The following is a 114,590-nucleotide window of genomic DNA, read 5'->3' on the forward strand; positions in this document are numbered from 1 at the left end:
CACGCGAAGGGATTTTGCTTTCGAAGTAGCGGAAGGCCACCACCAGGATGGCGGTGAGGCAGAGATAGATGAGCGCCAACAGCAAGAGCGGCTCATAGGTGAGATAGGTTGCCTGCCGCACCTTGGAGATGACGGCATAGGCGTCGATCACGGTGATCGTCGCGACGAGCGGCGTCGATTTCAGCTGCAAAACCGTTTCACCGTTCAGCGTCGGCAGCGCCCGGTAGACGGCGCGGGGCAGCCAGATGCGGCGGAACAGGGTGAAGCGGCTCATGCCAAAGGCGCGCGCAGCCTCGAGTTCGCCCGGCGGTACGCCAGCGAAGGCGCCGCGCATCACCTCGCCCTCATAGGCAGCGAAGGAGAGGGTCAGCGCAGCGACGCCATAGGGCCAGGACTCGCGCAGATAGGGCCAGAGGAAGGAGTTGCGGATTTCCGGAAACTGCGGAAACAACGAGCCGAGGCCGTAATAGAGCAGCCAGAGCTGCAGCAGCAGCGGCGTGCCGCGGATGATGGTGCAAAAGCCCTTTGCCAGCATTTTCAGCGGCCATGGTCCCGTCACCTGCACAAGGCCGATCGGCACGGCGAGGAGGAAGCCGAGGATCGAGGTCGAGAACAGCATCAGCAACGTGACGCCGACGCCATAGGCGAGCGCCCTGGAATAGTTCGGCACCCATTCCCAGCGCATGAACCAGACGATGCAGAAAACGAAGATTGCGGCGATCGCCATCAACACGATGCGATGGGGCTTGAAGAAGCTCTGCTTGCTCGGCAGCGCAGTGAGCGCCATGGCGGAGACGGTCTCGTCGGCCATCACGCAGCCCTCACCATGCCGCGCCGATAGTGGCGCTCGATAAGGCCGATCAGCACGTTCGAGACCAGCGTGATGATGAGGTACAGCACACCGGCAGCGCAGAAGAAAAGCAGGTAGGACTTGGTGCTTCCCGCCGCCTGGCGCGTCACCAGCGTCAGCTCGGAGAAGCCGACGACGGCGAGCAAGGCGGTGTCCTTGGTGGCGATGAGCCAGAGGTTGGAGAGACCCGGAATGGCATGCGGCAGCATCGCCGGCAGCGTGATGCGGCGCATGATCTGCACCGGCGGCATGCCATAGGCACGCGCCGCCTCGATCTGTCCTGCCGGCACCGCCTTGATCGCGCCGCGGATGACCTCGGTGGAATAGGCACCCTGCACGACACCAATGACGAAAATGCCCGCCGCAAGGCCGCTGATATCCACCTGCCCCCAACCCAGAGCGGCGGAGATCTGGCTCAGCACGTCCGTACCGGCATAATAGAGGATAAGGATCAGCACGAGCTCGGGCACGGCGCGCACGAGCGTCGTGTAGACCTCGAGCAGATCCTTGGTAACCGGCCCGCCATAGAGTTTACCCATGGCGCCGCCCGTGCCGAGGACGAGGCCGAGCCCGTAGCCGCCGATAGCGATCTGGATGGAGTTCCAGAGCCCTGCCAACATCACGCCGCCCCAACCGGGCGGTTCGAGAGCGAGCAGGCTCCAGTTGATCAGCGATCCGGCATCGGCCATGAGACTACGTCCCTTCGAGAAAAACGCCGGCGGCTCGCGCCGCCGGCTCAGCAAGAGGACGATCAGCCGCCGTAGATGTCGAAGTCGAAATACTTCTTGGAGAAGGTGTCGTAGGTGCCGTTCTCGCGGATCGCCTTGATGGCGGCGTTGATCTTGTCCTTCAGCTCCGTCTCGCCCTTGCGCAGGCCGACGCCGACGCCGAGACCGAGAACTTCGGGATCATCCTTGACCATGCCCTTCATATCGCAGCAGGCAGCACCCTGCTCGGACTTGAGGAATTCCAGCATCGCGACGGAATCGGCCTGCACCGCATCGATACGGCCGGCGGCGAGGTCGTTGTTGGCCTCATCCTGCGTCTGGTACTCCTTGATTGTCGCGCCGGCGGGCGCGAAATACTTGTTGGCATAGACCTGGTGGATGGTTGCCACCTGCACGCCGAGCGTCTTGCCGGCAAGGCCCTCCGGCGTCGGCTCGAACTTGGCATCCTTCGGGCCGATGACGCCCGGCAACGAGTTGTAGTACTTGTCGGAGAAGTCGATGGTCTGCTGGCGCTCCGCGGTGACCGACATCGAGCCGATGATCATGTCGATCTTGTTGGTGGTCAGCGCCGGGATGATGCCGTCCCAGGCGACCGGCGTGACGACGCAGTCGAGCTTGGCCTCGGCGCAGATCGCCTTCATGAAGTCCACTTCCCAGCCTTCCCAGTTGCCCGAGGCGTCGGGCGAGGTGAAGGGCGGATAAGGCTCGGCGGCAAAACCGACGCGGACCTGCTGGGCTGCAGCGCCCGAGATGGCGGCAAGCCCGATCGCGGCGGCAAGGGCGATTGTCTTTACGGCACTCTTCATGATCTTCCCTCTGTTGGTTTTTTGCTTCTCAGTGGATGGAGCTGATGAACTTCTTCAGCCGCTCCGATTTCGGCGATCCGAACAACTCGTCCGGCGGGCCCTGTTCCTCTATGACCCCGTTCGCCAGGAAGACGACGTGGCTCGCCACGTTCCGGGCGAACTTCATCTCGTGCGTGACGAGGATCATCGTACGCTTTTCCTTGGCGAGGTCGCCGATGACGGACAGCACCTCACCGACGAGTTCGGGATCGAGCGCGGAGGTGGGCTCGTCGAAGAGCATGACATGGGGCTGGATGGCGAGAGCGCGGGCGATGGCCGCACGCTGCTGCTGGCCGCCGGAAAGGAAGGCGGGATAGGCATCGCGCTTCTCATACAGCCCGACGCGGCGCAGCAGCGTCTCGGCGCGGTCGATCGCCTCGTCCTTCCTCACGCCCAGCACATGGACCGGCGCCTCGATGACGTTTTCCAGGATGGTCATGTGCTGCCAGAGATTGAAGCTCTGGAACACCATGCCGAGACGCGAGCGCAGGCGCTGTACCTGCTTGCGATCAGCCGGCATCATGCCGCCGTGGCCGTCGTTCTTCATCGCGATCGTCTCGCCATGGATGGTGACCGAACCGGCGCTCGGCAGCTCCAGCATGTTGATGCAGCGAAGGAAGGTGGACTTGCCCGAACCCGAGCCGCCGATGATGGCGATGACGTCGCCCTCATGCGCGGTCAGTGAAACACCCTTGAGAACTTCAAGCGGCCCGAAGCGCTTGTGCAGGTCCCTGACCGCGATTGCCTCGGCGCGTTCCGTCATCGCGGAGCGGTCTCCGGCGCACGGAAAATCGATGCATGACCCATGCCAAATTCCCCTGTTTTTCAGCGTTCCCGCGGGCATCTTCGGCCCGTCGTGTCCTCTTGTGGAAAGCATCGTGGCACTTGTTAAGAAATTATTCAAGCGTATAATAGGCTGATCGCTGACTTTTCTGGCAGCGCCTGTCCACGATGATTTTCTCCCGGGAGTATTGAATGACCGCCTACGGTTCGCAGGAAATGTCGGCCCCCCTGATGCGTGTTCTGATGCGCCGCCCCGGCGCCAGCCTGAAGGGCGCCGATGCCGCCAAGTGGCATTACGGCCCGACCTTCGACGGCGCCCGCGCGGTCCACCAGTACAAGGCCTTCGCAGCACTTGTGGAGAAATCCGGCACCGAGATCATCTGGCTGGAGGATGAAGGCGACGGGCTCGCCGACGCCATGTTCACCCATGATCCCTCGCTGATGTCGGACCACGGCGCGATCCTCCTGCGTATGGGCAAGCCGCTGCGCGTCGCCGAAACCGCACTGCACGAAAAGGCCTATGCCGAGCGCCAGATCCCGATCCTCGGCCGTATCGAAGGCGAAGGCACCGTGGAAGGCGGCGACTGCATCTGGCTCGATGCGAAGACCCTCGTCATCGGCCGCGGCGTGCGCACCAATCAGGAAGGCATCGACCAGATCACGGGGATTCTCGCCCCCCACGGCGTCACGGTTCTCGCCTACGACCTGCCGCTCTGGCAGGGCGAGGAAGCCTGCCTCCACCTGATGAGCGTGATGAGCCCGCTGGCGGACGACCTTGCCCTCGTCTTCGCCCCGCTGCTACCGGCCGCCTTCTACCAGCTCCTCAAGAAGCGCGGCATCCGCCTCATCGAGGCACCGGCCGACGAATTCCATGCCAGCAACGGCCTGTCGCTCAACGTGCTGCCGACCCGGCCCTACGAGGTCATCATGGTCGAAGGCTTTCCGGCCACCAAGGCGGCGATGGAAGCGGCAGGCTGCACGGTGGAGACCTTCGAGGCCGACGCGCTTTGCATTGCCTGCGAGGGCGGCCCAACCTGCCTGACGCGGCCGGTGCTGCGCCGCGCCGCATAACGAGGAAACCATGGCCCGCCGGACCTTCCATCGCGCCCCCGAGGCCGAACGCCGCCACGACCTGATCGAGGCGACGCTCGACTGCATCGCGGAGTATGGACTTGAAGGCGCGACGGTCCGGCAGATCGCCATCAAGGCGGGCGTGACGGCGGGCCTCATCCGGCATTATTTCCAGTCGAAGGAGCATATCCTTCAGGAGGCCTACCGGATCGTCATCGGCCGGCTCACCGAAAAGGCCGAGCGGGTGACGGGCGATCCGGAAACGCGGCTGCGCGACTTCATCGTCATCAACCTGACAGAGCCGGTCGCCAACAGCCGTAGCCTCTCGCTCTGGGCTTCCTTCATCAGCCGCGTCAGCGTTGATCCGGAACTCGCCGCCATCCACCGCGAGGGCTACCTGAGTTTCCGCAACGCGCTGGAGGGCCTGCTCGGCGATTTCCTTGCAGCGCGCGGCGAGGATGCCTCGCCGGAGCGTTGCCGCAGGCTCGCCATCGCGATCAACGGCCTGCTCGACGGCCTGTGGCTTGAAGGCTGCCTGGCCGGCGAACTCTTCGGGGAAAGCGAACTCGTCGAGATCGCGCTGACCTCGATCGAAACCCTGCTCGGGCTGCGCCTGAGACCGGTCGACGCCAACCGCGCCGATCGATAAACGACACTCAATGGAAATGCGGAGGACGGCCATGCGCTATGCATCCATCACAGATCGGCTTGCCAATCTCGGTTCTGAAAAATGGGCCATCCATGCCGAAGCGCGGCGCATGAAGGCCGAAGGCCAGACGATCATCGAACTGACCATCGGCGAGCCGGACGTGCCGCCGGACCCGACGCTGCTGGCCGAAGCCGTGCGCACCATGCATGCGGGTCGCTACCGCTACTCCAACGGCCGCGGCGAGCCCTCCGTGGTCGACGCGCTGGTGCGCAAGTACCAGAAGCGCCGCAACGACGTGACCGCCGCCAACGTGCTCTGCTTCCCCGGCACGCAGACCGCCCTCTTCGCCGTCATGCTCGGCCTCGTGGAGACCGGCGATGCGGTGCTCGTCGGCGACCCGCTCTATGCGACCTACGAGGGCGTCATCCGCTCGACCGGTGCCGAGCGCATCGCCGTTCCGCTGCGCCCGGAAAACGGCTTCCACATGAAGGCGGCCGACCTCGAGGCCGCCATCACGCCAGCCTGCCGGGTGCTGCTGCTCAACACGCCGCACAACCCGACCGGCGCGGTGCTGAGCGCCGCGGAGATTGCCGAGATCGGCGCCGTCTGCCGCAAGCACGATCTCTGGATCGTCTGCGACGAGGTCTATGAACAGCTCGTCTTCGGCGCGACCTTCGCCTCGCCCTTCGACAATCCGGACCTTGCCGAGCGTACCATCGTCGTCTCCTCCATTTCGAAATCCCATGCCGCGCCAGGCTTCCGCAGCGGCTGGGCGATCGGTCCGGCGGACTTCTGCACCCGGCTGCTCTCGGTCTCCGAAACGATGCTGTTCGGCGGCCAGCCCTTCATCGCCGACATGACGGCCTATGCGCTCGACAACCCGATCGCGACCGCCGCGACGATGCGCCAGAGCTACAAGGCACGTGCCGCCCGCTTCGCCGAAGCCCTGTCTCTGGCGCCCGGCCTCGTGCCGCTGCCGCCGGAAGCCGGCATGTTCATCGTCGTCGATGTCTCCGAAACCGGCATGAGCGGCGAGGATTTTGCCTGGGCGCTCCTGCGCGAGGAACTGGTCGCGGTCATGCCGGGCTCCTCCTTCGGCGACGAGGCGGAAGGCTTCATCCGCCTCAGTCTCACCGTGCCCGATGCCCATATCGACGAGGCCTGCCGGCGCATCACCGCACTCGCCACCCGTTCCACCATGCCGAAGGAGCGCCGCGCATGAGCACGAAAACCGTTGGGGAAGTTCTCGTCGACCTTCTGGAGGCAAACGGCGTCGAGGTCGTATTCGGCATTCCGGGCGTGCACACGGTCGAGCTCTACCGGGGCCTTGCCGTCTCGAAGATTCGCCACATCACACCGCGCCACGAGCAGGGCGCCGGCTTCATGGCGGATGGGTATGCGCGCGTTTCCGGCAAGCCGGGCGTCGCGCTGGTCATCACCGGTCCGGGCCTCACCAACACCATCACGGCGATGGCGCAGGCGCGGCAGGATTCCGTACCCATGCTGGTCATCTCGGGGGTCAACCGGCGCGATTCGCTCGGCCACGGCCGCGGCCTGCTGCACGAGCTGCCGGATCAACAGGGCATGATGAAAACGCTCGCCCTCTATTCTCACACGCTGCTCAATCCCGCCGACCTGCCGCTCGTCATGGAGCGCGCCTTTGCCGTCTTGCTTTCCGGCCGCCCCGGCCCGGTGCATATCGAAATTCCGACCGACGTGATGGCAAAACCCATCGAAACCGGCCGTTTTCCCGCCGCCGCTGCCACGCGTCCGCGCGCCGATGCGGAAACCCTGCAGCGCGCCGCCATCCTGTGCACCAATGCCTCCCGTCCCGTCATCCTCGCGGGCGGCGGTGCGATAACGGCGGAAGAGGAAATCCGTTCGCTCGCCGAGCGGATCGGCGCACCCGTCGTCACCACCGTCAATGCCCGCGGCATGCTTGCCGGCCATCCCTTGCGCGTGCCGGCAAGCCCCAGCCTCAAGGCCGTGCGGCGTCTGCTTTCCGACGCCGACCTCGTCGTCGCCTTCGGTACCGAATTCGGCCCGACGGACTATGACATCAATGTCGACAACGGCTTCCCACGGCTGAAATCGCTGATCCGCATCGATATCGATGCCGCCCAGCTTGCCCGCACGCCGCAATCGGGGCTGTCGATCTTCTCCAGCGCCAAGACGGCGGCAGCCGGCATGCTCGGTTTCCTCGAAGGCCATAAGGCAATCGGCAACGGTGCGGCACGCGCCGAAACCGCCCGCAAGGGCGCGTGGAACGAGCTGACGGCGAAGATGCAGGCGGAAATCGGCGTCATCGACACCATCTGGCGGACGCTGCCGAAAGCCATCGTCGTCGGGGATTCCACCCAGGCCGTCTATGCCGGCAACTACTATTGCGACGCACCGCGCCCGCGCAGCTGGTTCAACGCCGCAACCGGTTACGGCGCGCTCGGCTTCGCCCCGCCCGCCGCCATCGGTGCGGCCCTTGCCGAGCCGGATGCGCCGATCATCTGCCTTGTCGGTGATGGCGGGCTGCAATTCTCGCTCTCGGAGATCGGCTCGGCGGCGGATGCCGGCGCCCACGTCGTCTTCCTCGTCTGGAACAATGACGGCTATCAGGAGATCGAGAACTACATGGTCGATGCCGGAATCACACCGGAAGGCGTGAAGCCGTCCGCACCCGACTTCGTCGCCATCGGCACCGCCTATGGCGTGCCCTCCGAGCGCCTCGCCGATGTGCGCGATCTGCCGGCCGCGCTGGAAAAGGCCGGCGGGCGCAAGGGCCCGAGCCTCATCGAAATCCACCAGACGAAGACGGCCGGCGCCACGGCCTGATTCGCAGCGACACAAGAGCAGCACCGCCGCTGCGCGGACGCCTGCAACGGTTCGGCGGCATGAAAACCCGGAAATATCCGGGTTTTCATGCCGGTGGTGGCGCTTCCGGTTCTCCCGGCTTTGCAAACCGTCGTTTATTTGTCATGGATGACGCCGCCGCCGGTCCCCTTTGTGCCGACGGTCATCGGGAACGGACTCGAGTACAGGTTGGCGGACCAGCAGACATTTCCACGACCGGTCTATGAACGGGGCCCACCCCGCGCGCGACCCCCAGCACCCTCGCTCCTCCAGAGGGCGCTCGACCTGGTGCCGATGCGCGACTTCGCGGCTGCGCATATCGGCTTCACCGGCCGGTTCAACCGCGCCGTCAAGCGTCTCGATCGCGAAGGAGGCCCCGCCATCCTCGCCGCCCAGGGGCACTTTCATTTCGGCGAACGGCTGGTCATCCCCATTGCGACCAGCCACCTGACCACGCGGCTGCGCGACAACATTTCCGATCGCGGGCGGCTACGCTGGATCGGCACGCACTTCCTCGACGGCAGCGACTGGAGCCGCATCGTCGAGCCGCTCGAAAAGTCCTCCTCCCATGTCGAGATCACCGAACTCTTCGAGACGCGGCAGGATTTTCGCGCAGGCGCGCGCTATCAGGCCTATGCCAAGCGCATCAAGGATGGCGCAACGGTCAAACGCAACCGCATTGCCATCGACACGATCGAAAAGCTCGACAATTTCTTCGAATATTACCTGGCGCTCATCGCAGACATCGAGAAGAACGGCATCGTGCCGCATTCCGATCTCGGCCTGCTCGGCCAGACCGGCCGGCGCCATCGCTGGACACGCACGCTCTGGCAGGATCTCGCCGAGCGCGATATCGGCGTGGCGATCGACGCCGAGGGCCGCCTTGTCCGCCACACCAACGGCAAGCACCGCACGGCAGCAGCCGTTGCGCTCGGCATCGAGCGCATTCCCGTCGAAATCCGGCTGGTGCATGCCGGCTGGCTTTTGCGCCAGGGCAAACGGCTCGGCCTTTCACCGGCCGATGCGCTCCTCGCCACGCTCGAACAGGCCCGCGCTACGGGCTGGCCTCCAACGTAAAAGGCCCGGCGAACCGGGCCCTTCGTATCAATCGGCTCAGGATGCTTCAGGCGACCGGACGGCTCTTCAGGAGATCGCGGATCTCGGTGAGAAGCAGCACGTCTTCCGGCGGCGGTGCGGGCTCGGCGGCACCGGCGGCCTTTTCCTTCTCCAGCGACTCGCGCATGCGGTTCACGCCCTTGATCATCAGGAAGATGATCCAGGCGAGGATGAGGAAGTTGATGAGCACGGTGATGAAATTGCCATAGGCAAAGACCGCGCCCTGCTCGCGGGCGGCGGCAAGCGACGTTGCCGTCACGTTGCTGGACAACGCGATGAAGTAGTTGGAAAAATCGAAACCACCCCCGGTCAATGCACCGACGATCGGCATGACCAGGTCGTTGACGACGGATTCGACGATCTTGTTGAAGGCCGCACCGATGATGACACCCACGGCGAGGTCCATGACATTGCCGCGGGCGATAAACGCCTTGAACTCATTGAGCATGAGGGTCTCCTGTTGCTGCGAAGCAAAGGCAACCTAGTTTAGTTTTTGCTGAGATGGAACTGCGTTCCATCAATATCTAGGGGTTTACACACCGGTCCTTTCCACACTCGACCTTCGACGCAATTTCCTTCCTCTCCGCTTTGGCCTATTCTCGCGTGAAAGGCCGAAGGACTGCGGGAGGAAGCATGCCGGGCTCGCTGATATTCGCCTTGGCGCTCGCCTATCTGCTGCTGCTCTTTGCGGTTGCAAGTTACGGCGACCGGAAGGCAAAGCGCACCGGCCGCACATCGAAGGGCCGGCCGCTGGTCTATGCGCTGAGCCTTGCGATCTACTGCACCTCCTGGACCTATTTCGGCGGCGTGGGCCTTGCCACGACCCATGGCCTCGAATTTGCGGGCATCTATATCGGCCCGATCCTGATGTTCACGCTCGGCATGCCGCTCATCCGCCGCATCGTGACGCTGGCCAAATCCGAACGCCTCACCTCGATCGCCGATTTCGTCGCCGCGCGCTACGGCAAGAATCCGGGCGTCGCCGCCGTCGTCGCCCTCATTTCGCTGATCGGCTACATCCCCTACATCGCGCTGCAATTGAAAGCCGTGTCCAGCTCGGTCTCGGCCATGGTCGATACGACCGGCTTCGGCATCGCCGCCTCTGGCGGCCTCATCGACCTGCCGCTGGTCGTCACGCTCTTTCTCGCGTGTTTTGCCATCGTCTTCGGCACGCGCCACACGGACGCAACCGAGCACCAGGACGGCCTCATCCTCGCCATCTCGATGGAATCGCTGGTCAAGCTCGTCGCCATCGCCTCGGTCGGCATCTACGTCATCTTCTTCATGTTCGACGGGCTCGGCGATCTCTGGCAGCGCGCGGCGGAGAACGAGCGCGTCATGCAGGCGCTGACCTACGAGACGCCGGTGGCACGGTGGATCCTGCTCATCGTGCTGTCCGCCTTCGCCATCGTGATGCTGCCACGCCAGTTCCATGTCACCGTGGTGGAGAACCGCACGGCAGGCGAGCTGCGCATGGCGGGCATCCTCTTCCCGCTCTATCTCGTCGCCATCAACCTCTTCGTGCTGCCGGTCGCCATCGGCGGCGTGCTCACCTTCAACGGCCAGGGCGATGCCGACCTCTATGTGCTGACCCTGCCCTTCGCACTCGACCAGCCGCTCCTGACGCTGGTTGCCTTCATCGGCGGCTTCTCCGCCGCCACCGCCATGGTCATCGTCGCCTCGGTGGCGCTCTCCATCATGGTGTCGAACGACATCGTCATCCCGGTCGTGCTCAGGCGCAGCCTCATCGGCGGTGTCGAGCAGCAGGACGACCTCTCGCGCATGCTGCTGCGCATCCGGCGCCTCGCGATCTTCTTCGTCTTGCTGCTGGGTTATGCCTATTACCGCGCCGCGACCGCCAATGCGGGCCTTGCCTCGATGGGCCTGCTCGCCTTCGCCGCAGCGGCGCAGGTCGCCCCGACGATGCTCGGCGGCCTCTTCTGGCGCAATGCCAATGCACGCGGTGCCATGGCCGGCATGATCTCCGGCCTCGTCGTCTGGGCCTACCTGCTGTTCCTGCCGAGTATCGGCGTCGCCGACAATGCCTATATCGCCGAAACGGTGCTCGGCTTCCTGTTTCCCGGCGCGACCATCTTCACCGGCGAGAACGCGGACCCGCTGGTCAACGCCACGCTGCTGGCCATGATGGTGAATATAGGCGCCTATGTCGTCGGCTCCCTCACCCGCAATCCGACCTCGCTTGAACGGCTGCAGGCCGGCACCTTCATCCGCTCCAAGCCGCGCCTCGAGCGGGCCTTCCGCGGCCGACGCACCAAGGTGACGGTCAAGGACCTCAAGACGACCATCGCCAAGTATCTCGGCGAGGAGCGCATGCAGCGCTCCTTCCATACCTATGAGCGGCAGGTCGGCCGCTGGCTGGAAGACAACTCCCCCGCCGACGCCGCCATCGTGCATTTTTCCGAGCAGCTGCTCGGCAGCGCCATCGGCTCCTCCTCGGCCCGCCTCGTGCTGTCGCTCGTGCTCCAGCGCATCGACGATACGCCGACGGATACGGACTGGCTGCTCGACCAGGCCAGCGAGGCCCTGCAATACAACCAGGACATGCTGCAGACCGCACTCGGCCAGATGGACCAGGGCATCGCCGTCTTCGACAGCGCCGGGAACCTCACCGTCTGGAACCGTCGTTTCCGCCAGCTGCTCGACCTGCCGGAATATGTCGGCCAGGTCGGCTTCCCGCTTTCCGATATCGTGGAAATCCTCGTCGAGCGCGGCGACATCGCAGCGGAGGAGCAGGAGGCCGTGGTGACGCGCACCATGACCTTCGACGAACCCTTCGCGCTGGTGCTGTCCGGCGGCGAGCGCATCATCGAAGTGCGCACCAACGCCATGCCGGAAAAAGGCTTCGTTTCCACCTATACGGACATCACCGACCGGGTGGCGGCCGACCGGGCGCTGAAGCAGGTCAACGAGACGCTGGAACAGCGCGTCGCCCAGCGCACCATCGAGCTCACCCGCGTCAACACGGAACTCGCCGAAGCGCGCGCTGCCGCCGAGGAGGCGAACATCAGCAAGACGCGTTTCTTCGCCGCCGCCGGCCACGATATCCTGCAGCCGCTGAACGCCGCCCGGCTCTATTCGTCGTCCCTCGTCGAACGGCTCGGCGAGACGGAGAACCGCGAGATGATCCACAACATCGATTCCTCGCTGGAATCGGTGGAAGCGATCCTCGGCGCCGTGCTCGACATTTCCCGGCTCGACACCGGTGCGATGAAGGCGCGCGTGCAGACGGTACCGCTGAAGGACCTGCTGAAACGCATCGAGACCGATTTTGCACCGATGGCGCGGGCGAAGAACCTGAAATTCACCGTGCTCCCCTCCTCGCTCGCCATCCGCACCGACCCGAACCTCCTGCGCCGCGTCGTGCAGAACCTCGTCTCGAACGCCATCAAGTACACCAATTCGGGCAAGGTCCTCGTCGGCGTCCGGCGCAAGGGTGGGCACGCCTATATCCAGGTGCTCGATTCCGGCATCGGGATTCCCGCCTCGAAATTCCGAACGGTCTTCAAGGAATTCGCCCGTCTCGACGAGGGTGCGCGTACGGCACCGGGCCTCGGGCTCGGCCTTTCCATCGTCGACCGCATCTCGCGCGTGCTATCGCATCCGGTCGAGCTGCAATCGACGCAGGGGCGCGGCACCAGCTTCAAGGTGCGCGTTCCGATCGATGCCGCAGCAAGCCGCCACGTCGCCGATAAACCCGCCGCTGTGCCCGTCAGTGACGAGCCGCTCAAGGGCCTTCGTGTCCTCTGCGTCGACAACGAGCCGAAGATCCTCGACGGCATGCGGCTGCTTCTCTCGGGCTGGGGCTGTAACGTCACGCTTGCCGAATCGGTGGCCGCGGTTGAAGCCTTGGCCGCAACCACCGTCGATGCCGTCATCGCCGACTACCACCTCGACGACGGCACAGGCATCGCCGCGATCGGAAAGCTTCGGGCAGCGCTTGGCCGCGAGGTTCCGGCCCTTCTCGTCACGGCCGACCGCACGCCGGACGTGCGCGCGGAAGCCGAACGCGACAATATCCTTTTGCAGAACAAGCCCGTGCGTCCCGCCTCCATGCGGGCCTGGCTGACGCAGCTTTCGACGACGCAGCGGGAGGCGGCGGAATAGGCCTCAGGCGGCGGCCTGGGCACTGCCGATCTTGCCGAGCTGGATGACCGCCTGGGTGCGGCTGTCGACATTCAACTTCAGGAGGATCGCCGAGACATGCGCCTTGATGGTCGCCTCGGAGACACTCAATTCATAGGCGATCTGCTTGTTGAGCAGGCCTTCGGCGAGCATGGCGAGCACGCGTGACTGCTGTGGCGTCAGCGTACGCAGCCGCGCGATGAGATCAGCAACCTCGCTGTCCTGCTCCGGCCCGCGCACATAGCCGCCGGGCGTATAGATGTTGCCTTCCAGCACCGAGCCAATGCCCTCGCGGATATCCTCGATGGAGGCGGATTTGGAGATGAAGCCGGAGGCGCCGAGATCGAGCGCTCGGCGGATGGTGGCCGGGTCGTCGCTCGCCGAGACGATGACGACCGGAAGGCTCTGGAATTCGGCCCGCAGCGAGATCAGGCCGGAAAGGCCGCTGACGCCGGGCATGGCAAGGTCGAGCAGCATGAGGTCGGCGTTCGGATTGCCGGCGGCGGCCTTGCGCGCCGCCTCGAAATCGCCGGCCTCGACGATGTCGGGATTGCCCGCCATTCCGGTCAGCGCCTGTTTCAGCGCACCGCGGAACAGCGGATGGTCGTCCGCGATGATGATCGTGAGTGCCGATGCCATGCGCTCCCTCCCAAGAGTAGACGGACCCGCGACGGACGCAACACGACCTCGGCCGGCGAAGGATGTCCGTTAGGTCTTTTGCGGGACCGCGTCTTTCCCGGGGGTGGTTTCCTCCTCACCCTCCTCCAGGTTTTTCACGATGCCCATGAACCTTTGCATCATCTTTTCCATGATGGTCATGGTCCGGTCAATCTCTTCATCCGTGGGTAGAGACGGTTTTGCGGTCGTCTCGCCCGTCACACCACCTTTTTCCAGCGCTTCGACACGCTTGGTGAGCAGGTCGAGCTCCTTTTCGAAGGCGGCGCGCTCATCTGCCGCCATGCGGCAGACGATCTGGCCCTCCTGCTCCCGGCACAGCGAAACCTCGCCCGTCGCCGTGTCGAGGCGGACAAAACCGCCGTCCGTCTTCTCCATGCGATAACGTCCCTCGCCCTCGGCCTGGGCCGAGCCCGCCACGAGGGCGACAACGAAGATGAAAGGCAGAGCGTGAATTCGCATGCAAAATCCTCCAAGAGCCGGTTTGCGGACCTGTCGCCGGTAGACATTCGCCGTTCTTTGCGGCAAGCGCTACCGTTGAAAAACAGCAGCCAGTGGAGGAACGGACGAGATGGCCAAAACAATCTACAAGATCGTTCCGGCAAGTCTGTGGCAGAAGGCGAAGGCGAACGGGATTTTCGAGGGCGCCGCCATCGACCTGTCCGACGGCTTCATCCACTTCTCCACCGCCACACAGGCAAAGGAGACGGCCGCCCGCCATTTCGCCGGCCAGGATGATCTCATTCTTGTCGCCGTCGATGGTGATACGCTCGGCGACACGCTCGTCTACGAACCCTCGCGTGGCGGCGATCTCTTCCCCCATCTTTATGCCGTCCTTCCGCTATCCGCCGTGCTCTGGGAAAAGCCCCTGCCGCTCGGTTCGGACGGCGCCCACCAGTTTCCGGAGATGCCGCTCTGATGTCGCTCCTGTCCACGCTCGGCCGCAAGGGCCTCTTCCTCTTTGATCCGGAAACCGCCCATGGCGTCTCGATCGCCGCGCTGAAGGCCGGCGTCGTGCCAGCCTGCCCGGCCAAGGCCGATCCCCGCCTCGCGCAAACCGTCGCCGGCCTTGCCTTCCCCAATCCCGTCGGCATGGCCGCAGGTTATGACAAGAACGCCGAGGTGCCCGAAGCCCTCCTGCGCCTCGGCTTCGGTTTCACCGAGATCGGCACCGTGACCCCACGCGCCCAGGAGGGCAATCCGAAGCCCCGCATCTTCCGCCTGGTGCAGGACGATGCCGTGATCAACCGTCTCGGCTTCAACAATGCCGGCCATGCAGCGGCGCTCGAGCGCCTGAAGGCCTGCCGGCGCGATGCGATGATCGGCGTCAATATCGGCGCGAACAAGGACAGCGCCGACCGCATCGCCGACTATGTCGCCGGCATCCGCACCTTTTACGACGTGGCGCGCTATTTCACCGCCAACATCTCCTCGCCCAACACGCCCGGCCTGCGCGACCTGCAGGCCAAGGAAAGCCTGCATGCCCTGCTGTCGGCCGTGCTCGCCGCACGCGCCGAGGAAGCGACGAGAAGTGGCCGCCAGGTGCCGGTCTTCCTGAAGATTGCGCCCGACCTTACCGAGGAGGGTCTCGACGACATCGCCGAGGTCGCCCTCGCCCATCCGCTCGATGGCCTCATCGTCTCCAACACGACGCTGTCGCGAGTTGGCCTCAGCGACACGCGCCAGGCCGGTGAAGCAGGCGGCCTTTCCGGCAAGCCGCTCTTCGAGAAATCGACCGTGGTGCTCGCCAAGATGCGTCGGCGCGTCGGCGAAAACCTGCCGATCATCGGCGTCGGCGGCGTCTCCAGCGCCGAGACGGCGGCGGAGAAGATCCGCGCCGGCGCGGACCTCGTGCAGCTCTACTCCTGCATGGTTTACGCCGGTCCGACCCTGCCTGGCGAAATCGTGAACGGCCTCTCGCGCATTTGTGATCGCGAGCAGATCGCCTCGATTTCCGCGCTTCGTGGCACGCGCACCGCCCACTGGGCCGAGCGCGCCCTCTGAGCGCCACACGGGAACCATAGTCGTCCTGGAGGGTTTCGTTCCTGCGGGTGGAGTGTTCGGCAAAAGCTGATTCGCATCGACGGTAGCCTGCACCGATCCCGCCTATAACGGCCAAAAAGGCCAGGAAGGGACGATACCATGGACGACCACGACGAACGGATCCGGCAAAGGGCTCACGAAATCTGGAAAGAAGAAGGCCGCCCGGAAGGCCGTGAATATTCCCACTGGCTGCGCGCCAGGGCCGAAATCCACGAAGAGGATGGCGGCGGCCCGGCCCGGCCCGAAAGGCCCTGGACGATAGCAGGTCTCGGCATCGGCCTCATACAGCCGGTCTGACGATCAACATCCGGGTCGGGGATCAGCTCCGGCCCGGCCTGGAAAACTGCCGTTCTGCAAGCCCCGGCAGGCGCAGAGCCAGGAAAATGCCCCGAAAGGCAAGAAACAGGTTGAGCGACAGCCAGAGCCCGTGATTGCCTAAAAGCGGCACGAAGACGGCAAGCGACAGCAGATACCCGACAAAGGCCAGCAGCATCATGTTGCGCATGGCCGTCGACCAGGTCGCACCGATATAGACCCCGTCCATCTGGAAGGCGAGAGCACCGACAACCGCCGTCAATGCGGCCCAGGGCAAATACTTCGCCGCCTCCACCTGCACGCTTTCTGTGGTCGTCAGCAGACCGATCACATCCGTTCCAAAGGCGAGGAAGAGCAGCGTGGTGACGAAGCCGAGGCCGAAGGACCAGAACACGGTGAGCTTGACGGCCCGGTCGAAGGCCGGACGGAAATTCGCACCGAAGGCCCGGCCGACGAGCTGTTCGGCGGCGTTGGATAGACCGTCGAGATAATAGCCGGCGACGAGGAAGATGTTCATCAGCACCGCATTGGCCGCCAGCATCAGCGGACCGAACGAGGAACCGATGCGCGTCATGATGGCGAAGGAACCGATCAGCACGAAGGTCCGGATCATGATGTCGCGGTTGAGCGAGAACAGGGCCCGAAGCCTATCCCGGGCAAGAACCTCCGCACGGGAAGGCCGGTGCGCCCGGTTGAAACGGGAGACGACGATGGAGAAGCCGGCAAGCGCACCGATCGTCTCGCCGGCAAAGGTACCCCAGGCGATGCCGGCAATGCCCCAGCCGAACCAGAGGCCAAGCACGATCGACAACACGATATTGGTGCCGTTGATGATGGCCTGCAGCATCAGCCCCATCAGGCTCTGCCCGCGGCCAAGCACGAAGCCGAGCAGGGCATAGTTGGCGAGCGCCATGGGCGCGGCAAGCACGCGGATCATGAAATAGGTCGACGTCACCTCCGCGACGCCGGGCGACGGCGCCATCAGGAAGAGGCCGGCGGACAACAGAAGGGGCGACAGCAAGGCTATGGCAAGCCCGCAACAGAGCGCGATGACGAGTGCGCGCCAATAGACCGCCTGCTCTTCCCTTGGATCGCCGCGGCCGAAGGCCTGGGCGACGAGGCCGGTGGTGGAAGCGCGCAGGAAGTTGAAACTGCCGAGCAGAAGGTCGAAGAGCACGGCGCCGATGGCAAGGCCTGCCAGCGCATCCGCAGAACCGAGCCGTCCGGCGACAGCCGTATCGGTCAGCCCCATCAGCGGCGTCGTCAGGAAGCCGAGCGTCATCGGGATAGCGATCGACAGCACGAGCCGGTGCGTCACCTCGAAGGGGCCAGCTCCCTCGTTGCCGTTTGCGGTCGCTGCACTCACGATCCTTCCCCCCTACGCCACCCCAACCTGCCACTCCCCCGAGCGACCGGCCGGCTCTTTCAGCTTGACAACACCATCGCCCAGTAGGGCCGGTTGCCGGATGCCGGATTGGAGACGACCGCGACGCCCAGCCCGCGGTAGTTCGCCCCCAGCATGTTCTCCAGATGTTTCGGCGAACGATACCAGGCCTCGAAGGCTTCGGCCGCGTTGTCCTGGCCGACGGCGATATTCTCCGCTGCCGGCAGCGGCACCTCCATACCCTTCATGCGCTTCAGGAAATTCGCGCCGAAGCCGATATTGTGTTCCATCTTGCCCGCACTCGCCATGCGGCTTGCCTGGTCCATGGCCGCACGCTGCGCCGCCGTGTCGAGCGATAGCGGCGCAAGGCTGCGCTCGGCCCGGATCTTGTTGACGAAGGAGAGCGAAGCCGGCGTCTGGTCGCTGCCGGTGCCGGCCGAAGGGCTCAGCACGCTGGTGGTGGAACAGCCCGCAGCCAACATGGCGACGGAGGCCGCGGAGGCGGCAAGAAAGGCGCGACGGGAGATCATGATCAGCGACGATAGCTCAGAACACGGATGAGGATGAAGACGGGCACCACGATGACGGCGCCGAGCAACAGGTAGTCGCCCAGCCGGCCGAGCGTCTTGAAGCCGGTATTCCAGAGGTCGACGATGAAGTCGCGGACGGCAAAGAGGATATCGTCCGGATAGAGCCCGAAGATCGACATCAGGAAGCCCACGGCCACCGACAGGATCAAGAGCTTGATGATCACGCGGATCGGTGTATCGCCGAGGAACCCGTTCACGCCATTCGACATCAGTTGATTCTCCAAAAACTCGTGTCCACTCCAGATAAGCCGTCACCGGTTCCGCGGCAAGCAAGGCGTCCCCGCGAGAATTCGCTTGCCTTTTGCCGCGGCCCTGCCATGTAGCGCCGTCTGTTTTCCCGTTTCCGAGCCCCCATGACGAGCCCGCACTTCTCCTCCGGCGATCTCATCGCCGACCGCCGCGCCGATTATGCCCGCATGTTCGCGGAATCGGGTGAGTTCGCGGAGGCTGCGGAACTCATGGAACAGGCGCTCGAACAGGTGCCCGCCTGGGCTGCCGGCTGGTTCCGTCTCGCCGAATATGCGGAGAAATCGGGCCGGAAGGAGGCGGCGGCGGCCGCCCTCGCGAAGGTCGTCGCCCTCGACCCGGCCGACATCTTCGGCGCCGGCCTGAAACTTGCCGTGCTGGGCGTTGCCGAAACGCCCGCCGCGCCGTCCACCGCCTATGTCGAGCGGCTCTTCGACGACTATGCCGACCGCTTCGACACCGCTCTCGTGCAGCGGCTCGACTATACGGTGCCGCAGACACTCGCCCGGTTGGTGCGCCGGCATGCGGGCGAGGATGCGCATTTCGGCCTCGTCTCGGATATTGGCTGCGGCACCGGCCTCTTCGGCGTGGAACTGCGCGCCAGCGCCGGGCGGCTCGAAGGTTTCGACCTGTCCGCCGGGATGCTGGCCAAGGCGGCGGAGAAGGCGGTCTACGACCATCTCGCGCAGGCGGACCTGTCTTTGCCCGCCGAAAAGAGCGGGCTTTTCGCCAATGCGCCGGAGGAGCGGGCCGACCTCGTCAGCGCGGCCGACGTGCTGATGTATCTCGGCGACCTCGCCGAGGTCTTCCCGAGCGCCGCACGCCTCTTGAAGGCCGACGGCCTCTTCGCCTTTTCCGTCGAGGATGGCGGGATGGACGACACGCCGCTGCTGCGCCCGTCGCTGCGCTATGCCCATCCGGAACGCTTCATCCGCAAAAGGGCCGAGGAGAACGGCCTTGCCATCCTCGCCATGGAGAAGAGCGTGATCCGGCAGGATGCCGGCCAGCCGGTGCATGGGTTGCTCTTCCTTGCGAAGCGCGAGGCTTAGCCGAAGGCAGCGCTTGCGCCGGACATGGCGCCCTATACAACAGAAGAAACCCTCGGAGATCTGGCATGGACGGCGACAAACGGCGTTTCGGCTTCTGGAACCCCACCCCCACCCGCCATACGCCGCTGGAAGACGCACAGGGCCTGTTCGCCAGCAGCATGATTGCCGCGCTCGGCCTTGCCCTGATGGGCAGCGCCGGGCTGGTGGCGAGCGGCACCGCCGGCGTCGCCTTCGTGCTGCATTACCTGACGGGCGTGAGCTTCGGCCTCTATTACACCGTCGTGAACATCCCCTTCTACGTCCTCGCGCTGAAGCGCCTCGGCTGGGCCTTCACGATCAAGACGGTGCTGGCGGTGACGATGACCTCGCTGATCACCGAGCTGCAACCGCATTTCGTGACCATCGAGAGCATCGACCCGATGTGGACGGCGGTGCTGGCGGGCATCCTGCTCGGCTTCGGCCTGCTCGGCCTCTATCGCCACCGCGCCAGCCTCGGCGGCATCGGCGTTCTCGCCGTCTACATGCAGGAGCGTTTCGGTATCCGTGCCGGTCTCGTGCAGCTCGCCTTCGACGTCGTCGTGCTCATCGCGGCCTTCTCGGTGGCCGCGCCCTTCATCGTGCTCTGCTCGGTGGTCGGCGCGCTGGTGCTCAACCTCTTCCTGACGGTCAATCACCGCGCCGACCGCTACATCGCCATGTGAGGCTATTTTTCCAGGGACCGCTTCACATTCGACCAGCGGTCACTAGCTTAGGCCGGTGAGCATCATCGATTCTGCCGCCGGCCCCAGCCTCCTGCCCTCCACCTTCGCCGCCTGGTTCTCGGCCAAGGGATGGCAGCCGCGTGCGCATCAGATGGAGCTGCTCACACGGGCGACGGCGGGCGAAAGCCTGCTGCTCATCGCCCCGACCGGCGCCGGCAAGACGCTCGCCGGCTTCCTGCCGGCCCTTACCGACCTCACGCGCCGCGGCAGGATTCCGCCCGGCAGCGCCTTCACCGGCATCCACACGCTCTACATCTCGCCGCTGAAGGCGCTCGCGGTCGATATCGAGCGCAACCTGATGAAACCCGTCGAGGAGATGGGCCTGCCTATCACCATCGAGACGCGCACCGGCGACACACCGCAGGCCAAGCGCCAGCGCCAGCGCCTCAATCCGCCCGACATCCTGCTGACGACGCCCGAGCAGGTCGCCCTGCTCATCGCCAACGGCGAAGCGCCGCGCTTCTTCAAGGACCTGAAATACGTGATCTTCGACGAGCTGCATTCGCTCGTCACCTCCAAGCGCGGCCATCTCCTGTCACTGGGGCTCGCGCGGCTGCAGCAGCTTGCACCTGGCCTTCGCACCATCGGCCTGTCGGCCACCGTCGCCGAACCCATGGATCTCCGCCGCTGGCTGGTCGAGCAGCGGCCGGGCGAGGCGCGGCATGCCGGCCTCGTCACGGCGCCGGGCGGGGCGCGGCCGATCATCACCATCCTCAAGAGCAAGGAGCGCGTGCCGTGGTCCGGGCACTCCGCAAAATATGCGATGCCCGAGGTCTACGAGGCGATCCGCGACCACAAGACCTCGCTGCTCTTCGTCAACACGCGCAGCCAGGCGGAAATCCTCTTCCAGGAGCTCTGGAACATCAACGAGGACACACTGCCGATCGCTCTGCACCACGGCTCGCTCGATGTCGGTCAGCGCCGCAAGGTTGAAGCCGCCATGGCGGAAAACCGCCTGCGCGCCGTTGTCGCCACATCGACGCTCGACCTCGGCATCGACTGGGGCGACGTCGATCTCGTCATCCATGTCGGCGCGCCGAAGGGCGCCTCGCGGCTTGCCCAGCGCATCGGCCGCGCCAACCACCGCATGGACGAACCGAGCCGGGCGATCCTCGTACCCGCCAACCGCTTCGAGGTGATGGAGTGCCAGGCGGCGCTCGACGCCAACTATCTCGGCGCGCAGGATACGCCGCCGGTGGGCGAAGGCGCACTCGACGTTCTCGCCCAGCACGTCCTCGGCATGGCCTGCGCCGCGCCCTTCGACGAGGATGTGCTTTTTGCCGAGATCACCGCCGCCGCACCCTATACCGATCTGCCCCGGGAAAAATTCAGCCGCATCGTCGCCTTCGTCGCCACCGGCGGCTATGCGCTGAAGACCTATGAGCGCTATGCCCGCATCCGCAAGACGCAGGACGGGCTGTGGCGCGTCTCCAATCCACAGGTCGCCCAGCAATACAGGCTCAATCTCGGCACGATCGTTGAAATGCCGATGCTGAACGTGCGCATGGTCAAGCGCGGCGCCAAGGGCGCGATCGGCCGTGGTGGCGCCTCTCTCGGCAAGGTGGAGGAATACTTCCTCGAAATGCTGGCGCCCGGCGATACGTTCCTCTTGTCCGGCAAGGTGCTGCGCTTCGAGGGCATCCGGGAGAACGAGTGTCTCGTTTCCCAGGCGTTTTCGCTCGACCCGAAAGTGCCGGCCTATGCCGGCGGCAAGTTCCCGCTCTCCACCTATCTCGCCGACCAGGTGCGCGGCATGCTGGACGATCCCGACCGCTGGGGCGGCCTGCCCGAGCAGGTGCGCGACTGGCTGGCCTTGCAGCGGGACGTCTCCGCCCTGCCGAAACGCGACGAGCTGCTCATCGAGACCTTTCCACGCGGCAGCCGGCACTACATGGTCGCCTATCCGTTCGAAGGGCGGCTGGCGCACCAGACACTCGGCATGCTGCTGACGCGCCGGCTGGAGCGGACCGGCCGCCGGCCGCTCGGCTTCGTCGCCACGGACTATTCGCTTGCCGTCTGGGCGCTCGACGACCTCGGCTACAGCTTTGCCGTGGAACGCCCATCGCTGGCAGAGCTCTTCGACGAGGACATGCTGGGCGACGACCTCGAAGCCTGGCTCGACGAAAGCTTCATGCTGAAGCGCACCTTCCGCAATTGCGCCGTGATCGCCGGACTTATCGAGCAGCGCCACCCGGGCAAGGAAAAGACCGGACGGCAGGTCACCGTTTCCGCCGACCTGATCTACGACGTGCTGAGAAGCCACGAGCCAGACCACATCCTGCTCGAAGCCACGCGCAACGATGCGGCGGCAGGGCTTTTGGATATTCAGCGATTGGGCGATATGCTGGCACGAATCAAGGGTCACATCACCCATCGTCGGCTCGACCGCATCTCACCGCTCGCCGTGCCGATCATGCTGGAAATCGGCAAGGAACCGGTGGTGGGCGAGGCACAGGATTCCCTGCTGGCGGAAGCGGCGGAGGACCTGATCGCCGAGGCGATGGGCGAGGCCGTTATCTGAAGGTCCATCTAGAGGGATTGAACAACAGGCATGCAGAGGCTCGCGCTGGCATCGGCGAAGATCGAGGATTTCGGCGCCGTTTCGGCCCGCACCGTTGTGGCGGGCGTCGAAGCGGTGTGTGATCCGCTGGGCGCGCTCTACCTGCCGGAAACCCGCCTTCTCGTCGTCTCGGACCTGCATCTGGAAAAGGGTGCCGCCTTCGCACGGCGCGGCATGATGCTGCCGCCCTACGACACGCTCGCCACGCTCAAGGTACTCGAAGCCGTCATCCTCAGACACGATCCGGCGATCGTCGTCAGCCTCGGCGACAATTTCCACGACCGCGTCGGTTCGGCCCACCTGCCGGACATGTTCCGCACGAAGATCGCCGATCTGGCACGCGGGCGTGACTGGATCTGGATCAACGGCAACCACGATCCCGACGGGACGGTGGACCTGCCCGGCCAGTCGGCCGACGAGCTGCACTATGCGGGTCTTGCCTTCCGGCACGAGCCATCACTGATTTCACCTGCCGGCGAGATTGCAGGGCACCTCCATCCGGCCGCCACCGTCATCCGCCGGGAGAAGGCCGTGCGCCGACCCTGTTTTGCGACGGACGGGCGGCGCCTGCTGATGCCCGCCTTCGGCCTGATGACGGGCGGGCTGGACCTGCGCCACAAGGCGATGACCGGCCTTTTCGAGCGGCCAAACCTCGTCGCCCACATGCTCGGTCGCGATCGCATCTATTCCGTACGCTTCGCCAACCTTGTCGGCTGAGCGCCCCGGCGTGCCAACACCGCGCGCGTTTCGCACTGCGGCTTCACACCGGACATGATCTCAGCGGCTTGATGGGCGCCCGGACCGCTTGTAACATGCAAGCAGTTCCTGGAGAGCCCGATGAAAGACACCTACCGCTCCGGCTGCCCGATCAACCTGACGCTTGAAATCCTCGGCGACCGCTGGAGCCTGATCGTGCTGCGCGACATGATGTTCGGCAACCGTCGCCACTTCCGCGAGCTCCTGACGAAATCGGAGGAAGGCATCGCCTCCAACATCCTGGCGGACCGGCTGCGCCGCCTCGTCGAGGAAGGCATCGTCAGCAAGGCGGACGATCCGAGCCACAAGCAGAAGGCGCTCTACAGCCTCACCGAGATGGGCATCGCTCTTGTGCCGGTCTTCGCCATGATGGGTGCCTGGGGCCGGCGCTTCCTGCCGGTGACGGAGGACCTGTCGATCCGTGCGGAACTGCTGGAAGAGGGAGGCCCGCCTCTGTGGGAGGCCTTCATGGAGGAGCTGCGCGCGATCCACCTCGGCGCGCCGCGCCCTGCCCGCTCGGTCTTCAACGAGCTGCAGACCGCCTATGCGGCGACAGTTGCCCGCAACATGGCTGCAACCAGCGCTTGACGAAAGCGTTGCGGTTGATTTCCATCAAGGCAGCGCCGGACGCCGGTTCTAGTCTGGGCAAAAAAGGAGGCTGCACCATGTACAAGCATATCCTCGTTCCCACGGATGGGTCCGACATGTCTTCCGCCGCCATCGACCAGGCGCTCCAGCTCGCCAAGACGCTCGGCGCCAGGGTGACGGTTTTGACGGTGGCCGAACCGCTGCACTTCCTTCCCGTGACGCCCGGCGCGACCGTCAATCTCAGGACAGATTACGAAGCGCATGTGAGGGAGGATGGCATCCGCATCCTCGGTGCAGTCGAGGCAAAGGCGAACACCGCCTGCGTGGCGGTGGAGACACTGCAGGTGACGGCGGGCGATGCCTGGCAGGCGATCGTCGACACCGCCAAGGCAAAGGGCTGCGACCTCATCGCCATGGCCTCGCACGGCCGGCGCGGCGTCAGCGCCTTCCTGATGGGCAGCGTCACGACGAAGGTGCTCAGCCACGCCAAGGTGCCTGTCCTCGTCTACCGCTCCTGACGCTCAGTCCTTGCGGAAGACGACGCTGGCGAGCCAGCCGGTCAGCAGCGCAAGGATGACGGAGAAGGCACCATAGGCCAGCGAGTTGTTGTAGGCGGCATTGGAGATCATCTGCTCGATGCCCGTCTTCATTACACGCAGCGGCAGCGCCTTCTCGGCGATGAAGACGCCGTCACGGAAGAGGTGCGCCCGCACGACATGGGTGCCGTTCGGCACGCTGGCCGGCAGCTTGACCGTTGCCTTGAACAGGCTCGCGCTGATGAACTGTACGCCGCCCGGGTCGCGCTGGTAGAAGCCGCCGCTTTCCTTGAGGCGCCGGAAGGCCTCGCGGAATTCCGTGATTTTGCTGCCGTCGCCGACATAGCCGATCGGCGACAGGCGGATATGCTGGATGCCGACGCCGACGCCGTTGAGCATGGCCGGTTCGGCAATCGTCTCCACGTCCCGGGTACTCGACAGCGAATAGGATTCCGGCACAAGCTCGAAGGTCATCGAGCGGCGGTTGACCCAGATGCCGAAGACCCGCTCCTTGACGCGCACCGTATTGTTGTCCTTCGGCCCTTCCAGCGCCACGACGATATCATATTTGCGCTGGGCGAGCAGAGACGGATCATAGCCTTCGATGGCGCCGAAGATCGTCAGATCCGCGCCGCGGAAATCCGAGGAGATCGCAATCTCGTCCGTGGAGATGCCGATCTCAAGCTTTTCCGGGAAATCGACCGGCTTGTCTTCCAGCACCTGGGCGGCGGCGGGAAGGACGAGGAACAGGCCGAGGAGCAGGGCAGCGACGGCTCTCATCGATAGACCCCCTCGCTCACCACGGAATAGATATCGGCCGGCGCGACGACGAGATCGACGGCAAGGCGGGCCCCGACGGCGAGGACGAGCAGCGCCAGCAGGGCGCGCAGCTGTTCGCCGCGCAGCTTCTGGCCGACGCGCACGCCGTACTGCGCGCCGATCACGCCTGCCACCATCAGGATGAAGGCGAGCACGATATCGACCGAGTAGTTCGTGGTCGCCTGCACGATCGTCGTATAGGCCGTGACGAAGATGATCTGGAACAGCGAGGTGCCGACGACGACATTGGTCGGGATGCGCAGGAGATAGATCATGGCCGGCACCATGATGAAGCCGCCGCCGACACCCATGATGGACGTGAGGATGCCGATGCCGAAGCCGAGGCCGACGACCGGGATGATGGACAGGTAGATCTTCGACTTCTTGAAGCGCATCTTCAAAGGCAGGCGATGCACCCAGCTGTGCTGGCCGGGCCGGCGCAGCGAGACCGGCTGGTTTTTCGCCGCGCGGCGCAGCGCCCGGATGCTTTCAAGCAGCATCAGGGTGCCGACGGTGCCGAGCAGCACGACATAGAGCAGCGAGATGACGAGATCGAGCTGGCCGATACTGCGCAAGAGCGAGAAGATCCAGATACCGACTGTGGCGCCTGCCAGGCCGCCGAAGAGCAGCACCGTGCCGAGCTTCACATCCAGCGTGCCGCGCCGGAAATGCGAGAGCGCGCCCGATATCGAGGAGGCGACGACCTGGTTGGCGCCCGTCGCAACGGCGACAATCGGCGGGATGTTGTAGAAGATGAGGAGTGGTGTGATGAGGAAGCCGCCGCCGACCCCGAACATGCCGGAGAGGAAGCCGACGGCCGCGCCCATGCCCAGAATGATGAAAATGTTCACCGAGAGCTCTGCAATGGGCAGATAGACAGTCACAACAATACCCCGATCGGCAAATTTCCGCTTGCGCGGGCTCATAACATCCGGCGGCCGCTGTCCGTTTCGCCTGCCGTCGCGGCTCCCCTCCGGCAGGCTGCGCATATACGGAAGCGCCCCGCCGCATGAAGGAGAGCCCCTCCGGCGGCCGGTTGCGCCTTGCATCACGCAAGGATCGGTCACGGGGCGCTGCCTTCCGGCGCACCCTGTTCATTTATACAGTTCCGGACGCAAAACCGCGTTTTGCATGCCAGCTGGAACTGCGCTTGCCACCTTCTTCAATGATAACGTTTCTCGAGCGCGTATCATCTTGGGGCGGCATGAAAATTTCTACCGCATCATTCCTGAAATCGGGGCCGATTTAAGGATGAAATCCTGCGGCAAATACAAAATGCCACAGCGTCCGTAGCACATCGTGAACGGTGTGCCGCGCTGTGGTGAGCGTCATGCCCGCAGGGTAGGGACAAGTCAACCGGAGAAGCCGTTTTCGAGGCCCCTCCGGCAATCCGCCGATCAGCTCGGCTGCTTGTTGCGCTTCAGGAGTTCCGTCACCAGCGCATCGTCGATCTCGCCGGTTTCCTTCTGGCCGACGGACTTCTGGAAGGCCTTGATGGCGGCGACCGTCTTCTTGCCCATCGCGCCATCAGGCGTACCGGCGTTGAAGCCGTTGTTGTTGAGGATCGCCTGGATGTTGCGGATCGCCTTCTTCATGTCGACGCTGGCGGTCTTGGTCGGCTTGCCGACCCATTCGTCGGGCAGGTCCGCCGAGTTGGTCTTCTCGTCGAGAGGCTGCGCCTTCCACAGCTCCACCTTGGCCTTGGCGCTGGAAAGCTGCTCGGGAGCCATGGCATTGGCCACCTCGTCGCGCTTCAACCCCGCATCGCTGTCGCCGTCGCGGGCAGCGATGGCAAACCACTTGTAGGATTCTTCCAGGTCCTGCTTCACGCCGTTGCCGCGCGCATAGAGAATGGCGAGGTTGAACTGGCTGTCGCGCACACCAAACTCGGAGGCTTTCTGGAACCACTTGGCGGCAGCGTCAAAGTCCGGCTGCTGGGTGCCGACACCCGTCGCCAGCAAGACGGCGAGATTGTGCATGGCGCTCGCATTGCCCTTGTTCGCCGCGATCTCATAGAGTTCCCGGGCACGCGGCAGGTCACGCTCGACACCCTGGCCCTTCTCGTAGAGGTTGGCAAGGCGGTACTCGGCGGGCGCAAAGCCGCGGGCAGCGGAGAGCTCGTACCAGCGGGCGGCTTCCGCAAGATCCGTCGCAACGCCACGGCCTTCCGTGTAACGCGCGCCAATCTCGAACAGCGCCAGCGCATCGCCCTCCGTTGCCGCCTTGGAGAGCGAGGCCGGGGTGATTGCTTCCGGAACCACGATTGCGGCTGTCTGCGTCTGGTCGACCGGCTGGGTCTCCTCGGCGACGGCGGTTTCCGGCGCCGTCACCGGCTCGAAGCCGGCAGTGGCCGCACCATCGGTCGTTTCAGCCGGAGCCGTCAGAGCTTGGCTGCCGGTGGCGGATGTCTGGGTCGGTGTCGGCTCGGCGCCGGCATTCGTCTGCGTATCGCCAAGATTGCGCGCGTCCCCGCTCTCGACATTGCCGTTTTCGACGGGAGCCGGATCCGTCACGACCTCCTCGCTGACGACGGGCGCTGCAGCGGTATTGGCGGTCACAGCCTCGCCGGTGCCCGTCGTGGTCTCGACCGGGGCCGTCTCGTTCGTGACGTTGGCGGTCTGCTCGACAATGACCGGAGCCTCGTCGCCGGCCACCAGCGTGTTGATCAGCGGATAGGACATGATCGCCAGCAGCACGGCGCCGACGGCGAGCAGGATCGGCCGGCGGTGGCGCGACAGCGCCGAAGCAGGCTTCTCGCCCTTTGCCAGCTTTTCCGTCTTCTTGGCGGGCGCGACGCGGGAGATTGTATCCGTCTCTTCGGCAGCAAGCCGGGCAGCACGGCGGGCAGCGGCGATCTGAATGGCCACACGATCACCTTCGCCACCCGCCGTCGCTTGCGTGGCCGAAGCCTGGCCGGCACGAACGCGTTCAAGGATACGGCGGACGTCAGGCACGCCGGAGCCCGGCTCCAGCAGCTGGTTCGCCTCTTCCGGCGCGAGTTCGTCCGTGGGATCGATCGAGGGTGTCGGATCGATCTGCTGGCGTTCGACCGGCAGAGCGGTTTCCTTGCGGCCGGGTGCAAAGCGGCGCTTCAGGCCGGCGAGCAGGCCGGTCTTGGGCTGAGCTCCAGCCGGCTGGTCGGCGGAGAGAGCAACGGGCTCGTCCGTCAGTGCCTCTTCCGGGGCCGGACGCTCGGGAACGGGAATGTTCTCGACCTCGATCTCGGCGAAGCGGCTTTCCTCCTGCGTCGCCTCGGCTTCGGCCTTGCGGGTCTCGCGGGTGCCGAAGCCGTCGTCGTCAAAAGGGTAATCGTTGCCGTAGATGCTGGAGGCGGGGGCGGCGTGGCGCTCCACATCCATCGCCGGCATTTCGGCGCGCGGCATGGCTGCCTCGCGGCGACCGAAGGTTTCGCGCGGGGCGTCGAGCTGCTCGAGGCGGCCGGCGATCTGCACCAGCGTGTCGTGCAGCGCATCGAAGGTGCGCGCAGTGCGCTCCTCGCTCGAGCGGGTCAGTTCCTCCAGTGCGCGCAGGTCATCGGCAAGGCCGGCGATCGCTTCCATGTCGGTGCTGGCCGCCGCCGTCGGGCCGGCGTGGCGGTAGGCCTCCATCACGGCTTCCGCCGCCTGGCGGGCGGCCTCGACGATATATTCGTCGTTGGTCGCCATGTAGTCCTCGATCGTCGCGAGACGGCCCTCGAATTCGGAGGGGACTTGCGCGACGGCGGCGGACGGCGTGCTGATCAGCGTGGAAAGATGCGCGATCTGCGCCTCCAGGCCACGCAATGCCTCATGATCGCCCACCGGCGCGACGCTGGTCGCATCGAGGCGGTCGGCAATCGCCGAGAGGCGATCCTCGATATGGGCGAACCGGTCTTCCTGGAACGGGCTGCCGGTCGGTGCGTCGAGATTGTCGATGCGCCGGGCAAGCGCGTCCAGCCGCTCGGCGAGCTGGTCGTTGACGCTGCCTTGGTCGAGCGCGTCGATCTTGCGGGAAATGTCGGAAAGGTAATAGGCAAGCTCATCGTTGCCCTGGGCGGGAGCGACCTGCTGGCTTTGCTCCAGCATCTGCGAGAGCTGCTCGATACGCTCTTCGAGACGAAGCGCCGTGCGTTCGTTCGACAGGTCCTCGATGCGGCTCGCGAGTGCTTCGATGCGCAAGGAGAGGCCCTGGTCCGGTGCGGGCGCCGGGCGCTGGGCAATGAAATCGAGCTGGTCGGCGAGATCGGCGATGCGGCCTTCGAGGCGCTGCATCATGCCGTTGTCGGCCATGGCCGACTGCTGCATGCGGCCGGCCGCGGCAATCGCCCGGCTGATCTCGTCGAGGCGGGCGTCCAGCCCTTCGAACTGCGAGGTGACGGCCGAGACGAAGCGGCCGTCATCCGGCTGCGCCTGGCGTGCCAGCATGTCGATGGCGCGGGCGATGGTCTCGATCTTGCCTTCCAGCGCATGGATGGCCGGCGTGGCGCTGACCGCGCCGATCTGGCCCTTCAGCTCGTCCAGCCGATAGGCAAGAGCCACCAGTTCGTCGTCGCGCGTCTGGTCGAAGACGGAGAGCCTCTTCTCGACGCCGTTCCAGCGATCCTCCATGCGCCGTACGGAATCCTCGCGGGCAAGCCCGTCGAGCACGGAGCGCAGTTCGTCGAATTCGACGCGCAGGCCTTCTGCCTGACCGGCCGTCTGGCCGGACTGGTGGCCAAGCTGGTTGATGCCAGTGGAAAGCCGCAGCAGCTCCTCGCGCAGGTCGTCATTGTTGTTGCGGCCCTCGGCCATCTGGCGGATGCCTCGGATTTCTGAGCGCAGCGACTGCATCTCGCGTTCCAGCCCGTCGGCGATATCCTTCTTCAGGTCCTGACGCAGCGAGACGAGTGCCTTGGCGATGTCCTCGACGGAATTGTCCGCGCGGGCGGGTGCGGTCTGCTGATGGCCATAGGCCGGATGCGCCTGCTGGCCGCCATAAGCGGCCGCCGTTTGCTGGCTGCCATAGGCGGCACCAGTCTGCGGGCCGCCATAGGCGGTATGGGCCTGCTGGGCAGCGGCATAGTGGTCGGCCGAGAGCGGGCGGCGCTCTAGGCGATGGGCAACGCGTTCGCGGCCGCCTTCGATGGCACGCTGGCGCTGCACGATTTCGGAAACCGGATCGTCGCGCAGCGGGATCGCGCGCGCCGGCTCCTGGCGGGGTTGCTCACCGCGCGGCGCGAAACGCTCCTCGCCGCGTCCGCGCGCCTCGCGCCCGCCCGCCATCAGGCCTTCGATACGGGCTTCCAGCCCCTCGATGGTGCGATTGAGCGCATCGAGCGAGGATCTTTCGCCGTGACGCTGCGGGTTTCGCGATCCGTTCATCTTCGCCTCGCTTTGGCGGCCGAGCGGCCTGCCGGGAGATACTTCTGAAGGCGCTGCCGCCCGGCTGCGCCCTTTCTTCCACTCCGGCGGATCTCCGCCGTCAAACACTGCATGTGCCATGGGAAACAGTATCGCCCCTGTCTGTACCGGACCGTCCGTCCGGCCGTTACAAAGGGAAGTCCAAATGATTCCCGATCCCACGCCCTCAGGCGTCACAATTCATGAAACATGGTAAACAAGGGGTTAACTGCCCCGGAAAATTTTTAACGATTTGCTCATAGAATGATCTTCGGGAGGAAAGGCGACCGTTTACGGCACAACCACAGGCTCCGAACGAACCGTCCGTCGCCACACCGCCCGCCCGCAGCCCTCCCGACCGACGAAATTTCTTCGCGGCTCTGTTTTGACGTTTACGCAAACGTCAAAGTTTTATAGTATCCGATCTCAAGGAGCGGACTCGCGTCCGCGGGACAGGTGAGGACTTCGAGCATGCCGATCTACAAAGCCCCCGTGAATGACACGCTTTTCATCCTGAACGACGTGCTGGCGCTCGAGCGCTACAACAACCTGCCCGGCTTTGCCGATGCAACGGGGGACATGCTGGAGGCGATCGCCGGCGAAGCGGCGAAGGTGGCTGAAGAGGTGCTCTTTCCGGTCAATCTTTCCGGCGACCAGGAAGGCTGCAAGCGTCGCGACGATGCCACGGTAAAGACCCCGAAGGGCTTCAAGGAAGCCTTCGACCTCTACCGCCAGGGCGGTTGGATCGGCCTTGCGGTTCCCGAGGAATTCGGTGGCCAGGGCCTTCCCTACGTACTGCACACGGCCGTCGGTGAATATATGTCCTCGGCCAACATGGCGCTTACCATGTATCCCGGCCTGACGCAGGGCGCGATCGCCGCGATACTCGTGCACGGCTCCGACGAGCAGAAGGCCGCCTATCTGCCGAAGATGGTGGAGGGCGCCTGGACCGGGACCATGAACCTGACGGAGCCCCATTGCGGCACCGACCTCGGCCTGCTGCGCACCAAGGCCGTGCCGCAGGCTGATGGTTCCTACAAGATTTCCGGCCAGAAGATCTTCATCTCGGCCGGCGAGCACGACATGTCCGACAATATCGTCCACCTCGTCCTCGCCCGCATCGAGGGCGCGCCGGAGGGCACCAAGGGCATCTCGCTTTTCATCGTGCCGAAATACATCCTGAAAGACGACGGCACGCCGGGCGACCGCAACACGGTTTCCTGCGGTGCCATCGAGCACAAGATGGGCATTCACGGTAACGCCACCTGCGTCATGAACTACGACGAGGCGAAGGGTTTCCTCATCGGCGCGGAGAACAAGGGCCTCAACGCCATGTTCGTCATGATGAACGAGGCCCGTCTTGGTGTCGGCCTGCAGGGCCTGTCGATTGCCGAGATCGCCTACCAGAACGCCGCCAACTATGCCCGCGAGCGCCTGCAGGGCCGCTCGCTCTCCGGCGTCAAAAATCCGAATGGCAAGGCTGATCCCCTCATCGTGCACCCCGACATCCGCCGTACGCTGATGACCATCAAGGCCTGGACCGAGGGCGGCCGCGCCTTCACGCTCTGGACAGCGCTGAAATCCGATATCGCCCACCGCTCCGCCGACGAGAAGGAACGCCAGGCTGCCGACGACATCCTCGGACTGATGACCCCGATCCTCAAGGGCGTCCTGACCGACAAGGGTTTCGATCATGCCGTCATGGCCCAGCAGGTTTTCGGCGGCCACGGTTACATCGAAGAGCACGGCATGAGCCAGTATGTGCGCGACGCACGCATCGCCATGATCTACGAGGGGGCCAACGGCATCCAGGCGCTCGACCTCGTCGGCCGCAAGCTCGGCATGAACGGCGGGCGCGCCGTCATGACGCTCTTCAAGGAGATCGGCGATTTCTGCGAGGAGAACCGCAATGACGAGAGGCTTGCCTTCTTCACCAAGCACCTGAAGAAGGGCTTGAACGACCTTCAGGCCGGAACCATGTGGTTCATGCAGAACGCCATGGCCAAGCCCGACAATGCCGGCGCCGGCTCGACCGACTACATGCACCTCTTCGGCCTCGTCACCGTCGGCTACATGTGGGCGAAGATCGCGAAGGCCGCCGAAGAGGGCCTCGCGGCGGGCGCTGGCGAGCGCGAGGACTTTTTGAAGAACAAGCTGGTCACGGCCAAATTCTTCATGGAGCGCCTGATGCCGGAAACTGGCCTGCGCAAGACCCGCATCGAGGCCGGCGCCGACACAACGATGGAACTGGCGGCCGAAGCGTTCTAGCCTCAAGAATCAGACGACCCGTTGCGAGTTTGACGGCGTTTCAGCGCCGCTAGGGAGAAGAGACCAATGACCGACGTCTTCATCTACGATCATGTGCGCACCCCGCGCGGGCGCGGCAAGAAGGACGGCTCGCTGCACGAAGTGCCGTCCGTGCGCCTCGCCGCCAAGGTGCTGGAAGCGGTGCGCGATCGCAACGGGCTCGATACATCAAAGGTCGACGACATCGTCATGGGCTGCGTCGATCCGGTCATGGATGCCGGCTCCGTCATTCCGAAGGCCGCCGCCTTCGAGGCCGGCTACTCGACCCGCGCGCCGGGCATGCAGATCTCCCGCTTCTGCGCCTCCGGCCTCGATGCGGTGAATTTCGGCGCGGCGAAGATCGCGCAAGGCGCCGACGACATCGTCATTGCCGGCGGCGTGGAGTCGATGTCGCGCGTCGGTCTCGGCATGTCCGGCGGCTCCTGGTTCATGGACCCCTCGGTCAACTTCCCGGCCTATTTCATGCCGCAGGGCGTCTCCGCCGACCTCATCGCCACGAAATACGGCTTTTCCCGCGACGACGTCGACGCCTATGCCGTCGAAAGCCAGAAGCGCGCGGCGCACGCCTGGCAGAACGGCTACTTCAAGAACTCCGTCGTGCCGGTGAAGGACATCAACGGCCTCACCATCCTCGCCCATGACGAGCACATGCGCCCCGGCACGGACATGCAGGCGCTCGCCCAGCTCCAGCCGTCCTTCCAGATGCCCGGCGAGATGGGCGGCTTCGAGGCCGTCGCCATCCAGGCCCATCCGGAAATCGAGGGCATCACCTACGTGCACCATGCCGGCAATTCCTCCGGCATCGTCGATGGCGCTGCAGCCGTGCTGCTCGGTTCGAAGGAAGGCGGCAACATTCTCGGGAAGAAGGCGCGCGGCCGCATCAAGGCCTTCGCCAATATCGGCTCCGATCCGGCACTGATGCTGACCGGCCCGGTCGACGTGACGGAAAAGCTGCTCGCCCGCACCGGCATGCAGCTTTCCGACATCGATCTCTTCGAACTCAACGAAGCCTTCGCCGCCGTCGTGCTGCGCTATATGCAGGCCTTCGACATCCCGCACGACAGGATCAACGTCAACGGCGGCGCCATCGCCATGGGCCACCCGCTCGGCGCGACCGGCGCGATGATCCTCGGCACCGTGCTCGACGAACTGGAGCGCCGCGACCTCAACACCGCCCTCGTGACGCTCTGCATCGGCGCGGGCATGGGCACGGCAACGATCATCGAGCGGGCCTGAGGGCGCGCCGATGAAAGCCCCTCACCCCGCCTCCGCTTCGCTCGGCGCGCCCTCTCCCCGCAAGCGGGGCGAGGGGGAACGGCGACGTCGCGGCATGTCCCTTCTCCCCGTTCACGGGGAGAAGGTGCCGGCAGGCGGATGAGGGGCAAACGGCCGCTCCGTACAAGATTTCAGGGAAGAGGAATCCCACCATGAGCTACAAGAACTTCACCATCGAGACCGACGCGGACGGCATTGCGCTCGTCACCTGGGACATGCCGGAAAAGTCGATGAACGTCTTCACCATCGAGGTGATGGACGAGCTAGACAAGATCATCGACCAGATCGTGGCGGATAGCGCGGTCAAGGGCGTCGTCATCACCTCCGGAAAATCCTCCTTCTCCGGCGGCGCCGATCTTTCGATGATCCAGGCGAGCTTCGACCTCCTCAAGGATGCACAGGCGAAGGATCCGGCGAGCGCCGTCGAAAAGCTCTTCGAGGCCACCGGGCGCATGACCTGGCTGTTCCGCAAGCTGGAAACTTGCGGCAAACCCTGGGTCGCCGCCATCAACGGCACCTGCATGGGCGGCGCCTTCGAAATGTCGCTCGCCTGCCACGGCCGTGTCGCCTCGAATGCCAAGTCGGTCAAGATCGCGCTTCCCGAGGTCAAGGTTGGCATCTTCCCGGGCGCCGGCGGCACCCAGCGCGTGCCACGCCTTGCCAATGCGCAGGACGCCCTGCAGATGATGACGACCGGCTCATCGCTGACCGGCGCGCGCGCCAAGGCGATGAATCTCGTGCATCAGGTGGTGGAGCCCGACCAGCTCATCCCCGCCGCCAAGCAGATGATCAAGGACGGCCTGAAGCCCGTCCAGCCCTGGGACGAGAAGGGCTTCAAGGCGCCGGGCGGCGGCATCTGGACACCGGCCGCAGCCCAGCTCTGGCCCGCCGCGCCCGCCATCCTGCGCCGCGAGACGGCCGGCAACTATCCGGGCGCGCTCGCCATCCTCAAATGCGTCTATGAAGGGCTGCAGGTGCCCTTCGATACGGGGCTCAGGATCGAGCAGCGCTACTTCACCCATATCCTCCAGACGACCGAAGCCTTCTCGATGATCCGGTCGCTGTTCGTCTCCATGCAGGAGCTTGGCAAGGGTGCCCGCCGGCCGGCCGGCCAGCCGAAGGCAGAATTCGGGAAGGTCGCCGTCGTCGGCGCCGGCTTCATGGGCGCCTCCATCGCCTATGTGACGGCCGCCGCCGGCATCCCGGTCGTGCTTATCGACCGCGACCAGGAAGCGGCCGACAAGGGCAAGAGCGTTTCGCAGGGGCTCGTCACCGGCGCGATAAGCAAGGGCCGCATGACGAAGGAAGACGGCGAGAAGCTGCTTTCCCTCATCACCCCGACGCCCGACTATGCGAGCCTTGCCGATGCCGATCTCGTCATCGAGGCGGTCTTCGAGGACCGCAACGTCAAGAAGGAGGTCACGGAGAAGATCGAGGCCGTGCTGCGCGAAGACGCCATTTTCGCCTCCAACACCTCGACGCTGCCGATATCAGGGCTTGCTGGGAATTCGAAGCGCCCGGAGCAGTTCATCGGCATCCACTTCTTCTCGCCGGTCGACAAGATGATGCTCGTGGAGGTGATCCTCGGCAAGGAGACGGGCGACCGGGCAATTGCCACCGCACTCGACTATGTCGCCGCCATCAAGAAGACGCCGATCGTCGTCAACGACACACGCGGCTTCTATGTCAACCGCTGCGTCTTCCGCTACATGGCCGAAGCCTATGACATGCTGATCGAAGGCGTGCCGGCGGCGATGATCGAGAATGCCGCCAAGATGGCCGGCATGCCGGTCGGGCCGCTGTCGCTCAACGACGAGGTCGCCGTCGACCTTTCCTACAAGATCTTCAAGGCCTCCATTGCCGACCTTGGCCCGCAATCGGTCGATCCACGCCATATGGAACTCGTCACCAAGCTGGTGGAGGGCGAAGGCCGCCTCGGCCGAAAGGCCGGCAAGGGCTTTTACGACTATCCGCCGAAGCCCGCCAAGAAGAAGCTGTGGCCGGGCCTGAAGGACCTCTACCCGCAGCAGAAGCCCGACGGCGTCGACGTCAAGGTGCTGAAGGAGCGCCTGCTCGTCACCATTGCGCTGGAAGCCGCTCGCACCATGGAAGAGGGCATCGTCACCGATCCGCGCGAGGCCGATGTCGGCTCCATCCTCGGCTTCGGTTTTGCCCCCTATACCGGCGGCACGCTGTCCTACATCGACGGCATGGGTGTGAAGGCTTTCATTGCCCTCTGCGAGACGCTCGCTGCCAACTATGGCAGCCACTTCCAGCCGACACCGCTGCTGAAAGACATGGCTGCCAAGGACGAGACCTTCTACAGCCGCTTTGCGCCGGAGACGAAGAAGGCAGCCTGACGAAGGCTGATCGAAATGAAAAGGATGGCGCACCGCCATCCTTTTTCGTTTCAGCCCCTCGATCACATGCGTAGCGGTGAAAATAAAACAATCGAAACCGTAAATTTAATTCTGAACGGAGTCAGCGATTCTTCTGCTTTTTCGATACTTTCCGGGGTCATTTTTCAAAAAATCCCGCCCAGCCATTGCATATTCGTGAATAGACCTTATATGAGTTCCGTCGAAAACTGCTTGCGACCTTTGTCTTCGAGCTTCCAAGCTCTGTCAGATTTCCTTTCAAGATCGATCAAAGTGGACGAAACATCGTTCAATTACACTAGAGATGGAAAGGTTATCATCATGAATTCGGGCACCGTAAAGTGGTTCAACAGCACCAAGGGTTTCGGCTTCATTCAGCCTGATGACGGCACGACGGATGTGTTCGTTCACATTTCTGCCGTCGAGCGCTCGGGCCTTGGCTCGCTCGCCGAAGGCCAGAAGATCAGCTACGAGATCGTCCGTGACCGCAAGTCCGGCAAGAACTCGGCCGACAACCTTCGCGCCGCATAAGATTGTCATTCCGCCTGCCGACCACGGATGTACTGGCGGCGGAGCGTTGAATGACGGGAAGAGGTCGGGGTAACGCCCGGCCTTTTTGTTTCCATAGCCTCGAAGGAGAGTGCCATGGGTCAGAAAACCTATGCCATTGGCGACCGAGTGGTTCTGAAGGCCAGCCGGTCCCGCTCGGTGACGGGAGAGCAACGATGCCGGACCATCGGCATCCTGCCCGCCGACCATGGAGAAGCCCAGTATCGGGTGCAGATCGACAACGAGAATTTCGAGCGACGCATCGTAAACAGCGATATTGATAGCGATGAAAGTGGTAGCCCCGCGTCAAGCGGAATAACGACAACCGTCGCTGGCAAGAGCGGTCCGTGGCCAAAACCGTCGAGCATGCGCGTCGGTAAGTGACGCTATCGCTTGCGAAGCAAGCGGTGACGGCAGTTGAAGGAGAGTGGCGGTCGCCTAGGTGGCTTGAATCACTCCTTGCAGAGTGATGGTGCCACGGCGGCATATCTACACCCAGTGCGGCGCAAGCCGCGAGAGAAAGGACATATCGTGCAGGTTCTCGTCAGAGACAACAATGTCGACCAAGCGCTTCGTGTGCTGAAGAAGAAGATGCAGCGTGAAGGTCTGTTTCGCGAAATGAAGGCGCGCAGCGCCTTTGAGAAACCATCCGAGAAACGGGCGCGCGAGAAGGCGGAAGCCATTCGCCGCCAACGCAAGCTCGCCCGCAAGAAAATGCAGCGCGAGGGGCTGCTGCCCGCACCCAAGCGTGCGGTGCGCCCTGCCCGCTAACCATTCCCCGTTATAGCGCCGGGTGGCGCATTCCGCCGCCCGGCTCGCCCTGTCGGACATCACTCCAGAAAGGAGAGATCATGACCGCGACCAAGGATAAATTCTTCAATCCCGCCAAGCTTTCCGCCCAGGAGAAGGCAGCCGCGACCGACCATACGGCGCGCACCATCATCGCTGCCGAAGCAACCGAGCGGGAAAAGAAGACCGCCCGGCTACGCGCCCTGCGCATGCAACAGGAACCGGTCGAGGCGCCGCCGAAGCCAACCCGCAAATCCAGCAAGCGCCCAGCCTCACCAACCATCTGAGCCGGCCGTCAACAAGGATGGCCCGTCGCGCAGGCACCGGCCGGGCGGCGCAGCGTTTCTCCTGTTTCCTGCGGAACAGCGGGCGGCCGGGCGATGTGCGACCTTCTGATCACCGGATGAGAGAGGCTCATCCATACCAGAGATCAGGAGAGACCCCATGCGCAAGATCATCGTTTCCGCCACCGTTGCCCTCGTCGCCGCCGTCTCCTTCGCGGCGCCCTCGCAGGCCGGCTACTACAGCTACGGCTACGGCTACGAGCCCTATTGCTTCATCAAGAAGGTGAAGTCCTACGACTACTACGGCAACGTCATCATCAAGAAGATCAAGGTCTGCAAGTAAACATCGCCCAGACTGACCTCCCCAAAGACCCGGATGTCCCCTGCATCCGGGTCTTTTGCCGTCCGGTATCCCGCTCTACGCAGGACGTGCGGCGTCGGCCATGCGCACCAGCAGCTCGGCACGCGTGCCGACAGTGCGGCTGGCATAGGCGAGCTTGGCGCCGAGGCTTGACGCCATGGCACCGATGATCTTGGAACCGAGACCGGTGCCGCGTACCGGCCCCTCCCCGCGCCAGCCGATGCCGTCGTCCTCGACGAAAAGCAACGCGGTTTCCGGGTCGAGGCGGGTGAAGCCGACGCGCACCTCGCCGCCGGTCTCGCCATAGGCATATTTGAAGGCATTCGTGACGAGTTCGGTTACGATGACGCCGAGCGATACGGCGCGGTCGGTCGGCACGTGCAGCGGCTCCAGCATCCGGTTGAGCCGCACGTTGCGGCCATGGCCCTTCATCGACGTGTCGAGCTCGGAGAGCAGCGTCGAGAGATAGGCCCCCATATCGACATGGCGCACGTCTTCCGACGTGTAGAGCCGCCGGTGAATGCCGGCAATCGCGGTGATGCGGGCCTGCGTTTCCGACAGCGCCTCCTTTACCGCCTCGTCGGATGCGCTCGACATCTGGAGGCGGATAAGCGCGGCGGCAAGCGCCAGCGAATTGCCGACGCGGTGGTTCACCTCCGCCAGCAACACCTCGGCCCGCTCCTTGGCAGCGCGGATCTCCTGTTCGGCACGAAGCTTCGCGCGCTTCAACTCGGCATTTTCCAATGCCTGGCCAAGTGCATTGGTCAGCAGCGGCATGAAATCGTCGCCGACCGACTTGATCACATAGTCGGCAGCGCCAGCCTTCAGCGCCTCGATGGCAACCTGGGCATCGTTCGACCCCGTCACATAGACGACAGGCACCGCCCCCGGCGCATCGGAAAGCTCCTTCAGGAAGGAAAGGCCCGTGCCCGATTTCAGGAAGTGGTCGAGCACGACAGCGGCGAAACCGCCGTCAGTGAAAAGCGCGCGGCCATGCTCCACATCCTCGGCATGCAGCACCTCATAACCAAGACGGCCGAGCGCACGCTGGGCGAGCCGCGCGAGGATCGGGTCGTCGTCGATATAGAGGATGCGGACCGAGGCTTCCTTCATTTACTGCGTCTCGGGGATCTGGATCACGGAGAAGAACAGGCCGAGCTGGCGGATCGCATGAGCGAAGCTTTCATATTCCACCGGCTTGGTGATGTAGACGTTCGCGCCGAGATCGTAGCAGCGCTGGATCTCCCGCTCATCGTCCGTCGTCGTCAGGATGACGACCGGCAGGCGTTTCGTGTGGGTATTGGTCTTGATGCGCTGCAGGATATCGATGCCGGACATGTCGGGCAGGTTGAGGTCGAGCAGGATCAACAGGAACCTGCCGGCGCTCGCAAGGCCAGAGCGGTCCTTGCCGAGCACGAAATCGAGCGCTTCCGTGCCGTTGGTGAAGGGCACGACCTCGTTGTGCACGCCGGCGCGGCGGATGTTCTTCTCGATGAGGCGCGCATGGCCCTCATCGTCCTCGATCATGACGATGGTGACTTCCTTGCCCAGTCCGTTCATGCCTGCATACTCCTGACTACTTTGCTGAGGTCGGGCGGAAGACGGAGCACGAAGGTCGTCCCCTGCCCGAGTTCGGATCGGACGATGATATCACCACCAAGATTGCGCATCAGTGAACGCACATGCGCCAGGCCTATGCCTTCGCCGGGCTTGTCCTGGGCGCCCGAGCGGCGGAACAGTTCGAAGACCCGCTCGTGGTCCTCCGGCGAGATGCCACGGCCGTTGTCGGTGAACTCGATGACGGCACCAGCCCGGCCGCCGTTCTTCGCGGTCACGGAGATGCGCAGCGGCCGGCCCGGCGACTGGTACTTGATCGCATTGTCGAACAGATTGCCGAAAACCTGCTCCAGTGACAGCCGATCGGAAATGACGGTCGGCAGCTTTTCGTCGATGGTGACCTTGCCATCGGATTCGCCGACCTGATGGCCCACCGCCGCCGCACCCGTTTCCACAAGCGCCTTGATGTCGACGCGCTCGATGCGCAGCTCCCGCCGCCCGTCGCGCGAAATCTTCAGGATGGCGTTGATGAGACCGTCCATCTTCTTGGTGGAGGAGCGGATGAAGCCGATCGCCTCCGGCAGGTCCTCGGAAGCGGCGCGGCGCGCTTCGAGAATATCCCCTTCGCTCGGCGCCTTGCCGTCGGCCAGCACATAGCTCTGGATGGACGCAAGCGAGGCCTGCAGCTCGCTGGTGAAGCCCATGATGTTGACGAGCGGCGCGCGCAGGTCGTGCGTCACGATATAGGCGAAGCGCTGCACTTCCTGGTTGGCGCGGATCAGCTCCTCCGTGCGCTCGTCGACGCGTTTTTCCAGCGTGGCGTTCAGCGTCTCCACTTCGCGGCGGGCGACGACGAGGTCGCGGGTATATTGCATGACGACGGTGGCGGCGCCGCCCAGTACGCCTATAATCGCGATCGCGCCGATGATCGTCGTCCATTGCAGCGCGCTGGCGGACGAGAGCGTATCGACGACACTCTCCTCCAGATGCCGGTCCGCATCATCAAGGATGAAGCCGACCTCAGTGCGAAGCTCATCCATCAGGACGCGGCCCCGATCGGTCTTAACCTCTTCGACAGCCTCCGCCTGCCGGCCCTGCTCCATGAGGGCGACGGTTCCGGCCAGCTCCGCCAGCTTCTGCTCCACAAGTTTACTGACCCGTGCTGCCCGCTCGACATATTCAGGCAAGCGCTTCGTCTTTTCCAGGAAGACCTTTTCCCGCTCGGCGACGGCGCGCAGAGCGTCATCGTAAGGACCTCGGAAGGCAGTGTCGGCCGTTATGATGAAACCGCGCTGGCCCGTTTCCGCGTCCTTGACGATGGAGAGCAGGTCGGCAGCGGCGCTGCGCGCCTCGCGCACTTCGATAAAATCCGCGAAATAGTCCTGCACCTTGCTGACGAGCCAGAGCGACGTGCCGACAATGCCGAGCAACGCGAACATGCCAGCAATCAACAGAATAACCGTCGAGCGCACGAAGGCGGCGTTCGAAATCGGCATCTAACCCCCCGGTTCAAGCCGTCTACAGGACGGCGACAATATCGTTGTAATGTTCGCTTGCAACCAACCAACGTGACGAAAACGGAATTCTTTTGGTTGTTTCGTCACTTAAGGGGCTAGATCCTGACACGGAAGCGCCCGGCGAACCGTTCGCTGGCAATGATGACCATGCCCGCGGAAAAGATCAGCGTGGCACCGACGAAGACATTCGAGCCCGGCACGTCGCTCCAGATGAGATAACCGAGCGCGAAGGCCCAGACCAGCGAGGAATATTCGAAGGGAGCAAGCACGGAGACCGGCGCTCGGCGCATCCCCTCGAACATCGCGAACTGCCCGATGCCGGCAATGACCCCCGTTCCGGCCATCAGCGCCAGGTCGAGCAGCGCGACCGGCTGCCAGACGAAAGGCAGCGCGAAGGCCGTGAAGAGGAGGAAAAAGAAACTCGATATGGTCACCTGCACTTGCGTTCGTTCATGCAGCGCCGTCTTGCGCAGCAGCACCGTTGCCACCGCCCAGAAGATGGCCGCCTGCAGGGCGAGATAGACGGGCAGCGAAAGCTGCACTCCCTTGGCCGCAACCCCGCAGGCGATGACCACGCCGACGAAGCCGATCACCACCGCGAACCACCGGTATCCCGGCACCTTCTCGCCGAGGATCGGCACCGAGAGGATCGTCATGACGACCGGCGAGGCGTAGTACAGCGTGGTGAGTTCCGCCAGACCGAGATCACGCGCGGCGGTATAGTAGGACAGCCAGGCGGCAAGCAGCAGCAGGTTGCGCAGGAAGAGCGGCTTCAGCACAGGCGAGCGGCGCGCGCTTTGCACGAGCGGGCGCCCGCCGAAGGCAAGACAGAGTGCGAAGATCGTCAGGCTGCGCACGAACAGGATCTGCCAGACCGGCAAGGCCGCGACGAGCCATTTGACCGTCGCATCCTGCAAGGAAAACATGAAATAGGCGAAGGACGTCAGCAGAATGCCGGAAGAGACGGTCTTTTGCACGGAATGGACCTCGAAGGCGCGGAAGCGCCGCGCTGTGCCTTGATAGCGCGGCGCTCGATGCGGCGAAAGAGGCTGAAAATCAGGGGCAAGGAAATTTTTCCCACCACTTTGAATCGCGCCACGAAAAGTCCGTTTTGCCTGCAAGTTTCAACGTGCAAGCGGGGCCACACAGGTATATGCGCGAGCCATGGACTCCAAACGCACCGGCTATCTCTTCACCCTGCTTGCCATCCTGATCTTCAGCCTGCAGGACGCGATCTCGAAACATCTCGGCAGTCTCTACCCGCCGGTCTTCATCGCCATGCTGCGCTTCTGGGCCTTCGGCACCTTCGCGATGGCGCTGGGCGCCCGCAGCCCGGGTGGCCTGAAGGTCGTGGCAGCGACGAAACGGCCGGCCCTGCAAATCCTGCGCGGCGTCCTCCTTGCCTTCCAGATCGTCGTTACCATCACCGCCTTCACCAAGGTCGGCCTAGCCCATTCCCAGGCGATCCTGGCATCGGGACCGATCTTCGTTGCACTCCTGTCGATGCCGCTGCTCGGCGAGCGGGTCGGCTGGCGGCGCTGGACGGCGATCGGTATCGGGCTTTGCGGCGTACTGATCATCCTCAATCCCGCCGGCAGCGCTTTCGACATGGGCGTGCTGCTGCCGCTCATCTCCGCGCTGATGTTCGCGGTCTATGTCATTGCCACCCGCCTCGTCAGCCGCGAGGACACGGCCTCGACGAGCTTCTTCTACACCGGCGTGGTCGGCGCCGTGGCGATCTCGCTTGTCGGTCCCTTCTTCTGGACGAACCTCACACCGGGCGACTGGCTGTGGATGGGCCTGCTCTGCATCACCGGCATGTCGAGCCATTATTTCCTGATCCGCGCCTATGACCTGCTCGATGCCGCCGCCGTGCAGCCGCTCACCTATCTGCAGGTCGTGCTGGCGGCGATCATCGGCGTCAGCGTCTTCGGTGAAACGTTGAACCTCAACATGGTGCTCGGCTCGGCCATCGTCGTCGGCGCCGGCATCTTCACCATCTGGCGCGAGAGCGTCGTGGCCCGGCGCCGGGCGGCCGAAAACCGGATCGGAAAGAACACAGGAAAATAATCCTTTTTCCTTTACTCATTCACCCTCCTTGGATATGCTTCCGATCAGTCGGACCGGCCCTTGCCGGTCCGTTGCCTTGGCAGGGTTTTTCAGCATGTTCTCCCACGACCGGATCTGGGCAGCGATAGACGCCCTTGCCGAGCGCAATCGGCTCTCTCCGTCCGGCCTTGCCCGCCGCGCCGGGCTCGACCCGACATCCTTCAACAAGTCGAAGCGGCAGGGTGCCGACGGCCGCCAGCGCTGGCCATCGACGGAATCGATCGCCAAGGTGCTCGACGCAACCGGCGCCTCGATCGACGAGTTCTTCACGCTGGCCGACCCGGCGCGCGACGCCGCCCTGCCGCATGGCGCCTTTCCGCCGCAAACCGGCACCATTCCCCTGCTCGGCTTCGCCCAGGCCGGCGCGGGCGGCTTCTTCGACGATGGCGGCTTTCCCGCCGGCCAGGGCTGGGACGTGGTGGAGTTTCCGGCTTCGCCAGATCGAAAACCCGGCGTCTACGCGTTGGAGGTGCAGGGCGACAGCATGCTGCCGCTCTACCGCGACGGCGACGTCCTGATCGTCGAACCGGGCGCGCAGGTGCGCCGCGGCGACCGCGTCGTCGTCAAGACGCGCGAGGGTGAGGTCATGGCCAAGGTGCTGCACCGCCAGACGCCACGCACGATCGAGCTCGTCTCGCTCAATCCCGAACACCCGAACCGCAATTTCGACATCGACGACGTGGACTGGATCGCCCGCATCATCTGGGCCAGCCAGTAGGCCGCATCAGCCGCCGTAGAGATTGACCGGGAAGTAGCGCAGATAGATTTCCTGCAGGCGGCCGCTGCGCGAGAGCGCCAGCAGCGCATGGTCGATGGCGCCGGTTATCGTCGCATCCTCCTTGCGGAACATGATGGTCAGCCCTTCGCCGAGGAAACGCTCCGACAGGTAAGGCCCATCGAACAGACGGCAGCAGCCGGCCGATTCCGAGCCGCTCGTCCAGAAGGCGAGCTGCATCCCGTCCCCGAAGACCGCCTCCACCTTGCCGTCCTTGAGACTTGCCAGCAGGGCGGCCCGATCGGCAAAGGCTTCCGCCTGCACGCGCGGGAAAAAGGCCTTCAGCATCGCCTCGTGCGCACTCGCCGCGACGACGCCGACACGCTTGCCATCAAGCGCGGCCGCGGTCGCGCCGGCGGGCGGGGTCTTCTTTGCCACGGCGAAACGGGCCGGCAGGCGCATGAAGGGGCGAGAGAAGACAAAACGCTTGCGCAGCTCCGCGGTGACGGCGACACCCGCGGCCACCGCCTCGCCATTGCCGTCGATGAGCGCTTTTTCCAACTCCGGGAACGTCACAGCCTGGATCTGACATTTTTCGGTGAGCGCCAGCTCCCGGCAGATCTCCCGCACCAGATCGACATGGAAGCCGGCGAGCTTGCCGGTCTGGTCGATGAAGTTGAACGGCGGGAAATCCACGGTTGTCAGGAAGCGCAGCCGCACGATGCCGGACAGGTCCGGCCGCGCGATGCGCTCACGCGTGTCGAACAGGATCGGCAGGTCGACCGAGGCAGGCTCCTGCGCCACGACATCCTGCGGCTGCACCGCCGCCAGCAGCAGGCCGAAGGCAAAGAGCCCGTAGATTTTCAGGGGTGCAATTTTGATATGCCGCATTACAATCAACCTGGGGTTTAAAGGGGGCGTAGCTGCCTGCGCGGCTGCGGGGCTGCATGCGACTGGCAGAATATCCCGACGACATCGGTTTCGCTACCGCAATCGGCATCCGGCCGGCACCGCTGGCGCCACCCCGCGACGATACCGTACCCTCCCGTCTGATGACGGAGGCCCACCTCTTCCGGCGCCTGGGTCTATCGAAGCCCCTCATCTCCACCATGCTGGTGCGTGCCAACCAGCACGGCACATCGCTGGAAACGGAGCTTTTGGCAAGCGGCTCGGTCTCGGAACATGTCTACTATGAGGCACTGGCCGAGATCCTGGACATCCCCTTCCTCGACCGGCTGGATCCGGCAGAGGTCGAGGATCTTCCCGGGGCCGATAGCCAACTCATCGACCCGACCGTAGTACGGTTGCGCCATCCGTCACGTCCGCCGACCACGGCAATCGTGCCGAGTGCCGAGCGGCTCGACTATCTCGGCGAACGGCTGGCACACGCCCCCGCGCTGCGCAGCATGATGGCGGCAACCACACCCTCGGCTCTCCGGGCCGCACTCTGGCAGGCCGGCCAGCAGAGGCGGCTGCGCGACACGGTGGAGGAGCTGCACGCCACCATGCCCGAGGCGAGCGCCCGTATTACGTTGCGCGGCCGGCAAGGTTTCTACACCGGCGCCACCGTCACTCTGCTCCTTACGCTGGCTGCGCTTGCCCCGAGGCTGGCCACGCTGGCGTTGCACATCGTGGTGACCCTGCTCTTTTTCTGCACCTTCCTGATCCGCCTTGTCGCGCTTGTTGCCAAGTGGCGGCAGGAGCGCCGGCCGATGCTGCCGCCTCCATCGGTCCGGCCGCGACCGACCTACTCCATCTTCGTGGCGCTCTATCGGGAAGCGGCCGTGGTGCCGCAGCTCATCGATACCCTGAACCGGATCGAATGGCCGGCTGCGCGTCTCGACATCAAGCTCATCTGCGAGGCGGACGACCAGGAAACGCTCGATGCGCTCGCTCTCACCCGCCTCGGCCGGCAGTACGAAATCGTCGAGGTGCCACCTGGCCGGCCGCGCACCAAGCCGAAGGCGCTCACCTATGCGCTCGGCGCGGCACGCGGCGAATATCTCGTCATCTACGACGCCGAGGACAGGGTCGATCCCCTACAGCTGGAGGAAGCGTGGCGGACCTTCGAGGCGGGTCCGTCGGACATTGCCTGCCTCCAGGCGCCGCTCGTCGTCACCAATGCGCGGGAAAGCTGGCTGAGCGCACTTTTCGCGCTCGAATATGCCGGGCTCTTCCGCGTGCTGCTGCCGCACCTTGCCGCCGCGCGCCTGCCCGTGCCGCTCGGCGGCACGTCCAACCATTTCCGCACGCGCGTTCTCCAGCAGGTCGGCGGATGGGACCCCTACAATGTTACCGAGGATGCCGATCTCGGGCTCCGCCTCTACAGGCTCGGCTACCGCTGCGGCACGCTCACCCGGCCGACCTACGAGGAGGCCCCCATCGGGCGAGACGCCTGGCTCGGCCAGCGCACGCGCTGGTTCAAGGGCTGGTTGCAGACCTGGCTGGTGCTGATGCGCCATCCCTCACGCCTCGTTTCGGAGATGGGCCTCTGGCCCAGCCTCGTCTTCCAGGTGCTGATCGGCGGGCTCATCCTCTCGTCGCTCGCCCATCCGCTGATCATCGCCTATCTCGGCCTCATCACCTGGTCGCTGTTCTTCCAGCCCGCGTTTACGGTCGGGCCGCTCGAGCTCACCCTCTTTACGCTCGATATGATCAACATCTTCGGCAGCTACGCCGTCTTCATCGCGCTCGGACGGGGTGGCATGGCGGAGAGCGAACAGGCCGCCGTGGGCAGGCACTGGATGATGACGCCGGTCTACTGGCTGCTGCTATCGGTCGCCGCCTGGCGCGCCGTCGGGGAGCTGCGCCACAATCCCTTCTTCTGGAACAAGACGGCTCATCGGCCGGTGCGGCCGCAGACAGGAAAGGAAGCCGGATAATCCTCTCGAGTGCGGCCGGCAGCCTGCAAAAGCCCACCCCTCACCCGATCCGTCTGCCCAGGGAGGAACGGAGGGACCGGATGAGGAGCCCCGGCTCGGCGGCCAGGAACGCTTTGGCATTGTTCCGAACGAAAAATCGCTTCACGCGTTTTCTGGACCTGCTTTAGTTGCCGCCTTCCATCCAGATTGCCACATCGACAGGCGCAAGCTGCCGGCCACCAACGAGGAAGGTCGCATCCGCACCAGCCGGCACGGCAGCGGAGCTGCTGCCGTAATTGAAGGCGAAGTGCAGCCGGCCGCGGCGGGCGAGCCTGAGATCACCGAGATCGGGCAGGCTTCCGACGCCGGCCCAGCCGAGTGTGTCGCCCATCAGCTTCGCGAGAAATTCGCCGCGCGGCAGCGTGCCGACATAGCGCGCGCGGTCATTGCCGATGACAGCAGGGGAGCCCGGGCGGTGCTCGCCTTCGAAGGTCGCCAGCACCGTCTCGTTCGTGCGGATGAGTTCCCGCCAGCCGGTCACCGGATGGCTCGCATTGCCGTAGAGCACGGGCTCACTGTGATAGTCCGGCAGGGATTCGACGCGCGTCACCCGAAAATCGAGGAGATCTGCGAGCGGGCCGGGCGGCAGGTCGGCGGGAATGTGCATGTCCCGCGTCTTGCTGCCGCTGCGCGGACCCAACAAAGTCTTGGCCTTTGACGCCTTCAGCCGGGCAAGGAAGGCGGCATCCGGGATGACGAGGTCAGGCGCCAGCAACAGGCTGTAGCCGGAGAGATCGGAATGCTGGCCGATGAAATCGACATCCACACCGAGGCGAGCGACGGCGGAATACCAGTCGAGCGCGATGGCCGAAGCGGCATACCCGCGGCCCTGCGGCAGGGCGCGGGTTGCGAAACGCGATTCGTAGTCGAGCACGATCGCGACAGCGGCCTTTTCCCGAACCTCGCCCCTCGGCAACCGCGCCATCTCCTTGGCCACCTGCGCTACCTCGATATACCCCTGGTCCACCTCGCTGTTCGGCAGCAGCAGGCCGGCATGGAACTGCTCCTGCGCGAACGGCGCCTGGCGCCAGCGGAAATAGGAGACCATGTCGACGCCATGCGCATAGGCGAGCCAGGTCCACAGCCTTACCATGCCGTCGGCCGGCGACTGGTTGTGCGCCGCCCAGTTGACGGGACCCGGCTGCTGCTCCATCACCCACACCCGGCCGCGGCCGACGGCACGGTAGAGGTCGTGGTTGAAGGCCGGCTGGTCCGGATCGCCGACGCGCAGGTAGCGCGCCTTCTCCTCGGCGCTGAGGCGACCGTTAATCAGCCCCCCCATCGGATAGACATCCCAAGAGGCAATATCGATATCCTCGCCCACCTTGTAATGGTCGAAGTCGGTGTTCTGCGACATGAAATTGTGCGTCACCGGGCGGCCCGGCGAATGCTGTCGGATGATATCCGCCTGCGCCTTGTTGAAGGTCTGCACCTGGTCGGAGGAGAAGCGGAAATAGTCGACGAGATGGCTCGGCGTCGGCTCCTCCACGAGGTTGTTCGGCAGATCCACCTCATCGAACGTGTTGTAGTGCATGCTCCAGAAGGTCGTGCCCCACGCCTGGTTCATCGCCTCGGCCGTGCCGTAGCGCGCGGCGAGCCATTGCCGGAAGGCCAGTTTCGCCTCATCGGAATAGCTGTGGATCGTATCGTGGTCACCGTATTCGTTGTCCGTCTGCCAGGCATGCACGAAGGGATTCTCACCGTAACGGCGCACCATGGCCTCGGTGATGCGGGCTGCCTCCAACCGGTAGCGGCGGCTGGAGAAACAATAGTGCCGGCGCGCGCCGAACTTGCGCACCACCCCACGCTCGTCGACGGGCAGAATATCCGGATAACGATCGACCAGCCATTTCGGCGGGGCGGCCGTCGGCGTGCCCAAGATGACCTTGAGGCCGGCGCAGCCGAGCACCTCGATCGCCTCGTCCAGCCACTCCCAATGGAAGACGCCGGCCTGCGGCTCGATGTGCGACCAGGAGAACTCGCCAATGCGCACCCAGGCCAGGCCCAGCGCCACCATGCGGCGGGCGTCCTCGTCCCATTTCTCCCGCGGCCATTGCTCCGGATAGTAGCAGACACCAAGCTCCAGCATGCCGGCCGGGGGACGGGCAGCATCGAAGCGGTTCTGTTGCGTGAGCGGCTTGTGCACCGGTATCGTCCTTCATTCTCCGCGGTGCCGGCTGGGCCGGGCCGCTTTCATCACGATCGCAATATAAACGTTTATATCGCCATTCAAAATCTTGCAGTGGGTGCTACCAGAGTACCGTCCTGCCGTCGTAGGCCCTGAAGCTTCCGGTCTCGGCCATCGTCGCGCCGTCGATCAGACCCTTCAGGCCAAGAGCGCTTTCCGCAACCTCGACCGCCGCTTCCGCGCCCCCCATGTCCGTCTTCACCCAGCCGGGATGCAGCGAAAGGACCGCGATGCCGTCGGACCGGAAATCCTGTGCCAGCTTGACCGTCGCCATGTTCAGCGCCGCCTTGGAGCAGCGATAGGCATAGTCGCCGTCCTCGTCGTCGATCGTGCCTTCCGCAAGCGAACCGGCGCGGCTGCCGATATTGACGAGCACCCGGCGCCGGCCGGCGAGAAGATTGGACCTGAGCGCCCGGGCGACCAGCAGCGGAGCGAGCGCATTGATGCGCACGACCTCCAGAAAGCCGTCCGTCTCCAGCGAGGCAAGGCCGCCCGTGTCACCGCGGATCGCGGCATTGTTGATGACGATATCGATCGGCACGCTTGCCAGATGGTCGCCGAGCGCGGCAATCGAGGTAGCATCCGCCACGTCCAGCGGCGGGGCATCATCAGTTCCCTGTCGCGTGCAGGCGATGACGCGGAAGCCGGTAGCCGTATAGAGGTCGGCCAGCGCGCGGCCGAGCCCCCGCCCGGCACCGGTGATCAGCACCGTTCCGGTGTCAGCGGTGTTTTGTGTCATACTTCTTCTCGATGAGGCTGATGAGGCTGGCGGCGGCCAACGTCAGCAGGATGTAGAGGATCGCCGCCGAGTTGTAGGGCGCAAACGGCAGGAAGCTCGCCGACTGGAACTCCCGCATGCGCTGGGTGATGTCGCGGATCGACAGGATCGAGAGAAGCGAAGTGTCCTTCAGAATGGCGATCAGCTCGTTGCCGAGCGGCGGAATGACGATGCGGAATGCCTGCGGCAGGATGACGAGCCGCGCCGTCTGCCAGCGGTTGAGGCCAAGACTACCTGCCGCCTCGATCTGACCGGCCGGGATGGCGTTGATGCCCGAACGGAAGATTTCCGCAAGATAGGCGGAATAGGCAATCGCCATAGCAACGATACCGCGAACCAGATTCGGCGGATCGAAGACACCGGCCGTCGCATCCTTCAAGGCGCCGGAAAGCGGCAGGCCGACATAGAGCACAATGACGAGCATCGGAATGCCGCGGATCGTATCGACGATGAATTCCGAGCCGATGGACAGCGGATGGCGGCGATGCAGGAAGCCGCCGAAGGTCAAGAGGCCCGCCACGATGGCGATGACGGCAAAGGTGATGCCCGCGGCGCGGTCGCGATCGTTCAGCGCTTCGACCTGCCAGAGGCGCGGCCAATCGGCAGGCGCGGTGGCGGCGGGCAGCAGCGCGCCGCTGACGTCCTCCTTTTTGCCGACGGCCTCGATCGCCTGCTCGGGCGTGACAAAGGTGCGCACCGGCGTCTCGGTAACCGGGCCACCCTCGTACTGCCCGAAGCGCACCGCGCCGATAAGGCCGGACGGAGTGCCGGTGATGATGCCGACCTTGCCCTCCAGCGTGCCGACCAGCACGTAGTTGTCGCGCGGCTGTATCAGGAACCAGGTGGAGAGCACGGCGAAAGCGAGAGTCATCGCCGCGAAGAAATAGAGGCTTTGGCGCGTATAACGCAGCTTCAGAAGCCCCACCCAGACGAGGCCGAGCATGGCCGCGAGGATATAGGCGGCGATAGCCGCGCGGATGGTCGTGGCGAGACCGGAAGCGAAAGCGAGATGCGCGAAGAGGAAGACAAAGACGAGGCCCGCGCCATTGACGAGGCCGAGCAGCCAGGCCCCTGCCCGGCGCAGGCGGCTTTCCGCTGGCACCCGCGCGCGACTGCCGGCAAAGGTAAGGCCGAGACCCGCGACGAGCAGCACGGCATAGGCCGGCCACAGCCAGGCCTCCACACCGCGCACCATCAGGTCGGCCGCCTCTGTCAGCTGGCGGGGCGTCGCGCCCTTGACGACGAGAGTGGACTTGAAGGGATCAACGCCGTTCGCGACGACCGAGGCGATGAAGGGATGGGCGAGATCGCCGGCAAGAATGGCCGCCGTCGCGAGAAGCCCGACAAGGCCGACAACCATCGCGAGACGCGGCCGCGCCATCGCACTGCGGGACAGGACGAGCACCGCAAAGCCGGCGGAAAAGGCAACGGTGAGCAGCAGGAAACCCGGCACGAACACGCCCGAGCCCAGCTCCACGCCCAGGATGGCACGCAGCGAACGCTGGTAGTCCGCGGAAGAGGCGAACAAATAGACGATGAAGGGCAGTGCAGCGAGGATGACCAGATTGCTGGGCCTCACGCTTCTGACGAACGACATTTTGGCCTCCGGCATCATGATCAAGAAGGATTGCCGAAAGCGCCCGCACCGCGCTTCCGGCAAAAGCCTCTTACTTGAGGCCCCAGTACTTGGCGATGAGCTGGTCGAGCGTGCCGTCGTCCTTGATCGCCTTCAAGCCCTCGTTGAAGGCGGCGACATTCTCGTCACCCTTGCGGAAGACCAGGCCGAGCGGGTCGGATTCGAGGTCCTTGATGGAGGCGACAAGGTCACCGGCAAATTCGCGCTCATAGGCGGCGGCATTGGCGCCGTTGATCACCACGCCGTCGACGTCCTTGTTCTTGAGCGCGATAATCGCCGCGCTAAAGCTGTCATAGGCGACGACATTCTCCTTGCCGACCACGCCTTCGGCAACCTGCGCATCCGTCGTGTTGGCCTGGGCGGAAAGCTTCTTGCCGTCAGCCTTGAATTTTTCCAGCGTGATGCCCTGATCCTCGGCCCGCGTCAGCACGGCCTGACTGTTGACGATATAGGGGTCGGAGAAATCCATCGCCTTCTTGCGCTCGTCGGTGATGGAGACACCCGAGGCCACGAGGTCGAAGCTGCCCTGGTCAAGCGCAGCGAAGATACCGTCCCAGCCGGTCGTCACGAATTCGGCCTGGCAGTTGATCTTGGCGCAGATGGCGTTGACCACATCCACATCGAAGCCGACGATCTGGCCGGAGGCCGGATCGACGCTTTCCATCGGCGGCGACGTGGTGTCGGAACCAACCTTCAGAAGCTTGCCGCCAAGATCGGCTGCATGCGCAGCACCCGCCGCGAAGACGGCAAGCGCGAGTGTTGCAACGATTTTTTTCATCTCTTCCTCCTCAACCGTCGGCGCCCGCCATGCGCGGAAGGTGCTCGACAAATCCCCTGAACGGACCACGCGCCCATCCGCAGCACCTCCTGCCACACATGGACCTCATCCTCGCTCCGTAAAATTGGTAACAAGGAATATAAACGTTTTCAAGATAAAATATAAACGTTTTTATTTCCGCCTATGCATCGCGTGCGCCAAGATCAAAACAACGCTGGGCATTGTCGCCATCATGGCTTCCGGCCAAGCGGATCATCCCAAAACCGGCAGGCCGAGACCACAACGGAAGCTGTAAAACCGCACGAAAAAGAATCTGCTTGAATGTCGCGCAATGCCCTGAGAACCCGGGCTGGAGCGGGTAGCGGGAATCGAACCCGCGCGTTCAGCTTGGGAAGCTGACAGGCTACCATTACATCATACCCGCAAGGCAGCGCGACGGCGCAGTCATTCAACAGTTCGCCGGACGTGTCAAGCGAGGGTGCGGAGAAGCGTCGGCCAGCCGGCCGATTTCATGCTGCGCCGCGATGCCGGGCCGCTATCGCTCCAACCAGCCTGTGTTAGGGTGCCGCGGCGACCCGCCCACCGCGACAAGACAGGACACGATGATCAAGTTCAAGACCTCCACCGGAACCGTCTCGGTCGACAACTGGGGCTACGAATTGCAGGGGCTGAACGGCAATGCCCTCGACCCCACCCTGCTCGCTTCGGCAACGCACGACCTCCTGGTAATCGATGCCTCGCGCGACGGAACCGATGCCGGACGGTTTTCCGCCGACGACCTCACCCGGATGAAGGACGGCATGGGCGGGCGCTCCGTCGTCGTCTCCTATACCTCGATCGGCGAAGCCTCCGATTTCCGCGACTACTGGCGTGACGGCTGGACGACCACGGGCATCGCAACGGGCAAACTGACCGACAAGGCACCCGACTGGCTGGGACCGGTCAATCCGGACTGGCCGGAAAGCCGCAAGGTCCGCTACTGGGATAGCGACTGGCAGAAGATCATCTTCAACGACAAGAAGACCGGCGAGGTGGACGCCATCGTCAAGGCCGGCTTCGACGCGGCCTATCTCGATATCGTCGACGGCTATTATTTCTGGGGTGCGGAAGTCTCGGCCAAGGACCGCGAAGCGGGCGATCCGAAGACCGTCAAGCAGGCGGCGCAACGCATGGTGGATTTCATCGTCGCGCTGACAGACCACGCGCGCGAGACGAATCCCGATTTCTTCGTGATCCCGCAGAACGGCGCCTGGATCCTCAACGATCTCGGGTCCGACACTGCGCGCAAAAAAGCCTATCTCGACGCCATCGGCGGCATTGCGGTGGAGGACCTCTACTTTCGCGGCGACAAGGACGAGAACAATACGCTCCGTCCGGACGAGGAGACCATCGCGATCCTCAAACGCGATTTTCTCGACAAGGGCAAGCCGGTCTTCGTCGTCGATTACATCAACGGCGAAAAGCGGGTCGCCGACTTCAACAAACTGGCGCTGGAGGATGGCTTCATTCCCTTCGCCTCGCCCGATCGCGATCTCGACCGGCTGGTCGGCACCCATGACGGCGACCCGGCCTACATCAAACCCTCGGCGAAGGCCGATGTGCTGCGCGGCTCCAAGCTCGCAGACACGATCCATGCGCTGGCGGGCGACGACAGGATCGACGGCCGGACCGGAAACGACTCGCTCTATGGCGGTGCAGGCAGGGACACGCTGACGGGTGGGGCTGGCGCGGACCGGCTCAAGGGTGGTGCCGGGGCCGATATTTTCGTCTTCAAGTCCATCAAGGAGACGACGGTCGCCGCCTCCGGGCGCGATACCGTCCTCGATTTTTCCCGGAAGGACGGCGACAGGATCGACCTGAAGGCTATCGATGCCAACACGAAATCCGGCAGCGACCAGGCGTTTGCCTTCATCGGCGCGCAGGCGTTCCACAAGAAGGCGGGCGAGTTGCGCTATGAGGCGAAGGGCGGCGACACCTTTCTCTCCGGCGATGTTGATGGAGACGGCAAGGCGGACTTTTCCATCCGGTTCAATGCCACCCTCGCCTTCGCGAAGGGCGATTTCATCCTCTAACCCTTTGCCAGCCGGTCGTCCGAACGCTCGATCAGTTTCGGCATGATGAGGGTCTGCAGCGCCTCGGGCGCTTCGCCCTCCATGCGGCGCAGGATGTAGTTGCCGAGCATTTCGCTCGGCTCGTGGATCGGCAGGAAGTAGGTGGTGATCGGCGGCGCGAAATACTGGCTGACATTGAGGTCGTCGGTCGCGTTGATGACGGCATCGCGGCCGTGCACGAGGCCGCGCGCGTGGAAACCGGAAAAGGCGCCGAGGGCGGAGGCTTCGTTGGCGCAGATATAGGCGGTCGGCGGGTCCGCCAGCTCGGACATGTGCAGCACGTTCTCGCGGCCGAAGGCGGGGGTCAGGTGGCCGTGCGCGATGAGCGCGGGATCGAAGGCGAGGCCGGCGGTTTCCAGCGCCTGACGATAGGCTTGCAGGCGCGTCATCGCGTAGCTGAGTTCGGCCATCGGGTTGATCAGCGCAATGCGGCGGTGGCCGCGCTCGGCAAGACGCGCGACGGAGTGGCGGATCATCTGCTCGTTGTCGGCGTCGACATAGGCATGCGGCGCGTTGCGGATCGTCGTGCCGTAGGTGACGAAGGGGAAATCCGCATCCTGCATGATGCGCACGCGCGGGTCGTCGGCGCGAGTACCGGAGACGATGATGCCGTCGGCCTTCTTCAGCGAGACGATCTGCTGGATGGTCGCAAGGCTTTCTTCGAAATTGCGCACGGCATAGAGCGAGACGCGGTAGGGGCTTTCCTCCAGCGCCCAGGAGATACCGCTGAGAAGCTGGGCGTATTCGACGCCTTCCCATTCGTTCTGCTTGGGGCCGGGCGCGGTCATGATGGCGGCGACCTGGTAGGTCTTTCCGGTGCGCAGCTGCACGCCATGCATGTTGAGCTGATAACCGACGCGCTCGGCGGCGGCGACGACGATGGCGCGGGTTTCCGGCCGCACCTGCGGGCTGTCGTTCAGCGCCTTCGATACGGTGGCGATCGAAAGGCCCGTTTCCTGCGCGATGGTCTTGATCGTCGGTCTTTGCATCGCGTCTCGGCTCGCTACGGCTGGTCCTGGCTGAGGGAGGCGGCGAGGAGAATATAGGCGGCGGATGTCCAGGCGAACGCCCGGTCCCGCAAGCCCCTCCCCGACCGGGCATCGAAGTTCTCGGCCATACCGTTTTTGGAGGCAAGAGAACAGAACTTTTCCGCGATCGTCGTCGCAAGTTCCATTTCCCCTTGCCGGCGAAGGCCATCCCAGAGGAGCAGCGTCGTCGGCGCCCAGATGGGGCCGCGCCAATAGCCGTCGTCCTCGTAGAGTGGGCTTTTCGGGCTTTCCGTCGCCGGCCCCCATTCGGTGATGAAACCACCGTCCGTTAGCCGGGCAAGGAGTTTTTGTACGATCGCGCGCGGCAGGCGGTCGCCGAGGAGAAGCGGCATGAACTGGATGAGGTTCTGGTCGGGCAGCACGCGCTGCGGATCGTCGGCGAGCCGGGCGCAAAACGTTTCGCCGGTCCAGAGGGTTTTGATCAGCAGGTTTTTCAAACCTTCCGCCTTCGCCCGCCAGGCGGCGGCGCGGACAGGCTCGTCTTCCAGAAGGGTGGAGAGCGTGTCGCAGGCGAGGATCAGAAAGGTCGGCAGATCGGGAGAGACGACGGGGCCGCCTTCGGCGAAGAAGGTGGCGTTGTCCCAGCCGCTATCGTTGCCGTGGAAATAGCCCGGCAGGTTTCCTTCGCCGGCGCGGGCGTGGGTGAGCCAGTAGTCGACCTGTTTTCCGATTTTGTCCCTGAGATAGGTTTTGCGTTCGGGCGTCAGGAAGCCGGGATGTTCGGCCTCGATCAGCGAGACGGCCCAGCCGTGCACCGGCGGCTTGGTGAAGGCGAAGAGCACGTCGCGGTCGTTGATGTAATCGGGCAGCAAGCCGGAGGCATCCTGATGGTCGAAGATGACGGCGAGCTGGTCAAAGGCGAGGCTTGCATCGGCTCCCGCGACGCCGAGGGCGGAAAAGGCGTTGTCCCAGCTCCAGATGTTGATCATGTGGTTCTTGGACATGTAGATCGCCGGACGCGTCAGCACGCCGCCGGCCGGCACGCCATTCGCCCAGAGCAGGTAACTGGCGAGACGGTGCGCCTCCCCCTGCCCGGCGAGGGCTATTGGCATGCGCGTGCGCCAGCCGGCAAAATCCGCCGATGCGCCCGCCAGCGCATCCCCATAGCGCCCCGGATGCTCCGTGCACGGCACCGTGCGGAAGAAATCGACGCTGGCCTCGAAAGTGGTACCGGAGAAGGCGACGCTCACCTTTTCCGAATGATCCCTCTGCCAGGCGCCTGTGACGTCGAGCGTGCCCGTGACGACGCGCGGGATGAATTTGACGTTTTCGACGGCCGCGACGAGGCACGGTTCGCCCTGCGGCGTGCGGTAGACGTAATCGTAGCGTGAGCCTTCGAGGTGGAAGCGCACACCGGCCGCGACGCCGCTAACGTGTAGCCGCTCGCCCTCGCCGATGACGAAGCCGACTTCGCCTTTGCCGATCCGCGCGACAAGCTTTTCGGGCGCGAGTTCGAAGATCGGCGTCGCCGGGTTGCCGGCCGCATCGAAAAACGCCACCCGGCAGAGGCGGCCGAGCGAGGGACGCTCGTCGCCGCCAGTGACAAAGCGGAGGTAAAGGGCACGTTCACCCTCGCCACCCGGCACCGCCATCATCGACAGGGTGAGGAAACGGCCCTTCCGGCTGAACGGGATATGGTCGATGTCGAAGAGCATCGTCACCCCTTGACCGAGGAGCCGACGGCGCCGTCCATGATGTAGCGCTGCGCCAGGAAGAACAGGGCGAGCGGCGGCAGGCAGAGCACGACGGTGATCGCCGCGATCGATGTCACGTCCACCTCATGCAGGCCCTTGAACATGGAGAGGCCGAGGGTGAGCGTGTACATGGACTGGTCGTTTAGGAAGATCAGCGGGCCGAGATAGTCGTTCCAGGCATTCATGAAGTGGAACGTGCCGACCAACACCAGCGCCGGCATCATCAGCGGCAGGTGAATGCGCCAATAGATATCGAAGGCATTGGCCCCGTCCATGCGCGCGGCCTCGTCGATCTCGACCGGCACCGTCATGATGTACTGGCGCAGCAGGAAGACGAAGAAGGCATCGGCGAAATAGGCGGGCACGATGAGCGGCTTCAACGTGTTGATCCAGCCGAGCAGGTTGAACTCCATGTAGAGCGGGATCATCTTCACATCCCACGGGATCATCATGGTGGCGAGCAGCAGGATGAACAGCGGATCACGGCCGGGGAACCGGAAGCGCGCGAAACCGTAGGCGACGAGCGACGACGAGATGAGCTGGCCGATGGTGGAGAAGGTGACGACGATCAGCGAGTTCGTGAGGTACGTGCCAAAGGGCTGCTTGTTCCAGGCGATGAAGAAGTTTTCAAAGTGCCATTCGGAGGGCCAGAAGACCGGAGGGAACTGGTAAAGGTCCGCCTGACTTTTGACCGCCGTCATGAAGGTCCAGTAGAAGGGCGCGATGAACAGCGCCGACAGCAGGATCAGCGCGGAATAGAGCAGCGTCTTACGCATCGCGGTCGCCTCCCTTCACTTCGCCCTCGTAATAGACCCAGGCCGAGGACCAGCGCATGACGAGCAGGCTCAGCACCAGCACGATGAGGAACATCACCCAGGAGCCGGCGGCGGCATAGCCCATGTCGAAATACTTGAAGGCGTTGTCGTAGATATACATGGCGAAGAAATAGGTGGAGCCGAGCGGGCCGCCCTTGGTCATCAAAAGCGCGATCGTCAGTTGCTGGAAGGCGGCGATGATCGAGGTGATGAAGGTGAAGAGCAGCATGGGACCGAGCATCGGCAAAGTGATGAACAGCATCTGTGCCCAGCCCGGCACGCCGGAGACGGTCGCCGCCTCGTAAAGCTCCTTGGGAATGGCCTTCAGGCCCGTCAGCAGGATCAGCATGGTGCCGCCGAACCCCCAGAGGCTGGCGATGATGATGGCGACGATGGCAAGGCCGGGTTCGCCGAGCCAGTTCGGCCCGTCCACGCCGACGAGCGACAGCATGAAGTTCAGGAGACCATATTCGCGGCTGTAGATCCAGCTCCAAATCGTCACCAGCGCGACGCCGGAAATGACGCTCGGGAGATAAAAGGCCGTGCGGAAGAAGCCGCTGGCAAAATTCGCGTGATGCAGCATCAGCGCGACGAGGAAGGACATGACGATGTTGAAGGGCACGTAGATCGCGGCAAACTTCACCGTGATCCAGAGGCTTTCCCAGAATTGCGGGTCGTCGAACAGCATCGTCCGGTAGTTGTCGAAGCCGATGAAGGTGCGCTCGCCGACGACCGGCCAGTCATGAAAACTCATGGTGAGCGAGAAGAGCAGCGGGCCGAGGGTGAAAAACAGAAAACCCAGGATCCACGGGGAAATGAACAGATAGGCCGTCAGATGGCGCGAGAAGGCGGATCGCCGTTTCTGCACGACCTCGGGTACGGTTGTAGCAATGGTCACGTTTCACTCCCCTGGACTTCGCTTTGGAACGAAAAGGGCGCCTTCTGCCCCTTCTCCCGGTAGAGAGAAGGGGACAGCAAGGAGGCGGGATTACTTCAGGAAACGTTGCGAGCGCTTCACGGCGTCGTCGAGATGCGCCTTGGCGTTGCCCTGGTCGATCATCGTCGCCTCGATGGCGCGGGCGAGGTTGTCCTGCACCTTGCCCCAGTTCCGGTTCTTCAGGAAGGCGTGCGTCTCGGTGCTGGAAGTCGCGAGGATATCGAAGAACGGCTTGTAGACCGGGTCCTTGGTCATGCCCATCCCTTCCGCCACGCTGGTGCGGACCGGAAGGTCATTGGTGCGCATGGCGACCGCCTCCGGCGAGGAGAAGAACTTGACGAACTCCCAGGCAAGATCCGGCTGCTTGGCATCCTTCGCGATCGACATGGCCGAAACACCGAGCGCCGAATGGGCCGGCTTGTCGCCGAATTTTGGCAACGGCGCGACACCGTAGCTGAAGCCGGCGGAATCGATACCCGACTTCGACCACATGGCACTCTGGAACATGGCGATCTTGCCACCCTTGAAGAGCGTATCGCCGGACGTGTCGTCACCCACATGCAGCGTGGCAGCCTCTTCCTTCTTCGCCATGTCGCCGAACATGTCGAGCACCTGAACCGCCGCTTCGCTGTTCATGTTGCCATCGATCGTCTTGCCGTCGTCAGAGATGTACTTCGTGCCGTTCGACCAGAGGAACTGTTCGAAATCATAGGGATCCGGCTTCGCGTCGACCGCAAAGCCGTAGACCTTGTTCTCCTTGTTGCGGAACTTCGCCGCCTTGGCGCGCAGATCGTCCCAGGTCCAGCCGTCCTTCGGCTCTTCGACACCCGCCGCCTTGAACATGTCCTTGTTGTAGAACACGACCTGGGTCGTGAAACCCGCCGGCATGCCATAGGTCTTGCCCTCGACACGGGTCGTGTTCATCAGACCTTGCGGAATGTCGTCCGGCTTGATCTCGGCGGCGTCCCTGGCGATGAGATCGTCGAGCGGCATCAGCGACGTGTAGTATTGCGGGAAGTTCCACATATACATGACGTCGGGCGGGCTGCCCGCGCCAAAGGCGGCGACGAGCTTCTGGTCGTAGCCATCGGCATAGGGCTCAACCTGCACCTTCACGCCCGGATGCTTCTCCTCGAATTTCTTCGCGATGGCCTGCTGGATGGCAAGGCTCTCATCGGAATCCCAGGTCGCGAAGCGCAGCACGTCTTCAGCATGCGCCGACACGCTGCCCGCCAGCAGGAAGGCAGCCAGCGAACCGGCGATGACTATCGTGTTCTTCCTCATTCCATTTCCTCCTTTACCGGGTCAGGCGACCCGCTTCCCCTTTTCGTTGACGATGAGCGCCTCGGTCTCCGCATCGAGGCGGCGGTGCACTGCCCGGCCTTCCGCGTCGAACAGGTAGCAATGCTGCGGCGGCAGGCAGAGATGGACCGTTTCGCCGTTGGCGACCGGATGCGTGCCGCGCACCACCGCCGTCATGTCGCGGCCGTCCTCGAGGCTCAGATGGACGTGGCTTTCCGTACCGAGCCGCTCGACGAGGCGCACAGTGCCGGCAAGCTCCCCTTCACTGGCCGGGACGATCTCGATCCTGTCCGGCCGGATGCCGAGCGTGACCTTGCCGGCAATCGCCGGGGTGGCGTCGGCTTCGAAGACGACCGGCTGCTTCAGGCCGCCGCCCGACAGCGTGATGTGCGTGCCTTCCTGCCCCGCGACCTCCGCCTCCACGAAATTCATGCGCGGCGAGCCGATGAAGCCGGCGACGAAGAGGTTGGCGGGCTGGTAGAACAGCTCCAGAGGCGTGCCGAACTGGCTGACCTTGCCCTTGTCGAGCACGACGACACGATCGGAGAGCGTCATCGCCTCGACCTGGTCATGCGTCACATAGATCATCGTTGCGCCGAGACGGGCATGCAGCGCGGCAAGCTCGACGCGCATGGTGACGCGCAGGCCCGCATCGAGGTTCGACAGCGGCTCGTCGAGCAGGAAGAGTTTCGGCTCGCGCACGATGGCGCGACCGATGGCGACACGCTGGCGCTGACCGCCGGAGAGCTGGCGCGGCTTGCGGGCCAGCAGCTCCTTGATGCGAAGGATATCCGCGGCGCCTTCGACGCGGCGGTCGATCTCGTCACGCTTCATGCCGTTCAGCGCGAGACCGAAGGAGAGGTTTTTCCGCACGTTCATATGCGGGTAGAGCGCATAATTCTGGAAAACCATGGCGATGTCGCGCTTGGCGGAAGGCACATGGGTGATATCGCGCTCGCCGAGGCGGATGGTGCCGCCATCCAGCTCCTCGAGACCGGCAATGGAGCGCAGCAACGTGCTCTTGCCGCAGCCCGAGGGGCCGAGGAAACAGACGAATTCACCATCGGCGATTTCAAGGTCGATACCCTTCAGCACCTCCAGAGCGCCAAAACCTTTTCGGAGATTTTCGATGCGGATCGATGCCAACGGCGTCCTCCCTGTCGGCGAAACGTCCGGGCTCCCCAGCCCTTGTTAAACGTTTATATCATAATAAAAACGTTTAACTTAATTTGTAAAGTAGAAAATGAAATGCGCGAAACACCCTGCCGGACCGATGGTCACGGCAGGGGGCCGGCCACGATACGACCGGCGCAAGCTCTTGTGAAAGCGGCGTTATCCGACGCGGAAATGCTTCGACAGCTTCAGGCCCTGCGCCTGATAGTTGGAGCCGAGGCCGGAACCGTAGAGACCTTCCGGTGCACCGAGCATGTGCTCGTAGACGAGGCGGCCGACGATCTGACCGTGCTCCAGGATGAAGGGCACTTCATGGCTGCGCACTTCCAAGACGGCGCGGCTGCCGGAGCCGCCCGCCGGGGCATGACCGAAGCCGGGATCGAAGAAGCCGGCATAATGGACGCGGAATTCGCCGACGAGCGGATCGAAGGGGGTCATTTCGGCGGCATAGAGCGGCGGGACATGAACGGCCTCGCGGGAGACGAGGATATAGAACTCGTCGGGATCGAGGATCAGTTCGTTGCGGCCGCGGCTGAACAGCGGCTCCCAGAAATCGAAGATGTCATGCTGGTTCTTGCGGTCGACATCGACGACGGACGTGTGGTGCTTGCCGCGATAGCCGATGAGCCCGTCCGGGCCGGTGCCCTTGAGGTCGATGGAAAGCGCGATGCCGCCGCCGGAGACGTTCGGCGTCTCGCTGGCGACAAGCGTGTCCGTGCTGTGGAGGGCGAGCAGCTCGCTTTCACCGAGCAGGGCATTGCCCTTGCGAAAGCGAACCTGCGACAGACGCGAACCGCGACGCACGACGATGGGGAAGGTGCGTGGCGAGATTTCGAGATAGAGCGGGCCGGAATAGCCGGCTGGAATCTTGTCGAATTCCTGCGCGCGATCGGTGATGACGCGGGTGAAGATGTCGAGGCGGCCGGTGGAGCTCTTCGGATTGGCGGAAGCCGCCAGTTCCGCCGGCAGGTCGAGGCTTTCCATCAGCGGCACGATATAGACGCAACCCGTCTCCAGCACCGCGCCGTCGGTGAGGTCGATGACGTGCAGCTTCAGCCGGTCGAGCTTGTCGGCAACGAGGTGGGACGGCCCCGGCAGGAAACTCGCCCGGACGCGAAAAGCCCTTGCGCCGAGCCGCAGGTCGAGACTTGCAGGCTGGATCTGGTCGTCATCCAGCGCAGCCTCGCTCTTCAGCCGGCCACTTTCGAACAAGCCGCGAATGGCGCTGTCCGCCAGAATGCCCGTGCTGCGCGTTGCAGAACCACTCATCGTCATACCGTCCCGTCACAGCAGCGGGCCAGATGCTCCGGCCGCCTGCTTTTCGTATCGTTTCTTCCGAAAGCCGATGCCCACGTTTCGGAACAATACCCGGAAGGCCCGCACAAAACCAAATGCCGCCAATTGACGCAAGCGCGGGGGCGCAGTATTAGCAGATTATCCCGTGGTGATTTGGCCGGCCGGCTTGCAGCCACGTAAAACAAGTAGCTAAAAAGGCCGGGTTCGAAACCGGCCTGCTTTTGCGGCCGGTTTTTTTGTTTGAAGGCGACGATCACATGAGCAAGTCCTGGCGCCCGGCCACCCAACTCGTTCACGGCGGAACCACCCGTTCCCAGCACGGTGAAACCGCAGAAGCAATCTTCCTCACGCAAGGCTTCGTCTACGACACCTCGGCGGCGGCCGAAGCCCGCTTCAAGGGCGAAACCGACGGTTTCATCTACGCCCGCTACGGCAGCCCGACCAACGACATGTTCGAAAAGCGCATGTGCATGCTGGAAGGCGCCGAAGATGCGCGCGCCACCGCGTCAGGCATGGCCGCCGTTACCGCCGCAATCCTCTGCCAGCTCAAGGCCGGTGACCATATCGTGGCCGCCCGTGCGCTCTTCGGTTCCTGCCGCTGGGTGGTCGAGACGCTCGCGCCGAAATACGGCATCGAATGCACGCTGGTCGACGGCCGCGACCTTTCCAACTGGGAAAAGGCCATCCAGAAGAACACCAAGGTGTTCTTCCTCGAAAGCCCGACCAACCCGACGCTCGAAGTGATCGACATTGCGGGCGTCGCCAAACTCGCCAACCAGATCGGCGCCAAGGTCGTGGTCGACAACGTCTTTGCGACACCGCTCTTCCAGAAGCCGCTGGAGCTCGGCGCGCATGTCGTCGTCTATTCGGCCACCAAGCATATCGACGGCCAGGGCCGCTGCCTTGGCGGCGTGGTGCTTTCGGACAAGCAGTGGATCGACGAGAACCTGCACGACTACTTCCGCCACACGGGCCCGGCCATGTCGCCGTTCAATGCCTGGACGCTTCTGAAGGGCATCGAAACGCTGCCGCTTCGCGTCAAGCAGCAAACCGAGAATGCGAGCCGCATCGCGGACTTCCTCGCCGACCAGAGCCAGGTCGCCCGCGTGATCTATCCGGGCCGCAAGGACCATCCGCAGGCCGACATCATTGCCAAGCAGATGGCGGGCGGCTCGACGCTCGTCTGCTTCGAGTTGAAGGGCGGCAAGGACGCGGCCTTCGCACTGCAGGACGCGCTGGAGGTCGTAAAGATCTCCAACAATCTTGGCGACGCCAAGAGCCTCATCACCCATCCGGCGACGACGACGCACAAGAACCTCACCGACGAGGCGCGCGCCGAGCTCGGCATTTCGGCCGGCACGGTGCGCCTTTCGGCGGGTATCGAGGACAGCGAAGACCTGCTCGAGGATTTCGCGCGGGCACTTTCCAGGGTCAAGGCCTGAGCCCTTCGCCAGAGCGATGGACAAATACGGAAGCACCGGCCGAGGAGGCCGGTGCTTTCTCTGCTTATCCTTGACGAAACCACATTCGTGTAGAATAGCAGAAGCTAATCAGTTCAAGGCTTGCCTATGTATCGTGCGCTGACCCGCGACATCGAAGTGACCGTAGAGCCGTATTACCTGGCCGACCAGTCCGACCCCGACGACAGCCGCTATGTGTGGGGATACCGGGTGGTCATCGCAAACCATTCCGACGTCGCCGTCAGGCTGATGACACGCTACTGGCACATTACCGACCAGAACGGCCAGGTCGATGAAGTGAACGGCCCCGGCGTCATCGGCGAGCAGCCGGTGCTGCGCCCCGGCGACACTTACGAGTACTCTTCCGGCTGCCCGCTCGAAACGCCCTCGGGCATCATGTTCGGCCGCTACCGTATGGAGGCGGAGAACGGCGAAGCCTTCGACGTCGCCATTCCCGCCTTTTCACTGGATACGCCAGGGCAGGCGCGTACCCTCAACTGAGGGCGGAGAAAATCCCCCTACTGCGGCAGGACTTCCGCCGCCTCGAAGCGGTAGGTCGTCGAGCAGAACTCACAGGTGACCGCGATCTCGCCCTTGTCGTCGGCGGTATGCGCGATTTCCTCGGCACTGAGACCGGCCAGAACACCCTTCAGCTTCTCGCGCGAGCAAGAGCAGCGATCGAAGACCTGCTGCGGCTGGTAGACGCGCACGCCCCGCTCGTGGAAAAGGCGGAACAGCAGCCGTTCGGTGCCGACATTGGGATCTGTCAGCTCGTCTGCGTCGATCGTTTCGACCATGGCCTTGGCTTCAGCCCAGTTGTCGTCATCGGCGATCTTGTGCCCGGCCTCCTCGCCGTCGCCGCCCGGAAGATCGGCCTGGCGCATGCGCTCCGGCGCCTGAGGCAGGAACTGCGCGACCATGCCGCCCGCTCGCCAGCGATGGCGCGCCTTGCCGGCGGCATCGCGGTCGTAGAGTTCGGCAACGCCGAGGCGCACCTTGGTCGGAATCTGCTCCGACTGGCGGAAGTAGACGCCGGCGATCTCCTCCAGCGTATGTCCGTCGAGCGGCACGATGCCCTGGTAGCGCTGGGTATGCGCGCCCTGGTCGATGGTGAAGGCGAGAATACCCTTGCCGAGAAGCTCGTGCGGCTCCGTTGCACCGGCGGCAATCGCAGCGTCAAGCGCCGCCTGGTCGAAGCGGGCGTAGGCGCGGACATTTTCCGGAGCAGAGAAATCGGCCACCAGCAGATCGACAGGGCCGTCGCCCTTCGTCTGGACGATCAGCTTGCCCTCGAATTTCAGCGAGGTGCCGAGCAGCACGGTGAGCGTGATCGCCTCGGCAAGCAGCCGGGCGACGGGCGCGGGATAGTCGTGCCGACCGAGAATGCCGTCGAGCATCGGGCCAAGCTGCACGGCGCGGCCGCGCACATCAAGGCCATCCACCTGGAACGGCAGGACATGGTCATCGCCGGTAAAACCGGGTTCACCGAGTTTCAGGGCATTTTCAGCCATCATCATCATTCTGCTCCTTGCACGCTTCGGCCCCGCCGAGGCCATGGGCCCGGCCTGCTGCCGACAGGCGTTCTACCGTGATATCGCACTCGCTCTTGCCCGATCATTCCACACCGGGCAGGCATGCGCCAGAGAAAGCGCCTCGCGACGCTCCGTGATGGCCCCTAGATCGTGCCGCTGGCGGCATTTTTCAAGATGAGCGTCAGACGACGCCGAAGCACCAGGCGAGGATCGACTTCTGCGCATGGAGGCGGTTTTCCGCCTCGTCGAAGACCACGGACTGCGGGCCGTCGATCACCTCGTCGGTCACCTCTTCGCCGCGATGGGCGGGCAGGCAGTGCATGAAGAGCGCATCCTTGCCGGCGCGCTCCATCAGCTGCTTGTTGACCTGGTAGGGCTGGAAGATGTTGTGGCCACGGGCGCGATGCTCCTGGTTCATCGACACCCAGCAGTCGGTGACGACGAGATCGACACCGTCGACGATCGCCTCGGGATCATGGCCGAGCAGGATGTCGCCGCCATTGTCGCGCGCCCAGTTCAGGATCTTGTCGTCCGGCTCGGAGCCCATCGGCACGGCCATCTTCATCTTGTAGCCGAAGCGGGCGGAACCCTCGACAAAGGAATGCAGCACATTGTTGCCGTCGCCCGTCCAGGCGAAGGTCTTGCCCTTGGTGGAGCCGCGATGCTCCTCGAAGGTCATGAGGTCGGCCATGATCTGGCAGGGATGCGTCATGTCCGTCAGCGCGTTGATGACGGGTACCGTGGCGTGTTCGGCAAGCTCCAGCATGCGTGCATGGTCCGTCGTGCGGATCATGATGGCATCGACATAGCGCGACAGGACCTTCGCCGTGTCGCCGATCGTCTCGGCGCGGCCAAGCTGCATTTCCGTACCCGACAAGAACAGCGTCTCGCCGCCGAGCTGACGCATGCCGACGTCGAAGGAGACGCGGGTTCGCGTGGAGGGCTTCTCGAAGATCATCGCAAGCATCTTGCCGGCAAGCGGCTTGGCTTCCGTGCCAGCCTTGCTGGCAGCCTTGCGCGTGTGCGCATCGTCCATGATGACGCGAAGATCGCTTTCCGAAACGGCGGAAAGATCGAGAAAATGCTTGGCCATGATATGTCCTGTCTGTCCCGGGATCCTTTTGTGGCTGCAGCGCCCCTGGCGCGCCATCACGACGCACGGCGCTGCAGGCCTATGCGGCCTTGGCAGCCGTGAGTTTTTCCGCAGCGCGCTCGATGCGGGCAAGCCCCTCGCGCGCTTCCTCCGCGGTCACGGTCAACGGCGGCAGCAGCCGCAGCACATTGTCGCCGGCCGGCACGGCAAGCAGGTTTTCCGCCCGCACGCCCTTCAGGAGATCGGCGACCGGGATTTTTGCCTTGATGCCGAGCATCAGTCCCTCGCCGCGGACATCCTCGATGACATCGGGGAAGCGATCCTTCAGCGCGGCCAGCCCCTGGCGGAAGACGAGCGCGACATCACGCACATGCTCGAGGAAGCCGTCTTCCAGCACCACGTCCAACACGGCGTTGCCGACGGCCATGGCAAGCGGGTTGCCGCCATAGGTAGAGCCGTGCGTACCGGCAACCATGCCGGCCGCCGCCTCGTTCGTGGCAAGGCAGGCACCGAGCGGGAAACCGCCGCCGATACCCTTGGCAATCGCCATGATGTCAGGCGCGACCCCTGCCCATTCGTGAGCGAAGAGCCGCCCCGTGCGACCGACGCCGGTCTGCACCTCATCGAGGATGAGCAGCAGGCCGTATTCGTCACAGAGCTGGCGCAGCTCCTGCATGAACTCCTTCGACACCGGGCGCAGCCCGCCCTCGCCCTGCACCGGCTCGATCAGGATACCGGCCGTTTCCTCGGTGATCGCGTCCTTGACGGCCGTGATGTCGCCGAAGGGGACCTTGAGAAAGCCCGGCGCCTTGGGGCCGAAGCCCTCGATGTATTTTTCCTGACCGCCGGCGGCGATCGTCGCGATCGTGCGCCCGTGGAAGGCACCCTCGAAGGTGATGATGTGGTACTTGCCGGGATGGCCCTTGGCAAAATGGTAGCGCCGGGCGGTCTTGATCGCACATTCCAGCGCCTCTGCACCTGAATTGGTGAAGAACACCTTGTCGGCGAACGTGGCCTGCGTCAGCCGGCTGCCGAGGCTTTCCTGGCCCGGAACCTCATAGAGGTTCGACAGGTGCCAGACCTTGTCGGCCTGCTCCTTCAGCGCGGCGACGAGATGAGGATGCGCATGGCCGAGCGAGTTGACGGCAACACCGGCGGCAAAATCGAGATATCGCTCGCCATCTTCGGTGGTCAGCCACACGCCCTCCCCGCGCGTGAACCGGAGCGGCGCACGCATGTAGGTTTCATAGAGCGGCGCGACATCGGCCATGCGTGGATCCTCCGAAAAGAGATGCGGAAAAACAGAAATGCAGCTTGACTTTTCCAAGCCTCAGAAAAACCAAAAGCCGCCTTTCGGCGGCATGCCGCACTATCAGCATTTCATATTGGGATGTCAACAAAATCGCACCCGAAATGGCGCTGAACATCCCGCAAGGTGAGGATTCGCGACGCGCATGGAAGGTGTCTCTATCGAGTCACACCCGACCAGCAAGTTGGGGAAAACTCCGAAATCGATTCGCCCGGATTCCGGCGACTCTTGTCACAGAGTCCACCGGTCTCTAGGTTAAAGACCAATTACTAGACTGCATGCGGCGGAACTAGTCAGCAAGAGAGTTAGGGCGTTCAGGTTCCGGACCCGTCCGGAGCACGACGAGGGATTCCCGCATCCTGAACGCCGAGCGGAGACAAAAACATGAACTGGACAGACGAGCGCGTCGAGAAACTCAAGAAGCTCTGGAGCGAGGGCCTGAGCGCGAGCCAGATCGCGGCGCAGCTCGGCGGCGTCAGCCGCAATGCCGTCATCGGCAAGGTGCACCGGCTGAATCTGCCCGGCCGCGCCAAGGCCGGCGGCACCCAGACCGCGACACGCGCCAAGCGTCCGGCTCCGGCGACGCCGCGTCCGTCGAACTTCGCTGCCCGTCCCGTCGCCGCCCGTCCGGTCGCCCGTCCGGCCGGCAACGCCATTGTCAAGGAAGAGATCGACGCCGATTTCGAAATGCAGGCCGAGACCCTTCCGGTTCCGGCCAACCGCAACAACGTGGTCGTGCCGATGTCGCGTCGTCTCGAGCTGACCCAGCTCACCGAGCGCACCTGCAAGTGGCCGATCGGAGACCCGCTCAACGACGACTTCCACTTCTGCGGCAACGAGTCCCCCGACAATTCGCCCTACTGCACCTACCACCAGCGCCTCGCCTACCAGCCCTCGGCCGAGCGCCGCCGGATGCGATAACATCTACCACGGCAGAAAATGCGATGCGGACCCGAAAGGGTCCGTTTTCGTTTGAGATGGTGGTGCCTCTACTATTCCCCCAAAACGCAAACAGGCCCCTGAGGGCCCATTTCCGTCCTTGGGAGGAATTCCGCTCGCTCAGGTTTCCAGCGAATAGCCGGCGCCGCGGACCGTGCGGATGACGTCCTGCATGTTGGCGAAGTTGAGCGCCTTCCGCAGACGCCCGACATGCACGTCGACGGTGCGCTCGTCGACATAAATGTCATGGCCCCAGACCCCGTCGAGAAGCTGCGAGCGTGAGAAGACGCGGCCGGGCGAGGTCATCAGGAACTCCAGAAGGCGGAACTCCGTCGGGCCAAGGCGGACCTCGCGGGTGCGACGATGGACGCGGTGCGTCTCGCGGTCGAGCTCGATGTCGCCGCAGCGCAGCACCGTCGAGACAACCTCGGGCTTGGCACGGCGCAGCATCGCCCGCACGCGGGCAACCAGTTCCGGCGTCGAGAAGGGCTTGACGACATAGTCGTCCGCACCGGTGGCAAGCCCGCGCACGCGCTCGCTCTCCTCGCCGCGCGCCGTCAGCATGATGATCGGCAGGCGTTCGGTTTCCGGGCGCTGGCGCAGGCGTCGGCACAGCTCGATGCCGGAAACGCCCGGGAGCATCCAGTCGAGGATGAGGAGATCCGGCATGCGCTCCTGCAAGCGCATCTCGGCCTCGTCACCGTTCAGGATCGTATCGACCTCGAAACCTTCCGCTTCCAGATTGTAACGGAGGAGAACACTCAGGGCCTCCTCGTCTTCCACGACGGCAATTCTGGGCACCATGGAGTTGAACCTTGCTCTTTACTCGGACGCGTCGGCGACATCGGCCGCGACGACGGAGGTCGAGGTATCGTCCTTCGGACGCTCACCTTCCGGCTGCGAGCCTGTTGCCATGTAGTAGATGGTTTCGGCGATGTTGGTCGCGTGGTCGCCGATGCGCTCGATGTTCTTGGCGCAGAACAGGAGATGCGTGCAGGGTGTGATGTTGCGCGGGTCTTCCATCATGTAGGTCAGGAGTTCGCGGAACAGCGAGGTATAGATCGCATCGATCTCGTCGTCGCGCTCGCGGATCGCCTTGGCCTTCTCGATCGAGCGGGTGGCATAGACGTCGAGCACTTCCTTGAGCTGCATCAGCGCGAGCTCGGCGAGATGCTCCAGGCCGCGGGCGAGCTTGCGGGGCATGCCCGAGCTCTGGACGGCGATGACGCGCTTGGCGGTGTTCTTTCCGAGATCGCCGACGCGCTCCAGTTCGGCCGCGATACGGATCGCGCCCATGATTTCGCGCAGGTCCGCCGCCATCGGCTGGCGCTTGGCGATGGTGACGATCGCCTTGTCGTTGATCTGGCGCTCTGCCGTATCGAGGATGACGTCCTCGGAGATCACCTTCTGGGCCAGCGCCGCGTCGGTCGTGACGAGGGCGCGGACGGAATCGGCGACCATCTGCTCGGCGGTGCCGCCCATTTCGGAGATGCGGCGGGAGAGGTATTTCAGTTCTTCGTCGTAGATGGAGACGATGTGGCTCGATGACATGGCTCAGTCCTTAATGCGCTCGGGTTCCAGGGATGCTCGGCGACGAAGGCGTCAGCCGAAGCGGCCCATGATGTAGTCCTGCGTGCGCTGGTCATCCGGGTTGGTGAACATCTTGTCGGTGTCGTTCTCCTCGACGAGGTTGCCGAGGTGGAACATGGCGGTGCGCTGCGAGACGCGGGCCGCCTGCTGCATCGAGTGCGTCACGATGACGATGGTGAAGTTCGCGCGCAGTTCATGGATCAGTTCCTCGACCTTGGCGGTCGCGATCGGGTCGAGCGCCGAGCAGGGCTCGTCCATGAGGATGACTTCCGGGCTGACGGCGACGGCGCGGGCGATGCACAGGCGCTGCTGCTGGCCGCCGGAAAGGCCCGTGCCGCCTTCATGCAGACGATCCTTCACCTCGTTCCACAGGCCGGCCTTCTGAAGGCTCTGCTCGACGATGGCGTCCATGTCGGCCTTCCCCTTGGCGAGACCGTGGATACGCGGGCCATAAGCGACATTCTCGTAGATCGACTTCGGGAACGGGTTCGGCTTCTGGAAGACCATGCCGACGCGGGCACGCAGCTCCACGACGTCGATGTTCGGATCGTAGATATCGTCCGTATCGAGCGTGATGCGGCCGGTGACGCGGCAACCGTCGATCGTGTCGTTCATGCGGTTCAGCGTGCGCAGGAAGGTCGACTTGCCGCAGCCCGACGGGCCGATAAGGGCGGTCACCGTGTTTTCGCGAACATTGAGGTTCACATCGTAGAGGGCGCGCTTCTCGCCGTAGTAGACCGAGACGTCCTTGCCGATCATCTTGTAGGAAATGTCGTTCATTTTCTTGTCCAGCGCTTTCTCGACTGCTGCTTCTGACATCATGTTCATATGACCGGTCCTTCTACCAGCGCCGTTCGAAACGGCGGCGCAACAGGATGGCGCCAACATTCATGAGGATGAGGAAGATGAGGAGCACGATGATGGCTCCGGAGGTGCGCTCGACGAAGGCGCGTTCCGCCTCGTTGGCCCACATGTAGATCTGCACCGGAAGCGCCGTCGCAGGGTCCATCGGCGTTGCCGGAACATCGGCGACGAAGGCGACCATGCCGATGAGAAGCAGCGGGGCGGTTTCACCGAGTGCGTGAGCAAGACCGATGATCGTGCCCGTCAGGATGCCGGGCATCGCGAGCGGCAGGACATGGTGGAACACGGTCTGCATCTTCGAGGCACCGAGGCCAAGCGCAGCCGAGCGGATCGATGGCGGCACGGCTTTCAGCGCGGCACGGGTCGCGATGATGATCGTCGGCAGCGTCATGAGGGTCAGCACCAGGCCGCCGACGAGGGCCGCCGAGCGCGGGAAGCCCGCGAAGTTGACGAAGACAGCAAGGCCGAGAAGACCGTAGACGATGGACGGTACGGCGGCGAGGTTGTTGATGTTCACCTCGATAAGGTCCGTGAACCGGTTCTTCGGAGCGAACTCCTCCAGATAGATCGAGGCAGCGACACCGATCGGCAGGGAGAGCACGAGCACGATCAGCATCATGTAGAGCGAGCCGATCGCTGCGACGCCAACGCCGGCAGCCTCCGGACGGCTCGATGCGCCATTGGTGAAGAGGCCGGTGTTGAAGTGCTTGGCGAGCGCGCCGCTTTCGGCGAGCGTGTTCATCCAGCCGACCTGCTTGTCGGAGACCTTGCGGTTCGTTTCCGGCACGGCGAGGTCGATCTGGCCCTTGAAGGCGGAGTCGAGGTCACCATGGGCAAGGAACGTCACGGTCTTCGTCGTGCCGATGATCGCGGGATCGGCGGTGACGAGATCGCGCAACTGCACGCGGACGCTGTCCGAAATCATACCGTTGACCGCCTTCAGGCCGGCCCGGTCCTTTTCGTCGACGCCCAGCACCTTGGCGAGCGCATTGCGGGCAACGATCGGGTAGTTCGCCGTAACCAGCTTCTGCGGGTTGGTGGCACGCTCGTTGTTCTTGTCGATGACCTGTTCGGAGAACTCGACCGGAATGGTGATCATCGTCTGCTGGAACGCGGTGTAGCCCTTGGAGACGACCGAAAACAGCAGGAGGAACAGGAAGAGCAGACCGAAGGCAATCGCAGCCATGCCGTAGAGGCGGAAGCGGCGTTCGGCGGCATAGCGGCGACCAAGGCCGATATCGCGGCGTTCGGGTTTGGCGGCAACGCCGAGGGCGGCCATCGAAGGGCTCGTGGAGACCTGGCTCATTCGTACTGCTCCCGGTATTTGCGCACGATGTAGAGGGCGTAGATGTTAAGGCAGAGCGTGATGACGAAGAGCGTGATGCCGAGCGCGAAGGCCACGAGCGTCTGAGGCGAGGTGAATTCGAGGTCGCCCGTCAGCTGGTTGACGATCTTGACCGTCACCGTCGTCATCGGTTCGAAGGGGTTGAGCTGCATGCGGGCGGCAACACCGGCGGCAAGCACCACGATCATGGTTTCGCCGACGGCACGCGAGGCGGTCATCAGCAGCGCGCCGACGATGCCCGGCAGGGCGGCCGGCAGGATGACGCGCTTGATGGTCTCCGACCACGTCGCGCCGAGGCCGAGCGAACCATCACGCAGGGCGCGCGGAACGGCGGTGATGATATCGTCCGACAGCGAGGAGACATAGGGGATCAGCATGATGCCCATGACGATGCCGGCGGTCAGCACGCTCTGCGCCTGGATGAAGTTGGCATAGTTGCCGGTGACGAGGCCGTTCAGCTGGGCGGAGATGTCGCGCAGGAACGGGCCGACCGTGATGAGGGCAAAGAAGCCGTACACGATGGTCGGGATGCCGGCGAGCACTTCGAGCAGCGGCTTGGCGATCGAACGGACCGTGCGCGAGGCGTATTCCGACATGTAGATGGCGGCGAAGAGACCGACCGGCACAGCGACGAGCATGGCGACGAAGCCGATGTAAAGCGTGCCGGCAAGCAGCGGGATCAGGCCGAACTGACCGGAGGAATCCGTGGCTCCGGCAGCAGCGAAACGCGGATCCCAGGTCGTACCGAAGAAGAATTCCCAGGCCGAAACCATGTTGAAGAAGCTGATCGCCTCCGTCGCCATCGAGGCAACGATGCCGACTGTCGTCAGGATCGCGATCGACGAAGCAACGATGAGGCCGACCAGCATGACGCCTTCGACGCGGTTGCGGGCGCGGAACTTCGGCGCGATCGCGCGGTAGGCGAAAGCGCCGCCGGCAAGTGCGGCAACCACGACCAGGATCGACAGGAAGGTGCTGCTTGCCGTCGTCATGCGGTTGAGATCGTCGGCAGCCGTCAGCATGTAGGGCGCAGGATCCGCGGCGAGCGGCACGCCCTTGCTGCCGAGCACCTGGCGGGCGGCGGCACCGTCCTTGAACAGCGCATCGCGCTCCTCGGCGGAGAGCAGCTTGAAGCCGCGGGCGATGGCACCGATCATGTTGTAGTTGAGGTTCTGCGTCGCCTGCGGCTCGGCCTTCACCTCATCGGGAAAGCCGGCGCGAACCGTCGAGCCGATATAGATCGGGCTCGCGATGATCCAGACCAGCAGGAGGGCGATGGCCGGAAGCATGGACCAGATGGCGACGAAGGAGCCGTAGTAACCCGGCCGGGAATGAAGATTGGAAAGCTTGCCGCCGGCAAGCGCGTTGGCGCGCCAGCTGCCAATAAGATAGCCCACCACGCCAATCACGGCGACGACGAGCAGAAGAAGGGAAATACTCATTGAGGAAATTCTCCCGGCGAGACCACCCGCCCCGACCTTTCGACAGACGCGGGCAAAACCGCCCGAAAGAGAGCGACCGGCGCAATCTCTCCTGAGAGAAACCGCGCCGGCCGAAGCCAATTACATGATCTTGCCGTCGACGAAGGCCTTGCGGATTTCTTCGCGCTCGGCATCCGGAGCGGCGACGAGGCCGTATTCAGCCAGCGGGGAGTCCGGGCCGATCATGTCGTCGCTCGTGAAGAACTCGACATATTCCTTCAGGCCCGGGATGACGCCGAGATGCGCCTTCTTGACGTAGAAGAACAACGGACGGGAAACCGGGTATTCGCCGGAAGCGATCGTCTCGGTCGACGGAACGATGCCGCTGACGGTGGCAACCTTCAGCTTGTCGGCGTTGTTTTCGTAGAAGGACAGGCCGAACACGCCGATACCGGACTTGTTGGCGGCGATACGGGCGAGCGTTTCCGTGTAGTCGCCGTCGATGTCGACAGCCAGACCGTCCTTGCGAACGGCGACGCACTTGGAATGCTGTTCCTTTTCATCGGCAACGGCAGCCTTGATGACGTCCTGGGCGCCCGAGTCCTTGCAGCCCTTGGCGAGGATCTTCTCTTCGAAGACTTCGCGGGTGCCGTGCTTTTCGCCCGGGATGTAGGCGGCGATTTCGGCGTCCGGCAGGTCCTTGTTGACTTCCGACCACTTCTTGTAGGGGTTGGCAACAAGCTTGCCGTCGACGACGACTTCGGCGGCGAGCGCCTGGTAGAGATCCTTCGGCTCGAGCTTCAGGTCGGCATTGCCGCTGTCGGTGGCGAAGACGATGCCGTCATAGCCGATCTTGACTTCCTGGATCTCGGTCACGCCGGCCGCCTTGCAGGCCTCAACTTCGCTGTCCTTGATCGGGCGCGAGGAGTTGGCGATGTCGATGGTGTTCGGGCCGACGCCCTTGCAGAATTCCTTCAGACCGCCCGAGGAGCCGCCGGATTCGACGATCGGGGTCTTGAAGTCGGGGAAGGTCTCGCCGAACGTCTCGGCGACAATCTTGGCATAGGGAAGAACGGTGGAGGAGCCGGCGATCTGGACCTGGTCGCGCGCAACGGCAACGCCTGCGAATGCGGCGGAGGCAACAAGCGCCGCAACAGTGAGCTTAAGAGATTTCATCTGGGTTCTCCCGAAGAGGACATGTGTGGTGCGCTGTTCTGCGCTCTCTGCCGTTGACCGGCGGCTCTTCTCTAGCCCCCGTTCGCCCTCTCTTTTATGTCAGTTTGACGAAACATTTGTGACAAATCAAGCAATTGAAATTGCTTGTCTATTTTTATCGATACGACGAAAGCGTCGCCCTTTGTGTCAGAACTTGACGGTAAAGACCGTGCCCTTGCCCACCTCGGACTTCACCACGAGACGTGCCCGGTGGCGGGTGAGGATGTGCTTGACGATGGCCAGACCGAGGCCTGTGCCCTTCTTGGACCGGCTCGCTTCCACGTTGACCCGGTAGAAACGTTCGGTGATGCGCGGCACGTGTTCCGGGGGGATGCCGGGGCCGAAATCGGTGACAGAGAGCTCGACCGGGACATCGCCGCCACCGGACAGAACCACGTCGACCCGCTTGCCTTCCTGGCCGTACTTGCAGGCATTCTCGATGAGGTTTTCAAAAACCTCGACCAGCTCGTCGCGCTCACCCGGCACGGTGACGGGATGTTTGGGCAGGTCCAGCACGACCTCAACGCCGAGGTCGGAGGCGAGCGGCTGCAGGCTGTCGCGCACATGGCCGAGCAGCGGCACGAGATCGACGGTCTGGTCCGGCGTCAGGTTCGAGCGCAGTTCAAGGCGGGAGAGCGACAGCAGATCGTCGACAAGGCGGCTCATGCGCGTCGCCTGTTCGTGCATGATGCCGAGGAAGCGTTCATGCGCCTTCACGTCGTTCTTGGCCGGCCCCTGCAGGGTCTCGATGAAGCCGCGCAGCGAGGCGAGCGGCGTGCGCAACTCGTGGCTGGCATTGGCGACGAAATCGGAACGCATGCGATCGATGCGACGCGCCTGCGAGACATCCCGAAAGGTCAGCAGCCAGAGGGGTTCGTTCATCCGTTCGGCAAGCGGCGCAATGCGCACGACATAGACAGTCTCCGACGGCAGGCGCTCGGCGTGCTCGGTCTCGCGCGGCTGGCCGCTGGCGATCGCGTCACGCACCATGTCGAGAATACCGGGGGCGCGGATGCGGCCGGCGAGGTCGCTACCCAGCGGAATGGCGCCGAAGATCGCCTCGGCCGCACGGTTCTGCAGCTTGACTGTCTCCCGACCCGAAAGCAGCAGGGCGGGCGCATCGAGCGCGCCAAGGACCGCTGCGATGGCGGAAAGATCGTCCGCGGGCGGTACGACGACCTGAACCTCCGGCACCGGTACCGTGGAGGCCGCCATGGTCCGGCCACCGGTCTCCACCATGCGCCGCTCCGTGCGCAGCAGGCCGGCGATGACGAGCAGGAGGACGGCGAAGGACACCCAGCCGAGATGCAGGCCCGCAAGCCACATCATGAAGCCGACGAAGACGGCCGAGGCGATCAGCACCCGTTCGCCCCACAGTTGCGCCGCCAGCCAGCCGAGACCCGTCCGCTGATCCGTCACCGCCACCCATTCCCTCGCAAGCATCCTATCCTCCGCAGCCTCCATCGATTCTCCATGGATAGCGCGGCTTCATGACATGTTTTTCACGGTGCGCTTGAATTCGCAATCCGGTTGTGACCACCTTCTGCGACGCGGCATGCGCCGCACCTCGATTTGAAGGAGTGGACGATGGCGGAAAATGCCGAAAGCCGGGCCGTGGAACTGGATATCGACGGCAAGAAGCGGATCTTCGATATCGACGACCCGAACCTTCCTGACTGGATCGACAAAAAGGCCTTCGGCTCCGACGACTACCCTTACGAAAAGAAGCTCGACGACGACGAATACGAGGAAACACTCGAACAGCTCCAGATCGAGCTGGTCAAGGTACAGTTCTGGCAGCAGAAGACCGGCAAACGCATCATGGCGGTCTTCGAGGGACGCGACGCGGCGGGCAAGGGCGGCGCGATCCATGCCACCATGTCCAACATGAACCCGCGTTCGGCCCGCATCGTCGCGCTGACCAAGCCGACCGAAACCGAGCGTGGCCAATGGTATTTCCAGCGCTATGTCGCGACCTTCCCGACGGCGGGCGAGTTCGTGCTGTTCGACCGCTCCTGGTACAACCGCGCCGGCGTCGAGCCGGTCATGGGCTTCTGCACGCCGGAGCAGTACGAAAAATTCCTCAAGGCGACACCGCGCTTCGAGAAGATGATCGTCTCCGACGATATCCAGCTCTTCAAGTTCTGGCTCAATATCGGCCGAGAAATGCAGCTGAAGCGCTTCCACGACCGCCGGCACGATCCGCTCAAGGTCTGGAAGCTCTCGCCGATGGACATCGCCGCGCTCAACAAGTGGGATGACTACACCGAAAAGCGCGACCGCATGCTGAAGGAAACCCATACGGACCAGGCACCCTGGACGGTGGTGCGCGGCAACGACAAGCGCCGCGCTCGCCTCAACCTCATCCGCCACATCCTCACGACGCTCGATTACGAGGGCAAGGACGAGAAGGCGATCGGCGAGATCGACAAGAAGATCGTCGGCGCGGGGCCGGGCTTCGTCAAATAGACAGCAGCCGGCTCATTCGCCCGGCAGGATGCGGACGGCATAGAGGTTCACGCTCGCATCCCCGCCGGTAATGTCGCTGTTGAGCAGCAGCTGGCCTGGCTCGCTTGGCGAGAGCGAGCCTTCGAACTCCACCTGAAACAGGACGTCGGTGCGCTCCGACACCGTGAAACGGTGGCGCCCGCAGCCCCCCATCGTGCCGAAGTCGCATTCGACGGTCACCTGGACCGGCTTGTCACCGACCGCCTGCAGCGTCATGGCGATCGTCGATGTCTTGCCGCCCATTTCACCGAGAACATCCGGTGATACCGCGATCTCGACCGCGCCGTCACGCTCGGGATTGGTGGACGTGACGCGCACCGCCGGACCTTCGCTCGTGCTCACCGCCTCGAAACGGCCGGCCGGCCCCGCCGAAAGCTTTTTCGTCTCGGCCGGCGCGAAGACCGCGCGCCAGTCGGCGGTAAAGCGGCTTTGGGTGTCGAGCGCCTTCTTGATCGGGTCCTCCCCGGCAAAATCCTCGCCCGAGACCGTCGCCGGCGGCGTGGAATTGTCCGCGCCGTTCTGCAACTCCTCGAGCAGACCGCTCGTCTGCACCCACCAGGCCAGGGCGCCGAAGGCGGCAATCAGTGTGGCGACCACCAGCAGGAAGGAGAACAGCCGACCGCGGCGCTTGCGCGGCTTGGCAGCGCGTTCAGGCTTGAAGTCCGTGGCTTCCGCCGCAGCCGCAACGTCGCCGGCGCTCGCCGCCTTGCCGCCCTTGCCAAAGCCATCCGCACGTTCCGGCCGGATGGCACCGATATCGCTGGTCGCGGGCCGTTCGGCCTCCACGCGCCGTTCCGTCTCGACACGCGGCCCGGTATCGAGCACCGGCTCAGGCCTTATCTCACGTTCGACGCGCATCACCGGCTCCGGCCGCGTCTCGACGACCGGATCCACGCGAACGTCATGATTGGGAATGGCGGCGAGCCCGGCGCGTTCTTCCGCCTCGATCTGGTGAATGGTCGCTTCCAGCCGGTGGCGCTGAGCGGTGATCGTCTCGGGATCACTGATCTCCTGCTTGCGCAGGCCCGCCTCAAGCGCATTGCGCGCCGACTGGTAGATGCGCGCCCGAACCTCGGCATTGGCGCGTTCGGAGCGCGCCAGCGCGTTTCTGATTGCCGTTTCCAGTCCGCTCACATCCGACCCTTCTGCGGGAACCGCCCAACACGCGGCGAAGATACACCTGTGGAAAGAGCCCTACTTTCCGGCTTTCGTTAGCTTTTGCGTAACGTTTGCCGGGAATTTGCGCAAGCCTTCCCGCGGAAACTGCCCGCCCTTCACCGGGGAAAAGCGATGGCGGGACGCCACGCACTCCGCCGAGCCGGACCTTTCCGCCGTCCCGGCCGGAGACCCCGCCCCCTTTTTCTTTCCGGGGGATTCCAGCACCCGTCCGCACATGTGTGTCGCCGCCGGCAGGGAGGCAGCCATCGCCCCTTTTCAGAACACCATCCCGCTGCTATGGTTTTGACGTTTCCGTAAACGTCAAAAATACAGGACATCCCTCATGGCCCTGCCCGCGATTCTCAAGGACAAGCTGCGCCTGCCCGTCGTCGGCGCACCGCTCTTCATCGTCTCGCATCCCGCGCTGACCCTCGCACAATGCAAGGCCGGTGTCATCGGCGCCTTTCCGGCCTTGAATGCCCGCCCGGAATCCCAGCTCGACGAGTGGCTTGCAGAGATCACGGAAGGCCTTGCCGCGCACGACGCGAAGAACCCCGATCGCCCCGCCGCCCCCTTTGCCGTCAACCAGATCGTCCATCGCTCCAACACGCGGCTCGAGCATGACCTTGCCATGTGCGTCAAATACAAGGTGCCTGTCGTCATTTCCTCGCTCGGCGCCGTGCCGGAGGTGAATGCAGCGATCCATTCCTATGGCGGCATCGTGCTGCACGACGTCATCAACAACCGCCATGCCCAATCGGCGATCCGAAAAGGTGCGGACGGGCTCATCGCGGTTGCCGCCGGCGCCGGCGGCCATGCCGGCACGCTCTCGCCCTTCGCCCTGGTCCAGGAAATCCGCGAATGGTTCGACGGCCCTCTCCTGCTGTCCGGCGCGATCGCGACGGGTGGCGCGATCCTCGCGGCCGAAGCGATCGGCGCCGACATGGCCTATATCGGTTCGCCCTTCATCGCGACGAGCGAGGCCCGCGCCAGTGAAGCCTACAAGCAGATGATCGTCGACAGCGCCGCAGCCGACATCGTCTATTCCAACTATTTCACCGGCATCCACGGCAACTACCTGAAACCTTCGATCATCGCGGCAGGTCTCGACCCCGACCATCTGCCTGAAGCCGACCCCTCCAAGATGGATTTCGACAAGGCAACGACGGGCGCAAAGGCCTGGAAGGACATCTGGGGCTGCGGCCAGGGAATCAGCGCCGTCAAGGCGGTCGCCCCCGTCGAGGATCTCGTCACGCGGCTGGAACACGAGTACCGCACCGCCAAAAACCGCATCCTTGCGGCCTCAGCCCCCTGATTTTGCTGTATCGCACGGGAAAAATGCGGAAGTTGAAACTCCCCGCTTGAAATCTCTTCCCATTGCGGTTATCAGCGCACCCATTCCGGTCCCGACACGCTTCGGGACCCGGCAAGGCCGCTTTAGCTCAGTTGGTAGAGCACGTCATTCGTAATGACGGGGTCACGTGTTCGAGTCACGTAAGCGGCACCACTTCCTTCTCCCCCCGATCTTTCCGTCATAACACGGGCACGTATTAATCGACGCTCTGCGGTCGGAAGGCCGTTCATCTGCATTGCGCCGCGAGCAGCCTCCTCTCGGGGCATCACCCGGCATCTGCGTGCCATAGCCCGCTGCAAGTGAAGGGCCGATCCGCCCGCGCCAGACCAAAATGGACGGAGACGCCTTCAGCGTGCCCTCGTAACCTCTGCCGCCAGGACAGACGCATCAGGTCCGGGCGAGCCGAGAGGGACACGCTATGATCATTTCAAGCGGCGCGGAAACGCAGGTCAACACCTACACTTTTAGAACGCAGGATTGCCAGCAGGCGGTCGCGCTGTCAGATGGCGGCTGGGTTGTCACCTGGAGGTCCGATAGGCAGGACGGTTCCCTTTCAGGCATCTACCAGCAGGCTTACAATGCCGATGGCACGACACGCGGCGCTGAAAGCCGCGTCAACACGGAAACCGTCGGCGAACAGGACCACGCCCAGATTTCGGCATTGGCGGACGGCGGCTGGGTCGTCACATGGGTGGCCTCTCAGCAGAACACCAGCAGCGCCGAGATCCACCAGCGGGCGTTCTGGATCAATGAAGCGCCCATAGTGCAGACCATAGCCGCCCAAACGGCGACGGAAGCCCGGCCGTTCAAATTCACCTATGCGGCGAACACGTTTGTCGATCCCAATGCCATGGACAAGATCACCATCACCGCGACGCTCGCAAACGGCGACCCGCTGCCGTCCTGGCTGGTCTTCAATGCGGCGACCCGCACGTTTTCCGGCACGCCTGGCTACACCAATATCGGCGCGATCGGCATTCGCGTGACGGCAACGGATATGGAGGGCGAGACCGCTGTTTCCAGCTTCACCCTCACCGTCGAGAAGGAGACCCCGCCGGCCAAGACGATCAAGGGAACCTCCGACGATGACACGCTTGTCGGCGGCAGCCAGAAAGACGCGCTCTACGGCTACGGCGGCGACGATATTCTCGATGGGAAGGCTGGCGCCGACGACATGCGTGGCGGCATCGGCGACGATATCTACATCGCCGACAATGCCGATGACTATGTGGAGGAAAAGAGCGGGGAAGGCACGGATCTCGTCAAGGCCTCCGTCGATTCCACGCTCGGCGCCCATGTCGAGAACCTGAAGCTCACCGGCACGGCATCGATCGACGGAACCGGCAACGAGCTTGCCAACACGATCACCGGCAATGCCGCAAGCAATACGCTCTCCGGCGGCGCGGGCGACGACAAGCTCCTTGGCAACGATGGCGACGATGCGCTTTTCGGCGGCAGCGGCAACGACGTGCTGGCCGGTGGCAATGGGGGCGATGCGCTCTATGGTGGCACGGGCAAGGACGCGGTCTATGCCGGCGACGGCGGTGACAAGGCCCATGGCGGCAGCGGGGACGACCGCCTCTATGGCGGGGCCGGCAGCGATGCGCTTTCCGGCGGAAGCGGCAGGGACGCACTGTACGGCGGCGCGGGCAGCGACAGGCTGAGCGGCGGGGCCGGGGCCGACAAGCTCCACGGCGGCGGTGGGGCCGACATGTTCATCTTCGCGTCCCTCAAGGACAGCACCGTCGCCGCAGCCGGCCGTGACACGATCTTCGATTTCAGCCGCAAGGAAGGCGACAGGATCGACCTGAAGGGCATCGACGCCAGCACGACAGCCGGCGGCAACCAGGCCTTCAGCTTCATCGGCGCGGATACGTTCAGCAAGACGGCTGGAGAACTGCGCTACGAGAGGAAGGATGGCGGCACCTATGTCTATGGCGACGTGAACGGCGATGGAAAGGCGGATTTCTCGATCCGTATCGACAGCGCCATCGACTTCACCAAGGCCGATTTCCTCCTTTGATCGCGGCGGGGGGCCGGCTGGCTCCGGGAAGGGGTTGCTGGCCTTTCCGGGGCCGGCCGGCGTTGCAGACGGAGTCGGCGACGCTGCGCCGGCATCGTGCGCTCACATCTCGGCCTGCGTCAGCGTCGTGCCGTTTCCCTGCTTCTTCAGGCGGCTGGCGGCCATGGCATAACCGCCGGCCGCGCCGTCGATGAAATGCATATGGTCGCGCCGCATCGCCGTCGGCACGAAACAGGTCATCAGCGCGGAATCCTGGCGATGCAGGCCGAACCGGCAGATGCCGGCATCTGCGGCTTGCTCCAGCCGCGTTTCGATCTGGCGAAGCCGGTCCGGATCAACGTCGATGGTCATCTTGAGGCCGTCGTCGAACTTGCGGAAATCAGCGTTGCGGGCAATGTCCTGCTTGTAGATTTTCGGGTCGAAGCGGCCGAGCGTCAGGCCAAGGCGAAACAGGCCGACCGTGAGAAAATATTGCCCGAGGATGAAAAGCCGGTGCCGGATGCGCCGATCCTTCGGCGCGGTTTTCGTCTCCACCGACAGGCCCACCGCCGACAGGCCGATCTCCGGGCCCTCCGGCGGCACGGGATGGCCCTCCCTTTCCTCACCGGATGCGAGCGCGACGATGTCGAGCACCATCGCCTGAAAGGCCGGCACACTGGCCGAGCCGACGGGAACGGCGATGATCGAGACGATGGAACCGTGCCGGGAGCGGATCGGATTCCAGCGGCAGGAGAGCCCCGCGAGGTCCGGACGGGCGCCAGGCGAGGCCGGGGGAACGGCATAAAGGCCCTCCCTCATGCGGGCCTCGGCCCAGCTCGATCCGCCACCGGCAAACATCGCATAGGAGAGGTCGGGCGTGACCTGGAAACGGGCGACGCGGGCTTCGACACCCGCCGCCGCGATATCGGCAACGGGAACGAGCGCAGCGCGCAGCGTCAGCTGCAGTTCTTCGCCGACCCAGCTCTGCACCGCCGAGAGGGCGCTGCGGGCCTTCTCCACGCCCGAAAGCGGAACGGCGACGACCGCGCCGTCTCCGCCGAAGACGAACGGGAGGTCATTGCTGCCCACCGCATTGAGAATGGCCGAGATGACGCTGGCGCCGGCCATGTTGACCGCCTTGTAGCGCCCCGCCTCGATGGCACCGGTGGAATCGACGATATCGGCCGTCGCAAGCGCCCAGTCGGATGGCAACGGCCGATAGTTCCTGCCATCCGCCACGCCGGCGAAATCGACGAAGACGGGAAGCGTATTGAAGAACGTTTCGCTGGAAGGTTTGTTCATGTGGCGAGGCTAGCATATTCCCGCACGGCAGACGACGGCCCGGGCTTTGACCGCATCCGCAAACCCATCGGCACGATGGGTTTGCGGGCGGAAGAAAGGCGGAACTGCAGAACTGCACCCCGATGCAGACCTTCAGTCGCTCTCGTTGCATTCGGTGATTTCGCAGACGGATTCCTCCGTCGTGCGGTTCGCGCATTCGTTCAAGGCCCGTTCGCGCGCGGCGCCCTCGTTGTCGTAGTCGTAGCTGTAGCCGTAGGTCCCCTCTTCGGATACGGCAATGCAGCCCCAGGCAAGTGCCGAGCTGTGGGATACGGCAAGAGCCGTCGCAAGGACCAGGGCCGCAAGCCCTGTCCGCTTCATGGATGTCATGTGGAAGTCCCCCAAGTTGCGCGATATGCGCGGAGGAAGACTATGGCGGCGGCGGGGAAACTTGCAAGCGAATACACGGCAAGCGTCCCGTCATTTCAGTCCGGCTTTTTTTAATCCCAAAACGGATCTGGCGGCGTTGGCGTGCAGGGCTCCTTGCCCGCATCAGCCGACATTGCGCTCCGGGTCGGACCGTGGCGGCACCTCCGCATGGGGGTCGAGGATGATCGCGGAGGACGGCTCCGTCGCGTCGACCTCGCGAATCCACTCGCGCCAGATGGCGACGAGGAGAGCCATGAGGACCGGGCCGATGAAGAGGCCGAGGAAGCCCATGGTCTTCACCCCGCCGATGAGGCCGAAGAAGGTGGGCAGGAACGGCAGCTTGATCGGGCCGCCGACAAGGCGAGGACGCAGCGTCTTGTCGACGATGAAGAGTTCGACCGATCCCCAGACGAAGAGCGCAAGACCCGCGACGGGCGAGCCGCTGGAGACGAGATAGACCGAGACCAGCGTGAAGGAGAGCGGTGCGCCGCCGGGAAAGAGCGCCATGATGCCGGTGAGGACGCCGAGCGTGACCGCCGAAGGCACGCCGGCAACCCAATAGGCGATGCCGAGCACGATGCCCTCACCGATGGCGATCAGCGTCATTCCTGTCACGGTGGAGCTGATCGTCGCCGGCACGATGCGGGATATGCGCTCCCAGCGCATCGGCAGGATGCGCTCGCCGAGCCGGTCCACCTGGCCGGCGAAGGACTGGCCATCGCGGTAGATGAAGAAGAGTGCGATCAGCATGAAGAGCATGGCGAGCAGCAGGCCGAAGGCTTTGCCGCCGGCGGCAAGTGCCACCCGGTAGATATTGCCGATATTGGCGCCGCTGACGATCTGCGTCAGTTCGCCGATCGCGCCGGGATGATCGAGGAAACGCGTCCACTGCATGTCGAGCCAGCCGCCGACGACCGGCAGCGCGCGAATCCAGTCCGGCGTCGGCGCGCCGGTGCTGTTCGTCTCGACGGCCCAGCCGATCCACTCGCGAACCTCGTGGAAAGCGTAAGTCGCAGCGAACATGATCGGCCCGACGATGAAGGCGAGGATCAGGAGGATGGCGATGGAAGCGGCGAGCGTGCGGTTGCCGTTCACCTGGGCGAGCAGGCGCGAATAGAGCGGCCAGCTTGCAAAGGCGATGACGAGGGCTGCGAGCACCGGCACCACAAAGCCGTGGAAGAAATAGATGCCGGCGAAGACGATGAGCACGAGGAGCCAGCGCGCCGCCGAGATGGGCGATATGAGCGCGACGCTGCTCGGGCGCGCCGCGCCGAGAAACCGAGGCTCACTTCTGCGATGTTCCTGATGCAGCAAACGCGTCTACTCCCATGAGGCCCACGCTTGGGGCCGGGCAACCTAGATAATGTGTAGCCCAAGAATGTTAAACATATACGCGGTTTTTTCGGCGAAGGCGCGCTGAGACGCCGCAGGCACAGCAGAATCGTGGCGAGCACAGCGGGAAGCGCCTGCATTTATTGACGTTTACGTCAATGTAATATAGCGATGTCTCTTGATGGCGCCTTTCAAAAGCATCATCTTGTCCCTACGAATGGTTGGAGGACCGTTCGCGCCGACGGGACGGATGACGCCCCGCGCGCAACGAGGAGGAGCATGCATGACCGCCACGATCGAAGCCCCTTCCACTGAGCCCTCCGGCCGGTTCTGGCTGGCCTCCTATCCGGAGGGCATGGCAGGGCAGATCGCGCCGCTCGGCCACACCTCCATCGGCGCGCTTGTCGAAAGCTGCTGCGCGCAATACGCCGACCGCCCGGCCTTCACCAGCATGGGCAAGACACTGACCTTCCGGGACTTCGAACTGGCCTCGGCGAAGATCGCCGTCTGGCTGCAGGCACGAGGGCTGGAAAAAGGCGACCGGGTCGCGGTGATGATGCCCAACATCCTGCAAAATCCCGTCATCATCTTCGGCATTCTGCGCGCCGGCCTCGTGGTGGTGAACGTCAATCCGCTCTATACGCCACGCGAGCTCGAGCACCAGCTCAAGGATGCCGGCGCCAAAGCGCTGTTCGTGCTGGAGAATTTCGCAAGCACCGTCGCACAGGTCGTCGCGCGGACGGCGGTCAAACACGTCGTCGTCACCACGATGGGCGACATGCTCGGGCTGAAGGGACTGATCGTCAACCTCGTCGTGCGCCGGGTGAAGAAGCTGGTGCCGGCCTGGTCGCTGCCGGGACATATCCCCTTTGCCCTGGTGATGGCGGAAGGTGCGCGTGGCCGCATCAAACCGGTCAGCATCGGGCCTGACGATACCGCCTTCCTGCAATATACCGGCGGCACGACTGGCGTCTCCAAGGGGGCGACGCTGACCCACTCCAACCTGCTCTCCAACATGGAGCAGATCAAAGTGTGGATCGAGCCGACCTTCCGCATCAAGAAGCGGCCGGACCAGCTCGTCTTCATCTGCGCGCTGCCGCTCTACCACATCTTCGCGCTGACGGTGAACGGGCTGATGGGCATCGCGCTCGGCGGCCACAACGTGCTGATCGCCAATCCACGCGACATCCCGGCCTTCATCAAGGAGCTGGCCAATATCCGGGTGCACATTTTCCCGGGCCTCAATACGCTGTTCAACGCGCTGATGAACAATCCGGATTTTTCGAAGGCCGACTTTTCCGAACTGGTGCTGACGCTCGGCGGCGGCATGGCGGTGCAACGGCCGGTCGCCGAACGCTGGCAGGCGATGACGGGCTGCGCGATCACCGAGGGTTACGGCCTTTCGGAAACCTCGCCTGTCGCGACCGCCAACCGCTTCGACAAGCCGGAATTCACGGGAACGATCGGCCTGCCCCTCCCCTCCACCGACATCGAGATCCGCGACGACGATGGCAGGACACTCGGCCTCGGAGAAGTCGGTGAAATCTGCATTCGCGGCCCGCAGGTCATGGCCGGCTACTGGCAGCGGCCGGACGAGACGGCCAAGGTGATGACGCCGGATGGTTTCTTCCGTTCCGGCGATATCGGCTTCATGACGCCGGAAGGCTTCACCAAGATCGTCGACCGCAAGAAGGACATGATCCTCGTCTCTGGTTTCAACGTCTTCCCCAACGAGGTGGAGGAAGTCGCAATGTCGCTTCCGGGCATCCTCGAATGCGCAGCGATCGGCGTGCCGGACGAGCACTCTGGCGAAGCGGTGAAACTCTTCGTCGTAAAGAGGGACCCGGCAGTGACGGCGGCGGACGTGAAGGCCCATTGCGCGGCAAACCTCACCAATTACAAGCGACCGAAGTTCATCGAGTTCCGCACCGAACTGCCGAAATCCAATGTTGGCAAGATATTGCGCAAGGATTTGCGGGGCTGAACGAGCGAGAGTTAAACCGATTTAATTTTTTCGGTAGAGTGACCTTTGCGGTCTTGATTTGGATAGGACAAAGCGACTAGCTAGCGGCATCGTCAAAAGCCAAGGACCACGCCGATGAACGCGCTTGTCGAAAAGCTGAAATCCATCGTCCGCGACACCAACGCCACAGACATCCGCGCCGCCTTCGCGGCCGACCCGCAGCGCTTCTCGCGCTACAGCACCACACTCGGCGACTTCCTCTTCGACTATTCCAAATGCGCGGTGAACGACGCCGTGCTCGACGCGCTGGAGGCGCTGGCGAAGGATGCCGGCGTCGAAAAGAAGCGCGACGCCATGTTCTCCGGTGAGATCATCAACATCACGGAAGAGCGCGCCGTGCTGCACACCGCGCTGCGCAACCGTTCGAACACACCCGTCCTCATCGACGGCACGGACGTCATGCCGGACATCAACGCCGTGCTCGACGCCATGGGCGCTTTCGCCGACGGCATCCGTTCCGGCGCGCTGAAGGGTGCGACGGGCAAGACGATCACCGACGTCGTCAATATCGGCATCGGCGGCTCGGACCTCGGCCCCGTCATGGCGACGCTGGCGCTGGCGCCCTACCACGACGGCCCGCGGCTGCACTTCGTTTCCAACATCGACGGCGCGCATATCGCCGATACGCTGAAGCTTCTGGACGCGGAAACGACGCTGTTCATCGTCGCCTCCAAGACGTTCACGACGATCGAGACGATGACCAATGCCGCGACGGCCCGCAAATTCATCGCCGATGCGCTCGGCGACGCCGCTGTCGGCCACCATTTCTGCGCGGTCTCCACGGCGCTCGACAAGGTCTCGGCCTTCGGCATCGGCGCCGACCGCGTCTTTGGCTTCTGGGACTGGGTCGGCGGGCGCTATTCGATCTGGTCGGCCATCGGCCTGCCGCTGATGATCGCCATCGGCAAGGAGAACTTTGCCGAATTCCTCGCCGGTGCCCATGTCATCGACACGCATTTCCGCGAGGCGCCGATCCGCGAGAACATTCCGATGCTGCTCGGGCTCATCGGCTTCTACAACCGAAATGTTCTGAACTATCCCTCGCGCGCCATCCTGCCCTACGACCAGCGCCTGTCGCGCTTCCCGGCCTATCTCCAGCAGCTCGACATGGAATCGAACGGAAAGTCCGTGACCCTCGACAGCGAACCGGTCAAGTACAAGACCGGTCCGGTCGTCTGGGGCGAACCCGGCACCAATGGCCAGCACGCCTTCTACCAGCTCATCCATCAGGGCACCTCGATCATCCCGGCCGAATTCATGATCGCCGCCAACGGCCATGAAAAGAACCTGCGCCACCAGCACCAGCTCCTCATCGCCAACTGCCTGGCGCAGTCCGAAGCGCTGATGAAAGGCCGCACGCTCGAGGAAGCCAAGGCGCAGCTCACCTCCAAGGGCATGGACGAGGCGAAGGCGGACAGGATCGCGCCGCACCGTGTCTTCGATGGCAACCGGCCGTCGATCACGATGGTCCATGACAGCCTGACGCCCTTCGCGCTCGGCCGCCTGATCGCGCTCTACGAGCACCGCGTCTTCGTCGAAGGCGCGCTCTTCAACATCAATTCCTTCGACCAGTGGGGCGTGGAGCTCGGCAAGGAACTGGCGACCGGGCTGCTGCCGGTCGTGGAGGGCAAGGAAAGTGCTGCCGGCCACGATTCGTCGACGGCTGGCCTCGTCGCCGCGCTCCTAAAAGCGGCGAACTAACGAAGGCTGAGACGGCGTGCCGCGAATGCATCGCGCGGCACGCGGGTGAGATTGCTGAAAAATTCACGACCGCAGGCGCGCCAACTGTAGGTCATGGCACGGCCGCGCGCGGCGTCCTTCGGGACATCGAGGGCGGCGAGGGCGGCTTCGCGAAGATTTTCCGACAGGGCGCCGCCCTCGCCCAGAACGTCGCGCGGCGCCGTCACCGGGAAGGCGGCGACGGGAACGCCGCTTGCCAGCGCCTCCAGCATGACGTTGCCGAACGTATCGGTGCGACTCGGGAAGACGAAGACGTCGGCCGAGGCATAGACCGATGCCAGGTCCTCACCGGTCTTGCGGCCGAGGAAATGCACATCCGGATAGCGCTGGCGCAGCGTTGCGAGATCCGGCCCGTCGCCGACGACGACCTTGCTGCCCGGCAGGTCGAGACCGAGGAAGGCCGGCAGGTTCTTCTCCACCGCAACCCGCCCGACATTCAGGAAGATCGGCCGCGGCAGGCCGAGGTCGCGGCGCTTGACCGGATCGAACAGTTTCGTATCCACACCGCGCGACCAGCGCTTGATGCGCACGAAGCCGCGTGCGGCCATTTCCGCGGCGAGCGATTTGGTCGCCACCATCATGCCGTCACCGGCATTGTGGAAGCGGCGCAGCCACCAGTAGCTGACGCTTTCAGGAATGGGCAGGCGTGCACTGATGAACTCGGGAAAACGCGTGTGATAGGCCGTGGTGAAGGGTAGCTGACGTTCGAGGCAGGCGGCACGCGCCGCCATGCCGAGCGGCCCTTCGGTGGCGATGTGGATATAGTCGGGCGCAACCTTCTCCATCTCGGCGAGCACGCGGCGCCTGGAGGTGATCGCCAGCCGGATCTCCGGATAGGACGGCAACGGCACCGTCGTGAATTCCTGCGGGGTCAGGAAGACGACATCGACGCCCTCTTCCGCCATCGAGCGGGCCAGCTCTTCGAGCGTGTGCACCACACCGTTCAATTGCGGCCGCCAGGCATCCGTAACGACGAGGATGGTCGGAGCCCGTCCATCGGAGCGGGCAAGAGGGAGAGAATCTGGAGCGGTATGGTCGAGCATGGCCCCTTTGACCATGCTGCGATGACAGGTGAATGAAGGCTCAGGCGAGCCCGATTTCCTTCGCCCAGGGCGGGTTCGCCCCGGCGCGCGACACCGTGACAGCCGCCGCCTTCGCGCCGAGCGCCAGCACCTTGGCGATCTGGTCTTCGGAAAGCTTCGCCACCTGATCCTTGGTGAGGAGGTTCTGCATCTTCAGCGAGGCCAGCACGCCGGCATCGAACGTATCGCCCGCACCGACCGTATCGACCACCGTGACGCGCTCGCTCGGCACGACGACCTTGTGGTCCGCCGTGTAGCCGACCGCGCCTTCCGCGCCACGCGTCACGACGACGAGCTTTGCGCCGTGGTGCAGCCAGTGGCAGGCAAGCGCATCTTCGTCCCCTTCAAGCCCGAACCAGGCAAGATCCTCGTCGGAGAATTTCACGATGTCGGCCATGCCAGCCATGCGGCGGATGCGACCCATATGGGCGGCCTTGTCCTTGATGAAGCCGGGGCGGATGTTCGGGTCGAGCGAGATGACGCGTTTTTCGTGCTCGCGCGCAAGAAGTGCCTCGTAGGTCGAGCCGCAAGGTTCCGGGATCAGGCTGATCGCGCCGAAATGCAGGGCCTCGCAATCATCTCCGAGCGCCGGCAGTTCGGCCTCGGTGATCATGCGGCCGGCGGTGCCCTCGTCGTAGAAGGCATAGGTGGCGTGGCCATGTACAAGCTTGACGAAGGCGACCGTCGTCGGGCGGGAGAGCGTTGCACAATAGCTGTAGTCGACGCCGCTTTCCGCCAGCGTTTTGCGCAGGATGTCGCCCATCATGTCGTCGGAAAGGCCGGTGAAGAAGCCCGTCGGCACGCCGAGACGGCCGAGCGCGATCGCCGTGTTGAAGATCGCCCCGCCGGCATAGGGCGCGTAGGCGTCCTCGCCCAGCGTCGTCGTCCGCGGCAGCATGTCGATCAGCGCTTCACCACAACACAGGATCATATCGGTCCTCCCAAGAGATTTTCAATCGATTTAAACGATCCAGGCGAAAAGCGCCAGAGGCTTTTACGACGTCGGCAGTTCCGCGACGCCGCCATGGGCGGCGGACCAGGCAAGCGGTGCATCGAAGAACGCGGCGACGGAGCCGAGCGTCGCATCGTCAAAGAGCTTTTCCGCACGCGCCACGGCGAGCACGTCCTGCCAGGTGGCGATGCGGTGCAGCTTGACGCCGCCATTGGCATAGCGGGCCTCGGCTTCCTTGAAGATGCCATAGTAGAACAGCGACATGCCGTGATCGACCACGCCGCCGGCGGCGCGGATCGCATCGATGAAGGTAAACATGGAGCCGCCGACCGTCACCAGGTCCTCGATGACGAGTACGCGCGCGCCTTCCGGCATCACGCCTTCGATCTGCGCATTGCGGCCATGGCCTTTCGGCTTCTTGCGCACATAGACCATCGGCAGAGCGAGGCGATCGGCAAGCAGCGCTGCGAAGGGAATGCCTGCCGTCTCGCCCCCGGCAATCACGTCGATGCGCTCGAAGCCGACCTCGCGCGTCAGAGTGGCGGCGGCAAAATCCATGATCGCGGAGCGGATGCGCGGATAGGAGAGCAGTTTGCGGCAATCCATATAGACCGGCGAGGCCATGCCGGAGGCGAGCTTGTAGGGCTCTTCCGGCCGAAAATGCACCGCCTTGATCTCCCACAGCATGCGGGCCATCAGCTCCGCCATCACGCTCTTGTCCGGATAGGAATTGGAAAACATCGGCATCTCCCCACATGGCTGTTCGCCCGTGCGCATAGCAGCAAGAGCCTCCGCTTTCCAGCGGTTCGGGATTTTTCCCCGTAGCCCGGCAACAAAAAACCCTCCCCGGAAACCGGAGAGGGCTTTTGGAGGATCGGTGTATTCCGCTTAAGCAGCGACGGTCCTGGCAGCGCCGGAGCGGGCGTCGATCGAGTAGGCGCCCGGGCCGAAGGCGGCGAGCACGAGGAAGCCGCCGGCGATCGTGATGTTCTTCCACATCATCAGGCCGTTGAAGAGGGTCAGAAGACCGTTTGCGCCTTCCGGAAAGTCCGGAACGTTGATCGCGCCGCTGTGGAACACGAGTGCCGTGAACACGCTGAAGGCGGCGAGAAGATAGGCAGAGATCCGAGTCTGGAAACCGACAAGAATGAAGAGGCCGGCGACAAGCTCGAAGAGGCCGGCGAGATAGGCGAGCGCGGTCGCGGCCGGCAGGCCGGCGCCGGCGATCATGCCCGCGGTGCCCGAGGGATCGATCAGCTTGGGATAGCCCGCCGTGATGAACATGAGGGCGAGAAGGATACGTCCGACGAGGACGACGACGTTCTGTTGCATGGTAAGCTCCTGAGGCTTGGCGTTTGCGTTGGCAAAGAGATATCAGCTTTCGGTCGTCAAACTAGTCAGGCGATCAGACTACAGATCGTTCTCTTTTTGTGAACGATGTGCCTGTTCCCGGCGAAACAGAGAGGCGGCGCCCGCCATGCGACAAGGGGGCGTCACATCCTGCCTCTCTCCTTCCGGAGCCTTCATGCGCCCCTATCTTGCCGCCCTCGCCATCGCCGCCGCCTCTTTCGTTTTCACCGCCCCCGGCCATGCCGGCACGTCCTATGGTGAGGGCTACTACGGGCACTATCAGCAGACCTGCATCACCAAGCGCATCCGCATGGAAAACCCATATGGCAAGACCATCACCAAACGCGTCCGTATCTGCCAGTAGGCGCTCTCCCAGCAATCCCAAGGACCTGCCCGGAACTCTCCGTTCTTTTCTGTTGCAAGCGTCCGGCGGCTGGGCGAAGATTTCGGCAAGGCGGCGCGTTTCGTTTTGCATCAGCGCGGTCGGGGGCATCAGGATATGAACGAGATCAACAAAAGCGCCGCGTTCTGGCGTTCCTTTGCGATTTTCGAAGGGTTCAGCAAGGAAACGCTCGGCGAGATCGCCGGCATCGCCACCTATCGCAAATGGTCGGCCGGCACGGTGATCTTCCAGAGGGGCGATGAAGGCACCTATCTCATCGTGCTCGTCACCGGCCGCATCAAGCTTTCGCTGATCACCCCGCAGGGCAAGGAACTGTCGCTGCGCCAGCTTGAACCGGGCTCGGTGCTCGGCGAAATGGCGATCCTCGACGGCCAGCCACGCTCGGCCGATGCCACCGCCGTCGTCGCGACGGAAGGCTACGTCATTTCCAAGCGGGATTTCCTGGAAATCCTGATGCGCAACCCGACGGCAGCGCAGGCGATCATCCACTATCTCTGCACCAAGCTGCGCGAGACGACGGAGCAGCTCGAGACCATTGCGCTCTACGATCTCGATGCCCGCGTCGCACGTTTCTTCCTGGCGACGCTGCGCAACATCCATGGCGAGGAGCTGCCGGAAAGCGCAAATCTCCAGATTTCGCTGAGCCAGACGGAGATCGCCAGCATCGTCGGCGCCAGCCGGCCGAAGATCAACCGTTCGATCCTCGCGCTCCAGGAGGCCGGCGCCATCCGCCGCAACGACGGCATCATCCATTGCCATATCGGCCGGCTGCAAAACATCGCCGAGCCGGATGACGATTAAGCAGCCGGGAACGGCCGATCATGATCGCCAAGCGATACCGCCCCCTTCTCGCCGGCCTCATCGCGAGCCTTGCCGGAGCGCTGGCGCTGTTTTCGCTCGGCGAGACGGCGCTGGAGCGGCAGCGTGAATTCTATTTCGACGCGCTGACGCAAGGCGTGCCCCCTGAGGGGAGCGACCGGATCGTCGTCGTCGACATCGACCGAAAGGCGTTTCAGTCCGCGCCGAACCGCGACTGGACGCGCACCGAGACGGCCGATCTCATCGACCGCCTCGCCGCCGCCAAACCCGCCGCCATCGCTTTCGACTTCATCTTCAGCACCGATTGCGCCCCGGAAGAACCGGCAAATGCCGCGCTCGCCAGCGCAATCGCCAAGGCGCCGACCATCCTCGGCTTCCTCATCGGCGAGACGCCCGACGGGGCGCCGCATCCCGTGCCGGCGCTTGCGCTACAACGGCCTGTCGCGGTGCCCGACCTCTGGTTCATCGACGGCACGGAAAGCTCCTGCGCCTTCCTGCAGGACAAGTCGTCAGCGGCGGCAGCGGCCTTCCTCGTCGGCGACGAGGACGCTGTGGTGCGTCGCGTGCAGGCCTACGCGATCGTCGGCAATGCCGCCTATCCGGCACTCGGCGTGGAGGCAGCGCGGCTTGCGGCCGGTGCGCGCACGCCGGTTCTCGGCGGCAATCCCGTCTGGCTGCGGCACGATGCCCGTATCCTGCGGCTCGACGAGGACGGCAGCCTGCGTTTCGTGGCGAGCGATGCAGATGCGATCCGCGCGCGCACCTTTTCCGCCGGCGATGTCGTGGCGGGCGCGGTGCCGGCGGAAAAGATCGCCGGCAGGGTCGTCCTGATCGGCAGCAGCCTGCCCAATCTCGGGGGGCTGAGGACCAGCGCCTCCATGCCGCTCGAGCCGTCCGTGCAGATCCACGCGGATGTCGCGAACGCCATCCTCACCGACCACATTCCGGCGCGCGATCTCGGGCTCCTGCCGTTCGAGGCGGGCGTCGCCTTCCTCGCCGGTGCGGCGGCAGCCTTCGCGGCGGCACGGCTCCGCCCGCTCTTCGCCGCTCTTGCCGGTGTCGCGCTGGTCGGCCTCGTCTTCACGGCCTCGGTTCTGCTTTATGCCCGCACGGCGCTGCTCTCCGATGCGATCGGGGTTGCGCTTGTCATCGCTACTGCGGCGCTGGTCACCGGCCTTCTGCAATTTGCCCATGTGCGCCGCGCCGAAGCAACGGCACGGCAGCGCTTTGCGCAATACCTGCCGCAATCCGTCGTGGCGCGCTACATCGACAATCCCGACCTCGGCCGCGTTGCCGGCGAGGAACGACAGGTGACGGCACTCTTCACCGATATCGAAGGGTTTTCAACGCTGGCGCAAAAAATCGGCCCGCACGACCTCGTCAAACTGCTCGACATCTATTTTTCCGAGGTGAACGCGCTCGTCGCGCAGCATGGCGGCATGGTGGACAAGGTGGTGGGCGACGCGGTGCACGCGCTCTTCAACGCACCCGATGATCTTGACCGGCACGTCGACAAGGCGCTCGCCTGCGCCGACGAGATCCGCGCCCTGACCGAAGAGATGCGCCGCCGCCCCCTCTTTATCGAACGGGAGTTCGGGCGCACGCGCATCGGTGTCGAGACGGGCATGGCTGTGCTGGGCGAGGTCGGCGCAGGCGGCAAGCTCGACTATACCGCCCATGGCGATGCGGTGAACCTTGCCGCGCGGCTTCAGGACGCCAACAAGTTCCTGGGAACGCAGATCTGCGTCGGCCCGCGCGCGGCCGGGGAAACCAACCGCACGCTACGTGCCATCGGCGAACACGAGATCCGCGGCTTCGGCACGATGGCGCTGTTTACATTGGATTAGCGCAGAAGGGATGGCATGCCGTTGCCGCTTGTCCCCGTCTCCTCTCGGGGAGAAGGGAAGGTGCGGCAGCCCTCTCATTCCCCGATACCCGATCAACGGACGCCGGCGCTCGCATAGGCCTCGCGGATGCGGGCCTCGCCCCATTGCGTGACCTCGCCGGGAGCTGCGCCCGGCGCAGCGATCTCAACGCCCTGGCCGGGGCCGACCTCCTTGGTGACGCCGCCGCCGGAGACCTCGACGAGCCCATGTTCGACGAACACGGCGAAGGGACCGCGGCTGGGGCCGGCGAAAAACTTCGTGCCGCGCACGCCGATCATCCCGAAGGCGGTGCGCACGGTAAGGTCGATCTTGGCGAGGCCCTCCGGCCGGTCGAAAATCATCTGCCCCGTGCCGAGCTCGATCGTGCCGCCCTGCCCGGCGATAAAGGTGTCGATCAGGAGCTCCGTCTCGCTGCCGAGCAGAAGATTGGTATCCTCGCCGAGCTCCAGCGCGGCAAAGCTCTTCTTGCCGGTCGTCACGAAATCATGATCCATCAGGCTCGCGCCAGCCTTCAGACCCTCCAGCAGGTTTGCCTGCTTGCGGTTGACCTCGCCGGTGATCTCCACCGCCTTGCCGATCACGGCGTTCGCCTGGGTAGCGCGGATACCGATGCCCGTCAGCGCGAGCGCGCCCCCGGCCATGAAGAGCCGGCGGCTGAGACGGACCGGACGAAAAACCTTGAGCGCTTCCATTGACGTGCCTTTCACGCGCAGCCGAACCCGGCGGCATGGAATTGAACCTGAGCATCCGCTGCGCCTTCCGGCTGCGAAAATGCTCTCCCTCTTCTCTATACGCAGTTTCCAAGGCAAATCCGCAAGGTGTCCTACCGGAATTTTGCGGGCGCGGTGGATGTACCTCGCCTGCAATTCTTATGCTCCGCTCTCTTCCAGCTTTCTGTTCCCGCGGAAACAGCCTTGGTTTGCCAGACCTCTATGGTGCGGTCATCAACGAAGGGAGACGGATCATGTTCATGCGATCCAATGGAATGAAGACGGCTGGCCGCGCCCTTTTCTTCGCGGTCCTTCTCTCCGGCGTCGCCGGCGGCGCGTCGGCCAGCACGATCGAAGCTCAATGCGACGCGGCGGCCGGCAGCCAGTACGATATGACGCGCAACACGGCCTTCGCGTCGGTTGCCCGTGAGGACATCCGGATCGGCACGGCGCTGTCGGCCTGCCGCGAAGCCTATAATGCCGGCGGCGGCGCTCGCATGGCCTTCCAGCTCGGCCGCGCGCTGGAGCGCGCCGGCCAGGATCTCGACGCCATGAAGCTCTATGCCGAGGCCACCGCGCTCGGCCATACCGTGGCGATGGTCAATTACGGCGCGATGCTCGGCAAGCGCGGCGATCCCGTTGCCGAGTTCAATCATTACAAGAAGGCCGCCGAAATGGGCGACATGCTCGGCGCCTACAATCTCGGCGTCGCCTATCGCGACGGCATCGGCACCGACATCAACGGCGAGGAAGCCGCGCGCTGGTTCGACAAGGCGGCGGCAAATGGCGACGAGACCGCCGCCTTCAATCTCGGCGTGCTCTTCGACGACGGCAGCCTGATTGCCGAAGACAACGCACGCGCCGCTGCCTTCTATCGCCTCGCCGCCGAAAAGGGCGTCGTCGACGCCATGATCAATCTCGGCCTGATGCTGGAATCCGGCGAAGGCGTTTCGCAGGATCTTGCATCCGCCGCCGGCTATTTCAAGCAGGCCGCCGACCTTGGCGACAGCTACGGCAACTTGAAATTCGGCCTGATGCAGCAAAGCGGCAAGGGCATCGTCAAGAATGTCGAGCAGGCGGTGAACAGCCTCGTCGCGGCCTTCGAGATGCGTGACGTCGATCTGGAGGTCATCCTGCGCGATACACCGGAGCAGCTCAGCGCCGACGCCCGCCTCGCCATCAAGCAGGTGCTCGCCGAGCGCAAGCTGATCGCCGGCGCCGAGAATGCCGAGATCGACCCGATCACCCTCGGCGCCATCGAGAAGCACTACGCCGCGAAGTAAACGGCGAGGTCAGACGATCTCGCCGGCCTGCGGGCCCCAGGTGTCCGTCATGGCGAAACCGTTGGCGAGCGGATCGGTCGGATCGAGCGCGATCTGGTGCAGGCCGAAGGTCCAGCCGCGGCCGGTGATGGTGGGGATGATCGCCGTGCGGCCGGCAACGACGGTTTCTGCCGCCAGCCCCACCTCGAACTCGGAGCCGATGATCGAGCGCGAGCGGAACGTATCGCCGACCTTGGCGAGACCGCGGGCATGCAGGACCGCAAGATTGGCGGAATTGCCCGTGCCGCAAGGCGAGCGATCGACACGGCCGGGCCACATGGTTGTCGCGGTGCGCACCAGGCCATCGGGATCACGATCGCGGAACATGACATAGGCGACGCCGTTGATCTCGGGGATCTCGGGATGCACGACCGTCATCGATTTGTTGATCAGATCCTTCAGCGCCATGCCGGCATCGACCAGTGCGCGGGCATTGCCCTTCTCGATCTTGGTGCCGATCTGGTCGACATCGACCAGCGCATAGAAAATGCCGCCATAGGAGATGTCGAAGCGTACGCGGCCCCAGTGCGGCGTGTCGATCTCCACGTCCAGCGCCTCGACGAAGGACGGCACCATGGTGAGCTTGACCTTCTCGCAGCGCCCGTCGCGGCAAGTCGCCGTGGCCTTGACGAGACCGGCGGCCGTATCGAGCACCACCACCGTCTCCGGCTCCTTCATCTCGACAATGCCGGATTCCAGAAGCGCCGTGGTGACACAGATCGAGTTGGAGCCCGAGGAGGCATGCGCCTGGTCGGCCTGGAGGATGATGAAGCCGGCATCTGCCTCCGGACGCTTGGCGGGAACCAGAAGGTTTACCGAGCCGGTCGCCGCCGCGCGCGGTTCCAGGCAGAGGAAACGACGCAGGCTGTCGTCAACCGTGTTGATGTGGTTCAGCTGCTCGGCGATCGTGTTGCCGGGGATTTTCGGCACGCCGCCGATCGCCACCTTGCCGATTTCGCCTTCGCAATGAACATCCAGCAACTGGATCGTGCGCTTCCATCTCATGTCGGTCTGCTCCGTCTCGGCCAGGCTCGGCCCTTTTTACTCCCTGATATATCAGATTGCCGTGCATTCCAACAGCTTTTCACGCGACAGGTTCACACGCTACGAAAGGGCATCCGGCAATCGCCGGATATCATCCCTGCTGCGAGACCTCTTCATGACCAAGCTCATCGTCTTTACCGACCTGCATATGGTGCCCGAGGGATCGACCATTATCGGCCTCGATCCCTACAAGCGCCTGCTCGCCGGCATCGAACACGTCAACCGCTACCATGCCGATGCCGACCGGGTTATCTTCACCGGCGATCTGACGCACCGCGCGGACACGCAATCCTACGAGCGCCTGCGCGATCTCCTGTCACTGCTCGTGCCGCCGGCCGCCATCACCATCGGCAACCACGATTATCGCGAGCGCTTTCTCGAAACCTTCTCCTATGTAAAGCCGGACGAGAATGGCTTTGTGCAGCAGGTGATCGATTTCGACGATTGCCGCGTGGTGTTGCTCGATACACTTTTCGCCCCACCCTACGATTATCCGCGCAGCCATGCCGGCTATCTCTGCGAAACGCGCCTGACCTGGCTCGACAATACGCTTTCTGATGCCGGCGGGCGTCCCGTCCTCCTCTTCATGCACCATCCGCCGCACAAGACCGGCTTTACCGGGATGGACGCAATCCGGCTTTCCAACGAGGACGCCTTCTACGAAATCGTGCTGAAACACGGCAATGTGCGCCACATCTTCGCCGGCCACGTGCACCGTACGATCGGTGGCTCGCACCGCGGCATTCCTTTTTCGATCCTCAAGAGCCCCGTGCACCAGCAGCCGATGCCCTTTGACGCGCCGAACGCGTCGCTCTCGGTCGACGAGCCCGCGGCCTATGGCATCGTCGTCGTCACGGAAGATGGCCTGCAGGTACACAACGAGGACTACGAAATCGCACGGCGCGATTCGGAAATTGCCTGAGGGAGAGATTAACGCGCGTTACACATCGTGATGCGCCACCGTGTCCTGCACGGAACCGAAGACAGAAAGTGACGTTGTCTCTGCCGAAGGGGTGGGAAAACCACATTCGAAGGAGAATGACATGCGTAAGTTTCTGATGGCCGGCGCCGCACTGGCGCTCATCGGCGCCACCGCGGCCCATGCAGATGACGGCGACAAGGAAGTCCTCGGCGGTGCGGCTGGCGGCGCAGCGGGCGCGGCCGCCGGCGCCGTCGTCGGCGGCCCGGTTGGCGCCATTGTCGGCGGTGCCGTTGGCGTTGCCATCGGCGCGGAGGCTGCCGTGCCGGACGATGCCCGTGTCTACGTGCTGGAAAACCCGACACCGCCCGTCATTCTGGAAGGTCAGGTGACGTCGGACACGCGTTTTGACGACACCGTCACGCTGACGCCGATCCCCGAGCACCCGGACCTTGCCTATGTCTATATCGACAATCGCCCGGTGATCGTGCGCACCGGTAGCCGCCAGGTGATCTATGCACCGGAGGTCGAAACGACAGCCAGCATCTCCGCCGACATTCCGGAAGCGGCGATCACCTATGTCGAGCGCCATCCGCTGGAGCCCGTCGTGCTGGAAGGCCCGGTGGAGGCCGGTGCGCTCATCCCGGATACGGTTGAGATCGTCGAGGTGCCTGAGAGCCCGAGCTACGGGTACATCTATATCGATCAGCGCCCGGTTCTGGTCGATCGCAATACCCGTGAGGTCATCTGGGTCCGCTGACCCCACGGGATTTGCGAAGCGAGGGCGGCTCCTGCGAGAGCCGCCTTTTCATTGCCCGGTCGCCGTCACCGCAGTGTCTTCCACGGATTGGCCGAAGCGCAGCCACTGGTCGTTGTAGTTCTTGCGCGTCACCGGATCGAAGACCGCGATGGGCGTGGAGACGGCGATGCTGGCGACGCTGCCCACCGTCTGGGCGGTGCCGAGCGCCACCGCACCGAGCCGGTCGCCGAGACCGACCTCGGAATCCGTGACGGTCTGGCCGGCGATCAAGCGGTTGCCGATCAGCCGCACCACTTCCGGGCTTTCGGCAAATTTTCCGTGGTTGAGGCTGTCACCGGATTTCAGCGCCGTCAGGTCGAGCACGATGATGCCCTGCTTTTCCAGCATGCTGCGATAGGGTTCCTGCGAGGGGTCGATCTGGCCGAGCCGGTCGACATTGCCGGAAATACGCCGCGAGAGCGTCAGTGCCCGATCATCTTGCGAGACGAACAGTGTGAATTGCGGACGCTCCTTGCCGATGGCGCGCAACTGCTGGCCGAAGACGTCCACATCAAGATCGGGCGAGGCAAGGATCACCTGCTGGATCTTCTTCGGAACGCGGCCATCGCGGATCGCCATCTGGCGCAGCGTCTCCACCGCAAGCCAGGTGCCCATGGAATGGGCCATGATGGTGATCTCGCCGACCTCGGGCGAGTTGACCGCAGCGCGCAGCAGTTCTTCCAGCGCGTCACGTGAGTAGTTGGTGCTTTCCTTGTCGTAGGAATAATCGAAAATGCTGGCGCGCGAGGGCCAGGTGAAGATCACGGGCGCGGCATCGGTCTTCGAATCGTGCACGATCTGCGCGAAGCGATAAACGGCATCCTCATAGCGATTGTTGAAGCCGTGTACGAAGACGAGCACGCGCCGGCTCTTCGGCAGGTGCCCGTCAAGCCAGGCACGGCTCTTCTGGGCACTGTCGACCGGCGTCACGCTGACAGTCGAAAAATCCTTTTGCGGATTGGCCGGCAGCTTTTCCGGCCATTGCACCTGGCCGACCTTGCGCTTGTCATCCGGAGGAATGGAAACCCTGATGTCGCGCATCACGAGTTCGGAGCCGCGCTCGCCGGAGAACAGCACGCCCGGCTGGTGCGAGGGCGCGCGCGTGGTGGCGACGAGGAGATCGACCGTTGAGACACCCGCCGGCGCTTCGCCGCTCGGCACGAGCACACCTTCCGGCCGGCCGGCGCAGCCCGCAAGGGCAAGCAGTCCGGCGAAGATCACGCGACGCAATACGCGCGGCATTTCGCGGTTCATCATGCCCCGCTTCCTTCCGCTTTCTGGTTTCGCCGGTGCAGGCAGCACCGCTTTCACCTGCTTAGCCGAGCGGCGCGCGGTTTTGAAGAGCGGCAAGCACCCAGCAGGGCGTACGGCGGCAAGGCGTGGCATATCGGTCACGTCGCCTGCCGGTGACCGAGCATGGACTTGCTGGCGACAATCAATCGTACCCAGATCAAAAATGGACGGAGACCACGGGAGGTCCGTGCTCCAGCCTACCCGGGATGAGCGGCCATTCGGCCGCCGGACGACGGGACCCGAGACCGCGATACGGACAGGGACCTTGTTCAAAAATTGACAGGCAAGGAGCGCTTTCATGGCAATGGTCGGAGGCACGATCACGCGTGTAGACACGCAGTTGGATTTTCTGGAGAGGGCCTCATCTGTTACCGGCCTCAGCGACGGCGGCTGGGTCGCTACCTGGTCGTCCGAGAACACGTCCACTGGGCGGACTGATGTTTACCAGCGGGCCTTCAATGCAACCGGAACGCGCAATGGCGGTGAAACCTGGATCGACGGGTCGATGAACGGCAATGATACGATGTGTGCGGCGAGGGCAATGACAGCCTGAGCGGCGGCGATGGAAACGACCAGGCCTATGACGGCAAGGGTTCCGACAGCCTCTCCGGCGGCAGGGGCCATGACACGATGGGCGGTGGAGAGGGGACGGACAGGCTGTTCGGCGGCCAGGACGCCGATATCCTTGCCGGCGCGGGCCGCGATGTGCTGGCCGGCGGCAAGGGGCGGATGTGTTCCTGTTCACCGCCAAGAGCGATTCCGGCACCAATGCCAGGATACGGGACACGATCACCGACTTCAGCCAGAAGGGAGGCGACAAGATCGACCTCGGCAGGATCGGTCTCGACAAAGGCAACGGGGAAGACCCGTTCTTCACCTTCCTCGGCAAGGGGGCATTCACCGGCAAGGCCGGGGAACTGCGCTACGAGATCAAGGACGGCAAGACGACGGTCCTCAGCGATCTCGACGGCGATGGGGATGGGGATGCTGATGTCTCGATCCTGCTCGACGGAACAATCAACCTCAAGGCAACCGACTTCATTCTGTTACGGCGGGAGGCGGTCGCCATGCGAGAGCGGGTCGAAACGCTAGCGATCTCCTGCCGGCTGGTATGGGCACGCGAAAGACCGAAGGCTTCCGCGAGGGAAGAGATGGTGCTCACGTCCGTCAGCATGTTTCCCGCCTCCGGAACCACCCCCTCTTCGAGGCCGGCGATGAACCGATCCATCAGCAACCCTCCCGCATCGGCCCAGGTGAAGATGGTGTAGAACGGGCCGGGCCTGTAGAGATCAGCATCCGAAACCAGGGGCCATCCCGACGCGTGGCGCAAGATGCGTCAACAGCCGCTCGGGTTCGGCCAGGAAGCGCGCGCTCCGGCATCGGCCATCGATAAGATCGAAGACATGAAGATGCAGGCCTACCACTGCGTCAGGATCGACAGGGTCAGGGCGGACGGGACGACCTCTTCTCCCATGCCCACCGGGAGAACAACTTCGTATTTCAGCGCCTCATCGAAAAAGGCGTAGGCGGTGTTGCGGCTGGCAATGCCGTGCTGGCGCGCCAGGAGGCCGAGGCCACGCCGCGTGAGCCCCGCACCGCCGCACCGGGCCGCCAGGAAATACTGCGCCAGGCCCGCATGGCAGAGCAGCCACCGTTGCTGGGTGGCGAAGAGCGCGGCCGTACGCGGCGCAGCCTCGTGCGCGGCAAGGAACCCCCGCGCCATGAAGCGGAGAGCCAGCGGGAACGCCCGCTCCGCGATCAGCCTATCTGCGGAACCCGCTTGCTGCACTGCTGGCGGCAGGCAAATATCTGATACCTCCAGGGGGACCGGAATGGTGGGCCGCCTTCCCGCCCCGAGCAGACCGGAGTGGGCCTGCCGCCGGGGCACCCGGCCGCTCATCGTTTTCTCTCATCAAACAGCTTGGCATCACGTCTCCCCGGACCCACGCATGCGCTTCGGTTTCCGGCCTTCACGGTGTGATAGGTCTCAAGCCGCGCGAATGTCCTGACGGCGCGGGGGCGCAGTTCTGAAATTTTCTGATTTTTTCTGAAACGGGGCCGATGGCGCCACGCATGCAAATCCCAGGCAAGCAGACAGGCGGAGGCATCCACCGGTTGACGGCGGCACCGGCGCTTCTCTATTTTGCGCCGGACCGCGACTGGGGATCGTGAGGAGCCGGTGTTGTTTTTTTCGGGATTCGTTCTGGATCCGGACCGCGCCGAGTTGCGTGGTCCAGACGGCGCCGTCATCCGGCTGCGCCCGAAGGCCTTCGAGCTCCTGCGGCTGCTCGTGGCCAACAGCCACCAGCTTCTTCCCAAGCGGGTCCTGCTGGACACGGTCTGGCCCGGCGTTCATGTCGGGGAAGACAGCCTCTTCCAATGCATTCGCGAAATTCGCGCTGCGCTTGGCGATCACGAGCGGCAGATGGTCAAGCTCGTGTCGGGCCGCGGGTATCTGTTCGCGGTCGATGTCTCCACCGCGACCGACGCCAAGCCGGCCATCCAGTCCTTGCCGATCGAGGCCTCCGGCGCATCCTCCCGGTTTCTCCGGACACGCAGGACCACGGCACGCATGATTGCAGTGGGCGCCACCGCCACCCTGCTGCTCGGGGCTTTTGCCATCGTGAAATCCGGCCTTTTTTCCGATCGATCAGCCCCGGTGGTCGAGGTCATGTCGTTCGTCGATACGGCGGCCGAGCCGCGCGAGGCAGCCCTCGCGCGCGGTGTGTCGGCGCAGCTGATCGCCGGCCTCTCCCGCATCGACGGCCTCCAGCTCATTGCCTCGGCGGGACAGGCAACAGCAGCCAGGACCGCCCCGACCCATCTGGTCCAGGGCGAGCTGCGCAAGAGCGCCCAATCCTGGATTCTTCAGACCCGCTTGATCGATACGGCGAGCCGCGAAGTCCTGTCGGTTGCCGAGGCCAAGGTCGATGCACAGCAACCCGATGCGCAACGGGTGCAATCCCGGCTTGCTGCCGGCGTGGGATATACGCTGGCCCTGAAGCTGGGAAGGTTGCGTGAGGACAGCCCTACACCCGGGAGCAGCACGGCCGATATCGCGATCCAGCAGGCCGCCGCATCGATCAACCAGACGACGAAGGAGCGCTTTGCAACGGCGCGCACGATTCTCGAGACGTATCTCGCCGGCGATCCGGACAATGTCGACCTGCAGGTTGCACTGGCGACGCTGCATCTGCGCGGCATCCAGATGACCTGGTACAGCCCTGCGCAGATCAACGCAGCGGAGAATGACGCACGCAAGCTGCTTGAAGAGGCCGTGGCGGCGCAGCCGCTTTCCGGATCGGCCATGGGCGCCTATTGCCGGTTCCTGACGGCGACGAACCAGTTCGCCGAAAGCCTTGTCGCCTGCACGAAGACCCTCTCGCTCAATCCCTGGGATGGCGCCGCCCTTTTTCAGCTCGGCCTGACGCAACTTCAGCTCGGCCGTTTCGAGGATGCGTTCGCGACCTTCCTGGAGGCAGACGGTTTCGACACGCCGGATGTTTCCCGCTGGACGTGGCTTCTGGGCGCGGGCCTCGTCTGCATCGTCCAGGACCGCAACGAGGAGGCGCTCGGCTGGCTGCAGCGTTCGATCGCGATCACGCCCGCCTCGGGGCGGGCTCACATGCTTCTCGCCGTCGCCTACCACCGTCTTGGCCGGGATTCCGAGGCCAAGGAAGCGCTCGCGAATGGGCTGGCGCTACGACCGGGAACGACGGCCACCAACATCGCCCTGCGCAAGGACAATGCAAGCGACGCTTATCTCCGCGCTGCCGGGAAAATCAGCAGCAACCTGGTCGAAATCGGCCTGCCGCCGTAACGCGACCATAGTGCCATGGGTGATTTCGGGCGTTCGGCTGCGGCGCGACAAAACCTCGTTCGCCGTGCCAGTTTACAGCATCGAGCCATATGCCCCTGCAAACCGAGGAGACTTCGTCTTAATCTAGATCTTTGGAAAAGAATGGCGCACCCGAAGAGATTCGAACTCCTGACCCCCAGATTCGTAGTCTGGTGCTCTATCCAGCTGAGCTACGGGTGCGCTGGCAGTTGCGGGTGTGTTGCCCGGCTGCGAGGCGGTCTCTAAAGGGTCCTCCGGCCTATTGCAAGCGTCTTTCGCAGAAAAAATGTACTTTTTTCTTCGGCCCGTCACACAGCACCGGCAAAACCCCGGATTATGAGGCGCGGTGGCGGAACGCATCGAGGGGAACGGGACGATCCGGCAGTTCGATGCGGAAGAGCGTGCCGGGCGTCTGCTTTTCGACCAGCGCGATCGTCCCCCCATGGGCGAGCACCAGCTCGCGGGCGATCGCAAGGCCAAGACCCGTGCCCCCTGAACGCACGGAGCCGCGGAAGGCGGCAAAGAGGTTGTCTCGGGCCTTTGCGGGCATGCCGGGGCCGTTGTCGTCGATGGCGATGGACACGACGCTTCCGGTGCGCAGACCTGTGACAAGCACGGTGCGCCGCTCTGCGCCGCTGTCCTGCGACAGCGCCTCGACGGCGTTGCGGCACAGATTGTGGATGACGCGGAAGAGCTGCTCGCTGTCGGCGTCGACCTGGAGGCCCGGCTCGACCTGCGCCACGAAATCGATGTCACTGCGCGAATCGAGCGCCAGCACTTCGGAAACCTCCTGCACCAGCGGGCGCAGCGCGACGAAGCGGCGCCGCGGCTCCGGCTCGCGCATGCGGCCATAGGAGAGCACCTCGTTGGTATAGCCCACCGCCCGGTCGATGCTGCGCAGAAGCTTCGGCGCCACGCGCTTGACCACGGGGTCGTCGACATCGGACAGGCGGTCGGACATCAACTGGGCCGAGGAGAGGATGTTGCGCATGTCGTGGTTGATCTTCGACACGGCGAGACCGAGATCGGCGAGGTTCTTCTGCTCCTTCAGCGTGCGTTGCAGCGTCTGCTGCATGGCCGCGAGATGGATGCCCGCAACGGCGATCTCGTCGCGACCGCCGGAGGGTTCCAGGACACGCGCCGGGTTCGAGGGATCGGCGGCGAACTCCTGGATGTTCGCGGTCATGCGGCGGATCGGGCGGATCAGCAGCCGATTGAGCGCGAAGAAGATGGGGCTTGCGGTAACCAGCGAGATGATCATCGACAGGGTCAGGACATTGCGGGCATGCCCGAGCATGGCGCGGCGCAATGCCCGCTCGTCAAGCAGGAGTTCGATACGCGTGCTGGTTTCCCCAACCGGACCGAAAACGCGGATGACGCGCTCGCCGCCGAAAAGCAGCGTCTCGAAGGCATCATAGACGGATGCGAGCGTCGAGACGTCGGAGAGGTCGTATTGCGCATCGATGCTCGGCGGCATATCGACGGCGGCAACCATGCGTGAGGCATCCTGGCGCCTCAGGATGATCGCCTTGGTGCCGGTCGCCATCAGCGCCTCTTCCTGCACGGGGCGCGGCAGCTCGTGATCCGGCAGGCCCTCGATGACGACGCTCGCGGCGGCGGCCGTATTCAGGCGGTCGCGCAGCCATTGAAGACGCATGTTGGCGACCGACGGCACGAAGATCAGCACTTCTGCGATCAGGACGAAGATGGCCGTGACCAGGAGGAGCCGCCCCGATAGACCGGACAGAAAGCCGACCGCCGGCACCGGCTTCTCGGTCAAGGACGGTGTCCCGTCTCTGTCCACCATGTTTCAACTCCCAGGCAGGCCGCAGCGCGGCAAACGCATCGTGACCGAAGATCGACGACGTATTTCAGCCAATTATAGGAGATTACGGCAAATTTTCCAACGCTGCCGCGGAAACGACAAAAACGCGGCGATCCTGAGATCGCCGCGTTGAAAGGCTGAATCCGGCTACGAAATGCCGCAGCGCTCCCGAACGCGCCGGGAATGACCGATCAGAATTCCTCCCAGTTCTCCTGTGCGACCGCTGCCGTTGCGCCGCCGCGATTGCCACCGAAGGCGCGGGCGACATTACCCATCATGCGGCGGGCGGGCGATTCGACCGGTCGGGTCTCGGCGCGCACGGCCGCCACACGCTGCACGGCATCCCCCGTGCGGAAGCGGGCGACGAGGTCGGCCAGGCCGTCGGCTTCGCCCTTCAGCTTGTGCGTCGCAGCCGAGGTTTCCTCGACCATTGCGGCATTGTGCTGGGTGACCTGATCCATCTGGTTGATGGCGGTGCTGATTTCCTGGAGGCCCGTCGCCTGCTCGCGGGCGGCGGTGGCGATCGCGTGAATGCGGTCGTTGATGGTGACGACGCGGCTTTCGATGTCTGAGAGGGCCGCCCCCGTCTCCTGCACATACTTGACGCCAACGGACACTTCGTCGCCCGACTTGGTGATGAGGCCCTTGATGTCCTTGGCGGCGCTGGCGGCACGTTGGGCAAGCTCGCGCACTTCCTGCGCGACGACGGCGAAGCCCTTGCCCGCCTCGCCGGCACGCGCAGCCTCGACGCCGGCATTCAGCGCGAGAAGGTTGGTCTGGAAGGCGATCTCGTCGATGACGGAAATGATCTGGCTGATCTCGTTCGAGGCCTGCTCGATGCGGCTCATCGCGCCGATGGCATTGCGCACGATATCGCCCGACTGCTTGGCGCTCTGCGTCGCCTCGCCAACCATCGATGTCGCCTCGTTCGCCCGTTCCGTCGAATTCTTGACGGCAGCAGTGATCTCTTCGAGGGCAGCGGAGGTTTCTTCGAGCGCGGCGGCCTGCTGCTCGGTGCGCTTGGAAAGATCGTCGGAAGCCGTGCGCAGCTCGCCGGAATTGGCGTTGATCGCATCCGTCGAGGCACGCACCTCGCGCATGGTGCGCTGCAGGGTGGCCAGCGTGGCGTTGACGTTCTGCTGCAACTCGGCAAAGGCGCCGCGGAAGGAACCGTCCATGGTCTGCGTCAGGTCACCCTCGGCGAGCGCGCCGATGACGCGGCGGGTTTCGGCAATCCCCTCCTCCACGCCGGCGACCAGCTCGTTGACGCTGCGGGCAAAGCGGTTGAGGTCGTCGTTCTGGTAGTCCTTGCTGATGCGCGAGGAGAAATCGCCCGCCGCTGCGGCGTGCACGACGGTGGCGATCGAGGACTGCAGGTCAGCGCTCTTCTCGCGCAGGATCTCTTCCTGGGCGTTGAGGTCGCGCACGGTGATGGCGTTCTGGCGGAAGATGGCGACGGCTGCGGCCATTTCGCCGATCTCGTCCTTGCGGCCGGCATAGGGCACTTCCGTGTCGAGATCGCCGCCTGCGAGGCGGTTCATGGTCTCCGTCACCTTCTGGATCGGACGGCTGAGTTCATTGGTCGCGATATAGAAGGCAACACCGCCACCGAGAGCAAGGCCGACGCCGACAGTGCCGAGCACCAGAGTCAGCATGAGAGTTTCAAAGGCAGCGATCTCAGCCTTGATGGCGGTGAGGTTCTCGTTGTCCGTCTGGACGACGGCGTCGATCTCCTTCTGGAAGGCCTTGCGGTTCGCACGGTTGAGCTCGTTGTTGCCCTGTTCGTTGGCCGCGACGATCGAGACCGTTGTGCCGAGGCTCGCCGTTTCCATGCGGAAGGTGCGGAATTCGGCTGCACGCGCCACGACGGCGTCAAAGGCGGCCTTCTGCGTCTCCGGCACGATCGGGCGCCATTCGTTCAGCGTCTTGTCGATGCCGTCGAGTTCCTTGGCGATGCCTTCGGCAAATTTCTTGGCGCCGTCGGTGTCCTTGGAGGCATAGATGCCGCGAGCTTCCATCACGACGGCAGTGACCTGCCGGTTCAGGTGCTCGCCGAGGAAGGCACGGTCTGCGGCATTCTCATATTCATGGAGCTTGTTGCTGTATTCCGAGACCACATGGACGGCGATGCCGCCGATGAGGACGGAGATGAGGCCCATCAAGCCCACAATGAGATAGATCTTGCCGCGTATCTTCACGTTCGCACTCCAAAGAACGGTGGGTGGCAAGAGGGCATGGCCCACCTCACCTTCGCGAAGGACGGTAAACGCTAAAGGTTAATTAGACCTTGATACAACCGCCCAAATATTGAGCGTATTCACAACCACTAATGCATTGATGCAAGAGAGGAAACCGGGAAATCCGGGAGGAATTGCCTCACGTAACGTGACCAAAACATGACAAAGCACAATTCATATACAACTTTTAGGTGCTATTCCGTTAACGATTGTGACAGCCGCGCGCACCAGCGCCTGCGCAATTGACTTTCGACCGTTTTTGCCCTTATAAGCCGCGCACGTCCGGAAAGCATGGCTTCCCGCGAGGGCAATCCTATGCCGGACTTCAACGCTCCTTGCGTAACGCAAACCCAAGAAGGGCCGCACACCGCGGTATTAAATAAATGTCGAAGCGTACCTACCAACCCTCCAAGCTTGTTCGCAAGCGTCGTCACGGTTTCCGCGCCCGCATGGCAACGAAGGGCGGCCGCAAGGTCCTGTCCGCACGCCGCGCCCGCGGCCGCGCACGTCTCTCGGCCTAAGGCCGTGCCTGCCCGAACAGAGGCGACGGGCATATGACGAAAACTGTTGAGAAATCTGCTGTCGGGCGGCTGAAAAGCCGTCCGCAGTTTCTTTTTGTGCGCGAGGGCGAGAAACGCAAGGGACCACTGTTCCTTCTCGAAGTGCGCGACCGGCAGATGCCGGACGAAGCGCCCCGTGTCGGCTTCACCGTCACCAAGAAGCACGGCAACGCCGTGGAACGCAATCGCATGCGCCGGCGCCTGAAAGAGGCGGTGCGGCTATCGGCCGGGTTTGCAATGGAGCCCGGACACGACTATGTGGTTGTCGCCAGACGGGACGTGTTGAGCGCACCCTTCAAAACCCTTGAAGCCCGTCTGAACGACAGGATCGCGACGGTCAAGAAACAGAAGCAGCAGCAGCGCCCTGCTGCTCCCGGGAAAGAGTGATGGAAAAAAACCGCAATTACTTCGTGGCGATCGCGCTGTCCGTGCTGATCCTCGTTGCCTGGCAGTTCCTTTATGTGAACCCCAAGCTGGAGAAGGACCGCGCCGCGCTCGAGGCGCAGCAGGCCGCCCAGAGCCAGCAGACCACCACCTCCGGCGGCACGACGACCGCGACCGGCACAAGCGGCACGCTGCCCGGCGGCACGGCGGCCACCACCGCGACCGAGACGCGCGAGACGGCACTGGCCCGATCCGCCCGCGTCGTGATCGACACGCCCTCGCTTTCCGGCTCCATCAGCCTGACGGGCGCCCGCTTCGACGACCTGAAGCTGAAGGATTTCCACGAGACCGTCGACAAGACGAGCCCGATCATCACGCTGCTCAGCCCCGCCGAGACCGAACACGGCTACTTTGCCGAGATCGGCTATGTCGGCAGCGAGGCGACCGGCCAGGTCCCCGGCCCGCAGACCGTCTGGACGCAGGACGGCACCGGCAAGCTGACGCAGACCACCCCGGTCAAGCTCACCTATACCAACGACAAGAACGTCACCTTCACCCGCACCATCTCGGTCGATGAACACTACATGTTCACGATCTCGGACAGCATCGAGAACCGGACGGATGCGGCAATCGCGCTTTCACCCTACGGCCGCTCGACGCGCTTCTTCAAGCCGACGGACCCGTCCGTCTACGTGCTGCACGAAGGCTTTATCGGCGTGCTTGGCGAACTCGGCCTGCATGAGGTGAAGTACACCGAGACCGAGGACGACACGACCGTTTCGCCCGGCAAGGCGACCGGCGGCTGGCTCGGCATCACGGACAAGTACTGGGCGACCGCGCTCGTGCCGCCGCAGACGACGCCCTACGAGACGCGCTTCTCCTATTTCAAGGACGGCCGTCCGCGCTACCAGGCGGATTATCGCCAGGACGACATCTCGATTGCGCCGGGCCAGTCCGTGGAAGTCAAGAACCTGTTCTTCGGCGGCGCCAAGGAAGTGCCGATCATCGACCAGTACGAGACGTCCTACTCCATTCCGCAATTCGACCTGATGATCGACTGGGGCTGGTTCTGGTTCTTCACCAAGCCGATGTTCCAGCTGATGGACTTCTTCTTCCGCTACTTCGGCAATTTCGGCATCGCGATCCTCATCACGACGATCGTCGTCAAGGGCCTGTTCTTCCCGCTTGCCAACAAGCAGTACGCCTCCATGGCGAACATGAAGAAGATGCAGCCGAAGATGGAGGAACTGAAGGCCAAGCACGGCGACGACCGCATGGCGCTGCAGCAGGCGATGATGCAGCTCTACAAGGAGGAGAAGATCAATCCGCTCGCGGGTTGCTGGCCGATCCTCCTGCAGATCCCGGTGTTCTTTGCGCTTTACAAGGTGATCTACGTCACCATCGAAATGCGCCATGCACCGTTCTTCGGCTGGATCCAGGATCTTTCGGCGCCGGATCCGACGTCGCTGTTCAACCTGTTCGGCCTTCTGCCCTACGACGTGCCGCACTTCCTGATGATCGGCGTCTGGCCCATCATCATGGGCATCACGATGTTCCTGCAGATGCGCATGAACCCGACGCCGCCCGACCCGACCCAGGCGATGATCTTCACCTGGATGCCGCTGATCTTCACTTTCATGCTGGCAACCTTCCCGGCCGGCCTCGTCATCTACTGGGCCTGGAACAACACGCTTTCGATCATCCAGCAGGCGATCATCATGAAGCGCCAGGGCGTGAAGATCGAGCTCTTCGACAATCTCAAGGGATTGTTCGGAAAGAAGGCCGGATCGTCCTGACGGCCGAACAACGAAACTCCAGGAAACCCCGGCCCTCGCGCCGGGGTTTTCTTTTGCCGTTTTTTCTGCAAGGCCCGCTTGCGACATCGCCCCGTCGCTGGCATGGAAGCGGTGCGGGCGGATCCCTGTCATGCTCGCGACGATCCCTTTGTCCCGACACCGTTCCGAACGCAGAACGGCTTTCCGCCCTTTTGCCGGACTTGTCCTTGCGAGCGCATCATCATGTCTGCCTCCACGCTTCCGGTCACTCCCACGCTTCCGGACAGAAGGGGGCAAGGCTATGGCGCCGCCCTCGTGCTCGGCTCGGCCGTCGTCTGGAGCTTCGGCGGCACACTGGCGCGCTTTCTCGCCATTGAGGACGGCTGGACTGTCGTCTTCTGGCGCTCACTCTTTGCCGCCCTCTTCCTGCTCGGTTTCATGCTGCTGCGCGACAGCCCACGCGGCACCGTGCAACTGTTCCGGGGCATGGGCCTTGCCGGCATCGCGGTCGGCCTCTGCTTTGCCACCGCCTCCACGTCCTTCATCCTCGCGCTGGCCTATACGACCGTCGCCAATGTCGTGCTGATCCAGGCCGGCGTGCCGCTGATCGCGGCGCTGATGGCCTGGCTGCTGTTTCGCGAGAGGATCGCGGTCCACACCTGGGTCGCCATCGCGGCGGTGATCGGCGGCGTTGCCATCATGGTCTCGGAATCGCTCGGCGGCAGCGTTTCCATGACGGGCGATGCGCTCGCCCTGCTGATCGCCTTCGCCTTCGCCACCGCAACGATCATCACCCGGCGCTTTGCCCATGTGCGCATGACGCCCGCCGTCTTCTTCGGCACGCTCGTCGCCTGCGCGGTGGCGGCAAGCCAGGCTTCCGGCTTTGCCGTGAGCGGCCAGGAACTCGCCGTTCTCATCGTTTTTGGCGCGCTCAATTTCGGCCTCGGCCTTGCGCTCTTCGTCACCGGCGCCCGCCTGGTTCCCTCGGCGCTCGCCGCCCTGCTCGGCACGGCCGAGACGGTGCTGGCGCCGCTCTGGGTGGCGATCATCCACGGAGAAGTGCCCGGTGCGCGCACGATCGTCGGCGGCATCATCGTGCTGGCGGCACTCCTGTGTTATCTCGGCGTCGAACTCTGGCGGCAGCGGCGCGCTTGACTTTCGCAGCCAAAACCCGGAAGCCGGGGGCCGGACAACAAGGGCGCGATTTATGACCGAGACGACGTCGCAGGACGACAAGCCGCTGTTCGGCAGGCCGTGGATCTTCATCCGCGGCGTGCCGGCGATGAAATTCCTGCCGCCCGAGGGGCCGCCGGAGATCGCTTTCGCCGGTCGCTCGAATGTCGGTAAATCCTCGCTGATCAACGCACTGGTCGGCCACAAGGGCTTGGCACGCACATCCAACACGCCCGGCCGAACGCAGGAACTCAACTACTTCGTCCCGGATGGCTTTTCCGGCGCGGAGGACGACCTGCCGCCGATGGCACTCGTCGATATGCCCGGCTACGGCTATGCCCAGGCGCCGAAGGAACAGGTCGACGCCTGGACCAAGCTCGTCTTCGACTACCTGCGC

At 64.0% G+C, this 114,590-nt stretch carries 102 protein-coding genes, 3 tRNA genes, 1 pseudogene and 1 riboswitch (2 of these 107 cut by a window edge); of the genes and pseudogenes, 51 read left to right on the forward strand and 55 right to left on the reverse strand.

Annotation, left to right across the window (positions count from 1 at the left end; translation table 11 throughout):
- The 4 genes from EXZ48_RS13405 to EXZ48_RS13420 form a co-directional block, all read right to left on the reverse strand.
- On the reverse strand, nt 1-811 hold the 5' portion of the coding sequence (locus EXZ48_RS13405) for an ABC transporter permease subunit (protein WP_130516394.1). It extends 8 nt beyond the left edge of the window; 811 of the gene's 819 nt are visible here — the first part of the coding sequence; its start codon is at nt 809-811; the stop codon falls past the left edge of the window.
- The gene (locus tag EXZ48_RS13410) at nt 811-1,539 is read right to left on the reverse strand and encodes an ABC transporter permease (RefSeq protein ID WP_023513577.1); all 729 of its coding nucleotides are present in this window, start codon (nt 1,537-1,539) and stop codon (nt 811-813) included. The genes EXZ48_RS13405 and EXZ48_RS13410 overlap by 1 nt, the downstream gene beginning before the upstream one ends.
- A gap of 62 nt (nt 1,540-1,601) precedes the next feature.
- Nucleotides 1,602-2,384, reverse strand: coding sequence for a transporter substrate-binding domain-containing protein (locus EXZ48_RS13415; RefSeq protein ID WP_023513576.1), 783 nt, complete (start codon nt 2,382-2,384; stop codon nt 1,602-1,604).
- Nucleotides 2,385-2,412: 28 nt separating this feature from the next.
- On the reverse strand, nt 2,413-3,186 hold the full coding sequence (locus EXZ48_RS13420; protein WP_023513575.1) for an ABC transporter ATP-binding protein: 774 nt from the start codon (nt 3,184-3,186) through the stop codon (nt 2,413-2,415).
- 212 nt (nt 3,187-3,398) lie between these two features.
- Here EXZ48_RS13420 and EXZ48_RS13425 point away from each other — a divergent pair, with 212 nt between their 5' ends.
- The 5 genes from EXZ48_RS13425 to EXZ48_RS13445 all read left to right on the forward strand — a co-directional run bounded on the left by EXZ48_RS13425 (nt 3,399) and on the right by EXZ48_RS13445 (nt 8,847).
- Nucleotides 3,399-4,277 carry a dimethylarginine dimethylaminohydrolase family protein gene (locus tag EXZ48_RS13425; protein ID WP_130516396.1) on the forward strand — a complete coding sequence of 293 codons (879 nt, stop codon included), beginning with the start codon at nt 3,399-3,401 and terminating at the stop codon, nt 4,275-4,277.
- Between the two features lie 10 nt (nt 4,278-4,287).
- Nucleotides 4,288-4,926 carry a TetR family transcriptional regulator C-terminal domain-containing protein gene (locus tag EXZ48_RS13430; RefSeq protein ID WP_023513573.1) on the forward strand — a complete coding sequence of 213 codons (639 nt, stop codon included), beginning with the start codon at nt 4,288-4,290 and terminating at the stop codon, nt 4,924-4,926.
- 31 nt (nt 4,927-4,957) lie between these two features.
- Nucleotides 4,958-6,148, forward strand: coding sequence for a pyridoxal phosphate-dependent aminotransferase (locus EXZ48_RS13435; protein WP_023513572.1), 1,191 nt, complete (start codon nt 4,958-4,960; stop codon nt 6,146-6,148).
- A complete protein-coding gene (locus EXZ48_RS13440; protein ID WP_130516397.1) occupies nt 6,145-7,752 on the forward strand; it encodes a 5-guanidino-2-oxopentanoate decarboxylase in 1,608 nt (535 codons plus the stop codon). The genes EXZ48_RS13435 and EXZ48_RS13440 overlap by 4 nt, the downstream gene beginning before the upstream one ends.
- 312 nt (nt 7,753-8,064) lie before the next feature.
- The gene (locus EXZ48_RS13445; RefSeq protein WP_037405859.1) at nt 8,065-8,847 is read left to right on the forward strand and encodes a hypothetical protein; all 783 of its coding nucleotides are present in this window, start codon (nt 8,065-8,067) and stop codon (nt 8,845-8,847) included.
- Nucleotides 8,848-8,893: 46 nt separating this feature from the next.
- Here the strand turns inward: EXZ48_RS13445 and mscL are convergent, their stop codons facing one another.
- Nucleotides 8,894-9,334, reverse strand: coding sequence for a large conductance mechanosensitive channel protein MscL (mscL, locus tag EXZ48_RS13450; RefSeq protein ID WP_023517275.1), 441 nt, complete (start codon nt 9,332-9,334; stop codon nt 8,894-8,896).
- Nucleotides 9,335-9,519: 185 nt separating this feature from the next.
- Between mscL and EXZ48_RS13455 the strand changes: the two genes are divergently transcribed.
- Nucleotides 9,520-13,011, forward strand: coding sequence for a PAS domain-containing hybrid sensor histidine kinase/response regulator (locus EXZ48_RS13455; RefSeq protein ID WP_130516399.1), 3,492 nt, complete (start codon nt 9,520-9,522; stop codon nt 13,009-13,011).
- A gap of 3 nt (nt 13,012-13,014) precedes the next feature.
- Here EXZ48_RS13455 and EXZ48_RS13460 read toward each other — a convergent pair whose 3' ends face one another.
- Nucleotides 13,015-13,668: a response regulator transcription factor gene (locus EXZ48_RS13460; RefSeq protein ID WP_023516639.1), complete on the reverse strand. Its 654-nt coding sequence runs from the start codon at nt 13,666-13,668 to the stop codon at nt 13,015-13,017.
- A gap of 69 nt (nt 13,669-13,737) precedes the next feature.
- Nucleotides 13,738-14,166 carry a hypothetical protein gene (locus EXZ48_RS13465; RefSeq protein WP_023512399.1) on the reverse strand — a complete coding sequence of 143 codons (429 nt, stop codon included), beginning with the start codon at nt 14,164-14,166 and terminating at the stop codon, nt 13,738-13,740.
- A 109-nt stretch (nt 14,167-14,275) separates the two neighbouring features.
- Between EXZ48_RS13465 and EXZ48_RS13470 the strand changes: the two genes are divergently transcribed.
- The 3 genes from EXZ48_RS13470 to EXZ48_RS13480 all read left to right on the forward strand — a co-directional run bounded on the left by EXZ48_RS13470 (nt 14,276) and on the right by EXZ48_RS13480 (nt 16,044).
- On the forward strand, nt 14,276-14,623 hold the full coding sequence (locus EXZ48_RS13470; RefSeq protein WP_023512400.1) for a DUF952 domain-containing protein: 348 nt from the start codon (nt 14,276-14,278) through the stop codon (nt 14,621-14,623).
- Nucleotides 14,623-15,708, forward strand: coding sequence for a quinone-dependent dihydroorotate dehydrogenase (locus EXZ48_RS13475; protein WP_130516401.1), 1,086 nt, complete (start codon nt 14,623-14,625; stop codon nt 15,706-15,708). The genes EXZ48_RS13470 and EXZ48_RS13475 overlap by 1 nt, the downstream gene beginning before the upstream one ends.
- Before the next feature lie 138 nt (nt 15,709-15,846).
- A complete protein-coding gene (locus tag EXZ48_RS13480; protein WP_130516403.1) occupies nt 15,847-16,044 on the forward strand; it encodes a DUF2934 domain-containing protein in 198 nt (65 codons plus the stop codon).
- A 22-nt stretch (nt 16,045-16,066) separates the two neighbouring features.
- Here EXZ48_RS13480 and EXZ48_RS13485 read toward each other — a convergent pair whose 3' ends face one another.
- Genes EXZ48_RS13485 through EXZ48_RS13495 form a run of 3 tightly spaced genes read right to left on the reverse strand, consistent with a single transcriptional unit; the run spans nt 16,067 to nt 18,245 of the window.
- On the reverse strand, nt 16,067-17,428 hold the full coding sequence (locus EXZ48_RS13485; RefSeq protein WP_245462048.1) for an MATE family efflux transporter: 1,362 nt from the start codon (nt 17,426-17,428) through the stop codon (nt 16,067-16,069).
- 59 nt (nt 17,429-17,487) lie between these two features.
- Nucleotides 17,488-17,976, reverse strand: a complete 489-nt coding sequence (locus EXZ48_RS13490) for a CAP domain-containing protein (protein WP_130516405.1) — start codon at nt 17,974-17,976, stop codon at nt 17,488-17,490.
- A 2-nt stretch (nt 17,977-17,978) separates the two neighbouring features.
- Nucleotides 17,979-18,245 carry a DUF6460 domain-containing protein gene (locus EXZ48_RS13495; RefSeq protein ID WP_023512405.1) on the reverse strand — a complete coding sequence of 89 codons (267 nt, stop codon included), beginning with the start codon at nt 18,243-18,245 and terminating at the stop codon, nt 17,979-17,981.
- Between the two features lie 144 nt (nt 18,246-18,389).
- Between EXZ48_RS13495 and EXZ48_RS13500 the strand changes: the two genes are divergently transcribed.
- From EXZ48_RS13500 to EXZ48_RS13525, 6 genes are all read left to right on the forward strand, one after another.
- Complete coding sequence (locus EXZ48_RS13500) at nt 18,390-19,331, forward strand: methyltransferase domain-containing protein (protein WP_023512406.1); 942 nt, start codon at nt 18,390-18,392, stop codon at nt 19,329-19,331.
- A 65-nt stretch (nt 19,332-19,396) separates the two neighbouring features.
- Nucleotides 19,397-20,032: a YitT family protein gene (locus EXZ48_RS13505; RefSeq protein ID WP_023512407.1), complete on the forward strand. Its 636-nt coding sequence runs from the start codon at nt 19,397-19,399 to the stop codon at nt 20,030-20,032.
- 55 nt (nt 20,033-20,087) lie between these two features.
- Nucleotides 20,088-22,613, forward strand: coding sequence for a ligase-associated DNA damage response DEXH box helicase (locus EXZ48_RS13510; protein WP_130516407.1), 2,526 nt, complete (start codon nt 20,088-20,090; stop codon nt 22,611-22,613).
- A 30-nt stretch (nt 22,614-22,643) separates the two neighbouring features.
- Entirely contained in the window at nt 22,644-23,369 is a 726-nt protein-coding gene (pdeM, locus tag EXZ48_RS13515) for a ligase-associated DNA damage response endonuclease PdeM (protein WP_130516409.1), read from the forward strand.
- Nucleotides 23,370-23,489: 120 nt separating this feature from the next.
- Nucleotides 23,490-23,996, forward strand: a complete 507-nt coding sequence (locus EXZ48_RS13520) for a helix-turn-helix domain-containing protein (protein WP_023512410.1) — start codon at nt 23,490-23,492, stop codon at nt 23,994-23,996.
- Between the two features lie 77 nt (nt 23,997-24,073).
- Entirely contained in the window at nt 24,074-24,514 is a 441-nt protein-coding gene (locus EXZ48_RS13525; RefSeq protein WP_130516411.1) for a universal stress protein, read from the forward strand.
- 3 nt (nt 24,515-24,517) lie between these two features.
- Here EXZ48_RS13525 and EXZ48_RS13530 read toward each other — a convergent pair whose 3' ends face one another.
- From EXZ48_RS13530 to EXZ48_RS13540, 3 genes are all read right to left on the reverse strand, one after another.
- Nucleotides 24,518-25,312: a TIGR02186 family protein gene (locus tag EXZ48_RS13530; RefSeq protein WP_023512412.1), complete on the reverse strand. Its 795-nt coding sequence runs from the start codon at nt 25,310-25,312 to the stop codon at nt 24,518-24,520.
- The gene (locus tag EXZ48_RS13535; RefSeq protein ID WP_037405922.1) at nt 25,309-26,235 is read right to left on the reverse strand and encodes a sulfite exporter TauE/SafE family protein; all 927 of its coding nucleotides are present in this window, start codon (nt 26,233-26,235) and stop codon (nt 25,309-25,311) included. Before EXZ48_RS13535 ends, EXZ48_RS13530 begins: the two co-directional genes overlap by 4 nt.
- Before the next feature lie 513 nt (nt 26,236-26,748).
- Complete coding sequence (locus tag EXZ48_RS13540) at nt 26,749-30,690, reverse strand: peptidoglycan-binding protein (RefSeq protein WP_130516413.1); 3,942 nt, start codon at nt 30,688-30,690, stop codon at nt 26,749-26,751.
- A 489-nt stretch (nt 30,691-31,179) separates the two neighbouring features.
- On the opposite strand from EXZ48_RS13540, the gene EXZ48_RS13545 reads away from it, so the two are divergent.
- The 8 genes from EXZ48_RS13545 to EXZ48_RS13580 all read left to right on the forward strand — a co-directional run bounded on the left by EXZ48_RS13545 (nt 31,180) and on the right by EXZ48_RS13580 (nt 38,633).
- Nucleotides 31,180-32,976 (forward strand): acyl-CoA dehydrogenase C-terminal domain-containing protein, encoded by a 1,797-nt coding sequence (locus tag EXZ48_RS13545; RefSeq protein ID WP_130516415.1) that lies wholly within the window; start codon nt 31,180-31,182, stop codon nt 32,974-32,976.
- A 66-nt stretch (nt 32,977-33,042) separates the two neighbouring features.
- Entirely contained in the window at nt 33,043-34,251 is a 1,209-nt protein-coding gene (locus EXZ48_RS13550; RefSeq protein WP_130516417.1) for an acetyl-CoA C-acetyltransferase, read from the forward strand.
- Between the two features lie 191 nt (nt 34,252-34,442).
- Nucleotides 34,443-36,650, forward strand: coding sequence for an FAD-dependent oxidoreductase (locus EXZ48_RS13555; protein WP_130516419.1), 2,208 nt, complete (start codon nt 34,443-34,445; stop codon nt 36,648-36,650).
- A 339-nt stretch (nt 36,651-36,989) separates the two neighbouring features.
- A complete protein-coding gene (locus EXZ48_RS13560) occupies nt 36,990-37,199 on the forward strand; it encodes a cold-shock protein (protein ID WP_024270199.1) in 210 nt (69 codons plus the stop codon).
- A 114-nt stretch (nt 37,200-37,313) separates the two neighbouring features.
- A complete protein-coding gene (locus tag EXZ48_RS13565; protein WP_130516421.1) occupies nt 37,314-37,601 on the forward strand; it encodes a cold-shock protein in 288 nt (95 codons plus the stop codon).
- Between the two features lie 147 nt (nt 37,602-37,748).
- Nucleotides 37,749-37,988 (forward strand): 30S ribosomal protein S21, encoded by a 240-nt coding sequence (gene rpsU, locus EXZ48_RS13570; protein ID WP_024270201.1) that lies wholly within the window; start codon nt 37,749-37,751, stop codon nt 37,986-37,988.
- An 80-nt stretch (nt 37,989-38,068) separates the two neighbouring features.
- The gene (locus tag EXZ48_RS13575; protein ID WP_130516423.1) at nt 38,069-38,293 is read left to right on the forward strand and encodes a hypothetical protein; all 225 of its coding nucleotides are present in this window, start codon (nt 38,069-38,071) and stop codon (nt 38,291-38,293) included.
- A gap of 157 nt (nt 38,294-38,450) precedes the next feature.
- On the forward strand, nt 38,451-38,633 hold the full coding sequence (locus EXZ48_RS13580; RefSeq protein WP_130516425.1) for a hypothetical protein: 183 nt from the start codon (nt 38,451-38,453) through the stop codon (nt 38,631-38,633).
- A gap of 75 nt (nt 38,634-38,708) precedes the next feature.
- On the opposite strand, the gene EXZ48_RS13585 is transcribed toward EXZ48_RS13580, so the two are convergent.
- From EXZ48_RS13585 to EXZ48_RS13600, 4 genes are all read right to left on the reverse strand, one after another.
- A complete protein-coding gene (locus EXZ48_RS13585) occupies nt 38,709-39,764 on the reverse strand; it encodes a sensor histidine kinase (protein WP_023515755.1) in 1,056 nt (351 codons plus the stop codon).
- Complete coding sequence (locus tag EXZ48_RS13590; protein ID WP_023515407.1) at nt 39,765-40,211, reverse strand: response regulator; 447 nt, start codon at nt 40,209-40,211, stop codon at nt 39,765-39,767.
- Nucleotides 40,208-41,704 (reverse strand): ATP-binding protein, encoded by a 1,497-nt coding sequence (locus EXZ48_RS13595; RefSeq protein ID WP_130516427.1) that lies wholly within the window; start codon nt 41,702-41,704, stop codon nt 40,208-40,210. Before EXZ48_RS13595 ends, EXZ48_RS13590 begins: the two co-directional genes overlap by 4 nt.
- A 116-nt stretch (nt 41,705-41,820) precedes the next feature.
- Nucleotides 41,821-42,702 (reverse strand): DMT family transporter, encoded by an 882-nt coding sequence (locus tag EXZ48_RS13600; RefSeq protein ID WP_130516429.1) that lies wholly within the window; start codon nt 42,700-42,702, stop codon nt 41,821-41,823.
- 187 nt (nt 42,703-42,889) lie between these two features.
- Between EXZ48_RS13600 and EXZ48_RS13605 the strand changes: the two genes are divergently transcribed.
- Both EXZ48_RS13605 and EXZ48_RS13610 read left to right on the forward strand, forming a co-directional pair.
- The gene (locus EXZ48_RS13605) at nt 42,890-43,795 is read left to right on the forward strand and encodes a DMT family transporter (RefSeq protein ID WP_130516431.1); all 906 of its coding nucleotides are present in this window, start codon (nt 42,890-42,892) and stop codon (nt 43,793-43,795) included.
- A gap of 94 nt (nt 43,796-43,889) precedes the next feature.
- Nucleotides 43,890-44,552, forward strand: a complete 663-nt coding sequence (locus EXZ48_RS13610) for a helix-turn-helix transcriptional regulator (RefSeq protein WP_023513059.1) — start codon at nt 43,890-43,892, stop codon at nt 44,550-44,552.
- Between the two features lie 6 nt (nt 44,553-44,558).
- Here EXZ48_RS13610 and EXZ48_RS13615 read toward each other — a convergent pair whose 3' ends face one another.
- Complete coding sequence (locus EXZ48_RS13615; protein WP_130516433.1) at nt 44,559-45,440, reverse strand: transporter substrate-binding domain-containing protein; 882 nt, start codon at nt 45,438-45,440, stop codon at nt 44,559-44,561.
- Nucleotides 45,441-45,496: 56 nt separating this feature from the next.
- On the opposite strand from EXZ48_RS13615, the gene EXZ48_RS13620 reads away from it, so the two are divergent.
- Entirely contained in the window at nt 45,497-47,431 is a 1,935-nt protein-coding gene (locus EXZ48_RS13620; RefSeq protein WP_130516435.1) for a glycosyltransferase family 2 protein, read from the forward strand.
- A gap of 163 nt (nt 47,432-47,594) precedes the next feature.
- Here the strand turns inward: EXZ48_RS13620 and EXZ48_RS13625 are convergent, their stop codons facing one another.
- The 5 genes from EXZ48_RS13625 to EXZ48_RS13645 form a co-directional block, all read right to left on the reverse strand.
- Nucleotides 47,595-49,616, reverse strand: a complete 2,022-nt coding sequence (locus tag EXZ48_RS13625; protein WP_371687655.1) for a beta-galactosidase — start codon at nt 49,614-49,616, stop codon at nt 47,595-47,597.
- 103 nt (nt 49,617-49,719) lie between these two features.
- The gene (locus tag EXZ48_RS13630) at nt 49,720-50,367 is read right to left on the reverse strand and encodes an SDR family oxidoreductase (protein WP_037405925.1); all 648 of its coding nucleotides are present in this window, start codon (nt 50,365-50,367) and stop codon (nt 49,720-49,722) included.
- Between the two features lie 10 nt (nt 50,368-50,377).
- The gene (locus tag EXZ48_RS13635) at nt 50,378-52,033 is read right to left on the reverse strand and encodes an amino acid ABC transporter permease (protein ID WP_130516437.1); all 1,656 of its coding nucleotides are present in this window, start codon (nt 52,031-52,033) and stop codon (nt 50,378-50,380) included.
- Between the two features lie 70 nt (nt 52,034-52,103).
- Nucleotides 52,104-52,850, reverse strand: coding sequence for a transporter substrate-binding domain-containing protein (locus tag EXZ48_RS13640; RefSeq protein WP_130516439.1), 747 nt, complete (start codon nt 52,848-52,850; stop codon nt 52,104-52,106).
- Nucleotides 52,851-53,200: 350 nt separating this feature from the next.
- Nucleotides 53,201-53,274: transfer RNA gene (locus EXZ48_RS13645), tRNA-Gly, on the reverse strand.
- 178 nt (nt 53,275-53,452) lie between these two features.
- On the opposite strand from EXZ48_RS13645, the gene EXZ48_RS35895 reads away from it, so the two are divergent.
- Nucleotides 53,453-54,922 carry an MJ1477/TM1410 family putative glycoside hydrolase gene (locus EXZ48_RS35895; protein WP_305850405.1) on the forward strand — a complete coding sequence of 490 codons (1,470 nt, stop codon included), beginning with the start codon at nt 53,453-53,455 and terminating at the stop codon, nt 54,920-54,922.
- Here the strand turns inward: EXZ48_RS35895 and EXZ48_RS13655 are convergent.
- From EXZ48_RS13655 to EXZ48_RS13685, 7 genes are all read right to left on the reverse strand, one after another.
- Nucleotides 54,919-55,950 (reverse strand): LacI family DNA-binding transcriptional regulator, encoded by a 1,032-nt coding sequence (locus tag EXZ48_RS13655; protein WP_130516443.1) that lies wholly within the window; start codon nt 55,948-55,950, stop codon nt 54,919-54,921. The two genes, EXZ48_RS35895 and EXZ48_RS13655, sit on opposite strands and share 4 nt — an antisense overlap.
- A gap of 14 nt (nt 55,951-55,964) precedes the next feature.
- On the reverse strand, nt 55,965-57,665 hold the full coding sequence (locus EXZ48_RS13660) for an amylo-alpha-1,6-glucosidase (RefSeq protein ID WP_130516446.1): 1,701 nt from the start codon (nt 57,663-57,665) through the stop codon (nt 55,965-55,967).
- A gap of 2 nt (nt 57,666-57,667) precedes the next feature.
- Nucleotides 57,668-58,480, reverse strand: a complete 813-nt coding sequence (locus tag EXZ48_RS13665; RefSeq protein ID WP_024270204.1) for a carbohydrate ABC transporter permease — start codon at nt 58,478-58,480, stop codon at nt 57,668-57,670.
- Nucleotides 58,473-59,417, reverse strand: coding sequence for a carbohydrate ABC transporter permease (locus tag EXZ48_RS13670; protein WP_130516448.1), 945 nt, complete (start codon nt 59,415-59,417; stop codon nt 58,473-58,475). The genes EXZ48_RS13665 and EXZ48_RS13670 overlap by 8 nt, the downstream gene beginning before the upstream one ends.
- A 90-nt stretch (nt 59,418-59,507) precedes the next feature.
- Nucleotides 59,508-60,740 carry a sugar ABC transporter substrate-binding protein gene (locus EXZ48_RS13675; protein WP_130516450.1) on the reverse strand — a complete coding sequence of 411 codons (1,233 nt, stop codon included), beginning with the start codon at nt 60,738-60,740 and terminating at the stop codon, nt 59,508-59,510.
- A gap of 21 nt (nt 60,741-60,761) precedes the next feature.
- Nucleotides 60,762-61,904, reverse strand: a complete 1,143-nt coding sequence (locus EXZ48_RS13680; protein ID WP_130516452.1) for an ABC transporter ATP-binding protein — start codon at nt 61,902-61,904, stop codon at nt 60,762-60,764.
- 186 nt (nt 61,905-62,090) lie between these two features.
- On the reverse strand, nt 62,091-63,200 hold the full coding sequence (locus tag EXZ48_RS13685; protein ID WP_130516454.1) for a 2'-deoxycytidine 5'-triphosphate deaminase: 1,110 nt from the start codon (nt 63,198-63,200) through the stop codon (nt 62,091-62,093).
- A gap of 162 nt (nt 63,201-63,362) precedes the next feature.
- A riboswitch (SAM riboswitch) is annotated at nt 63,363-63,441 on the forward strand.
- Nucleotides 63,442-63,484: 43 nt separating this feature from the next.
- On the opposite strand from EXZ48_RS13685, the gene EXZ48_RS13690 reads away from it, so the two are divergent.
- Nucleotides 63,485-64,669 (forward strand): O-succinylhomoserine sulfhydrylase, encoded by a 1,185-nt coding sequence (locus EXZ48_RS13690; protein WP_130516456.1) that lies wholly within the window; start codon nt 63,485-63,487, stop codon nt 64,667-64,669.
- 126 nt (nt 64,670-64,795) lie between these two features.
- The gene (gene apaG, locus EXZ48_RS13695; RefSeq protein ID WP_023516605.1) at nt 64,796-65,188 is read left to right on the forward strand and encodes a Co2+/Mg2+ efflux protein ApaG; all 393 of its coding nucleotides are present in this window, start codon (nt 64,796-64,798) and stop codon (nt 65,186-65,188) included.
- A 17-nt stretch (nt 65,189-65,205) separates the two neighbouring features.
- On the opposite strand, the gene EXZ48_RS13700 is transcribed toward apaG, so the two are convergent.
- The 3 genes from EXZ48_RS13700 to EXZ48_RS13710 all read right to left on the reverse strand — a co-directional run bounded on the left by EXZ48_RS13700 (nt 65,206) and on the right by EXZ48_RS13710 (nt 68,582).
- The gene (locus EXZ48_RS13700; protein WP_037405932.1) at nt 65,206-66,198 is read right to left on the reverse strand and encodes an Hsp33 family molecular chaperone; all 993 of its coding nucleotides are present in this window, start codon (nt 66,196-66,198) and stop codon (nt 65,206-65,208) included.
- A gap of 202 nt (nt 66,199-66,400) precedes the next feature.
- Nucleotides 66,401-67,312, reverse strand: coding sequence for an ornithine carbamoyltransferase (argF, locus tag EXZ48_RS13705; protein ID WP_130516458.1), 912 nt, complete (start codon nt 67,310-67,312; stop codon nt 66,401-66,403).
- A 79-nt stretch (nt 67,313-67,391) separates the two neighbouring features.
- Complete coding sequence (locus EXZ48_RS13710; RefSeq protein ID WP_023517494.1) at nt 67,392-68,582, reverse strand: aspartate aminotransferase family protein; 1,191 nt, start codon at nt 68,580-68,582, stop codon at nt 67,392-67,394.
- 423 nt (nt 68,583-69,005) lie between these two features.
- Here EXZ48_RS13710 and EXZ48_RS13715 point away from each other — a divergent pair, with 423 nt between their 5' ends.
- Nucleotides 69,006-69,542 (forward strand): GcrA family cell cycle regulator, encoded by a 537-nt coding sequence (locus EXZ48_RS13715; RefSeq protein WP_023511853.1) that lies wholly within the window; start codon nt 69,006-69,008, stop codon nt 69,540-69,542.
- 138 nt (nt 69,543-69,680) lie between these two features.
- Here the strand turns inward: EXZ48_RS13715 and phoB are convergent, their stop codons facing one another.
- The 7 genes from phoB to phoR all read right to left on the reverse strand — a co-directional run bounded on the left by phoB (nt 69,681) and on the right by phoR (nt 77,438).
- Nucleotides 69,681-70,364, reverse strand: coding sequence for a phosphate regulon transcriptional regulator PhoB (phoB, locus tag EXZ48_RS13720; protein WP_023511852.1), 684 nt, complete (start codon nt 70,362-70,364; stop codon nt 69,681-69,683).
- A gap of 18 nt (nt 70,365-70,382) precedes the next feature.
- On the reverse strand, nt 70,383-71,111 hold the full coding sequence (gene phoU, locus EXZ48_RS13725; RefSeq protein WP_024270208.1) for a phosphate signaling complex protein PhoU: 729 nt from the start codon (nt 71,109-71,111) through the stop codon (nt 70,383-70,385).
- A gap of 51 nt (nt 71,112-71,162) precedes the next feature.
- Nucleotides 71,163-71,978 carry a phosphate ABC transporter ATP-binding protein PstB gene (gene pstB, locus EXZ48_RS13730; RefSeq protein ID WP_024270209.1) on the reverse strand — a complete coding sequence of 272 codons (816 nt, stop codon included), beginning with the start codon at nt 71,976-71,978 and terminating at the stop codon, nt 71,163-71,165.
- A gap of 13 nt (nt 71,979-71,991) precedes the next feature.
- Nucleotides 71,992-73,320: a phosphate ABC transporter permease PstA gene (gene pstA, locus EXZ48_RS13735; protein WP_023512170.1), complete on the reverse strand. Its 1,329-nt coding sequence runs from the start codon at nt 73,318-73,320 to the stop codon at nt 71,992-71,994.
- Nucleotides 73,317-74,801, reverse strand: a complete 1,485-nt coding sequence (gene pstC, locus EXZ48_RS13740; RefSeq protein ID WP_130516460.1) for a phosphate ABC transporter permease subunit PstC — start codon at nt 74,799-74,801, stop codon at nt 73,317-73,319. Before pstC ends, pstA begins: the two co-directional genes overlap by 4 nt.
- A 120-nt stretch (nt 74,802-74,921) precedes the next feature.
- The gene (locus EXZ48_RS13745; RefSeq protein ID WP_023512172.1) at nt 74,922-75,956 is read right to left on the reverse strand and encodes a substrate-binding domain-containing protein; all 1,035 of its coding nucleotides are present in this window, start codon (nt 75,954-75,956) and stop codon (nt 74,922-74,924) included.
- A gap of 186 nt (nt 75,957-76,142) precedes the next feature.
- The gene (phoR, locus tag EXZ48_RS13750) at nt 76,143-77,438 is read right to left on the reverse strand and encodes a phosphate regulon sensor histidine kinase PhoR (RefSeq protein WP_130516462.1); all 1,296 of its coding nucleotides are present in this window, start codon (nt 77,436-77,438) and stop codon (nt 76,143-76,145) included.
- A gap of 144 nt (nt 77,439-77,582) precedes the next feature.
- On the opposite strand from phoR, the gene ppk2 reads away from it, so the two are divergent.
- On the forward strand, nt 77,583-78,464 hold the full coding sequence (gene ppk2, locus EXZ48_RS13755; RefSeq protein WP_023512174.1) for a polyphosphate kinase 2: 882 nt from the start codon (nt 77,583-77,585) through the stop codon (nt 78,462-78,464).
- 12 nt (nt 78,465-78,476) lie between these two features.
- On the opposite strand, the gene EXZ48_RS13760 is transcribed toward ppk2, so the two are convergent.
- Entirely contained in the window at nt 78,477-79,637 is a 1,161-nt protein-coding gene (locus EXZ48_RS13760; protein WP_130516464.1) for a biotin transporter BioY, read from the reverse strand.
- Between the two features lie 367 nt (nt 79,638-80,004).
- On the opposite strand from EXZ48_RS13760, the gene EXZ48_RS13765 reads away from it, so the two are divergent.
- The 3 genes from EXZ48_RS13765 to EXZ48_RS13775 all read left to right on the forward strand — a co-directional run bounded on the left by EXZ48_RS13765 (nt 80,005) and on the right by EXZ48_RS13775 (nt 83,038).
- Complete coding sequence (locus EXZ48_RS13765; RefSeq protein ID WP_130516466.1) at nt 80,005-80,976, forward strand: nitronate monooxygenase family protein; 972 nt, start codon at nt 80,005-80,007, stop codon at nt 80,974-80,976.
- 116 nt (nt 80,977-81,092) lie between these two features.
- Nucleotides 81,093-81,168 (forward strand) — tRNA-Thr (locus EXZ48_RS13770).
- 265 nt (nt 81,169-81,433) lie between these two features.
- The gene (locus EXZ48_RS13775) at nt 81,434-83,038 is read left to right on the forward strand and encodes a putative Ig domain-containing protein (protein WP_130516468.1); all 1,605 of its coding nucleotides are present in this window, start codon (nt 81,434-81,436) and stop codon (nt 83,036-83,038) included.
- Nucleotides 83,039-83,140: 102 nt separating this feature from the next.
- Here the strand turns inward: EXZ48_RS13775 and EXZ48_RS13780 are convergent, their stop codons facing one another.
- The 3 genes from EXZ48_RS13780 to EXZ48_RS13790 form a co-directional block, all read right to left on the reverse strand.
- Nucleotides 83,141-84,319, reverse strand: a complete 1,179-nt coding sequence (locus EXZ48_RS13780; protein WP_130516469.1) for a DUF3095 domain-containing protein — start codon at nt 84,317-84,319, stop codon at nt 83,141-83,143.
- 132 nt (nt 84,320-84,451) lie between these two features.
- On the reverse strand, nt 84,452-84,688 hold the full coding sequence (locus tag EXZ48_RS13785; protein WP_023512275.1) for a DUF4189 domain-containing protein: 237 nt from the start codon (nt 84,686-84,688) through the stop codon (nt 84,452-84,454).
- 162 nt (nt 84,689-84,850) lie between these two features.
- Complete coding sequence (locus tag EXZ48_RS13790; RefSeq protein WP_245462081.1) at nt 84,851-85,969, reverse strand: AI-2E family transporter; 1,119 nt, start codon at nt 85,967-85,969, stop codon at nt 84,851-84,853.
- Nucleotides 85,970-86,342: 373 nt separating this feature from the next.
- Between EXZ48_RS13790 and EXZ48_RS13795 the strand changes: the two genes are divergently transcribed.
- Both EXZ48_RS13795 and pgi read left to right on the forward strand, forming a co-directional pair.
- Nucleotides 86,343-88,043, forward strand: a complete 1,701-nt coding sequence (locus EXZ48_RS13795; protein ID WP_130516473.1) for a long-chain-fatty-acid--CoA ligase — start codon at nt 86,343-86,345, stop codon at nt 88,041-88,043.
- Between the two features lie 114 nt (nt 88,044-88,157).
- Complete coding sequence (gene pgi, locus EXZ48_RS13800) at nt 88,158-89,783, forward strand: glucose-6-phosphate isomerase (protein ID WP_130516475.1); 1,626 nt, start codon at nt 88,158-88,160, stop codon at nt 89,781-89,783.
- On the opposite strand, the gene EXZ48_RS13805 is transcribed toward pgi, so the two are convergent.
- The 4 genes from EXZ48_RS13805 to EXZ48_RS13820 all read right to left on the reverse strand — a co-directional run bounded on the left by EXZ48_RS13805 (nt 89,780) and on the right by EXZ48_RS13820 (nt 93,188).
- Entirely contained in the window at nt 89,780-90,865 is a 1,086-nt protein-coding gene (locus EXZ48_RS13805) for a glycosyltransferase family 1 protein (protein WP_130516478.1), read from the reverse strand. The two genes, pgi and EXZ48_RS13805, sit on opposite strands and share 4 nt — an antisense overlap.
- Nucleotides 90,866-90,905: 40 nt before the next feature.
- Entirely contained in the window at nt 90,906-91,835 is a 930-nt protein-coding gene (locus EXZ48_RS13810; RefSeq protein ID WP_130516480.1) for a carbohydrate kinase, read from the reverse strand.
- Nucleotides 91,836-91,898: 63 nt separating this feature from the next.
- A complete protein-coding gene (locus tag EXZ48_RS13815; RefSeq protein ID WP_130516482.1) occupies nt 91,899-92,597 on the reverse strand; it encodes an orotate phosphoribosyltransferase in 699 nt (232 codons plus the stop codon).
- A gap of 147 nt (nt 92,598-92,744) precedes the next feature.
- The gene (locus EXZ48_RS13820; protein ID WP_024270215.1) at nt 92,745-93,188 is read right to left on the reverse strand and encodes a DoxX family protein; all 444 of its coding nucleotides are present in this window, start codon (nt 93,186-93,188) and stop codon (nt 92,745-92,747) included.
- A gap of 193 nt (nt 93,189-93,381) precedes the next feature.
- Between EXZ48_RS13820 and EXZ48_RS13825 the strand changes: the two genes are divergently transcribed.
- The 3 genes from EXZ48_RS13825 (at nt 93,382) to EXZ48_RS13835 (ending at nt 96,275) form a co-directional block, all read left to right on the forward strand.
- The gene (locus EXZ48_RS13825; RefSeq protein ID WP_023516357.1) at nt 93,382-93,570 is read left to right on the forward strand and encodes a hypothetical protein; all 189 of its coding nucleotides are present in this window, start codon (nt 93,382-93,384) and stop codon (nt 93,568-93,570) included.
- 135 nt (nt 93,571-93,705) lie between these two features.
- On the forward strand, nt 93,706-94,410 hold the full coding sequence (locus EXZ48_RS13830; RefSeq protein WP_023516358.1) for a Crp/Fnr family transcriptional regulator: 705 nt from the start codon (nt 93,706-93,708) through the stop codon (nt 94,408-94,410).
- 23 nt (nt 94,411-94,433) lie between these two features.
- A complete protein-coding gene (locus EXZ48_RS13835; protein WP_371687657.1) occupies nt 94,434-96,275 on the forward strand; it encodes a CHASE2 domain-containing protein in 1,842 nt (613 codons plus the stop codon).
- 92 nt (nt 96,276-96,367) lie between these two features.
- Here EXZ48_RS13835 and EXZ48_RS13840 read toward each other — a convergent pair whose 3' ends face one another.
- Nucleotides 96,368-97,006 (reverse strand): FecR domain-containing protein, encoded by a 639-nt coding sequence (locus tag EXZ48_RS13840; protein WP_245462049.1) that lies wholly within the window; start codon nt 97,004-97,006, stop codon nt 96,368-96,370.
- Nucleotides 97,007-97,278: 272 nt separating this feature from the next.
- On the opposite strand from EXZ48_RS13840, the gene EXZ48_RS13845 reads away from it, so the two are divergent.
- Nucleotides 97,279-98,307, forward strand: a complete 1,029-nt coding sequence (locus tag EXZ48_RS13845) for a tetratricopeptide repeat protein (RefSeq protein WP_165909350.1) — start codon at nt 97,279-97,281, stop codon at nt 98,305-98,307.
- A gap of 9 nt (nt 98,308-98,316) precedes the next feature.
- On the opposite strand, the gene EXZ48_RS13850 is transcribed toward EXZ48_RS13845, so the two are convergent.
- Entirely contained in the window at nt 98,317-99,351 is a 1,035-nt protein-coding gene (locus EXZ48_RS13850) for a proline racemase family protein (protein WP_023516362.1), read from the reverse strand.
- Nucleotides 99,352-99,505: 154 nt separating this feature from the next.
- Between EXZ48_RS13850 and EXZ48_RS13855 the strand changes: the two genes are divergently transcribed.
- Entirely contained in the window at nt 99,506-100,312 is an 807-nt protein-coding gene (locus tag EXZ48_RS13855; RefSeq protein ID WP_130516488.1) for a phosphodiesterase, read from the forward strand.
- Nucleotides 100,313-100,433: 121 nt separating this feature from the next.
- Nucleotides 100,434-101,069 carry a DUF1236 domain-containing protein gene (locus EXZ48_RS13860; protein WP_130516489.1) on the forward strand — a complete coding sequence of 212 codons (636 nt, stop codon included), beginning with the start codon at nt 100,434-100,436 and terminating at the stop codon, nt 101,067-101,069.
- A 48-nt stretch (nt 101,070-101,117) separates the two neighbouring features.
- Here EXZ48_RS13860 and EXZ48_RS13865 read toward each other — a convergent pair whose 3' ends face one another.
- The gene (locus EXZ48_RS13865; protein WP_023516031.1) at nt 101,118-102,365 is read right to left on the reverse strand and encodes an alpha/beta hydrolase; all 1,248 of its coding nucleotides are present in this window, start codon (nt 102,363-102,365) and stop codon (nt 101,118-101,120) included.
- 334 nt (nt 102,366-102,699) lie between these two features.
- On the opposite strand from EXZ48_RS13865, the gene EXZ48_RS34870 reads away from it, so the two are divergent.
- The 3 genes and pseudogenes from EXZ48_RS34870 to EXZ48_RS35475 all read left to right on the forward strand — a co-directional run bounded on the left by EXZ48_RS34870 (nt 102,700) and on the right by EXZ48_RS35475 (nt 103,669).
- Nucleotides 102,700-102,954, forward strand: coding sequence for a hypothetical protein (locus EXZ48_RS34870; protein WP_165909351.1), 255 nt, complete (start codon nt 102,700-102,702; stop codon nt 102,952-102,954).
- Nucleotides 102,927-103,115, forward strand: a pseudogene (locus EXZ48_RS35470) (calcium-binding protein); the annotation flags it as partial. The gene EXZ48_RS34870 and the pseudogene EXZ48_RS35470, both read left to right, overlap by 28 nt.
- 17 nt (nt 103,116-103,132) lie before the next feature.
- Nucleotides 103,133-103,669, forward strand: coding sequence for a hypothetical protein (locus EXZ48_RS35475; RefSeq protein ID WP_130516492.1), 537 nt, complete (start codon nt 103,133-103,135; stop codon nt 103,667-103,669).
- Nucleotides 103,670-103,818: 149 nt separating this feature from the next.
- Here the strand turns inward: EXZ48_RS35475 and EXZ48_RS13885 are convergent, their stop codons facing one another.
- Complete coding sequence (locus EXZ48_RS13885) at nt 103,819-104,124, reverse strand: hypothetical protein (protein ID WP_130516494.1); 306 nt, start codon at nt 104,122-104,124, stop codon at nt 103,819-103,821.
- A gap of 456 nt (nt 104,125-104,580) precedes the next feature.
- On the opposite strand from EXZ48_RS13885, the gene EXZ48_RS13890 reads away from it, so the two are divergent.
- Complete coding sequence (locus EXZ48_RS13890) at nt 104,581-106,221, forward strand: winged helix-turn-helix domain-containing protein (RefSeq protein ID WP_130516496.1); 1,641 nt, start codon at nt 104,581-104,583, stop codon at nt 106,219-106,221.
- A gap of 142 nt (nt 106,222-106,363) precedes the next feature.
- On the opposite strand, the gene EXZ48_RS13895 is transcribed toward EXZ48_RS13890, so the two are convergent.
- The 3 genes from EXZ48_RS13895 to EXZ48_RS13905 form a co-directional block, all read right to left on the reverse strand.
- Nucleotides 106,364-106,440: transfer RNA gene (locus EXZ48_RS13895), tRNA-Arg, on the reverse strand.
- 133 nt (nt 106,441-106,573) lie between these two features.
- On the reverse strand, nt 106,574-108,046 hold the full coding sequence (locus EXZ48_RS13900) for a HAMP domain-containing sensor histidine kinase (RefSeq protein WP_050742621.1): 1,473 nt from the start codon (nt 108,044-108,046) through the stop codon (nt 106,574-106,576).
- Between the two features lie 209 nt (nt 108,047-108,255).
- A complete protein-coding gene (locus EXZ48_RS13905; protein ID WP_130516498.1) occupies nt 108,256-110,262 on the reverse strand; it encodes a methyl-accepting chemotaxis protein in 2,007 nt (668 codons plus the stop codon).
- Between the two features lie 422 nt (nt 110,263-110,684).
- On the opposite strand from EXZ48_RS13905, the gene rpmH reads away from it, so the two are divergent.
- From rpmH to yihA, 5 genes are all read left to right on the forward strand, one after another.
- Nucleotides 110,685-110,822 carry a 50S ribosomal protein L34 gene (gene rpmH, locus EXZ48_RS13910; protein WP_037405882.1) on the forward strand — a complete coding sequence of 46 codons (138 nt, stop codon included), beginning with the start codon at nt 110,685-110,687 and terminating at the stop codon, nt 110,820-110,822.
- Nucleotides 110,823-110,855: 33 nt separating this feature from the next.
- Nucleotides 110,856-111,248 carry a ribonuclease P protein component gene (gene rnpA, locus EXZ48_RS13915; protein WP_023515341.1) on the forward strand — a complete coding sequence of 131 codons (393 nt, stop codon included), beginning with the start codon at nt 110,856-110,858 and terminating at the stop codon, nt 111,246-111,248.
- Entirely contained in the window at nt 111,248-113,041 is a 1,794-nt protein-coding gene (yidC, locus tag EXZ48_RS13920; RefSeq protein ID WP_024270218.1) for a membrane protein insertase YidC, read from the forward strand. The genes rnpA and yidC overlap by 1 nt, the downstream gene beginning before the upstream one ends.
- 222 nt (nt 113,042-113,263) lie before the next feature.
- Nucleotides 113,264-114,175: a DMT family transporter gene (locus EXZ48_RS13925; RefSeq protein ID WP_130516500.1), complete on the forward strand. Its 912-nt coding sequence runs from the start codon at nt 113,264-113,266 to the stop codon at nt 114,173-114,175.
- Between the two features lie 52 nt (nt 114,176-114,227).
- Nucleotides 114,228-114,590 carry the 5' portion of a ribosome biogenesis GTP-binding protein YihA/YsxC gene (gene yihA / locus EXZ48_RS13930; RefSeq protein ID WP_023513934.1) on the forward strand. Its footprint extends 291 nt past the window's final position, so the window shows 363 of its 654 coding nt (coding positions 1-363); it begins with the start codon at nt 114,228-114,230; the stop codon falls past the right edge of the window.

The sequence above is a fragment of the Shinella sp. JR1-6 genome (genome assembly GCF_004284735.1).
Taxonomy (GTDB): domain Bacteria; phylum Pseudomonadota; class Alphaproteobacteria; order Rhizobiales; family Rhizobiaceae; genus Shinella.

Coding starts and splice junctions, on each gene's coding strand:
- EXZ48_RS13410 (WP_023513577.1), bottom strand. CDS start 1,539: ATGGCCGATGCCGGATCGCTGATCAACTGGAGCCTGCTCGCTCTCGAA.
- EXZ48_RS13415 (WP_023513576.1), bottom strand. CDS start 2,384: ATGAAGAGTGCCGTAAAGACAATCGCCCTTGCCGCCGCGATCGGGCTT.
- EXZ48_RS13420 (WP_023513575.1), bottom strand. CDS start 3,186: ATGACGGAACGCGCCGAGGCAATCGCGGTCAGGGACCTGCACAAGCGC.
- EXZ48_RS13425 (WP_130516396.1), top strand. CDS start 3,399: ATGACCGCCTACGGTTCGCAGGAAATGTCGGCCCCCCTGATGCGTGTT.
- EXZ48_RS13430 (WP_023513573.1), top strand. CDS start 4,288: ATGGCCCGCCGGACCTTCCATCGCGCCCCCGAGGCCGAACGCCGCCAC.
- EXZ48_RS13435 (WP_023513572.1), top strand. CDS start 4,958: ATGCGCTATGCATCCATCACAGATCGGCTTGCCAATCTCGGTTCTGAA.
- EXZ48_RS13440 (WP_130516397.1), top strand. CDS start 6,145: ATGAGCACGAAAACCGTTGGGGAAGTTCTCGTCGACCTTCTGGAGGCA.
- EXZ48_RS13445 (WP_037405859.1), top strand. CDS start 8,065: ATGCGCGACTTCGCGGCTGCGCATATCGGCTTCACCGGCCGGTTCAAC.
- mscL (WP_023517275.1), bottom strand. CDS start 9,334: ATGCTCAATGAGTTCAAGGCGTTTATCGCCCGCGGCAATGTCATGGAC.
- EXZ48_RS13455 (WP_130516399.1), top strand. CDS start 9,520: ATGCCGGGCTCGCTGATATTCGCCTTGGCGCTCGCCTATCTGCTGCTG.
- EXZ48_RS13460 (WP_023516639.1), bottom strand. CDS start 13,668: ATGGCATCGGCACTCACGATCATCATCGCGGACGACCATCCGCTGTTC.
- EXZ48_RS13465 (WP_023512399.1), bottom strand. CDS start 14,166: ATGCGAATTCACGCTCTGCCTTTCATCTTCGTTGTCGCCCTCGTGGCG.
- EXZ48_RS13470 (WP_023512400.1), top strand. CDS start 14,276: ATGGCCAAAACAATCTACAAGATCGTTCCGGCAAGTCTGTGGCAGAAG.
- EXZ48_RS13475 (WP_130516401.1), top strand. CDS start 14,623: ATGTCGCTCCTGTCCACGCTCGGCCGCAAGGGCCTCTTCCTCTTTGAT.
- EXZ48_RS13480 (WP_130516403.1), top strand. CDS start 15,847: ATGGACGACCACGACGAACGGATCCGGCAAAGGGCTCACGAAATCTGG.
- EXZ48_RS13490 (WP_130516405.1), bottom strand. CDS start 17,976: ATGATCTCCCGTCGCGCCTTTCTTGCCGCCTCCGCGGCCTCCGTCGCC.
- EXZ48_RS13495 (WP_023512405.1), bottom strand. CDS start 18,245: ATGTCGAATGGCGTGAACGGGTTCCTCGGCGATACACCGATCCGCGTG.
- EXZ48_RS13500 (WP_023512406.1), top strand. CDS start 18,390: ATGACGAGCCCGCACTTCTCCTCCGGCGATCTCATCGCCGACCGCCGC.
- EXZ48_RS13505 (WP_023512407.1), top strand. CDS start 19,397: ATGGACGGCGACAAACGGCGTTTCGGCTTCTGGAACCCCACCCCCACC.
- pdeM (WP_130516409.1), top strand. CDS start 22,644: ATGCAGAGGCTCGCGCTGGCATCGGCGAAGATCGAGGATTTCGGCGCC.
- EXZ48_RS13520 (WP_023512410.1), top strand. CDS start 23,490: ATGAAAGACACCTACCGCTCCGGCTGCCCGATCAACCTGACGCTTGAA.
- EXZ48_RS13525 (WP_130516411.1), top strand. CDS start 24,074: ATGTACAAGCATATCCTCGTTCCCACGGATGGGTCCGACATGTCTTCC.
- EXZ48_RS13530 (WP_023512412.1), bottom strand. CDS start 25,312: ATGAGAGCCGTCGCTGCCCTGCTCCTCGGCCTGTTCCTCGTCCTTCCC.
- EXZ48_RS13540 (WP_130516413.1), bottom strand. CDS start 30,690: ATGAACGGATCGCGAAACCCGCAGCGTCACGGCGAAAGATCCTCGCTC.
- EXZ48_RS13545 (WP_130516415.1), top strand. CDS start 31,180: ATGCCGATCTACAAAGCCCCCGTGAATGACACGCTTTTCATCCTGAAC.
- EXZ48_RS13550 (WP_130516417.1), top strand. CDS start 33,043: ATGACCGACGTCTTCATCTACGATCATGTGCGCACCCCGCGCGGGCGC.
- EXZ48_RS13555 (WP_130516419.1), top strand. CDS start 34,443: ATGAGCTACAAGAACTTCACCATCGAGACCGACGCGGACGGCATTGCG.
- EXZ48_RS13560 (WP_024270199.1), top strand. CDS start 36,990: ATGAATTCGGGCACCGTAAAGTGGTTCAACAGCACCAAGGGTTTCGGC.
- EXZ48_RS13565 (WP_130516421.1), top strand. CDS start 37,314: ATGGGTCAGAAAACCTATGCCATTGGCGACCGAGTGGTTCTGAAGGCC.
- EXZ48_RS13575 (WP_130516423.1), top strand. CDS start 38,069: ATGACCGCGACCAAGGATAAATTCTTCAATCCCGCCAAGCTTTCCGCC.
- EXZ48_RS13580 (WP_130516425.1), top strand. CDS start 38,451: ATGCGCAAGATCATCGTTTCCGCCACCGTTGCCCTCGTCGCCGCCGTC.
- EXZ48_RS13585 (WP_023515755.1), bottom strand. CDS start 39,764: ATGAAGGAAGCCTCGGTCCGCATCCTCTATATCGACGACGACCCGATC.
- EXZ48_RS13590 (WP_023515407.1), bottom strand. CDS start 40,211: ATGAACGGACTGGGCAAGGAAGTCACCATCGTCATGATCGAGGACGAT.
- EXZ48_RS13595 (WP_130516427.1), bottom strand. CDS start 41,704: ATGCCGATTTCGAACGCCGCCTTCGTGCGCTCGACGGTTATTCTGTTG.
- EXZ48_RS13605 (WP_130516431.1), top strand. CDS start 42,890: ATGGACTCCAAACGCACCGGCTATCTCTTCACCCTGCTTGCCATCCTG.
- EXZ48_RS13610 (WP_023513059.1), top strand. CDS start 43,890: ATGTTCTCCCACGACCGGATCTGGGCAGCGATAGACGCCCTTGCCGAG.
- EXZ48_RS13615 (WP_130516433.1), bottom strand. CDS start 45,440: ATGCGGCATATCAAAATTGCACCCCTGAAAATCTACGGGCTCTTTGCC.
- EXZ48_RS13620 (WP_130516435.1), top strand. CDS start 45,497: ATGCGACTGGCAGAATATCCCGACGACATCGGTTTCGCTACCGCAATC.
- EXZ48_RS13635 (WP_130516437.1), bottom strand. CDS start 52,033: ATGTCGTTCGTCAGAAGCGTGAGGCCCAGCAATCTGGTCATCCTCGCT.
- EXZ48_RS13640 (WP_130516439.1), bottom strand. CDS start 52,850: ATGAAAAAAATCGTTGCAACACTCGCGCTTGCCGTCTTCGCGGCGGGT.
- EXZ48_RS35895 (WP_305850405.1), top strand. CDS start 53,453: ATGATCAAGTTCAAGACCTCCACCGGAACCGTCTCGGTCGACAACTGG.
- EXZ48_RS13655 (WP_130516443.1), bottom strand. CDS start 55,950: ATGCAAAGACCGACGATCAAGACCATCGCGCAGGAAACGGGCCTTTCG.
- EXZ48_RS13660 (WP_130516446.1), bottom strand. CDS start 57,665: ATGCTCTTCGACATCGACCATATCCCGTTCAGCCGGAAGGGCCGTTTC.
- EXZ48_RS13665 (WP_024270204.1), bottom strand. CDS start 58,480: ATGCGTAAGACGCTGCTCTATTCCGCGCTGATCCTGCTGTCGGCGCTG.
- EXZ48_RS13675 (WP_130516450.1), bottom strand. CDS start 60,740: ATGAGGAAGAACACGATAGTCATCGCCGGTTCGCTGGCTGCCTTCCTG.
- EXZ48_RS13685 (WP_130516454.1), bottom strand. CDS start 63,200: ATGAGTGGTTCTGCAACGCGCAGCACGGGCATTCTGGCGGACAGCGCC.
- EXZ48_RS13690 (WP_130516456.1), top strand. CDS start 63,485: ATGAGCAAGTCCTGGCGCCCGGCCACCCAACTCGTTCACGGCGGAACC.
- apaG (WP_023516605.1), top strand. CDS start 64,796: ATGTATCGTGCGCTGACCCGCGACATCGAAGTGACCGTAGAGCCGTAT.
- EXZ48_RS13700 (WP_037405932.1), bottom strand. CDS start 66,198: ATGGCTGAAAATGCCCTGAAACTCGGTGAACCCGGTTTTACCGGCGAT.
- argF (WP_130516458.1), bottom strand. CDS start 67,312: ATGGCCAAGCATTTTCTCGATCTTTCCGCCGTTTCGGAAAGCGATCTT.
- EXZ48_RS13710 (WP_023517494.1), bottom strand. CDS start 68,582: ATGGCCGATGTCGCGCCGCTCTATGAAACCTACATGCGTGCGCCGCTC.
- EXZ48_RS13715 (WP_023511853.1), top strand. CDS start 69,006: ATGAACTGGACAGACGAGCGCGTCGAGAAACTCAAGAAGCTCTGGAGC.
- phoB (WP_023511852.1), bottom strand. CDS start 70,364: ATGGTGCCCAGAATTGCCGTCGTGGAAGACGAGGAGGCCCTGAGTGTT.
- phoU (WP_024270208.1), bottom strand. CDS start 71,111: ATGTCATCGAGCCACATCGTCTCCATCTACGACGAAGAACTGAAATAC.
- pstB (WP_024270209.1), bottom strand. CDS start 71,978: ATGAACATGATGTCAGAAGCAGCAGTCGAGAAAGCGCTGGACAAGAAA.
- pstA (WP_023512170.1), bottom strand. CDS start 73,320: ATGAGCCAGGTCTCCACGAGCCCTTCGATGGCCGCCCTCGGCGTTGCC.
- pstC (WP_130516460.1), bottom strand. CDS start 74,801: ATGAGTATTTCCCTTCTTCTGCTCGTCGTCGCCGTGATTGGCGTGGTG.
- EXZ48_RS13745 (WP_023512172.1), bottom strand. CDS start 75,956: ATGAAATCTCTTAAGCTCACTGTTGCGGCGCTTGTTGCCTCCGCCGCA.
- phoR (WP_130516462.1), bottom strand. CDS start 77,438: ATGCTTGCGAGGGAATGGGTGGCGGTGACGGATCAGCGGACGGGTCTC.
- ppk2 (WP_023512174.1), top strand. CDS start 77,583: ATGGCGGAAAATGCCGAAAGCCGGGCCGTGGAACTGGATATCGACGGC.
- EXZ48_RS13765 (WP_130516466.1), top strand. CDS start 80,005: ATGGCCCTGCCCGCGATTCTCAAGGACAAGCTGCGCCTGCCCGTCGTC.
- EXZ48_RS13775 (WP_130516468.1), top strand. CDS start 81,434: ATGATCATTTCAAGCGGCGCGGAAACGCAGGTCAACACCTACACTTTT.
- EXZ48_RS13780 (WP_130516469.1), bottom strand. CDS start 84,319: ATGAACAAACCTTCCAGCGAAACGTTCTTCAATACGCTTCCCGTCTTC.
- EXZ48_RS13785 (WP_023512275.1), bottom strand. CDS start 84,688: ATGACATCCATGAAGCGGACAGGGCTTGCGGCCCTGGTCCTTGCGACG.
- EXZ48_RS13795 (WP_130516473.1), top strand. CDS start 86,343: ATGACCGCCACGATCGAAGCCCCTTCCACTGAGCCCTCCGGCCGGTTC.
- pgi (WP_130516475.1), top strand. CDS start 88,158: ATGAACGCGCTTGTCGAAAAGCTGAAATCCATCGTCCGCGACACCAAC.
- EXZ48_RS13805 (WP_130516478.1), bottom strand. CDS start 90,865: ATGCTCGACCATACCGCTCCAGATTCTCTCCCTCTTGCCCGCTCCGAT.
- EXZ48_RS13810 (WP_130516480.1), bottom strand. CDS start 91,835: ATGATCCTGTGTTGTGGTGAAGCGCTGATCGACATGCTGCCGCGGACG.
- EXZ48_RS13815 (WP_130516482.1), bottom strand. CDS start 92,597: ATGTTTTCCAATTCCTATCCGGACAAGAGCGTGATGGCGGAGCTGATG.
- EXZ48_RS13820 (WP_024270215.1), bottom strand. CDS start 93,188: ATGCAACAGAACGTCGTCGTCCTCGTCGGACGTATCCTTCTCGCCCTC.
- EXZ48_RS13825 (WP_023516357.1), top strand. CDS start 93,382: ATGCGCCCCTATCTTGCCGCCCTCGCCATCGCCGCCGCCTCTTTCGTT.
- EXZ48_RS13830 (WP_023516358.1), top strand. CDS start 93,706: ATGAACGAGATCAACAAAAGCGCCGCGTTCTGGCGTTCCTTTGCGATT.
- EXZ48_RS13840 (WP_245462049.1), bottom strand. CDS start 97,006: ATGGAAGCGCTCAAGGTTTTTCGTCCGGTCCGTCTCAGCCGCCGGCTC.
- EXZ48_RS13845 (WP_165909350.1), top strand. CDS start 97,279: ATGTTCATGCGATCCAATGGAATGAAGACGGCTGGCCGCGCCCTTTTC.
- EXZ48_RS13850 (WP_023516362.1), bottom strand. CDS start 99,351: ATGAGATGGAAGCGCACGATCCAGTTGCTGGATGTTCATTGCGAAGGC.
- EXZ48_RS13855 (WP_130516488.1), top strand. CDS start 99,506: ATGACCAAGCTCATCGTCTTTACCGACCTGCATATGGTGCCCGAGGGA.
- EXZ48_RS13860 (WP_130516489.1), top strand. CDS start 100,434: ATGCGTAAGTTTCTGATGGCCGGCGCCGCACTGGCGCTCATCGGCGCC.
- EXZ48_RS13865 (WP_023516031.1), bottom strand. CDS start 102,365: ATGATGAACCGCGAAATGCCGCGCGTATTGCGTCGCGTGATCTTCGCC.
- EXZ48_RS34870 (WP_165909351.1), top strand. CDS start 102,700: ATGGCAATGGTCGGAGGCACGATCACGCGTGTAGACACGCAGTTGGAT.
- EXZ48_RS13885 (WP_130516494.1), bottom strand. CDS start 104,124: ATGGCGCGGGGGTTCCTTGCCGCGCACGAGGCTGCGCCGCGTACGGCC.
- EXZ48_RS13900 (WP_050742621.1), bottom strand. CDS start 108,046: ATGGTGGACAGAGACGGGACACCGTCCTTGACCGAGAAGCCGGTGCCG.
- rpmH (WP_037405882.1), top strand. CDS start 110,685: ATGTCGAAGCGTACCTACCAACCCTCCAAGCTTGTTCGCAAGCGTCGT.
- rnpA (WP_023515341.1), top strand. CDS start 110,856: ATGACGAAAACTGTTGAGAAATCTGCTGTCGGGCGGCTGAAAAGCCGT.
- yidC (WP_024270218.1), top strand. CDS start 111,248: ATGGAAAAAAACCGCAATTACTTCGTGGCGATCGCGCTGTCCGTGCTG.
- EXZ48_RS13925 (WP_130516500.1), top strand. CDS start 113,264: ATGTCTGCCTCCACGCTTCCGGTCACTCCCACGCTTCCGGACAGAAGG.